General features: G+C 56.1%; 88 protein-coding genes, 2 tRNA genes and 2 pseudogenes (1 of these 92 cut by a window edge). 64 read left to right on the forward strand and 28 right to left on the reverse strand.

Annotation, left to right across the window (positions count from 1 at the left end):
* Positions 1-201: 201 nt before the first annotated feature.
* From Poly41_RS06785 to Poly41_RS06835, 12 genes are all read left to right on the forward strand, one after another.
* A complete protein-coding gene (locus Poly41_RS06785; protein WP_146525178.1) occupies positions 202-3,495 on the forward strand; it encodes a discoidin domain-containing protein in 3,294 nt (1,097 codons plus the stop codon).
* The gene (locus tag Poly41_RS35395; protein ID WP_261344886.1) at positions 3,492-3,623 is read left to right on the forward strand and encodes a hypothetical protein; all 132 of its coding nucleotides are present in this window, start codon (positions 3,492-3,494) and stop codon (positions 3,621-3,623) included. Before Poly41_RS06785 ends, Poly41_RS35395 begins: the two co-directional genes overlap by 4 nt.
* Positions 3,624-3,854: 231 nt before the next feature.
* Positions 3,855-5,945 carry a type VI secretion system Vgr family protein gene (locus Poly41_RS06790; protein WP_146525179.1) on the forward strand — a complete coding sequence of 697 codons (2,091 nt, stop codon included), beginning with the start codon at positions 3,855-3,857 and terminating at the stop codon, positions 5,943-5,945.
* 31 nt (positions 5,946-5,976) lie between these two features.
* On the forward strand, positions 5,977-7,026 hold the full coding sequence (locus Poly41_RS06795) for a DUF2169 family type VI secretion system accessory protein (RefSeq protein WP_146525180.1): 1,050 nt from the start codon (positions 5,977-5,979) through the stop codon (positions 7,024-7,026).
* On the forward strand, positions 7,023-8,138 hold the full coding sequence (locus Poly41_RS06800) for a beta-ketoacyl synthase N-terminal-like domain-containing protein (RefSeq protein ID WP_146525181.1): 1,116 nt from the start codon (positions 7,023-7,025) through the stop codon (positions 8,136-8,138). The genes Poly41_RS06795 and Poly41_RS06800 overlap by 4 nt, the downstream gene beginning before the upstream one ends.
* A 42-nt stretch (positions 8,139-8,180) precedes the next feature.
* Positions 8,181-8,555 carry a DUF4150 domain-containing protein gene (locus tag Poly41_RS06805; RefSeq protein WP_146525182.1) on the forward strand — a complete coding sequence of 125 codons (375 nt, stop codon included), beginning with the start codon at positions 8,181-8,183 and terminating at the stop codon, positions 8,553-8,555.
* A 3-nt stretch (positions 8,556-8,558) separates the two neighbouring features.
* On the forward strand, positions 8,559-9,464 hold the full coding sequence (locus Poly41_RS06810; protein WP_146525183.1) for an AHH domain-containing protein: 906 nt from the start codon (positions 8,559-8,561) through the stop codon (positions 9,462-9,464).
* Positions 9,461-10,054 (forward strand): imm11 family protein, encoded by a 594-nt coding sequence (locus tag Poly41_RS06815; RefSeq protein WP_146525184.1) that lies wholly within the window; start codon positions 9,461-9,463, stop codon positions 10,052-10,054. The genes Poly41_RS06810 and Poly41_RS06815 overlap by 4 nt, the downstream gene beginning before the upstream one ends.
* A gap of 6 nt (positions 10,055-10,060) precedes the next feature.
* Positions 10,061-10,621 (forward strand): hypothetical protein, encoded by a 561-nt coding sequence (locus Poly41_RS06820; RefSeq protein ID WP_146525185.1) that lies wholly within the window; start codon positions 10,061-10,063, stop codon positions 10,619-10,621.
* 38 nt (positions 10,622-10,659) lie between these two features.
* Complete coding sequence (locus Poly41_RS06825) at positions 10,660-11,205, forward strand: hypothetical protein (protein ID WP_146525186.1); 546 nt, start codon at positions 10,660-10,662, stop codon at positions 11,203-11,205.
* Between the two features lie 80 nt (positions 11,206-11,285).
* On the forward strand, positions 11,286-12,755 hold the full coding sequence (locus Poly41_RS06830; RefSeq protein WP_146525187.1) for an FHA domain-containing protein: 1,470 nt from the start codon (positions 11,286-11,288) through the stop codon (positions 12,753-12,755).
* Between the two features lie 423 nt (positions 12,756-13,178).
* Entirely contained in the window at positions 13,179-13,409 is a 231-nt protein-coding gene (locus Poly41_RS06835) for a hypothetical protein (RefSeq protein ID WP_146525188.1), read from the forward strand.
* A gap of 113 nt (positions 13,410-13,522) precedes the next feature.
* Here Poly41_RS06835 and Poly41_RS06840 read toward each other — a convergent pair whose 3' ends face one another.
* From Poly41_RS06840 to Poly41_RS06850, 3 genes are all read right to left on the reverse strand, one after another.
* Positions 13,523-14,365 carry an SHOCT domain-containing protein gene (locus Poly41_RS06840; protein WP_146525189.1) on the reverse strand — a complete coding sequence of 281 codons (843 nt, stop codon included), beginning with the start codon at positions 14,363-14,365 and terminating at the stop codon, positions 13,523-13,525.
* Positions 14,366-14,486: 121 nt separating this feature from the next.
* Positions 14,487-15,329 (reverse strand): transglutaminase-like domain-containing protein, encoded by an 843-nt coding sequence (locus Poly41_RS06845; RefSeq protein WP_231615472.1) that lies wholly within the window; start codon positions 15,327-15,329, stop codon positions 14,487-14,489.
* A 219-nt stretch (positions 15,330-15,548) separates the two neighbouring features.
* Positions 15,549-16,034 carry a hypothetical protein gene (locus Poly41_RS06850; RefSeq protein WP_146525190.1) on the reverse strand — a complete coding sequence of 162 codons (486 nt, stop codon included), beginning with the start codon at positions 16,032-16,034 and terminating at the stop codon, positions 15,549-15,551.
* A gap of 317 nt (positions 16,035-16,351) precedes the next feature.
* Between Poly41_RS06850 and Poly41_RS06855 the strand changes: the two genes are divergently transcribed.
* The 7 genes and pseudogenes from Poly41_RS06855 (at position 16,352) to Poly41_RS06880 (ending at position 26,781) form a co-directional block, all read left to right on the forward strand.
* Complete coding sequence (locus tag Poly41_RS06855) at positions 16,352-17,140, forward strand: SDR family NAD(P)-dependent oxidoreductase (protein WP_146525191.1); 789 nt, start codon at positions 16,352-16,354, stop codon at positions 17,138-17,140.
* Between the two features lie 103 nt (positions 17,141-17,243).
* Positions 17,244-19,961, forward strand: coding sequence for a DNA translocase FtsK (locus Poly41_RS06860; protein ID WP_146525192.1), 2,718 nt, complete (start codon positions 17,244-17,246; stop codon positions 19,959-19,961).
* 281 nt (positions 19,962-20,242) lie between these two features.
* Positions 20,243-20,560: a co-chaperone GroES gene (locus Poly41_RS06865; RefSeq protein WP_146525193.1), complete on the forward strand. Its 318-nt coding sequence runs from the start codon at positions 20,243-20,245 to the stop codon at positions 20,558-20,560.
* Between the two features lie 80 nt (positions 20,561-20,640).
* Positions 20,641-22,260, forward strand: coding sequence for a chaperonin GroEL (gene groL / locus Poly41_RS06870; RefSeq protein ID WP_146525194.1), 1,620 nt, complete (start codon positions 20,641-20,643; stop codon positions 22,258-22,260).
* Between the two features lie 278 nt (positions 22,261-22,538).
* Positions 22,539-22,763, forward strand: a complete 225-nt coding sequence (locus Poly41_RS35515; protein WP_315853727.1) for a thioredoxin domain-containing protein — start codon at positions 22,539-22,541, stop codon at positions 22,761-22,763.
* 15 nt (positions 22,764-22,778) lie between these two features.
* A pseudogene (locus Poly41_RS06875) lies at positions 22,779-23,246 on the forward strand (redoxin domain-containing protein); the annotation flags it as partial.
* A gap of 109 nt (positions 23,247-23,355) precedes the next feature.
* Positions 23,356-26,781 (forward strand): DUF6797 domain-containing protein, encoded by a 3,426-nt coding sequence (locus Poly41_RS06880; protein WP_231615473.1) that lies wholly within the window; start codon positions 23,356-23,358, stop codon positions 26,779-26,781.
* A gap of 100 nt (positions 26,782-26,881) precedes the next feature.
* Here the strand turns inward: Poly41_RS06880 and pheT are convergent, their stop codons facing one another.
* On the reverse strand, positions 26,882-28,894 hold the full coding sequence (pheT, locus tag Poly41_RS06885; protein ID WP_146525195.1) for a phenylalanine--tRNA ligase subunit beta: 2,013 nt from the start codon (positions 28,892-28,894) through the stop codon (positions 26,882-26,884).
* A gap of 198 nt (positions 28,895-29,092) precedes the next feature.
* Between pheT and Poly41_RS06890 the strand changes: the two genes are divergently transcribed.
* The 9 genes from Poly41_RS06890 to Poly41_RS06935 all read left to right on the forward strand — a co-directional run bounded on the left by Poly41_RS06890 (position 29,093) and on the right by Poly41_RS06935 (position 37,497).
* A tRNA-Pro gene (locus Poly41_RS06890) sits at positions 29,093-29,167 on the forward strand.
* Positions 29,168-29,529: 362 nt separating this feature from the next.
* The gene (locus Poly41_RS06895) at positions 29,530-30,249 is read left to right on the forward strand and encodes an IS110 family transposase (RefSeq protein WP_197231126.1); all 720 of its coding nucleotides are present in this window, start codon (positions 29,530-29,532) and stop codon (positions 30,247-30,249) included.
* A gap of 728 nt (positions 30,250-30,977) precedes the next feature.
* A complete protein-coding gene (locus Poly41_RS06900) occupies positions 30,978-33,671 on the forward strand; it encodes a sensor domain-containing protein (protein ID WP_197231127.1) in 2,694 nt (897 codons plus the stop codon).
* Positions 33,672-34,033: 362 nt separating this feature from the next.
* Positions 34,034-34,372: a hypothetical protein gene (locus Poly41_RS06910; protein WP_146525198.1), complete on the forward strand. Its 339-nt coding sequence runs from the start codon at positions 34,034-34,036 to the stop codon at positions 34,370-34,372.
* Positions 34,373-34,416: 44 nt separating this feature from the next.
* Positions 34,417-34,686, forward strand: a complete 270-nt coding sequence (locus Poly41_RS06915; protein WP_146525199.1) for an alpha-amylase family glycosyl hydrolase — start codon at positions 34,417-34,419, stop codon at positions 34,684-34,686.
* Positions 34,628-35,035, forward strand: coding sequence for a DUF3459 domain-containing protein (locus tag Poly41_RS06920; protein ID WP_197231128.1), 408 nt, complete (start codon positions 34,628-34,630; stop codon positions 35,033-35,035). The genes Poly41_RS06915 and Poly41_RS06920 overlap by 59 nt, the downstream gene beginning before the upstream one ends.
* A 33-nt stretch (positions 35,036-35,068) precedes the next feature.
* On the forward strand, positions 35,069-35,644 hold the full coding sequence (locus Poly41_RS06925) for a sulfatase/phosphatase domain-containing protein (protein WP_146525201.1): 576 nt from the start codon (positions 35,069-35,071) through the stop codon (positions 35,642-35,644).
* Between the two features lie 62 nt (positions 35,645-35,706).
* A complete protein-coding gene (locus tag Poly41_RS06930) occupies positions 35,707-37,158 on the forward strand; it encodes a sulfatase family protein (RefSeq protein WP_197231129.1) in 1,452 nt (483 codons plus the stop codon).
* A gap of 54 nt (positions 37,159-37,212) precedes the next feature.
* A complete protein-coding gene (locus tag Poly41_RS06935; protein WP_146525203.1) occupies positions 37,213-37,497 on the forward strand; it encodes a hypothetical protein in 285 nt (94 codons plus the stop codon).
* A 189-nt stretch (positions 37,498-37,686) separates the two neighbouring features.
* Here the strand turns inward: Poly41_RS06935 and Poly41_RS06940 are convergent, their stop codons facing one another.
* Complete coding sequence (locus tag Poly41_RS06940) at positions 37,687-38,850, reverse strand: transposase (protein ID WP_146525204.1); 1,164 nt, start codon at positions 38,848-38,850, stop codon at positions 37,687-37,689.
* Positions 38,851-39,063: 213 nt separating this feature from the next.
* Between Poly41_RS06940 and Poly41_RS06945 the strand changes: the two genes are divergently transcribed.
* Entirely contained in the window at positions 39,064-39,939 is an 876-nt protein-coding gene (locus tag Poly41_RS06945) for a hypothetical protein (RefSeq protein WP_146525205.1), read from the forward strand.
* 57 nt (positions 39,940-39,996) lie between these two features.
* On the opposite strand, the gene Poly41_RS06950 is transcribed toward Poly41_RS06945, so the two are convergent.
* Entirely contained in the window at positions 39,997-41,115 is a 1,119-nt protein-coding gene (locus Poly41_RS06950) for a S49 family peptidase (protein ID WP_146525703.1), read from the reverse strand.
* 212 nt (positions 41,116-41,327) lie between these two features.
* Between Poly41_RS06950 and Poly41_RS06955 the strand changes: the two genes are divergently transcribed.
* The 3 genes from Poly41_RS06955 to Poly41_RS06965 all read left to right on the forward strand — a co-directional run bounded on the left by Poly41_RS06955 (position 41,328) and on the right by Poly41_RS06965 (position 53,542).
* Positions 41,328-42,416, forward strand: a complete 1,089-nt coding sequence (locus Poly41_RS06955) for an ABC transporter permease (RefSeq protein ID WP_231615474.1) — start codon at positions 41,328-41,330, stop codon at positions 42,414-42,416.
* Between the two features lie 129 nt (positions 42,417-42,545).
* A complete protein-coding gene (locus tag Poly41_RS06960) occupies positions 42,546-49,385 on the forward strand; it encodes a type I polyketide synthase (protein WP_146525206.1) in 6,840 nt (2,279 codons plus the stop codon).
* Positions 49,382-53,542 carry a non-ribosomal peptide synthetase gene (locus Poly41_RS06965; RefSeq protein ID WP_146525207.1) on the forward strand — a complete coding sequence of 1,387 codons (4,161 nt, stop codon included), beginning with the start codon at positions 49,382-49,384 and terminating at the stop codon, positions 53,540-53,542. Before Poly41_RS06960 ends, Poly41_RS06965 begins: the two co-directional genes overlap by 4 nt.
* Here Poly41_RS06965 and Poly41_RS06970 read toward each other — a convergent pair.
* Positions 53,532-54,275: an ABC transporter ATP-binding protein gene (locus Poly41_RS06970; RefSeq protein WP_231615475.1), complete on the reverse strand. Its 744-nt coding sequence runs from the start codon at positions 54,273-54,275 to the stop codon at positions 53,532-53,534. The genes Poly41_RS06965 and Poly41_RS06970 overlap by 11 nt on opposite strands.
* Positions 54,276-54,427: 152 nt before the next feature.
* Here Poly41_RS06970 and Poly41_RS06975 point away from each other — a divergent pair, with 152 nt between their 5' ends.
* Positions 54,428-55,282 carry a hypothetical protein gene (locus tag Poly41_RS06975; protein WP_146525208.1) on the forward strand — a complete coding sequence of 285 codons (855 nt, stop codon included), beginning with the start codon at positions 54,428-54,430 and terminating at the stop codon, positions 55,280-55,282.
* A 73-nt stretch (positions 55,283-55,355) separates the two neighbouring features.
* Here Poly41_RS06975 and Poly41_RS06980 read toward each other — a convergent pair whose 3' ends face one another.
* Positions 55,356-57,071, reverse strand: a complete 1,716-nt coding sequence (locus Poly41_RS06980; RefSeq protein WP_146525209.1) for an alpha-L-rhamnosidase-related protein — start codon at positions 57,069-57,071, stop codon at positions 55,356-55,358.
* A gap of 38 nt (positions 57,072-57,109) precedes the next feature.
* Complete coding sequence (locus Poly41_RS06985) at positions 57,110-57,379, reverse strand: hypothetical protein (protein ID WP_146525210.1); 270 nt, start codon at positions 57,377-57,379, stop codon at positions 57,110-57,112.
* A 39-nt stretch (positions 57,380-57,418) separates the two neighbouring features.
* On the opposite strand from Poly41_RS06985, the gene Poly41_RS06990 reads away from it, so the two are divergent.
* Complete coding sequence (locus Poly41_RS06990; RefSeq protein ID WP_231615476.1) at positions 57,419-58,402, forward strand: zinc-dependent peptidase; 984 nt, start codon at positions 57,419-57,421, stop codon at positions 58,400-58,402.
* A 24-nt stretch (positions 58,403-58,426) separates the two neighbouring features.
* Here Poly41_RS06990 and Poly41_RS06995 read toward each other — a convergent pair whose 3' ends face one another.
* Positions 58,427-59,044 (reverse strand): TetR/AcrR family transcriptional regulator, encoded by a 618-nt coding sequence (locus Poly41_RS06995; protein WP_146525211.1) that lies wholly within the window; start codon positions 59,042-59,044, stop codon positions 58,427-58,429.
* A 137-nt stretch (positions 59,045-59,181) separates the two neighbouring features.
* Here Poly41_RS06995 and Poly41_RS07000 point away from each other — a divergent pair, with 137 nt between their 5' ends.
* The 3 genes and pseudogenes from Poly41_RS07000 to Poly41_RS07010 form a co-directional block, all read left to right on the forward strand.
* Complete coding sequence (locus Poly41_RS07000) at positions 59,182-60,885, forward strand: efflux RND transporter periplasmic adaptor subunit (RefSeq protein WP_197231130.1); 1,704 nt, start codon at positions 59,182-59,184, stop codon at positions 60,883-60,885.
* Positions 60,882-64,211 (forward strand): efflux RND transporter permease subunit, encoded by a 3,330-nt coding sequence (locus tag Poly41_RS07005; protein WP_146525213.1) that lies wholly within the window; start codon positions 60,882-60,884, stop codon positions 64,209-64,211. Before Poly41_RS07000 ends, Poly41_RS07005 begins: the two co-directional genes overlap by 4 nt.
* Before the next feature lie 96 nt (positions 64,212-64,307).
* Positions 64,308-64,874 (forward strand): annotated as a pseudogene (locus Poly41_RS07010) (DUF2179 domain-containing protein); the annotation flags it as partial.
* An 18-nt stretch (positions 64,875-64,892) separates the two neighbouring features.
* Here Poly41_RS07010 and Poly41_RS07015 read toward each other — a convergent pair.
* The 3 genes from Poly41_RS07015 to Poly41_RS07025 form a co-directional block, all read right to left on the reverse strand.
* Positions 64,893-65,372, reverse strand: coding sequence for a class I SAM-dependent methyltransferase (locus tag Poly41_RS07015; protein ID WP_197231131.1), 480 nt, complete (start codon positions 65,370-65,372; stop codon positions 64,893-64,895).
* Positions 65,373-65,659: 287 nt separating this feature from the next.
* A complete protein-coding gene (locus Poly41_RS07020) occupies positions 65,660-66,148 on the reverse strand; it encodes a hypothetical protein (protein WP_146525216.1) in 489 nt (162 codons plus the stop codon).
* 50 nt (positions 66,149-66,198) lie between these two features.
* Positions 66,199-66,750, reverse strand: coding sequence for a class I SAM-dependent methyltransferase (locus Poly41_RS07025; RefSeq protein ID WP_146525217.1), 552 nt, complete (start codon positions 66,748-66,750; stop codon positions 66,199-66,201).
* A gap of 234 nt (positions 66,751-66,984) precedes the next feature.
* Between Poly41_RS07025 and Poly41_RS07030 the strand changes: the two genes are divergently transcribed.
* From Poly41_RS07030 to Poly41_RS07095, 17 genes are all read left to right on the forward strand, one after another.
* Positions 66,985-67,554 carry an alpha-ketoglutarate-dependent dioxygenase AlkB family protein gene (locus tag Poly41_RS07030; RefSeq protein WP_197231132.1) on the forward strand — a complete coding sequence of 190 codons (570 nt, stop codon included), beginning with the start codon at positions 66,985-66,987 and terminating at the stop codon, positions 67,552-67,554.
* A 101-nt stretch (positions 67,555-67,655) separates the two neighbouring features.
* The gene (locus Poly41_RS07035) at positions 67,656-68,024 is read left to right on the forward strand and encodes a hypothetical protein (protein ID WP_146525219.1); all 369 of its coding nucleotides are present in this window, start codon (positions 67,656-67,658) and stop codon (positions 68,022-68,024) included.
* Between the two features lie 376 nt (positions 68,025-68,400).
* Entirely contained in the window at positions 68,401-69,024 is a 624-nt protein-coding gene (locus Poly41_RS07040; RefSeq protein WP_146525220.1) for a transporter, read from the forward strand.
* Between the two features lie 68 nt (positions 69,025-69,092).
* Entirely contained in the window at positions 69,093-69,797 is a 705-nt protein-coding gene (locus Poly41_RS07045; protein WP_146525221.1) for a C39 family peptidase, read from the forward strand.
* A gap of 656 nt (positions 69,798-70,453) precedes the next feature.
* Positions 70,454-70,906 carry a hypothetical protein gene (locus Poly41_RS34795; protein WP_231615477.1) on the forward strand — a complete coding sequence of 151 codons (453 nt, stop codon included), beginning with the start codon at positions 70,454-70,456 and terminating at the stop codon, positions 70,904-70,906.
* 137 nt (positions 70,907-71,043) lie between these two features.
* Entirely contained in the window at positions 71,044-71,829 is a 786-nt protein-coding gene (locus Poly41_RS07055) for a polysaccharide lyase family 7 protein (RefSeq protein WP_146525222.1), read from the forward strand.
* A gap of 14 nt (positions 71,830-71,843) precedes the next feature.
* Positions 71,844-71,975 (forward strand): hypothetical protein, encoded by a 132-nt coding sequence (locus Poly41_RS35400; protein WP_261344887.1) that lies wholly within the window; start codon positions 71,844-71,846, stop codon positions 71,973-71,975.
* Between the two features lie 8 nt (positions 71,976-71,983).
* Positions 71,984-73,354, forward strand: coding sequence for a sulfatase family protein (locus tag Poly41_RS07060; protein WP_146525223.1), 1,371 nt, complete (start codon positions 71,984-71,986; stop codon positions 73,352-73,354).
* A gap of 2 nt (positions 73,355-73,356) precedes the next feature.
* Complete coding sequence (locus Poly41_RS07065) at positions 73,357-76,251, forward strand: Ig-like domain-containing protein (protein ID WP_146525224.1); 2,895 nt, start codon at positions 73,357-73,359, stop codon at positions 76,249-76,251.
* Positions 76,252-76,291: 40 nt separating this feature from the next.
* A complete protein-coding gene (locus tag Poly41_RS07070) occupies positions 76,292-78,604 on the forward strand; it encodes a sulfatase-like hydrolase/transferase (protein WP_146525225.1) in 2,313 nt (770 codons plus the stop codon).
* Positions 78,605-78,627: 23 nt separating this feature from the next.
* Complete coding sequence (locus Poly41_RS07075) at positions 78,628-79,050, forward strand: sulfatase-like hydrolase/transferase (RefSeq protein WP_146525226.1); 423 nt, start codon at positions 78,628-78,630, stop codon at positions 79,048-79,050.
* Entirely contained in the window at positions 79,031-79,327 is a 297-nt protein-coding gene (locus Poly41_RS07080; RefSeq protein WP_146525227.1) for a hypothetical protein, read from the forward strand. Before Poly41_RS07075 ends, Poly41_RS07080 begins: the two co-directional genes overlap by 20 nt.
* Positions 79,328-79,342: 15 nt before the next feature.
* On the forward strand, positions 79,343-79,999 hold the full coding sequence (locus Poly41_RS07085; RefSeq protein ID WP_146525228.1) for a sulfatase-like hydrolase/transferase: 657 nt from the start codon (positions 79,343-79,345) through the stop codon (positions 79,997-79,999).
* Positions 80,000-80,034: 35 nt separating this feature from the next.
* Positions 80,035-82,686: a cellulase family glycosylhydrolase gene (locus Poly41_RS07090; protein ID WP_146525229.1), complete on the forward strand. Its 2,652-nt coding sequence runs from the start codon at positions 80,035-80,037 to the stop codon at positions 82,684-82,686.
* 264 nt (positions 82,687-82,950) lie between these two features.
* Complete coding sequence (locus tag Poly41_RS33865) at positions 82,951-83,118, forward strand: hypothetical protein (RefSeq protein ID WP_197231133.1); 168 nt, start codon at positions 82,951-82,953, stop codon at positions 83,116-83,118.
* An 88-nt stretch (positions 83,119-83,206) separates the two neighbouring features.
* Entirely contained in the window at positions 83,207-83,470 is a 264-nt protein-coding gene (locus Poly41_RS33870) for a hypothetical protein (protein WP_197231134.1), read from the forward strand.
* A complete protein-coding gene (locus Poly41_RS07095) occupies positions 83,442-84,845 on the forward strand; it encodes a sulfatase (protein ID WP_146525711.1) in 1,404 nt (467 codons plus the stop codon). Before Poly41_RS33870 ends, Poly41_RS07095 begins: the two co-directional genes overlap by 29 nt.
* A 128-nt stretch (positions 84,846-84,973) precedes the next feature.
* On the opposite strand, the gene Poly41_RS07100 is transcribed toward Poly41_RS07095, so the two are convergent.
* From Poly41_RS07100 to Poly41_RS07115, 4 genes are all read right to left on the reverse strand, one after another.
* Entirely contained in the window at positions 84,974-85,282 is a 309-nt protein-coding gene (locus Poly41_RS07100) for a hypothetical protein (RefSeq protein ID WP_231615478.1), read from the reverse strand.
* 122 nt (positions 85,283-85,404) lie between these two features.
* Positions 85,405-85,477: transfer RNA gene (locus Poly41_RS07105), tRNA-Ala, on the reverse strand.
* A gap of 139 nt (positions 85,478-85,616) precedes the next feature.
* Positions 85,617-85,934, reverse strand: coding sequence for a hypothetical protein (locus tag Poly41_RS07110; protein ID WP_146525230.1), 318 nt, complete (start codon positions 85,932-85,934; stop codon positions 85,617-85,619).
* A 197-nt stretch (positions 85,935-86,131) separates the two neighbouring features.
* Positions 86,132-87,418: a GGDEF domain-containing protein gene (locus Poly41_RS07115; protein WP_146525231.1), complete on the reverse strand. Its 1,287-nt coding sequence runs from the start codon at positions 87,416-87,418 to the stop codon at positions 86,132-86,134.
* 345 nt (positions 87,419-87,763) lie between these two features.
* On the opposite strand from Poly41_RS07115, the gene Poly41_RS07120 reads away from it, so the two are divergent.
* The 4 genes from Poly41_RS07120 to Poly41_RS07135 all read left to right on the forward strand — a co-directional run bounded on the left by Poly41_RS07120 (position 87,764) and on the right by Poly41_RS07135 (position 91,531).
* Positions 87,764-88,186, forward strand: coding sequence for a response regulator (locus Poly41_RS07120; protein WP_146525232.1), 423 nt, complete (start codon positions 87,764-87,766; stop codon positions 88,184-88,186).
* Positions 88,187-88,203: 17 nt separating this feature from the next.
* Positions 88,204-89,967 carry a GspE/PulE family protein gene (locus Poly41_RS07125; RefSeq protein ID WP_146525233.1) on the forward strand — a complete coding sequence of 588 codons (1,764 nt, stop codon included), beginning with the start codon at positions 88,204-88,206 and terminating at the stop codon, positions 89,965-89,967.
* 86 nt (positions 89,968-90,053) lie between these two features.
* On the forward strand, positions 90,054-91,220 hold the full coding sequence (locus tag Poly41_RS07130) for a type II secretion system F family protein (protein ID WP_146525234.1): 1,167 nt from the start codon (positions 90,054-90,056) through the stop codon (positions 91,218-91,220).
* Positions 91,217-91,531, forward strand: a complete 315-nt coding sequence (locus Poly41_RS07135; protein ID WP_146525235.1) for a competence type IV pilus major pilin ComGC — start codon at positions 91,217-91,219, stop codon at positions 91,529-91,531. Before Poly41_RS07130 ends, Poly41_RS07135 begins: the two co-directional genes overlap by 4 nt.
* A 38-nt stretch (positions 91,532-91,569) precedes the next feature.
* Here the strand turns inward: Poly41_RS07135 and Poly41_RS07140 are convergent, their stop codons facing one another.
* Positions 91,570-92,991, reverse strand: a complete 1,422-nt coding sequence (locus Poly41_RS07140) for a class-III pyridoxal-phosphate-dependent aminotransferase (RefSeq protein ID WP_146525236.1) — start codon at positions 92,989-92,991, stop codon at positions 91,570-91,572.
* Between Poly41_RS07140 and Poly41_RS07145 the strand changes: the two genes are divergently transcribed.
* A complete protein-coding gene (locus Poly41_RS07145) occupies positions 92,983-94,080 on the forward strand; it encodes a DMT family transporter (protein ID WP_231615479.1) in 1,098 nt (365 codons plus the stop codon). The two genes, Poly41_RS07140 and Poly41_RS07145, sit on opposite strands and share 9 nt — an antisense overlap.
* Here the strand turns inward: Poly41_RS07145 and Poly41_RS07150 are convergent.
* From Poly41_RS07150 to Poly41_RS07170, 5 genes are all read right to left on the reverse strand, one after another.
* On the reverse strand, positions 94,077-95,387 hold the full coding sequence (locus tag Poly41_RS07150) for an amidohydrolase family protein (protein ID WP_146525237.1): 1,311 nt from the start codon (positions 95,385-95,387) through the stop codon (positions 94,077-94,079). The two genes, Poly41_RS07145 and Poly41_RS07150, sit on opposite strands and share 4 nt — an antisense overlap.
* Complete coding sequence (locus Poly41_RS34800; protein ID WP_231615480.1) at positions 95,384-98,599, reverse strand: amidohydrolase family protein; 3,216 nt, start codon at positions 98,597-98,599, stop codon at positions 95,384-95,386. The genes Poly41_RS07150 and Poly41_RS34800 overlap by 4 nt, the downstream gene beginning before the upstream one ends.
* Positions 98,600-99,034: 435 nt before the next feature.
* A complete protein-coding gene (locus tag Poly41_RS07160; protein WP_197231135.1) occupies positions 99,035-100,780 on the reverse strand; it encodes an IRE (iron responsive element) in 1,746 nt (581 codons plus the stop codon).
* Positions 100,777-102,672 carry an ABC transporter permease gene (locus Poly41_RS07165; protein WP_146525238.1) on the reverse strand — a complete coding sequence of 632 codons (1,896 nt, stop codon included), beginning with the start codon at positions 102,670-102,672 and terminating at the stop codon, positions 100,777-100,779. Before Poly41_RS07165 ends, Poly41_RS07160 begins: the two co-directional genes overlap by 4 nt.
* Complete coding sequence (locus Poly41_RS07170; protein WP_146525239.1) at positions 102,669-103,697, reverse strand: ABC transporter ATP-binding protein; 1,029 nt, start codon at positions 103,695-103,697, stop codon at positions 102,669-102,671. Before Poly41_RS07170 ends, Poly41_RS07165 begins: the two co-directional genes overlap by 4 nt.
* A 203-nt stretch (positions 103,698-103,900) precedes the next feature.
* On the opposite strand from Poly41_RS07170, the gene Poly41_RS07175 reads away from it, so the two are divergent.
* From Poly41_RS07175 to Poly41_RS07190, 4 genes are all read left to right on the forward strand, one after another.
* Entirely contained in the window at positions 103,901-105,382 is a 1,482-nt protein-coding gene (locus tag Poly41_RS07175; RefSeq protein WP_146525240.1) for a bifunctional folylpolyglutamate synthase/dihydrofolate synthase, read from the forward strand.
* A 98-nt stretch (positions 105,383-105,480) separates the two neighbouring features.
* On the forward strand, positions 105,481-106,269 hold the full coding sequence (locus Poly41_RS07180; RefSeq protein ID WP_146525241.1) for an NTP transferase domain-containing protein: 789 nt from the start codon (positions 105,481-105,483) through the stop codon (positions 106,267-106,269).
* 118 nt (positions 106,270-106,387) lie between these two features.
* Positions 106,388-106,864 carry a hypothetical protein gene (locus Poly41_RS07185; RefSeq protein ID WP_146525242.1) on the forward strand — a complete coding sequence of 159 codons (477 nt, stop codon included), beginning with the start codon at positions 106,388-106,390 and terminating at the stop codon, positions 106,862-106,864.
* Between the two features lie 103 nt (positions 106,865-106,967).
* Positions 106,968-107,543, forward strand: coding sequence for an adenine phosphoribosyltransferase (locus tag Poly41_RS07190; protein WP_146525243.1), 576 nt, complete (start codon positions 106,968-106,970; stop codon positions 107,541-107,543).
* Positions 107,544-107,597: 54 nt separating this feature from the next.
* On the opposite strand, the gene Poly41_RS07195 is transcribed toward Poly41_RS07190, so the two are convergent.
* On the reverse strand, positions 107,598-108,137 hold the full coding sequence (locus Poly41_RS07195; protein ID WP_146525244.1) for a hypothetical protein: 540 nt from the start codon (positions 108,135-108,137) through the stop codon (positions 107,598-107,600).
* Positions 108,138-108,397: 260 nt separating this feature from the next.
* Positions 108,398-109,831: a sigma-54-dependent transcriptional regulator gene (locus Poly41_RS07200; RefSeq protein ID WP_146525245.1), complete on the reverse strand. Its 1,434-nt coding sequence runs from the start codon at positions 109,829-109,831 to the stop codon at positions 108,398-108,400.
* A gap of 341 nt (positions 109,832-110,172) precedes the next feature.
* On the opposite strand from Poly41_RS07200, the gene Poly41_RS07205 reads away from it, so the two are divergent.
* Complete coding sequence (locus Poly41_RS07205) at positions 110,173-112,110, forward strand: c-type cytochrome domain-containing protein (protein ID WP_146525246.1); 1,938 nt, start codon at positions 110,173-110,175, stop codon at positions 112,108-112,110.
* A gap of 44 nt (positions 112,111-112,154) precedes the next feature.
* Here Poly41_RS07205 and Poly41_RS07210 read toward each other — a convergent pair whose 3' ends face one another.
* The 3 genes from Poly41_RS07210 to tilS form a co-directional block, all read right to left on the reverse strand.
* Positions 112,155-113,927, reverse strand: coding sequence for a tetratricopeptide repeat protein (locus Poly41_RS07210; RefSeq protein WP_146525247.1), 1,773 nt, complete (start codon positions 113,925-113,927; stop codon positions 112,155-112,157).
* A gap of 65 nt (positions 113,928-113,992) precedes the next feature.
* Positions 113,993-114,853 (reverse strand): 3-deoxy-8-phosphooctulonate synthase, encoded by an 861-nt coding sequence (gene kdsA / locus Poly41_RS07215; protein ID WP_146525248.1) that lies wholly within the window; start codon positions 114,851-114,853, stop codon positions 113,993-113,995.
* Between the two features lie 66 nt (positions 114,854-114,919).
* Positions 114,920-115,343, reverse strand: partial view of a tRNA lysidine(34) synthetase TilS gene (gene tilS, locus Poly41_RS07220; RefSeq protein ID WP_197231137.1) — the final stretch only. Its footprint extends 608 nt past the window's final position; 424 of the gene's 1,032 nt are visible here — the last part of the coding sequence; its start codon lies off the right edge, out of view; the stop codon is at positions 114,920-114,922.

Here is a 115,343-nt window from a genome sequence, read left to right on the forward strand (position 1 = left end):
ATTTCAATCGAAGCAGTCAAAATCTTCTATACTCACGCTGGATTGAAATAGCATCATTGAGGGCTCAAACCGTCGTAGCGGGACAAACGCTGCGAGATATTTCATGGAGTTCGACAAGGGTTATCGCCGCCTTGGAAGTGACTTTGCGGCTTCGCCTCCTTCAGATCAACAATCGGAACCATCCATTCACGAGAAAGAACGATGCAATTGCACACACAACCGGGCCCTCGGCATGAAGCGACCGATTGCCTTGGACCGGGCGAGCGGTTCTCACGGCCACGGCGCCAGTTCTTGCTCTTTGCCGTAGTAATCTTCATGTCCACCGTCACGGGTTATGCCGCCGAGAACGCCACCGCTCGATCTGAAGAACGCCCGACGTCGAGCGAAGGACCCCACTGCGTGATCCAGGTCGCACCGGCCGCCACAGACATTGAGCGTTTGGCGGCTACCGAACTGGCGGGCTACTTGAAACAACTCTACCCCGGCACGGGGTTTGAGGTGCAGACCGATGGAGCAGCCGACATCCTGGTGGGAACGCCACTTTCGATGCCCCGCTTGAACGAGCTTCTGGGGAGTCGAACGCCGGAGGCCCCCGAAGGCTATCTGGTCACGCACGCAACGGTCGACGGACGACCAACCGGTATCCTCTGCGGCACCGATCCGGCGGGGGTCCTGTACGGTGCCTATGGACTGCTTCGAGATCTCGGAGTGGGCTACCTACTCAATGGTGACACACTGCCCGAACCGACGACGAAGCCATTCCCGCTCTCCAATTGGAATCTCAGTGACCGGCCACTGGTACCCACACGCGTGGTCTTCAACTGGCACAACTTTCTGAGTGGCTGCTCGACATGGGACGTCGAGCAGTGGCAGCAGTGGATCACCCAATCGCAGAAGATGGGTTACAACACGGTGATGGTCCATGCCTATGGAAACAACCCCATGGCAGGGTTCAAGTTTGAAGGCGTGCAGAAACCGGTGGGCTACCTCAGCTCCACGCAAGTTGGACGCGATTGGTCGACGAACCATGTCAATGATGTCCGCCGACTCGATGGCGGGGAAGTCTTCGACACGGCAGTGTTCGGATGCGACGCCGCCGTGAATGGAACGAATCTGCAGCGTACCCAAGCCGCGCAAGCATTGATGGCCGAGGCCTTTGCAACCGCCGAAGCCCGTGCCGTGGACCTCTTTTTTGCAGTCGATGTCGACACCACGTCGGCTAACCCTCAAGCAATGATCGAGCATTTGCCGAAACATGCACGGTTTGAGATCGGTGTGAAAGAAGCCGCCTGGATGGGCCAAGCCTCAGGCAAAATGTGGTTGGTGAACCCAGAGACGCCCGAAGGCTATGGGTTCTATCGAGCCCAGGTGCAGCAGTTGCTCGACGCCTATCCACAGATCGACAGCCTCGTGGTGTGGCATCGCAAAAGCTCAACGCCGTGGATGGAGTTCGCGCTCGAGAGCATGCCCAAGGCTTGGCAGGAAGAATTCGCGGCAGAGGTTGCTAAGACGCCAGACGCCATGGACTTTTATCACTCGCATCATCTGTTCGCACAGGCCAAGATCGTTATAGCCTTCCAGCGAGCGGTGACGGAATTGGGTCACGATGACGTAAAGATCGCATTCGGTTCCTGGGACTTCGACTTCCTGCCGGCTGCCCATCGGTTCATGCCCAGTGATGTGGCCTTGATTCCGTTGGATTGGATGGTCTTGAAAGATGCGTCCGTGTTCGACACCCACGAGCGGCGTTTGGCGGTGGCGAAAGTCGCTGCGACACGGCCTGTCATTCCGATTGCTTGGGCGCATCACGACGATGGCAACTACGTCGGCCGACCCTACACGCCAATCCCCAACTTCCACGACTGTCTGACAGAGATGAAGTGTCAGACAGCGGGCTTTGGGATCATCCATTGGACGACCAAGCCACTGGACCTTTACTTCCAAAGCCTGATCAATCAGGTGTGGCGGTCAAGCGAGAATGAATCGCTGGAAAGGACATGTCGCCAGATGGCCCAGCAGTTCGTTGGCGATGAACAAACGGAACCGTTTGCCGCGTATCTTCAGGACTGGGTGACGACCATGCCAAAGATCGGACGTGAGACGAGCGACTTCTTCATCGACCACGAACTGAAAGACCTGCCGGGCACCGAAGCCGCCCAGCGGCGGAGACTCAAGTTGCTCAACGCGATCGATCGGTCCGAGCTCGACGCGACTGGCAATGCATGGGTCGACTACTTCACGGGTTTGGAGAAATTCATTCTCGATATTTACCGGACGGAAAACGCATTCCATCTTGCCAAGAACCAGCATCTCGCCGGCCAGATCGACGCGGCTCGAACCACCATGGCGACTTGCCAACCCGAGGAAGTGATTGAGCGATTCGCCAACTTCTCTCAGCATGGCGGGCTAACGCGAGGCGAAAAGGGGCTGATCGTCTCAATGAATACGCGGTGGCTGCCGCACTATGTACGTTTTCGGCAAATGCTTGCTACCGAGCCAGTCCGTTACAATTTCGCCCCCACCTCGCACGACCTGCTCGCCCAGAGCCGAGGCGTCTTCACGTTCCACTTCGACGACCAAGGGGACATGTGGCAATGTCTGGGATCCGAGGAAACCGATGCCAAAACGTTCGCCATCGATGCGGTCCGCACACAACGTGACACTGCGAAAGCAGACGCGATCACCGAAGCGATCTGCCGCACAGGAATCGAGTCGGATAAGCCAATCGAGCTGACTCTGCAGCCGATCCTACCCAGGGGAGGTCGCAGTGGATTGACGTCGGAGAAGCTCGCCGCGGGCGAATACCTTCTCATGCTGATGACCATCGAGCCAGACGAAGCAGCAGGGGTGGGCGATCATGTCGTTGATCTACGAGTCGAGGTCGCCCAGCAAGGGGCGTCCAGCCGCTATCAACTTGCACCGACTCGTGCAAAACACCTCCGTTTGCAGTGCCGCGGCAGCGACAAGAGCCAGTGGAATTCGATTCACGAAATACGGTGCGAAGCTCTGGATCGAAGCGGCCCCGTCACGGCAAGCGGCCAAAATCCCCATTATGCACCGGAAAACACCGTTGATGGCAAAAACGATACTCGATGGGCTGTCGAGGGATCCGATCATTGGATCCAGTTGACGCTCGACCCGAAACGTTCTTTCGATCGCTTAGAGATTGACTGGTACGACGGAGCATCGCGGCTGTACGATTTCGACATTCTATGTTCTGACGATGGCGAGACTTGGCAGACCGTGTCGCACGGAGCAGATTCTCAACCACAGGGCTTGCTCGCTCTGGATCGAATCGACGTCGTTGATGCCGCAGGTGGATCGAACAAAGCTCTCACGTTGTCGTATCCAGTAAAACTAATCAACCCGTCCACGTTGCGTCTGACGCTCACACCGGTCAGCGGAAAGGTACGGATCTGTGGGGCGATCCTGACTCCGTTGAACGAGTTGACTTTTCCTCGCGTGAGGCGATCGAGGAAATTTCCAAGCGAGTGAACTTGGACGACCCCGATCAGCACCCCATTTCCGAGGCCAGCGGAACCGGCACCTTCCTGCTGGCCGCAAGCGAGATGTTGAAGCTGGCAGAGACGGGCGTGTCAAAGACGAAACCCACGGGACGTTGATACCGATTAAGATTCGCTCCGTGGCACCTTTTCAGCTTTGCGGAGCGGCCCATTTTGTCAAATGTGCAATAGCTTTTGCTGGCGTTCTAAAGCATGCGAAACCAAACTCGAAAAAAACTTCCTGTTTTCTTTTCAATCAACACGCAACCTTTTTGAAAAAACCACGAGAACGGAGCTAGCACGGGCGCTATGCTGTGATTAGTTCTTTCCCCATTTAACTGAGTCACGCCCATGGCGATGAAACAAGCGAACCGCCGATTGCATCTCGATACCGTTTTGGGCGAGGACGTATTGCTACTGACCGAGTTTTCAGGCAGTGAAGAGATGAGTCGGCTGTTCCGCTACGAGTTGGAATTGATTAGCGATGATCCCGGCATTAAACCACAAGACATCGTCGGCACACCGATTGGATGGAGTGCCGAGCGCGGTGACAACTCGCGTCGGCATTGGCATGGCTTCGTCAGCGGATTGGCTCGCGGTGACGTCGACGACCAAAAGAGACGAAACTACCGTGTCGAAGTCGTTCCCTGGTTATGGTTTCTGACACAAACCAGCGACTGCAAGATTTTTCAAGAGATGAACTTGCCGGCCATCATCGACGAGGTCTTGGGCGAATTTTCGTTCGCCGACTTCAACACCAATTTCCAACTCGACCACAAGGACTGGGAGTATTGTGTTCAGTACCGCGAGACCGACTTTAATTTCCTCTCGCGTTTGATGGAACAAGAAGGGATGTGCTATTACTTTAAGCACTCCGAAGGCGCGCACCAGATGGTGATCACCGACCATAAGAACGGCTACTACGCATTGCCTGAGTCGAAGGTCGACTTTCCTCGCGAGACCAGCGCGATGGCGATCACGGACCACCTAACCAGTTGGCAGCGTCAGTACCAATTTCATTCTGGAAAATACGCGCAACGCGACTACAACTTCACGACACCCAGCAACGATCTGGCTACCGACACCGGTACGATCGTCGACTTGCCGAAGATCACCGACTTCGAACTCTACGATTACCCCGGCGAATATCCTGATAAAGGCGTCGGAGGCGGTGAAACCAAGCTACGAATGGAAGCCGAAGAGACGCGTCACGAGATCGTCAACGGCAGTAGCCAATGTCGCACCTTTCAAGTGGGCGGTACCTTCGCGGTCGGCCAACATCGCGACTCGTCTGAGCAAGGCCAAGAAGTGATGATCACTTCGATCCATCACGCCGGCAGCGAGCCGATGGGCTATGAAACCGGTCGCGGTGACAAGGGCTTTGATTATCGAAATGGTTTTGCCTGCATTCCTTCATCGCGAGTTTATCGCCCCGCTCGTTCGACGCCGAAACCGATCATCAGCGGAATCCAAACCGCGGTGGTGACGGGTCCGTCCGGCGAAGAGATTTACCCCGACGAGTTCGGCCGAGTGAAATGTCAATTCCACTGGGATCGCTACGGAGAAAAGGACGACAAGAGCAGTTGCTGGATCCGAGTCTCGCAGGTCCATGCGGGTGCGTCGTTCGGCGGCATCGACATTCCGCGGATGGGCGAAGAGGTGGTCGTCAGTTTCTTAGAAGGCGACCCTGACCGCCCGCTGATCACCGGTCGTGTCTATCATGCCGACAACATGCCCCCCTGGGAATTGCCGGCAAACAAAACCCAAAGCGGTTATCTGTCGCGCAGCAGCCAAGACGGGGGCAAGGACAATGCCAACGCGCTGCGGTTCGAGGACAAAAAAGGGGAAGAGCAAGTTTGGCTGCACGCCGAAAAGAACCAAGACATCGAAGTCGAAAACGATGAAACGCATTGGGTTGGACGAGACCGTAGCAAAACGATCGATCGCGATGAGGATTCGACGATCAAGCGAGACCGAACGGAGAAGGTCGGACGCCACGAGCGGATTGCGGTCGGCAAAAACCGAACCGAAGAGGTGGGAAGTAACGAGAACGTTACCATTGGCAACAATCGAACGGTCTCGGTCGCAAAGGATGAGTCACTTGGCGTCGGCAAGGACCAAAGCCTCGAAGTGGCCGAAAACCAGACGATCACGGTTGGGGACAATCAAGAGCTGACCATCGCAAAGAACCAAACAATCCAAATTGGTGCCAATCGAGAGGTGACCGTTCAAGATGAGAATAATGTCACGGTTGGGAAAACGATGTTGCTTGACGTCGCGAATGAACTTGAAATTCGGGTTGGTAAATCAAGTCTGATCATGAAGAAGAATGGGACAATCATGTTGAAGGGTAAGGACATCACCTTGCAGGGATCAGGAAAAATAAACATCAAGTCCGCTGGAAACATGACGCTAAAGGGAAGCAAGATCGCACAGAACTAACGCGCGCCATTTGAACATCGATACGAATTCCATGCTACAGATCAAAAACCATACCCCTTTTCAACCACAACTTGCCGTGTTTGCCAATCCGGCGGGCGTCGAAAGCGTTTATGTAGCGGTCAAAGCAGTATTCAATGTCGTCGGTCACGCGGTTCGCTTGGCGGACGAGCAACCCGAGCTGGTTGTTGGCGACCAATACGATGGCGATCCAACGCAAACGAGCATCAAAGCGGCGGGCGAAGTCACGCTCTGCAAACCCTCCACCGACGTACTCATCCATGGTCATGCGTATGCGCCCGGCGGACGTGCACGAGAATCTCGGATCGCAATTCAAGTCGGCTCGATTGAGCAGTCGATTGATGTCATCGGTGATCGCGTTTGGGATCGTCGCCGAGTCGGTCCGCCTCAGGACTTTGATCGAATTCCTTTGGTTTATGAGCGTTGTTATGGTGGAGTTTTGCGACGTCAAGACAGGGATAAGCCGTGGCCGTCGGTGCCGAGCAATCCAGTCGGAGTTGGACTGAGCGAAGAGCCAGGCTCTGCGATGCCAAACTTCGAGAATCCGAATCATCGACTACGCAGACCAGGAACTTCGGGAAAGACCGTCGGTTTCGGGCCGATTTCGCCAAGTTGGCAACCTCGACTTGGCTATTGCGGAACCTATGACGAGGCCTACTTAAAAAGTCGTGCGCCCTACTTGCCAACCGATTTCGACGAGCGTTTCTTCCAGTGCGCCGTGCCCGAATTGATTCCGGAAACCTACGCCGTCGGTGGCGAGTCGGTGCGGCTTGCCGGCGTAACACCGAACCAGTCATGGGCCTTTGATTTACCTCGAATCGACCTCGAAACCATCTCCCTGTTCCGAGGCGAGGAGTCTCCGATCTCAATCAATCTGGACACCTTGACGCTGTATCCCGATCAGCAACAGTTTTCCATGATCTACCGAGGCTTGATGGTTGTCGACAAACACTTGACCGACCTGGCACGAGTTGACATTGTGTCACGCCAATTTGGTTTGCGGCAATCGGTTCATTCCGTTGCACCCGATAAACATCGCGATCCGATTGGGGTACACGGATGAGTGACCGAATTGTGATCGCGGATGTGGAAGTGATTTCGCCGATTGGCTTCACGGGTGCGGAAACAGCAGCATCCGCAGCGGCGAGGATCGCGAGACTGCAAGAAAGTGGCGTGCTCGATCCGAGTGGAAAAGCGATCACCGTGGCGAGTGTCCCGGAGGAAGGTTTGCCGGATCTTCGAGAGGATCCTGTTCTGCAATCCTTCGCCACGATGCCTTCGCGTTTAATACGTTTGGCTGATCGCCCGCTCCGTTCCCTCGCCGAGCGACTTCAAGAAAAAAGAGCGGCGGCTTCCTCGCTTGCCCCCGATCCTGCCGCGTTTTTCCTTGCCCTTCCCGAACCACAACTGGCCGGCGACGTGGATTCCGCCATGCTACTCGAGGGCTTAGGTCGGCAACTGCACGATGCCGAACCCTCCCCTTCGGCTCGTCCCCTGGGCATCGCGATTGCAACCGGCCAGACAATCGCCGAGGGGCGTTCCGCCGGCATCGCAGCTTGCATCGCAGCTGCTTCCGCCGTTGCCAATGGCAAGGCAACGTTTGCAATCGCCGGCGGTGTCGATAGTCAACTAGGGATCGAAAGGCTGTTCGAATTGTGCAAGCAGAATCGAGTTCGCAGCGATCGACAGCCCGATGGACTCACACCCGGCGAAGGTGCTGGTTTCGTGTTGCTGACCCATCATTCGACCTGTCAACAACTTGGATATGAACCGCTGGCGGTGTTCGGTGGCGGAGCTCAAGGTTTTGAGCCGGGACACTTTGGCAGCGATGATCCGTACCTTGGCGATGGGCTTGCCCAAACCATCACCGCGACCCTTGAAAGCGCGAAGGACAGACCGCCAATCGGGTGCGTCTACTCAAGTTTCAATGGTGAACGCTATTGGGCAAGAGAATTAGGAGTATCCATCATTCGCAACCAAGACTCCTTTGCACAAGACCATTTAATGGAACATCCTGCCGAGTGCTTTGGGGATCTTGGCGCGGCCCACGGTGCGGTCATGGTTGCCTTGGCGGCGCTGGCGATCGGCTCAGGCAAATGCAGCACTCCCACACTTGTTTATGGCTCATCCGATTTTGGTTCCCGCGCTTCGGTTGTGATACAATCACTTCCGTAGGATTTTCTTTTCCTTTTCCTCGATTGCATCACGAGAACGATCATGCCGACCACCGTCCACAACACGACCGGTTTTGTTCACAAAGGGAGCGGAGGAATGAGCTTGGTCTTTCCGGATGTTTGCAAGACACCCACGCCGGGCGGTCCCGTTCCCATTCCTTATCCCAACCTCGGGAAGGCCTCGGACGCAATGGGGACGACGACCGTAAAAGCCGATGGCAAGACGATCATGGTCAAAGGAAAGAAATACGTACTCAGTTCATTGGATGAACCGGGTTCGGTCGGCGGCGTCATTAGCAATACCGTGAAAGGCCCCTGTGAGTTTCTGACCTATTCGTTCAATGTGATGGTCGAAGGGAAAAATCTATGTCGCATGAGTGACGTTTTATGGCACAACAAGAAAAACATTTGCGGATAAATCATGACACAACTGGGTGAAACCGTCGCCTTCGGCATGATCGGCGACGATGAAATTGAATGCACCTTTTCGCACGACAAAAAGGGAAAGGTCAGCAACAAGCTTTCAAAGAATGCAACCACCCTGGGGAGTCGTATGGAGTCGGGGACAAGCACGAGACTTTGGAAACAAGACGGCGATGATTACAGCGAAGCGACCAACAAGGAAGCCGCTTTAGAACAAATCAAAGTCAAAGAATGCGACGATCGCAACGGAGTGGATGTTCGTTTGGACGGCGGCGAGACCATCAACTTGCCGTTCTCGGTTGCCGCCCACCATTTGATTCCGACGAAAGCTTCCTTCACGAAAAGCAGCGTCATGAAATATGTTTCTGCTTCGGCAAGCGGAAGCAAAATCGAAAGTGATATCGGTTATGATGTCAACGGTTCCGAAAATGGGTTGTGGTTGCCGACACATCACGGGTTGTCCAGTGAAATGGGCAGCAAAGGTAGTCGCAAGCTACCTGGCGAAAGCAAAAAAGTTAGCTATGGCTCCGTTTCCAAAGAGGGAGGCGGCCAAGTGGCGAGTTTTGTGACACTCTACACGAGTGCCGTGATGGAGCAAACGAAGCGCCAATTTCATGACGGACATCCCAACTACAGCAGTTTCGTTACCGGATGCCTCAATAAGGTGGCGGCGGCGATTGCCAAAGCATCGGAGAATTGCCAGAAATGCAATGAGTCCGATGGTGACAAGTCCCCAGCCCCCTACATGCTGGTGCGTCGACTCAACGGAGTCTCCCAACGACTCGTCACTTATCTGGTGGGCGACCCCAGCGGTTGGAGGCCTCCCTTATTTACTTCGCCCCATGCAGAACTCTACTGCGTCAATGAGATCGCCTTTCGCAAGGCGATGGCAGGCCGATCATGACAGATCGTCAACAGTCCAATCAGCCGCCGTACTTCATGCTGACTTGCTATTCGCCGGCAAACGCCGATTACATCGACATTGAATCGTACCCAGAAATTGATGGGATTGATTCGTGGTTGCTCGGAACGCCCCTTTCCGTTGACTTGAGCGAGCCGATTCGATTGCAGTGGGATAGAGAAACCGAAGGACCGCCCAAAAAAATGTATGCGGACAATATCCCGCTCATGCATCGCGACCTCGTGACGACACTGCAGCAATGTGGTGTTACGAACCTACAATTGTTTCCAACGGAGATTGTCCATCCCGAAAACAAACAAGTCGAACGCGACTATTTGGCCACGAATATCCTTGGACTCATCAAAGCGGCTGATTTGAGTGAGTCAAATTATCGCGATCCGTCCGGCAACGGCCTCTATGACATGGACTTCGATTCGCTCGCGATTGATCCGCAGAAAACGTTCGGTGCGAAGCTGTTTCGTTTGGCAGAATGCGTTACCGGCATTGTGATTGCACGATCGGTCAAAGAGTCCTTGCAGCAAGCTGGCGGATTTGGCCTGCAATTCGTCGAACCCGCCGATTGGATTGGATAGAAAACAATGGCTTCAAGACACAATAACGAAAGAGAAAGCAAACCATTGGGGCGAGATGCCGATCAAACGGAGATGACGGATGACCTGCTCCATCAAGCGATTGTGCATGCGTCTTCTCAAGCTGCCGAACCCGCTTCGGCCGTGCCTGTTGCGGCTTCACCGATCGGTTGCGGCTCGGTGTTGGGCTTTTCGGGCGATGGCGATGTGATGGTTCAGATCGAGACACCGTCGAATGCGGCCCCGATTGCATGTGACGTGCTGATTCCAGCCGGAGGCATTCAGATGCAGTTGGATGTGGGAGATCGCGTTCTTGTTCATGCGCCGCTTGACCCGAATACTCGGGGATGTATTTTGGGGCGGGTCGGCCGATATCAACCGAGTCGCGTCGTCGGACCTCGGCAACCGGACCACGTCGTGATCGAAGCAGACGAACAACTGTCACTACGATGTGGTGACGCGTCGATCGAAATGCGCAAGGACGGAAAACTGATGATTCGCGGGATTGATGTTTTGTCGAAAGCGAAACGTACTCAACGAATTAAGGGTGGCAACGTCGCCATCAACTAAGTGCAGTTTCAATTCGCCCTCAACGTGACTGTGATACCGTGCCAAAACAACTTGCTCCGATCATGCTCGACGTGCTGGTCGAACATCTCGAAGAGATCGGTTTCTTGTGGACGCGACGACAGTCGATGATCCAATCTCCAAATCATCGCATCGGCGATCTTTCCGAGATCGACGGGCGAATTGAAGCCCACCTCAACGGATTGAATGTCGGTGGAGCGAACGGTATTGAATTGGCCAGGCCACTACTGACAGAAGAAGATTCGGAAGTGGTTTTTGCCGCATCGGCTTGTTTGCTTCGAATCGGAGCCGGTAAAGAGATCATCAGGAGTCTGCCGGACATACCGTTACCCGCATTGGATGGCGTCTCCGATGCACTTTGTTTTTTGCCCATTCCCTCGCTGATGACTGAGTTGAAAGCCGCCATCCCAACGAGCAATTTGGCCGTCGCCTCGATGATTGCGGTCGTGCTTAGTTGTGCTGGCGAGACGGAGGCAGCCGAGTCGCGCCTTGACGAGTTCCAAAACGCTGACGATCCGGCCGTGCGGCGACGCTCCATGCAAATACTTGCTTGGCTAGGTGACTAACCTTATGCTTCAACGTCGCACTGCGTGAAGGATCATTCTGTCAGCACGGATGCATCGATCACGAGACACGGGGAAATAGATTGCGAGTCGTATTGTTTATCGTTGATGGCCCCCATTCGGGTCGGCGGACATCCGTGCTGGTTCCAGGGTGTTTGCAAGTTGGACGCACCGAGGCTGCGGAGTTTGTCGTTGCAGGGGACACACGAATGTCGTCGGTTCATTTCCAACTCGAATGTGATCATCAAGCGTGTCGTCTTCGTGACCTAGCTAGTACCAATGGAACGTTTCTAAACGGAGTTCTGATCTCAGAATCCACACTAAAAAACGATGACGCAATCGTCGCCGGGGCGACTTCATTCAAAGTTTCGATCGAGCAAAAAGCCTCGGTGACGGTCCCCCAAAAAATTGCTCCGGCGATTTCGCCATCGACGCTTCCCGATCGTGTTCCAGAACAGAGCTCTGTACCCATAAGCAAGCCTCGTCCGGGTGAGGCTCGGAAGGACATTCGATCGACGCAGCGCAGTCCCGGACGGCTTGTTGCGAGCGATAGCGCCGGTGCCGTGTTGGAAATTGCCACAGGAATGGATGCAGGACGCAAAATCATGCTGCGTTCGGGGCAAACGGTGACGGTAGGCCGGACGGAACAGGCGGATGTGGTTGTTCGTGATCCTCAAATCTCCGCCAAGCATTTTATGCTCAAGAACTCACGGAGCGGCTGGCAAGTTCTCGACTTGAACAGCAGTGCCGGGACGTATCTCAACGGCAACCACGTGACGATGCAGCGGCTTTCATCAGGCGACCGAATCGCTGCCGGAAGTACGGAGTTCACCGTCAACGTTGGGCTGTCAGCCGTCGGCGGCGGCGAGTCGCCATCCGACTTGGAGTGCCCATTTCGAAAGGGACTCTACGATGAAGATAAGATGGTTCGTCGCGAAGCCCTATACGCTGCCGCCTGGACTCGGCAACCTTGGTTGCTTGATTGCTTGCGAAAGGAGGCGGCAAAGCCATCGCTTGATAACTTCGATTTGCTCTACATGCTCGCCGTGCTTGCCCGCCCCTCGGATCAGGCGACCGTGTTGACGCTTGGCGGACTTGAGACCTTGGGTGCGAAACGTTTTGAAATACTCGCCGCTTACGGTCATCCCCTGGTCATCCCAACCTTGCTGAAGGGAATGGCAGGCAAAGAGATGCGAAGTGCGATTGCCGCCGCTGCCGCATTTACAAAAATCACCGGCGTCGAAATTGAATCCGACGTCCGAGTCACGCTCCCGCCGCAGGATGGAATCGAACCGGATGAGTTCGAGCAGGAGTTTCTCGACGAAGGGTTCTTGCCGGATTGCACCAAAGCACAAACTTGGTGGCAAGAACATCAAAGCCAATTTTCGGCGTGTATTCGGATAGCGACCGGTTTGGATGTCAGCTCCAAGCCAAGCGATGCGGTTTTGTCGCAACTCAACCTGCAATCACGTTACGAAGCTTGTTTGCGTGGAAAATACGACGGATCTTGGAAAGGCAAAGTCACGGACGGATCGCTGAGGAGATGCTTGTGACCGTCGGCGTCTACCAACGTCCTGGACGTAGATGGAATTGATCGTTGGTAGCAGTCCAGCCCGAATGATTCGTTGGAGTGGTAGGCTTTAGCCGATTGCGTGCTGGACCCTAGCCTGAATCGGCTAAAGCCTACAACTCCAACGTGCGCAGTCTGTTTTTTACTCAGTCGGTGTAAGCTGATTGCATACAAAGGATTACGGGGAATAGGTTTGGACGATGAATAACCCGGACTACCACCGGCGAAGCAAGATCCAGCCCGGATGGTTCACGAACACGGCTTTGCGATGGCTTGGTGTTCCTTTCAGTATTTTGACCAGGCGTGCAAATTCGAGGGTATGCTTGAAGGGATGCGGAATCGAACGCTGGTTTTCCCGATTTCGCTTCGATTTGACGAAACCTCGTTTTGAGAGAAGGATGAGTGGATGGGTGTTATGGCACGCGAACAGGGCAAATTCTACGTGATCACGTCGGATCGCACCTTGGGCGATTCTCCAAGCAAGAGTGCCCCCAAAAGATCGCACGACGGGGTTTACCAAGTCTGGACTGGGGACAAATGGTCGACGATCAATACAGACGCAATCACCTTTGAAGCGATCGAGGAGGCCGACGAGTACATCCGCAAAAACTCTGGCCAAATCATGGAAAATGGCTGAAACGAGTTGCGGATCGAATCGAATGATTCATTCATGCAAGCGGCCACGATTGACGGGACAACAGGTTTGCCAGGACAAATCGTGTTCAACCCAGGCAGGAACTGGGACCAATGCTACAGCCGCGACAACAGTTCGGCCTTCTTGGTCGCGAACTCCTCTTCGGTGATGTAGCCCTTCTCTTTCAAGCCGCCCAGCCGATCCAAGGTTGCAAGGATGTCCTCCTGACCGCTGGGACTCGCGGGAGGCCCAACCGGCGACGGGTTGACTTCACACGATGATTCCGAGACTGCGTTATCCACCGATGCAACCTTGGACGGTTGCGGAACACCGGCGGGCGAGATCACCGGCAGCGTGGAGAGGTCGACGGTTCCAAACTGGCTGGTGAAGTTAATCGATCCCCCCACACCCTGTTGCTGCGAGAAACCGCCAATGTTGTGATTCAAGGTGTCATAAACCCAAACGTCGCCACCGGTCGTGACCGCCAATCGCCGACTTGCTGGGAAGTAGGCATAGCGGACGTTGTTCTGTGACCCGATCGCCGCAGGGGGGCCAAATTCGCTTGGCCACCAATTCGACGACGCGTCAGCAACGAACAGGCTGTTGGCCGATCCGATGGTTCCGGCCGCCTGCGATTGCGCCGAAGATCCACCTTGATTTTGCGACTGAAAGGAACCGCTAAAAGGCACCCGTTGATGCGTGGCAAGCGCGTTGGAAATGTCACTACAGAGATTATCAACTCGACACTTCAACTGGTTGTTGAAAAGATCACTTACCATCGTCATCCCGCCTCGCATCCATTGGCCCGATCCACCAAACTCGGGATGACTGAACTGGGCCATGGTGCCGTTTCCGTTGTAGACGGCAAGCAACATATGAGTCACCGCATCGATAGAAAGGCCATGTCGTTGGGCGAGGTCCTGGACCAGTTGATTTCCTTCGTCGGACAGATTGGGCACGTTAAAAGAGACTCCTAAGAAGTGATGCTTGACGAGTTTGGATTTGCGATCGTCACGAGTTGAGATTGAATCGAAATTGTCCCAGCTACCTCCTCGATGGGGAAGCGGCCGGTCGATGGTTTTACGCTAGCGAGACGGCAGGCGGCTCGCCACCGGCGGACGCAGGCGGGCCAGCGTTGTCGGAATCGTTGGCCCACACGGTTTTTTCGATCAACAGGGCATCGCCCGTGAGGGTTGCAAACGAGACGTCGGCAGCATCTCGCCCCACACCGATTCGCACCAGCCCGCTTACGGGCACCATTTTGGTGGGGTCGAAAAGATACCATTGACCGCCCAGGAAGGCCTCCATGAAGCCGTGGAAGTCCGGAGGCTGGAGACCGACCGCGTACCCCGCCACGTACCGTGCCGGGATGCCGACGCCACGACAGAGGGTGATCGCCAGATGGGCATAGTCACGACAGACACCTGTCCGCTGCAACAAGACGTCTGCAGCGGTCGTCGACGAATTCGTGCTGCCAGAGGTATAGTCAAGATGCTCCGAGACCCAATCACAAATCGCCTGCACGCGGCTGAAGCCGCGCGGCATCTGACCAAATTCCTCAAACGAAAACCTCGCCAACAGATCGCTCTCGCAGTATCGGCTCGGGTTCAAATAGGTCAGGACCTCCGCAGGCATTTCGGAAGCGTTTGATTCGCCCACAAAGGCTGATCGATGGATCTCTGGGGCCAATTCGACATTGCCCTGATAGGAAACTTGAAGCTCACACGGCTGCACCAAAATCCGGTGCAATTGGTTCCCCTCAAGCCCCACTTGGTACGTTTCCACGCTCAAGTTCGGCTCCATGGTCAACTGTTCCCAGATCACTTGCTGATGATCCGTGCGTGCTGCCGCGATCTGAAACAAGAACACGGTGGCAATACGGACCTCGTACTTCAGGTCAGCGCGAACATCGATGAGGGTCACGTGTCAAATTCTTTTTGGATTCGCGATTGGCAAAAAAAGGGGGAACGCAGACGATGCCATCCATGATACACAACCAGGGCACCCGTGATCCCTGAAATCCCAGTGATCCCTGAAATCAAGGTAATCACGCAACGATTCCAGCCAACCAACGCAAACGGACGAACGTCATGCCAGCGGTAGCTCGCTTCGCTGCTGGCCCCTTTGCTCTACGCGCTTGCTCTACGCGCTTGCCAAACGGAGGATCTGGCGACGAATCCGAGCTGGCATCATGTATCGGGGATTGCCTGAAACATCTTCGCCTGCATCAGGATCGACCTTCAGAAACTGGAGCTCAAACCGATTCTCGAGCTTTGCCATGATCGCTTTGAGCGAACGCATCTTGTTCTTGGACAAGCCGAGCAATTCGTCGAGCTCTGGCAGCGACAGGGGCTGTTCGGCCGATTGAGCAATCTTCAACAAATGCTTCCACATCCCACGACTCTGGATTCGCTTCAATTTCTGCGGCAACGGCAGACTCGCGACGTCTTCCTTTCCACGGCCCCGTTTTCCTGCCCCTCCCTCATGAGCATCGTCGCTGCCCTGCAGGTCCATGCCACGACGGCCCTGGCCTTGGGGCCCACAGCCGCGTCTCAGACGACGCGTCAACAATTCGACTGCCTTCTTGCAATCCGCTCGATCTTCAAGATTCACTAACAAATGAGGCACTTGGTTTTTCCTTTTCTTTGCATGACCGGAAGCCCCCGACAAACGCTGCTGGGGTGTCGCCCCGCGTACGCAAATCGTACGCACTGCGTAAATCATATCCGTGATTGCGGTGACGTCAAGTGGCAAAGCTTCGCCGAGCGGTCGACCGCATCGCACTCGATTGATAGGCTGGTGTGAACTTGTCGGTGCCGGCTTGACGGCGCAGGAACGTCGGCAAACGCATGCCCACCCCTTGATGCACCGAATCAGACGGGCGCGATGAAGCCGACCGCGATGCCACAAAGTCGAGTTTCCGAAAACAAACCGGAGTGATGGGAATGCGCTGGAAAGCGAAAGATGCAGTCGCGGTCGTGACGGGAGCTAGCAGTGGAATTGGACGCTGCTTGTGCAAACTGCTGATCGATCGAGGCGCGAGGGTTGTAGGGGTTGCTCGACGAAGTGATCGTTTGCGAGAATTGGAACAATCTGATTTGCGAGGTCACTTTGTTGCGGTGGTGGGGGACATCACGGACAAGTCCATCCGCGATCAAGTCGCTCGCGTCGCCACCGACCTCGGCCGGGGACAGCTCGATCTCCTGGTCAACAACGCAGGGATCGGAGCGATCGGCCCGTTTGCCGATGCCTCCCCCGAGCGACTGCGCCAAGTGATGGAAGTCAACTTTTTTGCTCCAGCGGAATTGACACGAATCCTGATTCCACGGCTTCGACAAGGTCGTGCCCCGGTGATCTGTAACATCAGCAGCGTGCTCGGGCATCGCGCCGTACCCAACAAGAGTGAATATTGCGCCAGCAAGTTTGCACTGCATGGATGGAGCGATTCGTTGCGTGCCGAACTGGCCGCCGACGGGATTCAGGTGACTTTGGTCAGCCCGAGCACAACGCGAAGTGAGTTTTTTGATTCCTTGGTCGAGACCGACTCGGGCCAAACATCAAAAAGCATCGGTAGCTGGCCGCCCGAGCGTGTCGCGAGAACAACGCTCGCGTCGATCGAGGCTCGTCGCAGCGAAGTGATTTGCAGCCTGGGCGGAAAAGCACTGGTGTACGCGGATCGCGCCTCGCCACCGTTGATGAACGCGATCTTGTCGCGCCGGTCGATCGGGTCGTAACGGTTACGGAGGTCGAACCTGCTGTTTGTGGATCCCAGCAGCAATCAGGGTCGATAGCAGTTGATAACCCTTCATCCGTTTTCCAAGTCAAATCCCGCATTCCATGTCGAGTTCCGCTGCTGACGACCCTGGCGCAAACGCTCGCGAGGCGAACCTCGTTCGCGACGTGGTCGCGATCGTGTTGGTTGCAATGGTCTTGATCGCGGTCGTTTCGATCGTGACGCGCAGCCCTGCGGACCCCATCGAGACGCCCATCTGGCCGATCAGCGCGCTCTACACGCCAAACAGTGCGATCTACCCTACGAACTCAACGGTGACGAACGCCTGCGGGTATTGGGGCGCCTTGATTTCCTCGGCTCTGTTCGACGCGCTCGGGCTGGCCAGCGCCTTGGTTGTTGCCGCAGTTGGCGGAATCGCGACTGCGCTGCTTGGTCGCGGACGGATTAACGCACCGGTCCTGAGATCGCTGGGAGGAACCATCGTTGTCCTCGGAGCTGCCACAGCCGCGGGGCTACTGAAAACCGAGATCAGCGGCATGCCCGTCGTTGGCAACGGCGGGTACTTGGGCGCAATGGGATCGACATTACTGCTGGAGCACTTCGCCCCCGCAGGCGCATGGATCTTGTCGCTGACAATCCTGACCGTCGGCTTGCTACTGACAACCGACTACGCGCTGCTGTACGCAGGAAGAGCGATCATGCGCGGCAGCGCCAAGGTGTCTCGATCGGGGATGCGGCGGGCCGCACAGGCGATGCCTGTCACCCTACGTCGCAGACGTCAACCGTTCACCGACCTCGAAGAACCCATCAAGATCGAAGGCGATGTTTCCGAGTCGGATTCCGCGGAACCCAGCGACGAACCGGCTGGAGCAGAACCCCCAGCCCTGGGGCCGAAATTCCGGATCCAGCGTCCGAAACGCAAATCGCCACAGCAACAACTCTCCGAGACGGCGGCGGGTGCGGCCGCCGCTGGATTGGCAGCCACCGCCGAGGCGGTTGCCAGCGGAAAAGACGATCCGAACGTGGACCTCGACGCCAACGACGATGACGCGCAAGACGAAGAGGAAGCGTGGGACGAGGAAGAAGAGATTGAAGAGCCGGTCATTCGCAGTCTCGAAATCGATGAAGAAACGGTGTCACTTCGCGGTGACGAAAGCCACGACATCCCCAAGCCTAAGATCAACACGCCGCGAAAAGTCAACCTGCGAGATGAACTCGACAGCGCCGTGCGAGACTCAAGCGACACCAGCCTGTTGGACTATCGATTGCCCGGCCTGAGCCTGCTCGAAAGCAGCGACGGGTTTGATTATGGGGAACTCGAAGCGGAGGCGGAAACGAAGGCGGCATTGCTGCAAAAAACCATTTGCAGTTTCGGATGCAAGGTGCGAGTCTCCAACATCACGCTCGGCCCCGTCATTGCCCAATACGAAATCGAACTCGAAGCTGGGCTTCGGCTAAACAAGATTAGCGCGCTTGCGGACGATCTTGCCATTGCGCTGCGCGTTCCAAGTGTTCGCATCGTTGCTCCGATTCCGGGCAAAAACACGGTGGGAATTGAAGTTCCCAATGAAGTCAGGCAAGTGGTCCGACTCCGCGACGTGATCGAGGAATCGGACATGAGCAAATCGAAAGCCAAGATCCCCGTTTTTCTTGGAAAGGACGTTTCCGGAAATCCGATGGTCGTCGGACTCGAAAAAATGCCTCACTTGTTGATCGCCGGTCGAACCGGAACGGGAAAATCGGTTTGTCTCAATGCGATCATCACTTCAATCCTGATGATGTGCCGTCCCGACGAAGTACGGATGCTGATGATCGACCCCAAGATGGTCGAATTGAGCGGCTATGGTCGACTGCCGCACTTGATGCATCCCGTCATCACCGACATGAGAAAAGCCGAGGCGATCTTGGCGTGGGCGGTCGACAAGATGGAAGAACGCTACTCGCTTTTGGCGAAAGCGGGTGTACGACACATCAACAGCTACAATGATCTAGGCCGCGAGGAGGTGTTGCGCCGCCTAGAAATCGATGAAGCGGATGAAGCTCAAGGCGTTCCCGATAAGCTGCCCTTCATCGTGATCGTTGCGGATGAAATGGCGGACTTAATGATGACCGCAGGCAAGGAAGTCGAAACGCACATCATCCGATTGGCTCAAAAGAGTCGAGCGGTCGGAATCCACTTGATCTTGGCGACACAAAAACCGACCGTGGATGTGATCACGGGCTTGATCAAGAGCAATTTGCCGGCACGCCTGAGCTTCCAAGTCGCCAGCAAGACCGATAGCCGAGTCGTGCTCGATGAAAACGGAGCAGACAAACTGCTCGGCAATGGCGACATGCTGTTCTTGTGGCCCGGAACCAGCACACTGATCCGCGGCCAAGGCACCTATTTGTCGGACGACGAGATCGATGCGGTCGTGGATCATTGCAGTATGGGCGAACAGAATTTCGTCAATGAGTTGATGAGCTTGAAGGTGGACGAAGAAGGGGGTGCCGACGGCTCGAAAATGGGCGAGATCAAGAACCGTGATGAGCTTTACGAGAGCGCCATCGAGGTCGTCATTCGCGAAGGCCGAGGCTCGCTGTCGATGCTACAGCGGTGCCTGGGCATTGGATACGGCCGGGCAGCACGCCTGATCGACTTCATGGCCGAGGACGGAATTGTCGGCGACTACAACGGCTCAAAGTCTCGCGAAGTGCTGATGACGATGGGCCAATGGCAGCAGTTGCAGGGCTACGAATCGGACGGCGAGGACGATTCGGAAGCGGAGGATTATGAAGACGCCGACGACTATGAAGAATACGAAGAAGAGGAGATCCGCTGATCCCCGCTGATGCGCAGCGGACAGCTCGAGCAAGCAGGGGCTTCTGCCATTTTGGTATCCTGAGCCCCGATCGCGACAAGGCGATTTCTCTTAAATGCTTTCTCAGCATTGACTTGCGTCACAAAAAACTTTCTCGGCACGCCGGTTGCTGTCGATACCCTTCACAAACCAGCTCCCTGCCATTTGTGCATTCGTGCTGTTTCGGCCGTGTGTGGCGATGAGTTGGGTTTGAATGTCAACACAACCAACTTTTTCCTGCATAGAAGAAAGGTGTCACGGAGATGGCGACTGCCACCAAGAAAAGCTCAAAGATTCGCTTGCAACCCCTCGGTGAACGAATTGTGGTTCAACGTGAAGAGAGCGAACAGACCACCGCTGGCGGTATCGTGCTGCCTGACTCGGCTCAAGAAAAACCTGCACGCGGAACCGTCGTTGCCGTCGGTAGCGGCAAACTGCTCGACGACGGCAGCCGAGCGGCATGTCAACTGAAGGCGGGCGAGAAGGTCCTGTTTAGCTCCTACGCTGGCGAAACCGTTGAAATCGACGACGTCGAATACTTGTTGATGCGCGAAGACGACGTGCTTGCCGTCATCGAATAAGCGTCCTCAAGTCACCGTGACGCCTTGCGCTCACATCCTTCACTGATCCCAACACACACAACGAACTGGAAAAGATCCCCATGGCAAAAATGATTGCTTTTGACCAGGAAGCACGCGAAGCGATTCGTCGCGGCGTGTCGAAACTGGCACGAACGGTCAAGGTCACTCTCGGTCCCAAGGGCCGCAATGTGATCCTGCAAAAAAGCTTCGGTAGCCCCACCGTCACCAAGGACGGTGTCACCGTCGCAAAAGAGATTGAACTCGAGGACGTCTATGAAAACATGGGCGCTCGAATGGTCCGCGAAGTCGCCAGCAAGACCAGCGACGTCGCTGGCGATGGTACCACGACCGCCACGGTCATGGCCGAAGCGATCTTCAACGAAGGCCTGAAAGGGGTCATCGCCGGCGTCAATCCCGTGCAAATGAAGTTTGGGATTGAGAAGGCCGTTGAGGACATCACCGAAAAGCTTCACTCGATGGCCACCAAGGTCAAAGACAAGGAAGCGATGGCCAACGTCGCCTCGATCGCAGCAAACAATGATCGCGAGATCGGTGAATTGTTGGCTGACGCGATGAGCAAAGTTGGCAAGGACGGCGTGATTACCGTCGATGAAGGGAAGAGCCTTCACACCGAACAAGAATGGGTCGAAGGGATGCAATTCGATCGCGGCTACTTGTCGCCTTACTTCGTGACCGATCCTGGCACGATGCAATGCGTTCTCGAAGATGCTTACATCCTTGTTTTCGAAAAGAAGATCAGCAACATCAAGGACATGGTTCCGATGTTGGAAAAGGTGGTTCAGCAGGGCAAGCCTTTGTTGATCATCGCAGAAGACGTTGATGGCGAAGCCTTGGCAACCCTTGTCATCAACCGTCTCCGCGGCACCTTCACCGTCTGTGCCGTGAAGGCACCCGGTTACGGCGACCGCCGCAAGGCAATGATGGAAGACATCGCGATCCTGACCGGTGGATTGGCGATCTTCGAAGCTTTGGGAACAAAACTCGAAAGCGTCGATTTGCCGCAACTGGGTCGTGCCAAGAAGATCATCATCGACAAGGACAACACGACGATCATTGAAGGCGCCGGCAAGAGCGGCGACATCAAGGCACGAATCGACCAAATCCGTCGTGAAATCGAAAACTGCACGAGCGATTACGACCGTGAAAAGCTCGAAGAGCGATTGGCAAAGCTGGCGGGTGGCGTTGCGAAGGTAAACGTCGGAGCTGCGACCGAAAGCGAGATGAAAGAAAAGAAGGCTCGCGTCGAGGATGCACTCCATGCAACACGTGCAGCTGTCGAAGAAGGCATTTTGCCCGGTGGCGGTGTAGCGCTGTTGCGGGCTGCTAACAAGGTGAAGCCAGCCGATTCGCTGACCGAGGACCAAATCGTTGGCTACAACATCGTGCTGCGTGCTTGCCGAGCTCCCGTCACCATGATCGCTGAAAACGCCGGCCAAGACGGCGGAGTGGTTTGCGAGAAGGTGTTGGGCATGAAGAACAACGAAGGCTACAACGCCTTGACCGATACCTATGAAGACTTGGTGAAGTCGGGTGTGATTGATCCTACCAAGGTGACTCGCACCGCACTTGGCAACGCCGCGAGCGTTGCAACATTGCTTCTAACCAGCGACGCGTTGGTGGCAGAAAAGCCGACGACCCAAAAGGGCGGCGGCACCGGCGGCGACCATGACATGTACTAATGCCGGCTGCTAACAGCTAACGCTTTTTCAATAGAACGGTCGACGGAGCCATCCGCCGACCGTTTTTTATTCGCAGCAGACCGTGGTTCCCTCGATTGGAGACGTGGAGAAGACCGGTGTGCGCGACGAGCCTTCCATTGGCCGTCCGATTCAACCCATCAGGGTGACTTCACTCGACAACTCGGGGGCAAGGATCGACATGGGATGAAAGGAGCGTCACAATCATGAAGCACGTTCTCAAATCGAAGTATCCAAAATCCTGCACAGGGTGGTCGTTCATGCGTTTTCTTTTGATGCTAGTCTGCTCTGGATGCTTGGTATCCAATCTAAGGGCTGAGCCTTCCCGAATTGGCCAAGTTGTCGACGATTTCACGTTACCGAACTGCTATGGAAAATCGGTCTCGCTTTCTGACTTTGTCGATCATGATTTGGTCGCCATGGTCTTCCTCGGCACGGAATGCCCGCTGGCTCAATTGTATGGTCCGCGTCTGAACAAGTTGTAACAACGGTTTGCATCGCGTGGTTTGAAGATCCTCGGGATCAATTCGAATAAGCAGGATAGTCTTGTTGAGTTAGCAGCCTATGCACACCGCCACGACATGACGTTTCCGCTACTGAAAGACAACCGTAATCGAGTTGCCGACGCCGTTGGCGCGCAGCGGACGCCCGAAGTGTTTTTGCTTGACCATGATCGCGTCATTCGTTATCGCGGTCGGATCGATGATCAATACGGCGTGGGATATTCACGAGAACGGGAGGTCCAGCAGGACTTGGCAACTGCGATCGAAAAACTGTTGGCCGGCGATCCGATAGCCATCCCCGAAACCGAAGCGGTTGGATGCCACATCGGACGAGTCAAGCCAACGATCCCAACCGGCCCAGTCTTTCCGTTACAATCGGGCTTGCCGACGTTTCTTTCCTGCCTTTTGAAACCACGACGATCGGAACGCTTCTTTCCGCTCTACCATGATTTGAGAGAACGTTGACGCATCGACTGCGCGCGGCGATACACTCTCCACAGATCTTGCGGATAGGCCCAATCCATTTAGCCAGATCGCGATGGATGTTGGTTCGTTCGAAAAATGGGAACCTTGCATGTCACAGATTTGTCGATCTCGCTTTTTCGTTTTTGTGCTTCGAAACCTTGGCATCGAGCACCTTCGTTTTGCTCTGGTCACTGCGATATTTCTGATGCAATCCAATGCGATGGCCCAATCGCTGCATCAACGCTTGCTCTCCGAACCGGTCTCGTCACTTGCGGAAAACGCCATCAAGCAGGGCGATGCACGTCGCGGTGCCATCTTATTCCATCAACCCGCGATTGGCTGTGCGACCTGTCATCAAGTGGACAGCCGCCCATCCACCTCGGAGATCGACTCGCTAGCTCCGGATCTCACTCAATTAGCCAAGCAACCCGATGCGACGAACGAGCGAATCGTTGAATCGATTTTGAATCCTTCGGCGAAGATCCGTAATGGGTTTGAGACGATTTCCGTTTTGCTTCTCGATGGCTCGATCGTGTCCGGCTTCCAAGAAGATCCTGAATTCCAATCTCCCGATTTGCTACGCGTTCGCGATGCAACAACGGGAAAAATCGTTGAGGTCGCGACCGATGAGATTGAAGAAACGAGTGAAGCCACACTTTCGACGATGCCGGCCGATATCGTCAACGCATTGGCAAGTCGTCAGCAGTTCTTGGACCTTGCGAAATACGTGATCGAAATTCGCGATGGGGGCAGGGAACGTGCAAAGCAGTTGCAGCCCGATTCCAAGCTGACCGCACTCAGATTGCCAGAATATGAAGCGAGGGTCGATCACGCGGGAATCCTCCGCCGGCTCGATGCGGATGCGATGGAACGAGGCCGCCAGATCTACGACCGCCTGTGCATCAATTGCCACGGTACCCTGGATGCCCCGGGTTCGCTTCCCACCGCTTTGCGATTCGCGGAAGGGACCTTTCGCGGCGGCAGCAAGCCCGACGACATGTACCGAACATTGACTCATGGTCTCGGGCAGATGGTGCCTCAAGTTTGGATGGTGCCACAACAAAAGTATGACGTGATCCATTTTATCCGGGAACACTTCTTGAAAACAAACAACCCCGATCAGCTGCATCCGATCGACGAGTCGTATTTGTCGAGCCTGCCGACGGGGGACACGCTTGGTCCTGATCCGGTCGACAGCCAACCTTGGAGCGATATGGATTATGGGCCCTGGATGTTCAACACCTTTGAAGTCGGCAGCGGTGGATCGAACATTGCCCAAAAGGGAATTGCTGTTCGCTTGGATCCGGGGCCCGGAGGCATTGCGAGGGGCAGCCGCTGGTTGCTGTTTGATCATGATACGATGCGGATGGCGGCAGGCTGGAGCCACGTCGATGAATCGCAACCGCGGTTCATTGATTGGCAAGGCATCCATTTCAACGGCCGCCATCAGGTGCATCCTCATGTCACGGGACGAGTGATCTTTTCGAACCCCAACGGTCCCGGTTGGGCCAATCCAAGCAGTGGATCGTTCGATGACGACGCACGGGTTCTTGGACGCGACGGAAAACGATACGGTCCGTTACCGAAATCGTGGGCTCAGTACCACGGGATGGTCCACAGTCGCCAAGGCCCCGTCATCCAATACCAAATCGGCGACATGCGGGTGCTCGAACGAGCGGATTGGCTGGCCGAGCCGACATCGACAGCCAAGGACTCTGATGGCGCTTTCGTTCGTCGCATCAGCCTGGGGCCTACGGCGCAGCCACAACGGATGCTGATCGCTACGGCGGAGCCAAATGACGTCGAGATGCGCAGCGACCATTTGGCACGCGTTGCGACGGGAGACGGTAATTTGTGGATCGGCATGTCGACAGAGAGCAAAGACTGCGAATTCGTTCGCCAACAAGGTCGCCTCTGCCTGTCGCTGCCGCCCTCGGCAACCGATCGGTCGATCGCTATTTGGATGACGCTACGCCGTGAATCACAGCACGCGGCGCTACAACCGTTTGGTGAGATCAATTCGGCCGTTGCCGACTCCCTTGCCCCCATCACGACCGAGCCCGCAGCTCCGCTGTGGCCGGACGTCTTAACCACGACGGTGAAAACGGACATCGACAACGGGCGATCCAGTGGTTTTTCGGTCGATGCACTGACCCCACCCGATCATAATCCATGGCTTGCGCGTCTACGTTTCGCAGGCCATGATTTCTTTGCGGATGGGGATCGATTAGCCGCCTGCACTTGGGATGGGGACGTCTATATCGTGTCGGGACTTTCGGGAATCGACGACGACCCTCGACCACCGCTTCGATGGCGGCGAATCGCGTCAGGGCTGTTCCAACCCCTTGGACTCAAGATCGTGGAGGAAACGATCTACCTGACGTGCCGTGACCAAATCGCCATCTTGCGTGACACCAACGACGATGGTGAAACCGATTTCATTGAGTGTTTCAATAACGATCACCAGGTCACCGAGCACTTCCATGAGTTCGCGATGGGTTTGCAGCGGGATGCCCAGGGCAATTTCTACTATGCGAAATCGGCACGCCACGCTTTGCCAGCCGTCGTCCCTCACCACGGAACGTTGCTAAAGGTCACACCCGATGGAACGCAGACGAGCATCCTTGCGGTTGGCTTTCGTGCTGCGAATGGTGTTTGTCTCAACCCAGACGGCAGTTTCATGGTGACCGATCAAGAGGGACACTGGAACCCAAAGAATCGGATCAATCGCGTCACTACGGGCGGGTTCTACGGAAACATGTTCGGCTACCATGACGTCGAGGATACGTCCGATGACGCGATGCTGCCGCCGGTCTGCTGGATCACCAACGACTTCGATCGCTCGCCTGCCGAATTATTATGGGTCCCCGATGACAGCTGGGGAAATCTGGGGGGGCAGTTGTTGAATCTGTCCTACGGCTATGGCAAGGTCTACACGGTGCCACACCAAGTTGTCGACGTGTCACCGCGAGCTCCTTCAGATCCGTCCGCTACAGCCGACCCCCAACCGAGTATCGTCCAAGGTGGCATGTGTGCTTTTCCGATTCCAGAGTTCCCAACAGGGATCATGCGAGGCCGCTTTCATCCGATCGATAAGCAACTGTATGTCTGCGGCCTGTATGCCTGGGCAAGCAGTCGCCAAGAACGTGAAGGTGGCTTGTATCGAATTCGTTACAAGGGAAGCCAAGCCGTTTTGCCTACCGAAATCAAAGCAGCCCACAAGACATTGGCTGTCACGTTTAGCGACCCGCTGGATCCCGCTTCCGGGTTGGATGTGAATCGATTTGCGTATCGACAGTGGGGCTTGAGGCGCACAGAAAAATATGGGTCTCCCCACATAGACGAAGAGCCCTTGGACATTGCGGAGGTGCGATTATCGGAAGATCGCCGAACCGTGACGCTGACGATTCCTGAACTCGAACCAACGTGGTGCTACGAGCTATCGTGCCAACTGATCACGCTTGAGGGCGAATCGATCACGCGTACGATTCACGGCACCCTCCACGCGCTGCCCGATTCAAGGCAACGGAAATGAACTGCGGGATGTTGGCGACATCCATGATCGAACGAATTCCTGGTGGGTTCGGCGATGCATCGCACCCGCGGCGGCTCGCTGCGTTTGCGGTCGCACCGCCCTACGACAACAGCTCGGCCGACAACTTCTTGCCGCAGGCGCCGATCACTTGTTGGATCAATTCGTCCGCCTGATCCCCGCTGAGGGTTCCATCGTGCCGCTGCAGTTCGACCGACAGCAGGATCCGCTTGCGATTCGCTCCATCCTTTTTCGGATCACGGTACGTCTCTCGATAGTCAACGGCGGCCAATTCCTTACCAACCGCCGACCGCACCACTTGCTCCAATTCACTCCAGCGCACCGATTCGGCGACAATGAAATTGAGATCGCGTTGGACCGAGGGGAAAACACTCACGCTTTGCTGCTGCGGAACCAAGTGAGCCAACTCCAACAATGTCACCAGTGACAGCTCCGCTGCAACAACGGGTCCCGCAAGCTTCCATGTCTTCAGCACCTTTGAGTCCACGATTCCCAGATAGCCGAGTTGACGTGTCCCACAGTGGACTGCGACGGTTGCCCCTTTGGCCATTCCGGACCGTTCCACCGCTTCCACGCGAACGGAATCCGCAACTCCCATACGCCGGCATAAGGTTTCAATCACTCCTTTGACTTCCAAATAGTCTCGACCTGAGACCAATCCCAGTGAGTAGTGTTCGTCCGGCAACGAGTCTGCGGTCTTGCCAGGCAGATAGACATGCGCGATTTCGAACAAGTCGGCATGAATACTTGCCAAGGCCCAATTGTTCCCACGACCTTCCAACAAGCTCGGGATCAAACTTCGCCGCAAACAACGCGCTCCTTTCAACATCGGCGTTTCCGTTCGGAGTGGCGGGCGATCGGTCCAGGGGCTGACCAGAGCATCAAGCGATTGAGTCACCAAGCTGGGAGTCATCGCTTCGGAAATACCCGCCGTGATCATGACCGAACGGACTCCCTCCATGGCAACATCGAATTCTCGCTTGCTACTCGGCGCGACGGGAATCGGTGCATCCTCGGGGATTTTGTCGTAACCGTGAATTCTCGCGACTTCTTCGATCAGATCCGCTTCACGCGTCAGGTCGTGACGCCACGACGGCGGTACATAACGATCGGTGCCCGCTTTTGATTCACATCCAAGCGACACCAAAATACGCTCCACTTCACTTCGCTCGACCTGGATCCCCAAGATCCGCTCCAGCTCACTGAGTCGTAACACCACCGATGGACGCGGTAAAATCGCTGCCGCCGTGTCGATCACGCCACTGGCCAACTTGCCACCTCCCGATTCAAGAATCAACTGGCACACGCGCCGACTCGCCCAATCCACACCGACCGGATCGACGCGACGCTCAAATCGATAAGACGAAGGGCTATGTAACTTCAATTTGCGAGCCGTACGGCGAACCGACAGCGGAGTGAAGATGGCAGCTTCGATCACCAGATCGGTCGTCGATTCCTCCACTTCCGAAACCGCGCCACCCATCACCCCGGCGACTGCGTTCGCCTGGGCCGCATCGGCGATCACACACATCGATTCGTCCAGCGCGTAGCTGCGATGATCGATTGCCTCGATCGTCTCCCCAGGGGTGGCCGGTCGGACGACCACTTTTTTTCCAGCTAACTTCGAATAGTCGAAGGCATGTAGCGGTTGGCCACATTCCATCATCACATAGTTGGTCGCGTCGACCACATTGTTGACCACACCGATGCCAATCGACCGAAGCGAATCGGCCATCCACGCCGGGCTCGGGCCCACCTCAATTCCCTGGATCACGCGAGCGGTGTAGCGGGGGCAGGCGTCAAGAAAGTGATTCTCGACGCTCAGCAGCGAGGCGACATCCATCCCAGATTCCGGCAGTTCGATTTCTGGCGTCTTGACGGGCAAATCGTACAAAACGCCAATTTCGCGAGCCACGCCGAGATGGCCCAAACAATCGCCCCGATTGCTGGTCACCTCCAAATCGATCACGACGTCACCGTCAACGACGGTCGTTTCTTCATGATTCAACCCCGACAAACTCAGCCGAAGGGCCAAATCCTCGTGTTTCATCGGCAGATCAAGGTAGCGGGAGAGCCATTTCCAAGAAACGAGCATGGTCGGAGCAGTCAGAACGGGGAGTGGGAGGAGTTAGAACGAGCCCATAGGTTATCGAATCGTTGGATTCCGCAAAACCAATCCTCCGGAAAACGGGGTGAATCGACAAAGGAAAGTCCGCCCTAGTCAAAGAAAAGGCATTGGATTAGCATCTACAGTCTCGGAAGGCATGCCGCAAGCGATTGTGAAGCATGCTGACGGGCCGTAGCGAAGCCTGGTTATCGCGCCACACTGGGGGTGTGGAGATCGCTGGTTCGAATCCAGTCGGCCCGATTCACCTTGGTGGACGAAATCCCTTTCTTATCGATTTTTGCTGCCTTTTTTGCGAATTTCGCATCGTCGTCGCTCGGCGTTTCGATGCTTTGCTCGGCAGCCTCTGTGCAGCCTGCGGAACACCCGCAGTCACTCCCTGAATTTTCTGACGCGTGTGTGCCCGCCATGAAGCAGTACGGGTAGGTGGTAGCCGCCTACGCTTCGTACCCCGGAACGAAGCTGGCGAACCTCTCGCATACCCTTTTTCGCAGCGACGAAGTCGAGCCCTACCCAAATCCCGAGTTTCTTCATTACGTCGTTGATGCGAGAAGGGGGGTGATTCGATGAAAGAGGCGACGGTTCCCAAAAAGCAGGTTCTCCGGGTGATAATTCACGGCGTAGCCGTGTTGGCTCGCCAATTGTCACTCCCAGGAGAACCCGACAATGTGTACCTCGCCATCGATCAACACGCAAAGCAAATCACTGTCTGTGTCCGCAACGAAGAGGGGGACACGGTGTTACGCCGGCAGGTCAGCACCCGTCCCGAAAAGATCCAGGCGTTCTTTCAGCAGCTCACTGAGATGGACATCCAGTTCATGGCGATCCTCGAAGTCTGTGGTTTCAATGATTGGCTGATCGAGTACCTGCGAAAATGGAGCTTTCAAGAAATCGTGCTCATTCACCCTGAGAAGCCTGGCAAAAGGAAGACCGATCGACGCGACGCTCAAAAATTGGCCGATCTGCTATGGCTCAATCGTGAGCGGTTGGCAATTCCAATCACACCCGAATGTAAATTGACACCAGCGTTGGAACCAGTGAGATCAATTCGCACGTCGTTTGCGTGCCTAATCGCGATCTTGTTGGTTGCGTCAGGATGTAGCGATGGGAAAAACGGAATCGAGGACACTCGGGAACTACAAGATGGGGTTTTCTATCTGTATCCGGAGTTTGCGTTTGTGGCGGTTGTCGACGAAAGTGGTTCAACAATGCCACAATCAACGCTAGTCGATGCAATAACTTGCAACGCAAAACTGATCTGTCATGCTACAAGAAAGGGTGCGTTTTACTGCAAATTGCGTAGGAAGCCAGAGGATCTGGGTTAGGTCTTTTCCGTTCGGCAATTTTGGACAGTGTGTCCCAAACACCCAACTTGGAGCGAGATTTATGCGAGATCCGAAGTATCGGCGTCATTCTGTCTAATCAGGCGTGAGTGACCCTCGGGGGTCATGTTTACTACCTTGGAAAAACCGGGTCCAAGGAGAGTTGGCAGGTGTACTACCGGCTGCTCGCGGAACACCGGGTTGGCGGTGGGTTTATCGTTGGCGGTGGGGTTATCGTCGACCCCTGGCCCCCCTTTGCCCCTCTTGCTCTCGCCCGACCAACCCCCTCTTAGGTGGTAGCAGATCACCGCCGCTCAGATTCAGCGTTCACGATAACATTGGAAACACTTCGCCTGAACTCGACTATTTTCAGCGCCAACGCGACCAGCATGGGCGTAGGGAAATCACTACATCGCTGACAGTCGGAAGCGGCGTCCTGAAACAACTCGAGATAAGAAAAATAACGAGTCTCCATCAACGGCACGAATGGATTGCAACCAATGATTCACTGAAACAGAATCTCTCTCCATTTCCTCGCAGGGCAGAGTGAGAAAGCCAGAGGATTGGCTCAGACCACAATGAAAGCCTTCCAATCCGCAGAAAACTCGTGATCCGTACATTCAGAAACGAACGATGCGAATCCCAACATCACATCGCAACGTGAAGGAATATTGGCCCCGAGGCCAATGATCCTACAAGCGCTAAACAGTCGCCAAACACATACGAATAAGATGCTCCCACAAGACGAAGTCAAAAACAGCAAGCCGACGTGCCCCGAGGAGTCAAACGGGATTGCTGCGCCTGTTCCGTCAGTGATGCCGAACTCACTTCTGACTCTTGATGAGCCATCATGCCGATCACCGTTAAATTCGATTGCCGAACATGTACCGATCGGAATCTTTCGATGTGATGCCAGCGGTGCGAACGTCTACACGAATCTAGCATGGCAAGAGATCTCCGGCATGACGCCCCAGCAGACTCTCGGCAGTGGTTGGGTAGAGTGCATTCACGCGGAAGATCTTGCGAGAGTGATGGAGCTGTGGAACCGCAATATAACAGCCGGTTGCGAATTTCAAATGGACTTTCGCATCCGGCGCCCCGACGGCGAGATTCGCCACCTTAAAGCACGTGCACAACCGGTTACGACCGACCAATTCCATGACGGCGGATGCATCGGCTATGTCGAGGACATCACTGAGCGTCGAGAATTGGAGTTAGAACGCCATGAACACAGCGTGATCCTTGAACGCAGCCTCAACGAAATCTTCATTTTTGATGCCGAGACGTTGCTGTTCGAGTTCGTCAACGAAGGTGCTCGACGAAACCTCGGTTACGCGATGAGCGAGCTATGTCATATGACGCCCGTCGATATCAAGCCAACATTCGACTTACACGAGTTCGAAAAGTCGATCGAGCCCCTACGCAACAAAAGCAAAGATTTTTTGGTTTTCCAAACGGTTCACCGTCGGGCAAACGGAACCGACTACGACGTCGAAGTACGATTGCAACTGTCGATGATGGCAGATCGTCCGGTCTTCTTGGCGATCATCTTGGATATCACCGAACGACTTGCTAAGGAAGCGGAAGCCGCGAAGGCGAGCGCATTGCAGCGAGCGATTTTTGATCATGCAGCATATGCAATCATCGCGACGACGCCTACCGGAATCATCACGAACTTCAACCCAGCTGCTGAACGTTTGCTTGGATACACTTCGGAGGAATTGGTCAACCAGCACTCGCCTGAGCTTTTCCATCTTGAATCGGAAGTCGTCGCTCGGGCAAAATCATTCGGCAACGATTTGCAGATCGACCTAGAGCCCGGTTTCGATGTCTTCGTTTGCAAGACAAATTTGGGATTGCCTAATGAACTTGAATGGACTTACGTCCGCAAAGATGGCTCCCAAGTGCTAGTGATGTTGGGAGTCACGGCCCTCCGCGACGACGACGGTAAAATCACGGGTTATCTTGGCATTGCAAAAGATATCACCCGTCAGAAGCACTATGAAGATCAACTCGCAGCAGCGGCTGTCACCGATTCCTTGACGGGTCTTCCCAATCGTGTCCTGCTACTGGACCATTTGCGGGGGGCAATCGCACGATCAAAAAAACGAGGAACAAAGTTCGCTTGCCTGTTTTTAGATTTCGACCGATTCAAGTCAGTTAACGACAGTTGGGGACATGATATTGGCGACGAGCTTCTTCGACAAATCGCAGATCGGTTGCGAACCGAGAGTGAAGTTAATGATCCCTCTGCATCGTACTACGTAAGCGTTATTGCTCGCCTTGGCGGCGATGAATTTGTCGTTGTGTTAGAGGACATAGACCAAGCGGAAGACTCAACCACATTCGCGCAACGGTTGCAACAAAGATTCGCAAAACCTTATCAATTAGGGGCTCAACAGTTTTTCTCGACAGCCAGCATCGGAATCGTTAACGGACCTTCGACTTATGATCGAGGTGAAGATATTTTGCGAGATGCCGACACCGCAATGTACGAAGCAAAACGCGCGGGAAGGGCACAGCATGTCATTTTTGATGACAAAATGCATACGCAAGTCCATCGCCGAATGCAGATAGAAAATGAACTTCGTGACGCGATCGGAACCGACCAGTTCTCGCTGCACTACCAACCAATCGTTTCGTTGGTGACTGGCGAGATAACGGCAGTCGAAGCGCTACTACGGTGGCAGCATCCAAAATTCGGATCGATCAGTCCAGCAGAATTCATTCCAATCGCCCATGAATCGGACATGATCCTACATCTTGGGAAGTGGGTGCTATCAACGGGATGCCAACAGTGCGCCGATTGGCGGAAAACACTAGGCAGTGTCGCGCCGCGGCAAATCAACATCAATCTGGCTCGCAAACAATTCGAAGACCCGAATCTACCGGAAGACATCCTGTGTGTACTCCAAGAAACCGGCTTACCAGCTGATTATCTTCAACTGGAGGTGACCGAAGAATCTTTTGCGATGAACGTCTATGAAGCAGCTCGAACAATGAAGTCGATCCGAAAATCGGGCGTGACACTTGCCATCGACGATTTTGGCTCAGGCACTGCCTCTTTTGCCGCGTTGAACCAGTTCACTGTCGATGTGCTGAAGGTGGATCGCTCGCTAATCTGCAATATCGACGACTCGACCGGTGAAGCCGCCCTTCTGCATGGATTAGTAGTGATGGCCCGAAACCTTGGCATGAAACTAGTTGCGGAGGGAGTTGAAACCTTCGAACAGTTGAAGGCATTACAGGAACTCGGCTGCGAATTGATACAGGGCTATTATTTCGCGCGACCGATGTCCGTTGAGAACCTAGAGTGCTTCTTGAGAACGAACCTAGGATTACAGGCGTGCACGACGGGCGCAATGGAACTTGCTGACGGATGGTCACAGAAAATGACCTTCATGGTTCCTTCCTCATCGATGTAGCAATCGAGAGGCAATTCTTACGAATTCCATCGCCGGCAAAGGGATCCAGGATTGAACTTGACGAATCGAACCCTCCAGCCAAGTCCGCAACATGACTCTGTTTCGCCAACGTCAACGTTAGTCGCTTTCTAAACCCCATGCATTCGTCGAACTTCTAACACCGAGTCGTTTTGCAGAAATCCAATTTACGAATTCCGACAGACTGGTATTCCCACGCGCCGCCCACGACACTCCGTTACTCAGCAATACCTGAAACCCTTCCCAGGTGATTGCTTCAGTGTCGAACAACTCATCCGTATCCCAAAGCCCGTAGTACGTTGTGTATTTGTGCTTGCAACCCGCAACGAAAAGAGTGTCGGCGTTTGCGTGTAGTTCTGTTCCCAGAAGTAGACGTCGAGGAAGTAGTCACGCCACGGAATCACCTTAGTTTCCGCGAGCGGGCCGACGAACGTCTTGACGAGGTTCGCATGGTTCGTGATGAGCGATTCGCCTATCCTAAAAACTACATGCCGTACGCTCCGGCGGGTCAGCATTTGGCATCCAGTGGATTGAACCTCCAGTGGATTGAACCTCCAGTGGTCACACCTGGCAAAAACGACGAGCTGCCCCCCTTCGGACGCAGTGATCCTGCTGGACGGCACCAATCTGCCAGCGTGGGTCAAGCCATGTGTGTCGCACAACCGAATCGAGGGATACCTTAAGAGGGTTTTACCTTATCGCGTCATCCCCAGCCCCGGCATTCTGAATGAAATGCAACGACATCTGGTATCATCTGTATCCCCTAGGATTCTTGGGAGCCGAGAACCGCAATGCCTCACCCGGCTATCCGTCTGGCCCCGTCTCACATCGCTTAACGGAACTGGTCGGCTGGCTCGATTATCTCGTTGATCTGGGAGTCACGGGGCTTCTTTTGGGCCCGATCTTCGAATCGGAATCACACGGCTATGACACCGTGGATGCGTTCCGCATCGATCTATGCTGGCGACGAACAAGGAGCGAAGGGGGTCAAGTATGATCGTCCCGGTGGCGACGCCAAAATCCGAAAACCGCTCCCTTGCCGCCCTGACGACATCCTCTGCCAGCCGACTTCGATTTGGCAATTGCACCGAGACCTCATCGCGATCCGTCGCGAGCGACCTTGGATCGCCGACGGACAGCTCGAGGTGACACAGGTGGATAACGCCTCGATCACCTATCAAGTGAGATCGCAGCAGAATCAGTTGCTGGTGTTGCTGAACATTAGTGATCGGGCCATCGCGATGAGCGTTCCGACCAATCTGGTGGCAGTCGCCGGTCCTGCATTGTCGCAGCAGAGATTCGCAGAGTTACCGGCGCAGGCGTGGGGCATTTGGGCGTCATCGTGATATCGGAGGAACCTGACTTCGGTATTGCGATCCTTGGAATCGTGTGCTCTTGCGGTCGACGTCTCGCAAACTCAATCGACGGGCGGTGGAAAACGCCCGTCGAAAGCCAATCTGGTCCCCCGCAAACCGAACCCGTGCAGCTGCAGCGACTCGACGGGGGTGCTCACCAAGATGTACTCAGAAAACTACATTTTTCGTGTGATCAATCGCGTGGACCTCTATCCGACATTTCTGACCTTCGCAGGTGCCACGAATCCAGCCCACCCCTTGGACCACGCCGATCTCTCGCCGCTGATCGTCGACCCGCAAACGCAGTTAGCATCGAGAGAAATCTTCTGGTACTTTCCCTGGTATTCCTCCTTCCATCGCCCCCGCGTGGTGGTACGCTGCGGCGACTGGAAACTGATTCACCTGTTTGAGTCCGGCGAGAACGAATTCTACAATACCAAACACGATATTGGTGAGGCAACGAATGTTGCAGCAGAGCATCCGGAGCTTGTCAGTGCCTTGGACGCGCGCATCGCTGCATGGATCGACGACGTCAATGCTCCTCGCATGACACCGAATCCGGAATACGATTCGACTCCGCCGGCAACGACAAATCGGTAAAGAGTCGCTTCACGCGAGGTGAAGTAGCAAACGATCAAACCTCACAGCAGGAAACCAGAAACATGAAACCAATACAAACGTGTAACATCATCCAGTCGGCTGCGGTTGGCCTGGTAGCCGCCTTGGTGGCAACAACCGCCTTTTCAAGAACCTGCGCCGCAGAAGAAACGAGCGTCGTCCAGCCCAACATCCTGTTCATCATCACGGATCAGCAGTACATCGAGGCAATGAGTGCGGCAGGCAATCCGTACGTGAAAACGCCGGCCATGGATAGCTTGGCGGCGCGGGGCATGCGATTCACAAAGTCCTATTGTACCTACCCGGTCTGCACTCCATCCCGGGCATCGCTTGTGACATCACTCATGCCTCACGAGATGGGGATTCTGTCGAACAACATTTGCCCCGGAATTCCGCAGGACATTCCGAACATGGGCGATCTGTTCCGCAAGGCCGGTTATCGAACGGCTTGGGCTGGGAAATGGCATGTTCCGGCGCCCTATCCAGGTTTCATGACCGGACCGCGATCTGGGATTCCTGGCTTTGACGTCCTGAAGCTTGATGGCCCAGTCCATCGCAGCATCCCAAGCACGGGTCCCGGAATGGGCAGCGATCCGACAACCACCAAAGCGACGTTGGACTTCCTCGACCAGCCCCAGGATCGTCCATTCCTGCTGGTCTGTTCGTTGCTGAATCCTCATGACATCTGCGAGTATCCTCGCGAGCCCGACAACTACCCGGCACCTCCGGCAGCCAGCAAGCTTCCCCCGCTGCCCGCAAACTTCGAAGCGATCCAGAATGAGCCGTCGCTTTTGGCAGCGGTTCGCCAACGGCAACAGAAAGCGAAAGTCGGAACCAGGCGTGACACCGAGATTCAGTGGCGCGAGTACCGTTGGGCCTACTACCATCTGACCGAAGTCGTGGACAGTTTGATTTCACAGGTTTTGAAAAAGCTGGACCAGTCGCCCTACGCCGACAACACGTTGATCATCTTCACGTCGGACCATGGCGAGATGGCTGGTTCGCACCAATTGCGGACGAAGAGCTACATGTATGAAGAAGCAACTGCCGTGCCACTCATTGTTTGCCCCCCAATCAAGACATCCGCCGCGGTCGACAAGCAGCACCTTGTTTCCGGACTGGATATCTTGCCAACGATGTGTGATTACGCAGGCATTTCGATTCCCGAGTCATTCGAAGGAGTCAGCCTGCGACCGCTCCTTGAAAACACGAAAACGGGAAGGCAAGATGCCTGGCGAGACTATCTGGTGCTGGAGATCAACGATCGGACGGAAGTACGGATGGTGCGCAGCGATCGCTACAAGTACATCGTTTATGCAAAAGGTGAAATCCGAGAGCAGCTGTTTGACCTTGAATCGGATCCAGGCGAAACGAGCAACCTAGCCCAGAATCCCGAGAGGAAAGAAATCATCGAAACTCATCGAAACATGCTCCGCCAGTGGATTCATCAGACCAAGGATACGTTTGTGCTACCTGAAACCTCCGGTTCGAATTAACGCCCCAACCGCCTGTCATCCGACGTTACGGTGCTTGGTGAGCGTTACCTACAAATGGGCGCGTGGCTACAGCAATTTGGTAAATCCGTCTACGCGACTCGCGGAGGTCCTTATCAGCCGGGACCGTGGGGCTGCGCAACACGATCGAAAGATAAGAACACCGTCTATCTGCACGCTTTGGCGAACTGGGATGGTGTCCTCCATCTGCCCGACTTGCCGGCAAAGGTTGTCGCCAATCGTGTGCTCACCGGTGGAACAGCCAAGGTGACACAGGCCGATGGCTTGCTGACCGTAGCGGTGGATCCGGAACCGAAACGCAGCCGAGCAGATCCCAGATAGTGCCAGCCATCATACACGAATGCGATGATACCCATTGCGGGTGCGGAGGGCGACCGAAATTCGCCAATGCGTCACGCAATGGTCTCGCAGCGTTCGGGGGCGGGATCATGCCAGGAAATCAGCAGCCAACCGTCTCGGGCGCGCGGCGAAGCCTCTACCCCGGGAATCGCGAAGGCTTCGTAACTATCTCTAGCTGACAAAACAGGCCGATGCCGATTGCTGGCCTCGATACCACCGGTGACCTGTTCGCTCCGCTTCAGCTCGCATCGTGTCAGGTCGCCCCGCACAAGACGATTTGCCGAAGTAACGCTGCCAATGCCAGACCAAATCACGCCACATCGACGCATCAATGCCCACGTCCGACAGCGTCCTGCCAAGGGATGTGGGGATCTTTGCCACGATCCCATCGACACGTTGCTGTGCCGTCCAGCGTAACAGTCGCAAGTAGTCTCGCATCGATAGATTCAAAAAGCCACGATCACTCGCCCGCAGTCCATCCTTATGAACTTCGGCATCCGCTGACAATTTCTCAGGATGCATTGTCAGCGGGGCCAGCCAGCTATCGCGTCGCACACGCCGGCCACTCGGGTTCTGCTTCTTCGCTTTTCGCTTTTTGCGAAGCTCATCCACCGGTGTTTCCCTCATTTCCTTGCCTGCTTGCTCGGTCGGTATCGGAACAAGGTCAAAGGCTGCCGAAGGAATCTCTTTGCCTAGCTCGCCTTCGATTCGGTCGTATGCCGAAGTGTGCGGTGAAGCATCGGGGGTTTCCGTCATCGCAGCCCGAACGGGGTTCAAGTCAACGTACATTGAACAAGCCAACAATCCAGCTTCATCGACGATTCGCTGTGCCTTAAAGCGACCTTCCCAAAAACGCCCCGTGCAATCATCTTGCTTGTTTGCCATCCTCGCGATCGGCTCCGCCAAAGCCCGCATGAACCAAGAAATATCCGATAGTCGTTTGCGTACTTCCGCCAATCGCTCTGCATCCTGAACCAGCATAATGACGTCATTTTCGGTTGGTTCAGCCAAGTGCTCGTCGATCCTACGACCAGGAAAGACTTTGAGCCAGCGGATCGCAACGTCGCGATCACTCCAAGCGGCCACCACATCCGGCCGGTTGCGAACGATTTGATGCAGGTGATTGCTCATGACCGCATAGGAGAGCACATCGATGGCAAAGACAGAGGCCAACGCCTCCATTCTTCTGCGAATCCATTCTTTCCGAAACGAGTAGTCCTGGCCAGAAACCAGGTCGACCCCGGCTAGAAACGCCCGTCGGACACATCGTTGCACGACATGCACGATACAAACATCACCGGGATCAAACTGTTCCAGACGAGTAGGGCGGGGCATGGGTAAGTCTCCTGTAGTGCAAGGAAGCCATCAGTCTACCAAAACGAAAACCGCCTGTCTATATGGTGGGTGGCACCTATTTAACTATTGTGAGCTTCTTTTTTGCAGGCCGAGAGAATACAACAAGCGAGTCAAACATGATTGACGCCAAAAGGCTTGTCGCTTTTGACGCGATGGAAAATTGCCTTTCGTCGTATCGAGAACCCGGAATCAATGATGTATCGAAATATTTGCTTGACTCTATCGATGATCCTCACGTCGACGTTCGTCACGGCACGCGGCGAAGATTCGATGCTGACGGAACTGACGCTTCACGGTATTGCGATGACCGATAGCGTTGTCTTGAAATTGGCTCCTCCGACACTCATCGGTAGCCTGTCGCGGAGTGAACGAGACGACTTGGCGGGCAATTTCGGCTGGGATCGATTCAGCAAAGACTCGGTGGTGGCGCCGATCTGGATCGACTTGGACTACATCCAAGACGAAGGGGGCAAACGAGTCGGTCATTCGATTCACTTTCGCTTTGTCGTCCACGAGCGTCTCGATCGCCTACGGGATCGCAACATCATGACGTCCCTTTTTGGTAGCCCCGCAAGCGACGCCTCGGATACAGGTGCCTTCGTTGAGTTGACTCCGACCGAGATGGCAACGCATGGAATTCCGACCTCCGCCAACACTTATTCCGGCTTCGCCGCGGTTCCGTTGATGAATCGTGTATTGCTGCGCGGAGTGATTGCTGGACAAACAATCGACATTGATCAAGGCGTCGTACTAACATGGCGGTTGGTGGATTCGATTGAACCAGGGGACGAATATGCTGCCCGATGGTCACCTTTGACTCGCGATTCCCTGGGCAACCAAGTCGAGGGCGAGCCACAGCCCTACCGTGGCGCCGGAGGCTATCTTCACCTTCAGTCGCTCGAGTCGATCGAGGATTCCCTGAATTCAGCCTGCCTGGTGGAAGCCAAAATCCTGCTGCATGAACCGCAACTCTGGTTTGGTAGTAGCAATTTTTTGCGTAGTAAGTTCCCGCTCATGATCCAGGAAGCGGTTCGCAAAATGCGTCGAACACTTGCCGCTGAGTCTTGAGTCGGCGCGTTGGCATGAAACGAGCCTGCAAGGGTTTGCAACGCATTTCGGGGCCTGCTATCGAGTCGCCAGACTCGGTTCAATCTGCCAAAGGTACATGAATGTCGGCAGCTTGCTACGATCGAGTCCAGGAATATTCAGCGGTAACAAGGTTCCCAATTGAGACGTGTTAGGGGTCACGTCCATGATCGTGTAGGCGCGATCGTTGTCGCGGCGCAGCATCACAACGGCAGCATCGGGACCGAGCCCCGCGATTTGTCTTGCCGTATCCATTGCGTCATCCAGATAGCCCGCTTGGTCGACTAGCGAGGTATTGGCCGCGGCTTGGCCGGTGACCACACGACCGTCGAACCAATCCTGCAATTCAAGCCCATCACCGGGAGCGACGAGTTGGGGCCGCCGCTGTTTGACGTCGCGAATCAATCGCTGATGAAACTCATCGGCGATCTGTTGAAGCAGCTCGCGTTCCTCAAGCTGCATGGCACGCACCGGAGTCCCACCATCGATTTTGTCACCCGATTTGACGGGAATGGCAGCGATGTTGTATTGCCCCAGCGTGTCTTCCATGCTGTAAAGATTCAAGATGACGCCAATCCCACCGACGATTGAGGTGGGATGTGCGACCACGTGATCGGCTTGAATCGCCAACTGATAGGCACCACCGGTCCCCGTACTCATCAAACAGGCAACCACCGGCACATTCGTTGTCGTTTTGAACCGCCGAAGTTCCTGACACATGATGTCGGTCGCGGTCACACCTCCGCCCGGCGAATCGATTCGCAGCACAACAGCGGCGACCGATCCGTCGGTTTCGAGCGTTCGCAGCTTTTCTCGAAACAGCGCCACGGGGTTTTCGCCCATCGAACCGATGCCACCCGCATTCTGATGCAACAGTAACCCGTCCACATCAATCACCGCGATGCGCGTGGCATCCAATGCGTTTCCTTCGACCGTGACTTGAGCCAGTCGCGACGCGGTATTGTCGGTCTTGACACGCGTGGCCAGGTCACCTGTCATGTGCATGGTTCCATCGACGCGCGTGTCGCCGCTGACATTCATGTTACCGTTCATATTCATCGCGCCACCGACGTCGCCCTGCATTTTGACGCGGAACGGATTGTGCTGGCAACCGACAGCGGCAACCAACGCGATGGAGAAGGCCAAGCAGCGGAGCATAGGGAGATGGACTAGAACGTAACAGGAAACGGAGATGACAACGGTTTTCAGAGCCATCGTCATATCGCGGCTGTCTCAATCGGCTAAACTAGCACGGTCCGATCCACCCGAACTTCTGTAAAACGATTCAAGTTCCCCTGACCCGCGGCCGACACGTGCATTTCTCGTCCTTGATTTGGAAAAACCTTCGCAGACGTCCTTTCCGAACGGGGTTGACGCTCTTCGCATTGGCCAGCGCGATCGCGTCTGTGGTCGCTCTGTTAGGTATCGCCCGTACATTCCAAGATTCTTTTGCCGAGGTCTATCGAAGCCACGGCGTGGATGTTGTCGTTTCGCGCCAAGGTGCGGCCGATCGTTTGAGCAGCTCGATTGACGAGTCACTCGCAGAACAGATCATCCATGTCGAGGGTGTCGCGCGGACCTCGGCGGTCTTGTTGGAAACGTTATCACTTGAAAACGAAGGCATCTACGGTATTCCAGCGATGGGAATGCAGCCGGATTCATGGTTGATGGAGAACTATCGGTTTTCGCAACGTTCCGATGATGGGACGCAATCGGCGTCGTCAACGAAGATCAACGGTCGCTTGTGGCTGGGCATCCATCTCGCGGATCGGCTGGGCGTCGCGGCCGGACAAACAATTGAGTTGTTCGACCAGGCTTATCGAGTGCAGGACATCTTCACCAGTCGCAGCACATGGGAGAATGGTTCAATGATCGTCCCCTTGGATTTGCTACAGGAGCTGACGGGCCGCGAGAACCAAGTGACCTACGTCAACGTGCAGTTGGATGCCGATTTGGGCGACGCCTCCATGGACAGGGTGCTTGCGAATATCAAAGCGGTCGATGCCAAGCTACTTCCGTTGGCCACCGAGGATTTTGTTGCCACCGACACGCGAATGCAGATCGCTTCGGCGATGGCATGGATGACATCCATGATTGCCGTGCTGATCGGCGCGATCGGCACATTGAACACCATGATGACCAGCGTGATCGAGCGAACGGGCGAGATAGGCATCCTTCGCGCGATCGGTTGGTCACGGAGGCGAATTGTTGCCATGATCATGGGCGAATCGTTTATGTTAGCGGTGATCGCCAGCGTTCTTGGATGCGTCGCCGCGATGCTGTTGACATGGGGGCTGAGCCGTTCACCGGCGGTACGGGGCATCATGGATGCATCGATTCATCCGATGGTGATGGTGCACGGGATCCTGATTGGTTTAGGGATTGGTTTGTTTGGAGCGTTATTGCCTGCATGGCGAGCTGCAAAACTACTACCGACTCAGGCATTTCGTGAGCACTGATCCACGCTTCTTGGACGCCAGCTTGCCAATCGCAACCTAAATTTATGGGTGCATCAGCGGAACCTCTCCATCGGCAGGCGTCGTCAGCGACGGTTTGTCAGGAATCGTTCACCGCCTGATCTGTCGTCCATGTTCCAAAAAACCAGTGATGCAGCCGTGGCCAACAACGCCGTTCGCCCTTCCGAATTGATTGCCATCGTTGGACTTGGCTGTCGATTCCCCGGGGGCGCCAACAGTCCCGAACAATATTGGTCCCTGCTAAGCGAGGGGCGAAACGCGATCACGGAGACGCCAACGGATCGCTGGAATCTCGATAAATTCTATTCGCGCGGCACGACCAAGCCTGGCAAAACCAATAGCCGCTGGGGGGGTTATGTCGATGCGATCGATCATTTCGATCCTCAACTTTTCGGCATTTCCCCTCGTGAAGCCGCTGCGATGGATCCACAGCAACGGTTGTTGTTGGAAGTGGCTTGGCAAGCATTGGAGGATGCTGGAATGCCGGTTGAGGGTGTGAATGGCCACCCCGCTTCGGTCTTTATCGGCATCAGCAGTTTTGACTACTCCGTTGCATCTCTGAGCTTTGAAGATCGAACGGAACTGGGGCCGTACAGTAATACTGGAGGGTCCAGTAGCATTGCTGCAAATCGAATCAGCTATTGCTTTAATCTCCGTGGCCCCAGCGTTGCAGTTGATACCGCTTGCTCGTCATCCCTCGTCGCATTGCACATGGCATGCGAGAGTTTGCGTAGTGGGAAAGCCTCGTTCGCGTTAGCGGGTGGAGTCAATGCGTTGTTGTTGCCTGACTTTTACGTCGCATTTAGTCAGCTTGGTGTGCTATCACCCGACGGACGTTGCAAGACCTTTGATGCGCGTGCCAATGGTTACGTCCGTAGTGAAGGCGCCGGGATCGTTGTGCTGAAACCCTATAGCGCCGCACTTCGCGATGGTGATGATATTTACTGTGTCATTCGATCCTCGGCTCTCAATCAAGACGGACACACCGATGGGATGACGGTTCCGAGCCAGTCGGCACAGCAAGATTTGATGCGTCAAGCTTACGAGTCTGCCAATGTCGATCCTTCTCTGGTCAGTTACATCGAAGCGCACGGCACCGGAACACCAGTGGGTGATCCGATTGAGGCTGCAGCGATCGGCAACGTGATTGGCAAGGCAAGAGATGAGAGGCAGCCGTGCTATGTCGGTAGCGTCAAGACGAACATTGGACACCTCGAAGCGGGTGCAGGGATTGCCAGCGTGATCAAAGTCGCGTTGGCAATGCGCCATCAATTGATCCCGCGACACTTGAATTTCGAGTCGCTGAATCCGGCAATCCGGCTGGAAGAAAATGGGCTACGACTGCCAATCGAAAGTACCCCATGGAAATCGATCGCAGGACGACGCATCGCGGGGATCAATGGATTTGGGTACGGAGGTGCAAACGCTCATGTAGTGATCGAGGATGCCTCGCTGGCGGAAGTCAGCAAGGAGGATCTCGCAACGCCTCAGCGCAACGGGTCGACAGCCCACGATTCCGTCACGCGTTTCGGCGAAATCGGCTGGCCGTTACCGGTCTCGGCCCAGTCGAAGGATCAGCTCCCCCTCGTGGCGAACCAATGGGCCAATTGGCTAAGCCAACAGGGAAGCCCGCGAAGTGCCGCAGAGGTGATTGGATCGGCCAGTCAACAACGAAGCCATCTTCGCACCCGCCGAGTCGTTTTTGGCGATAGCCTCGAAACGATTGCGACGAAACTGCGCACCACCGACGCGGATGCATCCGAAACGAGCAGTCTGATTAGCGCGGCGGGACGTCAACATGGCATCTTGTTCGTGTGTTGTGGCCAGGGGCCTCAACACTGGCGAATGGGCAGACGGCTCTACAAAGCCGGGGGGACCTTTCAAACAACAATCGACCGATGCAATCGAGAATTCTCGAAACTCGCGTCGTGGTCGCTGATCACAGAACTGCTTCGCGACGAATCGGAATCGCGATTGCAAGAAACCTCGATTGCTCAGCCCGCATTGTTTGCGATCCAAGTCGCACTGGCAGCTCAATGGAAGGACTACGGCGTTGGTCCATCGGCTGTCGTGGGGCACAGTGTCGGCGAGATCGCTGCCGCCTACATCTCGGGGGCCTTATCGTTTGAAGACGCCTGTGCCGTCGCCGTCCATCGGGGCCGCACCATGGATCTCGCCAGTTCGCGGGGAGCGATGATCGCCGCAGGAATCACGGCGGATGAAGCACGTCAATTGATACGCGGACACGAGCATTCCCTGTCATTGGCGGCGATTAACGGGCCACAAAGTGTCACCATTTCCGGCGACGCCAATGCGGTAGAGCAAGTGGCAATGCGGGTGAAATCGCTCGGCGCATTCTGCCGACAACTCGCCGTCGAGTACGCGTTCCATAGCCCCCAGATGGATCCTGTCGAACGAGAGCTCAAGCGGTCGCTCCGTGGCATCACCGCCCTCGCACCGACCCTTCCCATGATTTCGACGGTCACGGGCAATCCAATCGCCGACGCTTTGACCGATGCAGACTATTGGTGGCAAAACGTTCGCAAGGGGGTATTGTTTTGCCCGGCAATGGAGATTGCTGCGCGACAAGGATTTGAAATCGCTATTGAACTGGGCCCCCATCCGGTTCTGTCCTACGCGATCAACGAGTCCTTCACAGAAGCCGGAAAGCCGATTCATGTGATTCCCTCGATGCATCGTGATGTCGACGATGTCGAGGCTTTCCGCGATGCCTTTGAGCGACTCTATCAGCTGAACGCTCCGATCGATTGGCAAGCCATCGCAGCAAAACCCAAGACTCGCATACGGCTGCCTCACTATCCAATGCAGCGTCAACGATTGTGGCAAGAATCGCATGAGTCCCAACGGACGAGACTCCAGCACGATTTCCATCCACTGCTTGGCACTCGCACGTCTGCGCCCGATCCTGTTTGGCAAAGTCAGCTGTCGACCAAGATTCATCCCTACCTTGGCGACCACATCGTTCAAGGCAATTGCTTGTATCCTGCGGCGGCGATGGTCGAAGCTGCCTTGAAGGTATCCCTGTCCGACGTGCACGCGACGACACAACCTTCGATGTGTGTCCGCTTGGAAGACATGCGTTTGCACCAACCCCTCGCCCTCGACAACGTTCGAACGTTTGATCTCTCGACAAGCTATCGAGCGGACCGTGAGCGCATCGAACTGCGAGTGAAGGAACAAGGCACCGACGATTGGCATCCTTTGGCAACCATCGGTGTCAGTTCCGACGATCGGCCGATTTCGAATCACTCTGACCAAGATGCGATCCAGAGCCTATGTACGGAGAGCGTATCCGAGGCGCGATGCTATGACTATTGCCAGCGTCTTGGTTTGAATTATGGCGAGGCCTTCCGAGGCTTCGTCAGCGGCTTTCGACAAGACCGCGAAGCCTGGTGCAAAATTCGGCTTCCGGATGATTTGCATGACGATGCATCCCAATACATCCTTCATCCGGCACTGCTGGACGCATGCTTCCATTCGATGATCATTGCCGACAGCCACTTTGACCATCGCCTGGATGACCTTTACTTGCCACATCGAATCGAGCGCATCCAATGCAGTCGTGATGCGTGCGGCTTGACCGAAGTTCACGTGCATACGCGAATCCGATCCAAGGATTCGTACGAAATGGTGGCGGACCTCGAATTGATCGATGCCTCGGGTTCGACCGTCATGTTGATAGAGGGTTTCGAGAGTCGCAACGCCGGCGGGTTGACATCGTCCGAAGCGACTACGGAATTCATGTACTGTTACCGCTGGGAAGCCGATCACCATCCTCCCACTCAAACCGACGTCGAACAACCGAAGGCCACACCGAAACGACGATGGTTGATCTTCGCCGATCGAGGTGGTCTCTCTAACCGATTAGTGGATCACCAACGGTCGCTGGGTCACGATGTGTTCGAGGTTCGACTGGGCGATCATTTCACGCAGGTATCCGCCACTTCGTTTCAAGTCTCCCCCAAGCAAGAGGCCGGTTGGGAGCAACTGCTCCGTGCGATCCCGGTTGAGTGGATCACCGATGTTGTCTTTGCCTGGGGTTTGGACCTACCCACCGATGCGACGACACCAGTCGCTCGCGATCTGCGGGCAACCGATCGACTTCACTCCACGCTGACGGCCGATCAAGTCGACCAGAGTACGACGATTTCATGTGAGGCCCCCTTGGCATTCGTGCAAGCGTGGCACCATCGTTTGGAGGACTCACGAGCCGAAGCAAACAAACCGGCACCTCGATTTTCGATCGTCACCGCCAAGGCGCAGTCCATCGATGAAAGAGCCGAGCGGATCCGCTATTGTCAAACACCGATGATTGGTTTGGGACGTGTGCTGATCAGCGAGTTTTCCGCCTTCCGTACGCGACTGATTGATCTTCCCGGTAGCGATTTGAACGATCAATGGGTGGCTCTCGCAGAGGAACTGGAGATTGACGACTCGGAAGACGAGGTGCTGTACCGCGAAGGGACGCGGCACGTCCGCCGGTTTGTCCCCCACAGCAGCATGCCATTGCCAACGCTGACGTTTCCGCCAACGCCGACGGTGGAGCCCGATTGCCGAACACGGAGGAGGAGTCGTTTGACGACAGGACGGACCAGCAGCATTGATGATCTGCGCTACGAGGTCTACTATCCAGGCGATCTTGCAGAGACCGAGGTTGTGATTGATATCCAAGCCTCTGGCCTAAACTTTAGCGACGTGATGAAAGCGTTGGCCCTGTACCCCGGGTTGCCGGAGGGTCCCGTGATGTTGGGAGCCGAGTGTTGCGGAAAGATTGTTCGTGTCGGTGATGCCGTTTCGGATTGGAAGGTGGGTGATCAGGTGATCGCCATCGCAAAAGGAAGTTTTGGCACGCATGCCGTTGTGGATCAATCGCTGATTGCCAGTCAGCCACGGACTTTGAACAGCCAACAAGCTGCCGCGATCCCGATCGCTTTCCTGACTGCGGATTACGCGCTGCATCAGTGCGCTCGACTGCGCGCCGGCGAGTCGGTGCTGATTCACTCCGCCAGCGGCGGCGTCGGACTTGCCGCGATCCAGCTGGCCCAACAAGCCGGACTGGTCATCCACGCCACCGCGGGCAGTGCACCGAAACGTGACTTCGTGCGTTCCTTAGGGATTGAATCGGTTTGGGATTCCCGAAGTTTGGCATTTGCAGACGACATCCGACGCCAAACCGACGGGGAAGGTGTCGACGCCATTTTGAATTCACTACCAGGTGAAGCGATCCGAAAAGGACTTCAGCTTTTGAAGACCGGCGGTCGATTCTTGGAAATTGGCAAACGTGATATCTATGGCGATCGGGCGATCGACTTGTCACCGTTTCGAAACAACTTGGCCCTATTTGCGATCGATCTCGACCAACTGTTCACGACCGACCCTCAACGAATGGGCGACAATTTGCGTCGGATCGCGTTACAGTTTGACCAGGGAACGCTGCAGCCATTGCCGTTGGAAACATTTGATGCCGATCACACGCGAGACGCGTTTCGCTACATGCAACAGGCCAAGCACATCGGCAAAGTCGTCGTCAGCTACCGTAGCGCACCGAGTGAAGTCTATCCCTGTCCGATTCGTGTCAAGAGTGACCGGCGAATGGAGATTGATCCGTGTCACAAAACGCCTGCGAATGCGGCCATCCGAGAGAATGCATCCCAACCTTCGAAAGGCATCAGCGAGTTTTTTCGGCAAGACAAAACATATTGGGTCGCCGGGGGACTCGGTGGCTTTGGTCTACAGATTGCTCGCTGGATGGCCCGCCGCGGTGCCGGCAACTTGGTCCTCAGCGGGCGCAGCACATCGCCCAGCGTTCAGGCCAGCAAAACCCTTGCGGAAATCGAGTCATGGGGCACTGCCGTAACGTTGATGCCCACCGACATCACGAAGACGCACGACGTCGCCAAGACGCTGGGGAGGATTCGAGACGAACTGCCACCGCTATGCGGAATCTACCACACCGCCATGGTACTGGAAGATCATTTGCTGGTTGATCTCGATCTGGATTCGTTGCAACGCGTTCTACGCCCCAAGGTGGTAGGTGGCTGGAATCTTCATGCCGCGACGTTGGATGAATCGCTGGTATCCGAACCGCTGGAACAGTTCGTCTTATTTTCTTCGCTATCGAGCGTCTTCGGACACGCCGGGCAAGCCAATTATGCCGCTGCGAACGCAGCGTTAGATGGACTGGCCTACCACCGCCGCTCGAAAGGCTTACCCGCGTTGGTCATCAATTGGGGGCACCTAGGCGAGGTTGGCTATTTGGCTCAACGTGAGGAACTCGGTGCGAGATTGGAACGACAGGGGGTGCTGAGCTTTTCGGTCGAAGAGGCAACAAGCTGCCTTGAAGATCTATTGCGTTCTCAGGCGACGCAGGCGAGTGTGCTGAAAATGGACTGGACGTTATGGCGCGGATTAGGGTTGACTCAACAGGTTTCGCCACGCTTTGCTCATCTGATCCGAGAAGATGCCACCGATCCGAACCAGACCTTTGACTTGGTGCAACTGCGAGCTGCAGACCCGCCGGAACAGCTCCGCCAAATCCAGCAGCTGTTGGTGACCAAGTTGATGTCCCTTTTGGGGTTACGCTGCGATCAACTCGATCCTTCGCGGTCGTTGTTGGAATTGGGACTCGATTCGTTAATGGCGGTCGAACTCCGTAACTGGATTGAAAAACAACTGCAAATGACAGTGCCCATTTCCGAACTGATGCGAGACGCGTCGATCAACGCAATCTCCAAAAAGACGGCTGAGCGTATCCGTACGCATTCGAGCGATGCGAACCCAGACGATCCGGCCAGCGCACCAGCGGATTCACTGTTTTCCGAAAAAGCGGATCAACTACTCGCATCGATTGATCACATGGATGACGGACAGGTGGAACGATTGCTGGCAGAACTTGCTGGGGCCACGACACCTCCGGAACCCGCATCGTGACCGATCCGTTGCCTCCGCCATCCTCGCTTTCCGGTTTGTCGGCGACTCAAAAGCGAGAACTGCTAAAGCGTTTGCTCGAGGAGAAAGCGAGAGCGTCGCGACAGTTCCCGATGTCTTCGCAGCAACAGGGATTGTGGCACGCGTATCGACGCGACTCCAGTGCAACAGCCTACAATGTCTTCTTGCCAACTCGCACGCGGTCCGCTTTGGATCTGCCTGCGTTGACGACCGCCATGCAGATTTTGACACAGCGTCATCATTCACTCCGCACGACCTTTTCCGATAGCGGCGGTCAACTTCAGCAAACCGTTTGCGACTCGCTGCTTCCAGACATTCGAAGCGAACTCGCCGAGGGCTGTTCCGACGACGAACTTCGAAGTCGAGTGTTGGCTCACGTTCAGCGTCCTTTCGATTTGGAAAAGGGTCCGTTACTGCGATTGGCAACGTTCCGGGTCGCGGAGGACGATCACGTCATCGTGGCAACCACCCATCACATCGTGACCGATTTTTGGTCGTTGGTGCTGATCATGAAGGAGTTGAGCGAAATCTATCCAGCCGTCCTTTCCGGCCGCACTCCCACGCTTCCCCCAGCAAGCAATCTTTACGCGCAGTACGTTCAGCAGCAACGACACCTCTGCGAGAGCCATCAAAAGGAGGCGCTGAGTCAGTACTGGCAACAGCAAGTCAAGGATGTCGCGCCGGTGTTGGAATTGCCATTAGACTATCGCCGTCCGAAGCAATTTTCTGGTCAAGCACACTCAATTCCAATCGAGTTCAATATCGCGGAATCGGAACAGATCCGACATTTTGCTCGGACTTGTGGCGTGACGACGAATGCAACACTCCTGGCTGCGGTCCAAGTTCTGCTGAGCCGATACAGTCGTCAATCCAAGTTCCTGGTCGGGATTCCCTCTTCGGGTCGCAGCGAGCAACAATTCGAAGATACCGTCGGCTACTTCTCGGGTGTCTTACCGATTCGCACCGACCTTTCCAGCGACCTGAATTTCCAAGAGTTTGTGGGTCAGACTTCTCGCCAAATGATGCGAGGAATGGATCATGAGCGATATCCCTTTGCGGAGATTGTTCGGGATACCAACCCGTCGCGTGACACGAGTCGAGGGCCGTTGATTCAAACCTTGTGTACGTTTGAAAACTCGCACTTGCAATCCGACACTGCACACGCAGCCTTCCTGATGGCCTCGGCAAGCCAAGCCAAGGAATTCGGAGGCTTGTTGCAACAACCATTTCCCGTTCCCCATCCGACCTGCCACTACGACATCGAATTCGCCTTCGATACGTCATCCGAAGCGATGGGCGGTATCGTTTGTTTCTGTGTGGATTTGTTCCGCACGCCCTCCATGCACCAACTGGCGACCAACTTTCGTCAATTGACAGGTGCCCTGATCGACCAATGCGACCGCAACGTCACCTCGGTGGCTTGGCCAATACCATCATCGGGCAGCACAAGTGCCCTTGTGATCACGGACGAACGGCCGATGACCCGCGAACAGGCGATCTGCTGCGAACGAACTCCTAGCCTAGCGACGCTTTGTGATTGTCTCGATGAAGGTGCGGGTTCCGCAGTGATCCAAGCAGGGGACCCTGATCACTCGCATTCGCCTGACGCGATCTTGCGAATCAGCGGTCGGCTGGCTGCAAGCTTGATGGATCTTGGTGTCGGACGCGAACAGCCCATCGTTGTCATGGTCGCACCAGGCCCTGCCTTCGTTTTGGCGATGCTGGGCGTCTTGCGAAGTGGTGCCGCTTTCGTTCCCATCGATGCCGACCAACCGTCGTTGGCGATGTCGCAGTTGTTCGCCGAAGTCCGCCCTCGCGTTGTCATCACCGACCGGCCTCTCCAACCGATGACCGACGACAACAACCTGCATGGTGACCACATCACGATCGACATCCATACCTTTCTATCGCAACCGCAAGCAGAAAACGACGCCGTGTCACCGCAGCGGGTTGCGGTTGATTCCGCGGATCTTGCCTACGTGATCTTCACTTCGGGATCAACGGGCCGTCCAAAGGGAGTCATGATTGAGCACTGCGCGATTGCGAACACGCTTCGTTGGCGTCGCGACGCGGTCGGGCTGAATTCGGATGATCGAGTCATCTCACTTTTGTCTCACCAATTCGATGGAGGCTTGGGTGTTATCCTCACAACGTTGTCTCAAGGGGCGACGTTGGTGTGGCCAAAGAGCTCCTTGCCCTCAGCACCCGATTTGGAGGACATCGTCGATACCCTGGTCGAACAACGCGTCACGGTGTTGACGGCCAACCCCAGTTTTCTGCGGGCAATCGTGTTGCACCCACGGTTCGAACAATGCCGTTGGCTTCGGCAAATCTGGACCGGGGGCGAATCGATGCCAACCGATCTGCCGGAGCAAATTAGCCAGCGAAGCAACGCAGTTCTGTGGAACTTCTACGGCCCCACCGAGACAGCCATCGAGGCAACCGCTTTCAAGACTCCCGCCCACCACAGTCCAAAATGTGCGATCCCCATCGGGCATCCCATCGCAAACACCGAGATCGCGATTCTGGATGATCAACTTCAACCCGTTCCCGAGGGTGTCCCCGGTCAAATCACGATCTGCGGACGTGGGCTCGCTCGAGGATACTGGAATCAGCCGGCTGAAACCGCGAGCCGTTTCCGCTCGGTGGACGCGATGGGGGGACGACGCGCCTATCTAACAGGTGATTTGGGGCGAATCAATGCCGACGGACTGCTGGAATTCCTCGGGCGCATCGACAATCAAATCAAGCTGCGCGGTTTCCGTATCGAGCTGGAAGAAATCGAGCAACACTTGCGAACCCATACCGCCATGACGGAAGTTGCCGTCTGCGTCGTCGGTCATGGTGATGCAGCCCAGCTAGCCTCGCTGATCGTTGCAACCGACCCGGTGGACACCGAAGCCGCTGTGGCCGGACTGCCCCGATACAAGCGACCGACTCGTTTTCATTTCATCGATTCGATTCCAAAGAGTGCAAGCGGAAAAATCGACCGTCAAGCGATACAGCGACTGGCCACCAAACGACGCGACCACTCGGTATCTTCGACGGGTATCACCGTCGCCCGCAATGACTTGGAATCCTTTTTGGCGACAGGCTGGTCGCAAACCCTTCCGTCCGATTTGGTCCGGTTCGATGAAAATTTCTTCGATGCCGGTGGCAGTTCGCTGCAGGCCGCAACGTTGACGGCGAGATGGAGTGACGAGCTCGGTGTTCGCGTCCCCACCTCGCTGTTGTTCGATTTGGCCGACATCCGAGGTCTATCCGCACGAATCGCCGAACTGTATCCCACTCAGATGGAAGCCAAGTTCGGTGTCGATTCCGTTCGCAACCGCACGACGGACCCGTCAAGCGGGGTGCATCCCTTGATTGCACCGTGGCAAACCCGCGGCGATCAAACGCCGATCTTTCTGGTTCATCCTCCGGGAGGGATCGTCGTCTGTTATCGAGATCTCGCCGAACGACTTTCGCCCCGCCATCCTCTCTATGCGATTCGTTCCAAAGGCCTCCATGGCGAAGAGGAATTACCGGCAACGATGGAGGCAATGGCCGCGGACTACGTCCAGGCCATTCACCAAACTCGACCCCACGGCCCTGTGATCGTCGGCGGCTGGTCCCTGGGTGGCTTGGCTGCCGTCGAAGTCACGCAACAATTGCTTCAGTCTGGCCGAGACGTGCAGAAGCTGATTCTACTTGATACCACCCTCCCGGCCAGAGCAACCGAGAGTGCGGGTTCCAAGGATTCTCCCAGCGCGGGACTCGAATACGGCATCGACTTATCGCTCGAGCAACTCGGGGAGCTTCCGCCCGAGAAACAGCTTCCGTTTCTATGGGATCATGCCAACAAACTTGGGGTCCTGGACCATGACGTGCCGGAGCAGGTCGTGCAACAAACGCTGATGGACCTGCAAGCGCTGTTTCATCACCATGTTGAGCTAGCCAATCGCTACCGGCTGAGATCCATTTGCGTGCCGGTCGAACTGTATCGACCGACCGACGTACCGATCAAGGTGTCCGGCCCCCACGATCGTGGCTGGTCTCGACTTGCCGACGAGGTCACCGTGATCGAGGTTCCGGGACAACACCACAGCATGCTGTCGGAACCCCATGTAAGCGAACTCGCAAATCATATCAAACGTTGACAATCCTGCCATCGAGAAGCCGAATCACGCGATCGGAACGTTCGGCAATCGAATCATCATGAGTCACGACGACCAAGGTGGTTTGGTCGTTTCTGCAGAACTCCGTCATCATCCGCATGACCACTTCGCCACTTTCCGAATCGAGTGCGCCGGTCGGTTCGTCCGCCAACACCAACGCCGGACCGTTGGCCAAAGCTCGGGCAATCGCGACGCGTTGTCGTTGTCCATTTGACAGTTGCCAGGGAAAGTGCTGAGCACGATCGGCAAGACCCACCTCGGTCAATAACTCTCGAGCGACCTTCCGTCGCTTCACCACGGACCGTCCATCCCCAAACATCGGCAACTGGACGTTCTCTTCAGCGGTTAAATTCGGCAACAGGTGAAACGACTGAAAAACAAACCCAATCTGCTTGGAACGCAGCTGGTCGAGGTTCATCGCATCATCAATCGGATGGCCGTCGAACTGAATGCTGCCGGACGTCGGTCGATCGAGCGCACCGATCATGTTCAGCAAAGTGGATTTACCACAGCCGCTGGGGCCAACAATGGAAACAAATTCGCCACGGCCAATCACAAGGCTGACTCGGTCCAGCGCCATCACGTCACCGTCGACATAGTGCCTGCTGACCTCTTGCAATTCGACTAGAATATTTGAATCTTTTGATAAATCCGGTTGTTGATCTGTATCCACAATCGCCGCGTCGGTGTGTGTGTCGGTGTAGGCCTCGCGCAAAAAACGGGGCCTCGTCCAAAATTCGTTTCTTATCGCAAGTTGACCGAAGATCTGTTTCGCAGAAAACCCGCCAAACGCCACAGTCTAGTCAATACCTTCGTGCTGCATCATACTAGGTTCCGGCAGGAACTGGAGTGAGGCTTTGGGGAGAAATGATGCGACTCGTTACAACGATGACCTTCACGCTGTTTGCGTTCATGAGCGTTACCGGCCGCGGCGAGCCCCTTTCCTCGCTTCCGCCCGGCACCGTTTTGGACCAAGCCAACGTGACACCTTGGAACCGTCTCGTCTTGGTCGCCACACCTCGAATTGCCAGCGGTGACGTCGACGCGATTAGCGAATCGATTCGAAGTGCCGTGTCGACGTTTCGCTTGACCATCATGGCACGCGTGACGAACGACCCACAAACCGAGCGTCATCGGTTAGCCGATGTTGGGATCGGGTACAGCGTCCCCGTCAACGGCAAGTTGACCGTGATTGATTCGCAAAACACGAGCGACTTGGATGTCTCGTTGGGATTCATTCAAAAACGAGTCCTCAGCCAGAGCGAAGCACATCTTCAAAAGGTCTCGGTCTTGGTCCGCACGTCGACACTGGTCGTCTTTGATGTACCATCAATCTTCCATCGCTCAGGCAAGCACCGTGACTATCTCAATCGGAACCTGATTTGGATCCGTCCCGAGTCGGGTGAAGTGGCCATGGCCAGTTGGCTCGTCGATCGCTCCGCGAAGCCGCCACGACCGTCGCTCAGCGACCCTTTGCGGATCATTGCCGCTGCGACACGCGAGGATCGCAGGATCCATGTTGACGAGGACGCCTTTTTTTTGGGGATCCCGAATGAGCGCGGGTTTGCGTTGGAAAATTTGCCGCCGGGAAAAGATGTCGCCTGGAATGACGAACTTCGCGACTTGATGTGTCGCGATTCCTACCACGCCCAGTCGATCGGGTTACTGGCATCGGCGATCAATCGAGCGTGCGCTGAGAACGCTTCTGAACGCAAACCCTGAATGGGGTTCACAACACACGGGTAACGGAAAGGCCGCAAACTGCGATCTGCGAAAGTCAAAGTGGCGCAGTGGATCAAGAGCGCACGATCGTGACCTCGGATGGAGCCTGAACGTCGGTTTTGATGGTGCCGTCCGACTGTTTGTCGTGGCGGATGCGGATCAGTCCGTGGGGAGTTGGGAACGTGCCTTCCACCCAATCGAGATCACCCAAGTTGGGTTGGATGGCAACGCTCGCACATCCTGGCTCCAACACGCGCACTCCGAGTACGTATTCACTTAGCCATGCGGTTGGCCCCGACGCCCACCCGTGACACAGACTGTGGCGAAAGCCGACGTAACAGTAGGCCCCACAGTCGCCATGGATGTCCTTCTTGCCATCAGGAACCAACTCATCGATTCTCGCTGCATTCTCCGTCCAAGCCAAATCGAAATCTTCCCAAAAACTGGTTGCCCCCAAATTCAGCATTCCGCCCCAGTACTCTCGAATGCAATCCAGACAACCCTGAACATCACCTGCTTCGGCGCGAGCCCGCAACACGTAGTAACCGTAGAACGTGCTCATCCCTTTTGCTCCCCCGACGGCCATGACGACCTGGTTCAGTTCCTTGGCGTCTTGCAATTCAGCGAGTGCCATTAACGCAGCGGCTTGCTTGCTCTGCCCAGGATCCGGTGTATACGCTCGCAGTCGATCAAGCGTCTGACGACACTTCTGGGCTTGATCGGTCGCGTCGAGCGTGTTGCAAAGATCGGCGCCGGATTCCAATGTCATGATCAACAACGCATGCAAGCCAGCGTGAGTCGCTTGTTGATTCGCTTTGGAGGGCCAATCCAAGAATCGTCCTTCTGGGAGGTTTTCTTTTCCCTGTTCATCAACGCATTGGCAAAGCTGATCCAGCAATGGCAACAAATACTCTTTCTGTTCGGCGAGGTAGTCCCTGTCTCCGGTGAACTTGAACCATTCGCCGTGGATGAGCACCCACCACATCGAGTACGAACTGATTCCGTTCATCCATTTTGGCAGCGGCGTTTGCCGGCGGCTTAAGTCGAGACTTTTCGGAATGATTGGGTTGGCACCAAAGACAGAGAAAATGGTCATGGTCTCAGGGTGCATGTCGCCCACCCAAACCAAGCGATCTCGCTTGATACCGTCCCAAAGGTAGTCCTGCATATTCAAATGGACGGTATAGGCACCCACGTCCCAAATTTCGTTCAGTCGATTGTCACTGCACTTGAACGACCCGAGGTACTCTAAGTCCCGCATCAATGACACGGCTCGAACGCTCACCAAGGGAATAGAACGTCCTTGATCGTGCAAATCCAACCGGACAAACCGAAACCCCGTTTGTCCGATTTCCGTAGAGCCCAACCATGGTACAAGCAGCGACTGATCTCGAATCGCGTGATCGTTGGTCGCCGTCCCACCGAGAATGTCGCTCATCGCTTCGCTAGCCGATTCACCAAAACGCACACGGAAGCGAGCTGGCTCTTTTCCCTTCATCCGGCCCACCGTAATCTGAACGCCGCCGTGAAGCTCCCTGCCGAAATCGAGCAGGATTGCCCCCCCTTCGTGAACGATGCAGGGGTCAACTTCATCGAGCGTGACCTGACCGTTCCCTTCTTTCAATAAGGCATCCGCATTCTCAACGCGGGAGTCGTCGGAAACCCAAAGAACTCGCTTCGGAACGACGTAGGTGCGGGTGCGTGGATCAACCACCGCGGTCTGGGCAACCGCGTCTTGGCCAACGAGGATCACGGTAAGGACAATCGGAAAGATGGCTCTTTGAAACATGTCGTCTTTTTTCTGGTTCCGTGTTGAGAAAGGAGCGTTCAGGTTGAACGCACCATTGTAATCTCGGCGTGCTTGATCGAGTTGATGATATCAGGACTTCGCTGCCGCACCAGCGAAGTACAGCGTGCTTCCGCTACCGGAACCTCGAAAAAAGACGTGCCATCGAGTGTCGGGGCGAGCTGGGGAAGCAGGTCTGGCCCGTGATCAAACCCGGCTCGATCGAAAGGACTGCCCAAATAGGTGACCATGCCAAAGATGGAACAGCCCAGCGACGTGCACGAAACACCTCCGAAATGGTTAAGCTGCATGGCGCAATCCGCGACAGACGTTTTTTTGGAGACCCTCTCTTGCTAATTAACTCGACCGAAAACCGACGTAACCGTCGCCTGGCATGGACGATGGGTGGGTTGGGATCCTTGTTTGGGGTAGCGATCTCTTGGTTCTCGCCTTGGTTCTTGGTACTGGTGCCGGCGGCTGTTTCGATTGCGTTTTGGGTGCGGTATCGCACTGCACGGCGGTATCGAGTCTTGCAGCAACCGTTCCCGCAAAACCGACAAGCGATCCTCAATACAAAGGTCACTTTTTATCAGGCTCTCGACGAGGAGGGCCAAAAGCGGTTTCGCGATCTCGTCGCAGTGTTTCTCGACGAGGTCGCGATCACAGGGATCGGCACGGAGGTGGATGAAACGACTCGTACGCTGGTCGCCGCCAGTGCCGTGATTCCCATTTTGGCGTTCGAGGATTGGGAGTACTCGGGATTAGGTGAAGTGCTCATTTACCCAGCCTCGTTTGATTCGGGCTTCAAGACGAACGAGGACGGCGACGCTAACATTCTTGGTATGGTCGGTACGCAACACATGAGTGGCGTCATGATCCTATCAAAGCCCGCGTTGTTGGCCGGCTTTGCAAACGACCGTGACAAAAGAAATGTGGGCGTTCACGAGTTCGCACATCTGGTGGACAAGCAAGATGGTGCAATCGACGGCACACCTCCGGGAGTCTCGGCGGATGCCTATCAACCTTGGGTCCAATGGGTCGGTGAGGAACTACGTCGTGAAAATGCCGGGAACCAGCATATCGACGACTACGCCTACACCAACGAGGCGGAGTACTTCGCGGTACTAAGCGAGTACTTTTTTGAATCACCCAGCGTGCTTCAGAAAAAGGATCCTCGGCTGTATGACATGATGCAGAAAATGTATCGGCAAGATCCGAAGCGGCTTTTTGCAAGACGCCCCAAACGTCGTGGTCGAGTGGGACGCAATCAACCGTGCCCCTGCGGGAGCGGCGAAAAATTCAAGCGATGCTGCCGTCGTCGCTCGGCTCGATAAGGGCGGCATGATGACATACCATCCCTATGCCTTCGAGTCGTCTACGGCATAGGCTCTTAAGAACATCCTAACCAGATCTTCGATGTACCGTTTGACAGGCCATCGGTGCGTTTTCTTCTTGATGCCAAACAAGCGTGGCCAGAATGCGTAGGACAACAGTAAGCCGACAAGTTGTTCAGCAGCAATCTCGGGGCTGCTTACCCGCAGTCGCTTGTCATGGTCCGCGGCGGCCAACCACTCGGCTAATTGATGATTCAAGTGATTGGTTTGCTCGGTCAACAACCGCCCCATCTCTGGTTCGGTCAGCATGCGGGACATCATCACACGCGCCAAAGATTGAAAATCGCCGTCACTCACGACGCTCGTCAAATCGGTCGCGATTTTGACAAGCTGGCCCGAAAGATCCGCATCAGCTCGATATTCAAACGGCGGGATCACGCCGACGCGCTCGATTAACCGCTCAACGATGCTGTCAAACAATTCGTCCTTGCTCGAAAAATGATTGTAGACCGTCCGCTTGGAAACGCCAGCGGTCTCGGCAATCTGGTCCATGCTGGTGTTATCAAACCCGCCGGTTCGAAATTCGTGCATCGCTGCCTCGACGATCGAACGTCGCTTACGGTCGGTCATGCGCTCACTCATCGGTGGGCGAGTTCCTTCTTATTGAAAACAACTGGCTTGACAAGAAATGCACCATGCGGTTTACTTTGAATCCGTTAATTACACTATACAGTGTAGTTTTGAACTTATCAAGAACAACGCGTCAAGAAGGCTTTTCCATGAACCGAAGCGGCAGGATCGCATCAGCCGGATTAATGCTACTGGTCGTTGGCTGCGCGCCTGAGCCGACGGTGTATCCGCCTAAACCGCCGCGACCGGTGACGACCCTACTGCTTCGCAAAGCGGTTCCCGATTCGCAAAACATTGTTTCGGGGAGTGTCAAGTCATGGAAAACCGAGTCGATGGGGTTTGAGGTATCCGGGCGAATCGACTGGGTTTTGGAGCCGGGAAGGAACGTCTTTGGATTGGTGGAAGATGTTAACGGCAGGGTCATTTCGCAAGGCACCCAGTTGGCGCAAATTGATCCAGATCGCTACGAGGTTGCCGTCGAGTCTGCTAACGCGGCCTTGGAGGTAGCGCAGCTCGAGCATGAAGTTGCACAGATTCGAAAGGAGGAGTCGATCCCGTTCGACATCAAGTCGGCCGAGTCCGATCTGGATCTGGCGAAGGACGATTTTGCACGTGCCAAGAAGTTACAAGCTCAGAACGCGATATCGGAGGCCGAATTCGACGCAGCGGAAAACCGGTTGGGGAATGCGCAGGATCGCATCCAATCACTTGAGTCGTTGTTGAAACAATCCGATGTGGAAGTTAAATCGGCGCTGGCGAAAATCAAAAAGGCCAAGCAAACACTGCGGGACGCCGAACGCGACTTGAAGCATACAACGTTGTACGCAGCCTATCGGGGGCAGATTTCCGCCGTTGACGTGGTACCCGGCAGCGTCGTCGCGTCCGGATCGCCCGTGTTGACCTTGCAGATGATGGACCCAATCAAGGTCGAAATCGAAGTGTCTAACGAACAATCAAGGTATTTGCAGCGCCGGCAAGAGGTCCCGGTATCGTTCGTTACGGGCGATGGTCAACCGCGTGAAACGCGAGCCTTGGTTTACGTCGTGGACCCCAGCGCCAACCCGGCAACGCGTACGTTTACCGTCACGTTGTTGATTCTCAATGATCAAGCGCGTCCCGAGATTCCTGCGTCGGTATCCGGCACGCATGTCGCTCGCACGCAAGATGTTTGGCCACTTGACATTCGATCGATCATCGGTGCTGACCAACAAGTACTGGGCGACGCTCCCGAAGACGCATTTTTTGTCGACGAAGACGCAATTGAAACCAACCCCGATGGATCGTTTGTCTGGTTGATGACCGATGTACAAAGAGGCCAACCCATTCCCGAGGTGGTCGCCGTGACCAAGCGACCGGTGGAGTTATTGGACCTGCGTATTCCGTACTTGGGGAACTGGGTATTCCGGCAAGTTCGCTTTGTCGACAACCCGCCACCACCGCTGGGCTTGCTTGCGGGGCGGTTGGAATTTCCGGAGGGTGACCGCGAACAGTGGGACGGCAAATCATTGATTTTCGATTCAGGCCCCCAGTGGATGTTGCGACCCGGCGATCTTGTCCGTGTCAACTTGAGTAGCCAATCACCCGAGGCCGGTTACTTCGTTCCCGTTGAAGCGATCTACGAAGAGTCGGGCGAAACGTTCTTATTTGTTGTCAAGCAAAAGGACGGTCAGACCGTTGCGCGTAAGACTGCGGTCAAAAAGGTGAATGCGGACGATCTCGATAACGGTTCGAAAATGCAGATCCTTCCGTCGCCGTCGAACGATATCGGCGACGGGACCCAGATCGTGGTCGGCGGAGTGCATTTTCTCCAAGATGGCGACCGCATCGCTGTCCAGCCGGGAGAATCGCCATGAGTTTGCCAGCGGTTGCGGTGAAGTACAAACCGATTGTCTTTTCACTCGTAGTGATGTTGATGGTCTGGGGCACGACGACCTTCTTCTCGATGCCCCGCCGCGAAGATCCGGAGTTTACGATTCGCGTTTGTGTGATTTCGACCCAATGGCCAGGTGCTCCGGCGGAGAAGGTCGAAGAGTTGATTACAGACAAAATCGAACAGCAGGTTGTTAGCCTGGAGGAAGTCGATACGATTCGTTCGACATCACGTACGGGACAATCAACGGTCTTTGTCGAAGTCGCTGACGAAGTTCCGCCGGCAGAGATTCAAAACGTCTGGGACAAGGTGCGCGCCCGCGTCGCGATGGCCAAGATGCCGGAGGAATCGATCCTTCCGATCGTGAACGACCAATTCGGTGATACCGCCGTCTTGCTGTTGGCGATTCATCAGATTCCCGTGCAGGGTCGTTCTACGGTACGAGAACGCGATCGCTATACCCCGCGGCAATTGGAAAAGTTCGGAGAAACGATCGAAGACGCCTTACGGTTGCTGCCGGGCGTGGCAAAGGTGGACAAGTTTGGCGTTCGCAATGAGGCGGTCTACATCGAAACGGATCTGGGGAATTGGGCGCAACAACGACTGACAACGATGGAGTTGGAACGGCTGGCGTCACAACGAAATATCATCCAACCCGGCGGCCAAATCTCAGCCGATTCAGGCTACTACTCCGTCAAACCGGATGGCGAATTCGATGCGATTGACGAAATCAAGCAGATCGCCAGCGTTGTCCGAGGCAGCGACGTCGGCGACGAAGGCAACAACGTCTACTTGGCAGATCTCGGCTTGACCGTCACTCGCGACTACGAAGACCCGCCAAGTTATCTCTGCCGTTATGGCGATCACGAGAGCTCATCGCCAGCGATCATGGTCGCCGTTACGATGCGATCAGGCGCAAACATCATCGACGTATGCAATGCGTCTAAACAGCGCGTCTTGGAATTGATCGAATACGAAAAACGATTGCCGCCGGACATCGCCGCGACACCGGTTTCCGACCAATCCGAGAACGTTCAGGGAAAGATCAGTGAGGTGATCATCAACGTGCTCGAAGCGATAGGGATTGTCGTCGTTGTCGTGTACTTGGTTGTCGGATTTCGAACCTCGTTTGTGATGGCGGCGAACATTCCCGTCGTCGTGGTCGCCTCGGTCGGATTAATCGCAACGATGGGTGTTCAACTCGAACAAATCTCACTCGCCGCGATCATCATCTCGCTCGGCCTGTTGGTGGACAACGCCGTGCAGGTCTGTGACCAAGCTCGAACCAACCAAATCGCTGGAATGGGCCCCTACACGGCGGCCATCGAAGGTGCCAACACCTTGGCGATTCCGATGTTGGTAGGCACGCTCACCACGATGGCCGCCTTTGTCCCCATGCTGTTCATGCTGGAAGGTGGTGGGAAGGAATACGTTTACAGTTTGCCCGTGACGGTCTCGACGACACTTGCCTTGAGCTGGATTTTGGCGATGACGTTGTGCGTGATCCTGGCCGGCATTTTCATCCGCGCCCCGCGTGGTGACGCTCCCGCCTCACCTCCGCTGCGATGGATGATGGCAGCCAAAGCGAGGTTGCCGAAACGCTGGCGACGCACGAGTGGGCTGCGGCCGAAATCACAACCGAAATCGACCGACAATTGGATCCAACGCCTCTACGGCAAGTCCGCAATGATCGCGGTTCGCTTCAAATGGACCACACTCTTGGCCACCGCCGGATTGTGTCTGGGCATCATGAAGATGCCCGTCAGTTCAGAGTTCTTTCCCGAAGCATCACGTGATCAATTTGCAGTCAAAATTGCGTTACCCGAAACGGCGACGATCCTGCAAACCGATGCGATCGCCATGCAAGTCGAAGAGGTCCTTCGCAAGCTAAGTGAGGTCGGCGACGGCCAAGTCTACGCGGGCAAACCGCAACGATTACGAGCGATGAGAACCATCGTAGGCGGCGGCGGATCGCGTTGGAACTTGGCTTGGAGTCCCGAACCGCCCTCTCGAAATTATGCAGAGATTCTCGTCCGCACCAGCGACGGTCGCTACAGTGCTGACTATGTTGACCAGGTGCGGATCGCCTGCTTGCAAGGGGATCCGCTGCGTGGGATCGAGCCAATTGTCGGTGCCCGAGTGACGCCAATGAAACTTGCACTGGGGCCGCCTGCGGACCCGTTGGTGTTTCGCGTTTTGGGTAGCGGCTTCGCCGATCCCGGCGTGCTGCGTGAGATAAGTGGACGGTTGAAGAGGATCGTTCAGGCCCAGGCCGAAACCTGGAACGTCAACGACTCTTGGGGCGTCAATGGCTATCAAGTTCACGTCGACGTGGACCGCGATCGAGCCACTTTGGCGGGAGTCACCAACACACAAGTCGCCAAGACACTCAACTCGTACTACGCCGGTTTGAAATTAACGACATTCCGTGAAGGCGATCATCAGGTCCCTATCTATTTCCGTCTCCGCCCCGAAGGCCGAAAGTCGATACGCGGGCTGCAGGAAGCATTCGTCGAAGGGGACAGCGGGAAAGTGCCATTATCGACGCTAGCCGACTTCCGCTTTTCGTGGGAGCCCGAGAAGATCCAGCGACGGGATATGAATCGAGTGATCGAAGTCTCGTCGCGGATGCTGCCCGGCGTCACCGGTAACGATGTGGTCAAGCGGGTGCTCAAGTCGCGCGAGATGAAGCAGCTGACCGACTCGCTGCCGAGCGGTTTCTGGATCGAAGCGGGCGGGGCGTATGAGGAGAGCCAAGAATCGGGCGGACAAATGATGATGTCCTTCGAGGTTTCTTTTGTCCTGATCGTGCTGTGCCTGATCTTTCAATACAACGGGTGGAGCAAACCGTTGATGATTCTCTGTACCTTGCCGTTGGCGTTGGTGGGTGCTTGGTTGGGGTTGTCGATGACCGGTCATTCACTCGGTTTTATGCCGCAACTTGGCATTCTCGCACTCTTCGGAATCGTACTGAACACGGCGATTATCTTTGTCGAGTTCGCCGACATCCTGATCGCCGAGCGACAAGCGGGACCGGGCATTCGGCTTGACAAGCAAACGTTTCGAAACTGTTTGATCGACGCGGGAAAGCAGCGGATGTTACCCATTTTCTTGACCACGGCAACGACAGTCGGCGGACTGTTGCCGTTGGCGCTCAGCGGTGGACCACTCTGGGTCGGATTGGCATGGTGTATGATCGTCGGGCTGCTGTTCACGACGTTGTTGACGCTGTACGTGCTGCCAGCTCTCTATGCGGTCCTGGTTGAAACCTTTGGTCTGAAGCCGATCCCGCACCAATTGACCGAATAGCCAAGCAGAAGAACGTTTCTTGGCAGCAGATTCATGGGTTCCGACGATTGATCGAAGCCCACGAGATTTCATTTTACACGTGACTTCAATAAGGCAGCCAGCACCATGCCATGGTTTATACCGGTCCTCATATTCCTCGCGCGAGTCTGTGATGTCTCGCTCGGCACGCTGCGCACAATCCTCATGATTACTGGCCACCGCGCGATGGCCGTGGTGCTCGGCGTCGCCGAGGTCACCATCTGGATTTTTGCCGTCGGTGGAGTAATGAAATACCTCAGTCACCCGTTGGCGGTCGTAGCCTACGCGGGCGGTTTTGGTTCAGGTGTGTTGGTTGGGATGTTGCTCGAGGAAAAGCTGGCTCTCGGGTATCGGATCGTGCGGGTGATCTCCAATCTCGCAGATGTCGATGTTTCGAATCTGCTTCGTGCTGAGGGTTACCGGGTCACACGCGTTGATGGCACCGGCATGTTGGGTCCCGTCGAGATCGCCTTCACCGTGATCCGCCGAAAGCAGTTGTCCCACATCCGGAAACTGCTGAAAGATCACGCGCCCAAGGCATTCCTCTCTGTCGAGCGTGTGGAGGTCGCACAAAGCGGACAGACGCTTGCCACAGACTCGCGCTTCGGTCAGTCGCTGCTGGGACGAATCGTCGTCAGAAAGTAGGCCTCGACAACATGCGGTTCAAGGTTTCACGAACACCACGAACTCTTGGTAGGGTAGCAACACGTCGCAAACAAAGACACAATCGGCATGGGATGGCAGCCCAGGATCATCTGGTTCCCCAACCTGTGCTCGGACATTGGGCCACTCGCCGGTCAGCACCTTTCTGTGGATGTGACGAACCATCTCTGGCTGGCTGTCGATGGCGATCACCTTGCCCTGTGGCACCGCCTTCGATAATCGAAATGTAAAGTAACCGGAACCACAACCCAAATCCACGACCGTTTCCGTTCCCTTGAGTGCCAATGCCTTCACAACCAAATCCGGTTTTTGCCACTCCGCTCGATCTGAACGCTCAAGGAATTGGATGTAGTCCTCGACTTCTTCGAATGGCTTCAGCTTCGTCTTGTCGATTCCGGCCTTGCTGAGTGGACATTCGATAGCAGGAAGAGCTTGAGTGTCATCGGCAGCCTCTGCGCCGGAGTCACTCTCAAGAAACACGATGCTGACAATGAATGATCGTCACGAGCGGCACGATGCCCCAACACCGGGTAGATGGAATCAAGGTCGCCAGCCTCATTGGAATTCGCTTGGTCTGATTCTGCATTTCCGTCTGTTCCCTTTCGTGTCAACTCTTGATTTCCAGCACTGGTGTGTCAGGGAATACGCCGACGCTTTCATTCTCGGTCGCATTACCCTTTACCGAAATTGTCCTTGATCGAGTCATGGCGATCAAGTTACCCGCGTCAATCTCACCCTTGCGACAGGAACGATCTACTGATTTGCGGTCATGATTGCTGTCTTTCGCTGTTGTGTTCATTTCGGTTGAGGCCTTCCAGTCGAGACTTTACGAAATCCGCAAGGTGAACAGGATCGTCCGTGCCAACATGCAAGATGCTTTTGTGCAGTTTTAAAACCACGCAATCTCGACCCCACAGATTCCAAACCCAACCTCCTCTCAGGCTCAGGTGAATGCCCCAACCGTCAAGGATGGTGGTCCGTCCTACTGCGACGCTTTCGATCTCCGAATAGAAGACGGTTCGACGAAACAAGGGAATGGGGCCAAAACGAATCCCGAGCTGGTCTCCTTCATCTTCGACCTTCAAATGATGAAACGAGGCTGCCAAAAAGAGCATCAATACTCCGATGAAGAGAAACATTCCCTCAATCACCGGCTCATTGCGTAAAACCCAACTCAGGATCAAGAACATGAAGCCAAGTGCGTAGAGCAACAAACACAAGGGTGATCGCTGCGTGTGATTGTAAGTGCCATTCATGGATGGGAACCTCGTAGATGCTTCGCTGCGATTGATTGAACTATTTTGCGTTAGAAACCCCCGCCCTCGTTCACCGGTGGCTTAACCGCACGAGTGGCAATGAAAGTATCCCGATAGCTCGACAAAGGGTCGCCGCCACTTCGCAACACTCGATAGCATTCACGCCAAACAGGAAGCACGTTGGGTGCAAATGTATTTGAGCAAGGGTGAAAGATGAAATCGAACGACCTGTCGGCGAAAACCGAAAGATCAGCCATATCACCTTCGACATACTTCAGGGTGAGACCATCGCGCTGAGCAACAAATCGATCTTGGTCCAACTGCCGCGGGGAATGATCGAACACCGTCACTTTCGCACCGGCTGCGGTGAAAAGGGGAGACTGCTGACCACCGGCTGAAGCGAGGCACAGGGTTTCTGTCCCTTGAAGCGGCGGAAACCATTCCGCTGGAACCGGCTTTGCCGGCGTTAAGACGACAGTAAAATCCCCCAATCGTGCCTTTTCTATCGTTTCTTTATCGACTGGACTGGTCCATTTGTTCCCCAGATCGACATTTCGGTCCCACGCTTGTCGATTGTGCTTCAAAATGTCGAACTTGTTCATGGACTCGATGCCAATTCTGCGTTGTCTTCTCATTCGTCGAAGTTGGGCACAACCACTTTATAACCTATTTCTATGTGGTCTCGATGAGGGTCCTAAACGCAGTTTTGGTTATTTTATCTCTTCTGGTTGTGCGATCTTGCGGATACCGTTTCGTGGGGAAGTCAGTGTCAGCGGTAACCTGTGAAGACCGTTGATCTTGGGTGAGAATGAATGGGAACGATTGGAGGTGATCTGATGGACACAATTGAATTGGCTGATGGTGGGACGCTCCACTACGACGACGCATTTCTGTCTCCCGAACTTGCAGACCGTTACTTTGTGGAGCTACGAGACCGATGTGTTTGGGAACAGAAACCGGCACTCTTCGGACACATGCAGCCACGACTGACCGCTTCCTATGGCGAGGAAGGGGTCACCTATCGCTACAGCGGGACGGTGAATGTCGCTCTACCGTGGACCCAAACGCTTTTGGAAATCAAGCAGAGAATCGAAGCGATCCAAGGCGAGTACAACTACTGTTTGATGAATCGCTATCGCTCGGGAGCCGATAGCATGGGGATACACGCCGATGACGAGCCGGAAATGGGAAACGTGATTGGTTCCCTTTCCCTGGGAGCAACAAGAAATTTTCGGATCAAGCACAACACAACCAAAGAAACGAGAGTCTTCCCCGTCGGGAACGGAACGCTCATTATCATGGCGGGAACGATGCAGCAATTTTGGAAACACGAGATCCCGAAGACGGCAAAGAAGGTGGGCGAACGGATCAACTTGACGTTTCGACAGATCATGACCAAGAACTGACAACAGACCTCACGAACACCAGCGACGAAGTTTGCACAATTGCGGAAAAAGATGCAAAAGCAAAAAGTGCAGTCGAAGAAAACAACCAGAAAGAAGAACTAGTGCTACCTCTAGCGTTTCTTCTTGTCGACGTCGGATTGACGGGTTTGAAGCTGAAGCATTACCCCGAGCATGTCTGCAGAATCGTTACCGTCGATCCCAATCTGGGTATGAACAAACAGTTCCAACGTCGCATCCTATCGCTTGAACATGGAATACGCCCCGACGAACAGGTTTCACGTTGGCAAAGACGGCTGAATGAAATTCAGCGATTTTTCGGCGATGGCTGCACGTTGACACGAGACGTGCCTGGACTGTTCTCGACTCAAACATTTACTTCCGTCGAGATCAACAACTTCTATATGGCGGAGACCAAATACCCATGGGCTCATGTACCCTGGAGTAGCGACGAAGTGAACCAAATTTATTAACTTCCAGTTTTCTCCAAATAATCGGCGACCTAGGCGACTTCCACAGAATCATGCCGGGAATGAAAGGTGATCCGTCTAGGAGGGCCGCTTTCCAATTCTCCTCACCGTGGTGGTCAATTGTTCGATGACTTTTTCCTCGGCGCATCGCCCGCATTGTTGACGATTGACGAGTCGCATGCTTCTCACGCGCCTCATGCACGACATCCGTGATCCCGAAGCTCAACTTAGCGGCTCCCTTCTTCGCCAACGCTCTTGCCGACCGCGAGCCACGCATCGAAGTCATGCAGCCTTTTAACAATTTGCTCGGGTGAATGACGCTTTCGATTTTTCATTGAAAGCCCTTTCGCCAATCTTGGCTGATTGACTTAGTTACGGGTTGGACGAATGCACACAACTATTCGTCAATACGCCTCTCGGATGGTCCAATACCGAATTTGCAACGATCTTTGGGGATGATGACGAATCGGCCGGGGGCATCGGTGACGTCGACTTCGGTTTCACCCGTTTGCTGATGCAGAACTCACAAACAGGACGCTCCGTCGTGGGAACATTCCGTACGACAGCACCGACGGGCAACCCGGTCAATCCGCTGTTCCTCACCAGTGCAGGAACCGGAAATGGAGTTTGGCGTCTGGGTGGTGATCTACTGGTGATTCAAAACCTTGATCCCGTGATCCTGTTCTATGGGGCTGGTTACACCTATTCGTTCGAGAAAGCCTTTAGTGGGTTCGATGTTCAACTCGGTCATCAAGCTAGTTACAGTCTCGGTCTTGGTTTTGCAGCGAACGAACGCGTAACCCTCAGCACAGCCTTCGTCGGTTCCTATGTTTCTGAAACGCGCGTTGACGGTAGTCCTTTGCCCAATACCGACCTTGAACCGCTTCGGATTCGGTTGGCAGCGACGATCGCGAAGTGTCATAAGCTTGTTGAGCCGTTTGTAACCTTTGGATTGACGGAAACATCGCCGTCGGCTGAATTGGGTGTTGTGTTCACTCGCTAACAACCAAGACTGACGGATCGTATTTTTCGCACTATTGATTGATACTACTGCCACGGAGAGGCATAATCGTGTTTGCCACTATCTCGCGTCTGATATTCGTGGGGCTGCTACTAGGCTGCCTCCCAGCAGCGCTGCATGCCCAGCAAGCTTCGATCGAAGGGCGTAGCGTCGTTCGTGACCGGAACTTTACTTTTCAAAAACCAGTGGAAAGCTGGAAAGAACGAAAGACGCGTCATGTCGTCATGCAGCAGCGTGATTACAGTTGTGGTGCTGCTGCGCTAGCGACTTTGATTCGGTTTTACTGGGGTCATCGCGTCAACGAAAGTATGGTCTTGACGGTCATTGAAGGAATGTTGACCAACGAGCAATTGCAAGAGCGTGCTAAAGAGGGATTAACCATAGCGGATGTCAAGGACGCCGCCGTAAAGATGGGCTATCAAGCAACCGTTGGCCAAGTCAGTTTCGCGAAGCTGGCTGAAAGCAAGGTGCCCGTGATTATGGTCGTTAATCTCGGGGGAACAAACCATTTCGTGGTTTGTCGGGGAGTGTTTGGCGATTGTGTTTTCTTAGCGGATCCAATCCGCGGAAATATAAGAATCTCGTCGAGCTATCTACAGAAGATCTGGATAAAAAATGCGATCCTTGTCGTGGCACCGGAGGGCGAGACCACTTCGACTCGCGACCAGATGGGCGTCGAGTATCGAGAGTTCATCGAGGGATACTTGAATCGTCAGGTGATTCGTCGCCAGCTGACCGGAGTCTCAAATTTCTAGTGGGTGTAACCGGCGTTCCGCCGGTTCGTTCGAGCCGCAGATGGGATTGATGTAAACAAAAAGCGGCCAACCTGCCATGATTCGGGTGCTTACCCGATCGCTTCGGGTGTCATCGAGGGTGCATGTCGTCATCTTGATAAAGATCGAAGGGAACGAAGCGGGATGCGCTGGACACTCGAAGGTGCTCGCTCAATGCTGAATGTAAGGGCGGCCTTTCAAAGCGACCACTGGCGAACCTTCATCGACTGGCATACGCAAAACGAAATCAACAATGCCCACCGGTGAAGCGACTGTTCCATTCCATTCGGATTAGTCGTCAGACCGAGCTTGAGCGAGAGCGCCCGCGACAGGTCGTCTGTGCCTGAATCGGCATCAGTGGGGGTAAGGCGGCATGGCCGGTCTGTTTACGTTCGGATTCAGCCAGCGACTTGACCCAACTGACTCCGATCGAACTTCTCGTAACTCTTCTTCCGCCTCATGTGAGGTCAAAATGACCAAATTCCGTTCACGCTTCATGCCCCACTTGGCCATGTCCCTTGTCGCTAAGTTGGACTGCCATCGGACGGTTTTCGAGCTTTCCCTAAGATTCTGGTTAACGATTCCCTATCTGGAGCGGCATACATGCGAATCGAGAACTTGGTGCGTTGAATAGATGGATGGATGAAAACCAAAAACGCGAAGAATTTGCAAAGTGCTGGCTAAAGGCCGAGCCCTCGATCTCGGCGTACGTCTGTGCGCCAGTTTCGAGTTTTCATGATGTGGAAGAGGTTGTTCAGCGGATTGCGCTGGAATTGGCGAGGCGGTTTGATGAATACTACGGGGCCAAGGAGTTCATCTCCAAAGTGCCTGAACTTTCCGGCCAGTTGGAGATCGAAAAGCACTGGTGCAACTTCCGTCTACTGCTTAACGGAGTTCGAGTCGGCAAGCCGACTTCAACGTCGTCCTACACCTGGAAGGCGTCCGAGTATCCGGAACTAGCCAACTTGCAGGAAGACTGGTTCAGCTTGAAAGTGATCGCCGGCGCCTACCCTCAGGACAACGCAAGAGAAGTGAGCGAAGGTGCTCGAGTTTCGTTTTCCCGCTTCGTTGTGACACATTCAGACGACTGAACCGGCAACGAGAAAGCCCAACAGCACGCGAAACTTTAAGTCAAGCAAGGCTCCTGCCATGAACACCCTTGCTCACAACCGTCCTCCGCTTCTCCCGTATCCGAAAGAGAAATTCACTTCATAAGAAATCCCAATCGATGAACACGAAAACAACCAGCCTCCTCCTCACCTGCTTATGTCTCTCACTCGGCCATGCCGCGGAAAAAACGAAACCACCTTCGGGCCACTTTGACCTGAGTCACTGGAAGTTGACCCTGCCGCTTGATGCTTCTGGCGCCAAATCGGGCAAAGCGATGGAGATCTTACCGGCACAACTGAGCGCGGGCTTTACGAACTCCGAGCATTTCTACACCGGCAGCGACGGGGCGATGGTCTTTTGGTGCCCGGTGACGGGTGCCCGGACGGAAAACACCGAATACTCACGCTGCGAACTGCGCGAGATGATCAACCCCGCCGATGACAACGTCTGCTGGTCGGCGCGTGGCACGCACATCATGGATGCGCGCTGCCGGGTGATGGAGGTTCCGAGCGGGCAAAAAGTCGTCATCGGCCAGATTCACGGCTACTCGAGCAAGGCGAGTCCGATGATTAAACTGCAATTCTACAAGGGCCGGGTGGAAGCGCTGGTGAAGGACAAAGCCAGGAAGGGCAAGGATATCAAACTGACGTTCCCCGACGTGGGATTGGACAAGGACTTCGACTATCAGATCAAGCTGGAGAACGGTCTCCTGAGCGTCACCGTGAATGGCACGACGCAGTCGGAGAACGTCTTCGAGCTGGACCCGGCCTGGGCCGAACAGACGCTCTATTTCAAGGTGGGCGCCTATCCACAGGACAATGAAGGCCCGGCATCCGAAGGCGCCCGCGTGGCATTTTCGAGACTCAAGGTGAGCCATTCTGAAACGGTATCACCATCCAAATAGTCCTCGCCAACCTCATGAAACCGCTCGCCGGCAAGATGAACACGTGGGCTGATTCCATGGGCGTCTCGCTCGCCCATCAGCCTGCTCCGGCGAAGTATCACTCGCCCGCCGCACCCATCGCACCGCAACCCGTCACTCCGAGCTGAACCTAAAAATGATGAACTCAATCACAAAACTCACCCTACTGCTCCTCTGCGTCTGCGCGTCCCTGCGCGATGCCTCTGCCGCCGAGCCCGAGCCCAAGCCAAACATCGTCTTCCTGCTCGCGGATGATCTGGGCTACGGCGATCTCGGCTGTTACGGGCATCCCTACGCGCGCACGCCGAACCTCGACCAACTCGCGAAGGATGGCACGCGCTTCGCCCAGTTCTACGCCACGGGCATGACGTGCTGTCCGGCGCGCACCGGGCTGATGACCTCGCAGTTTCCGGCCACGTATCCCACCTATCCGGCGAACGGCGGTTTCGCGGAGCGCGTCACCATCACTGAACTGCTGAACAAGTCGGGCTATCGCACCGGACATTTCGGCAAGTGGCACATCGGTCCCGACCAGAAACCGGGCACCTACGGCATCGACGTCGTCGGCGATCAGTCGCGGGATGAACGTGGCAAGAAGAAGGCGGAAGACCTACGCGGACGGGATGCACCGATTTACGACCAGGCGATCCGCTTCATCGAGGAGAGCAAGGGCCAGCCCTTCTATGTGAATGTATGGGGCCACATCTCGCACAACCCCGTTGATCCGAATGACGAACTGGTGCAACGCTGGAGCGCGCTCGAGCTGGATGAGTCAAAGTTTTCGCCAGCGATGCGCGAGAAGTTTGCGACGCTGCGCAAGGCCGGCGGCGATGTGGAGGACGCGCTGCGCCGTTACCTCGCCGACGTGGAATCGCTGGACGCCGCCGTGGGCCAACTGCTCAAGCGGCTCGACGAACTCGGCCTGCGCGACAACACGATCGTGATCTTCAACAGCGACCAGGGCGCGGACATGTCCAAGGCCGGGCTCGGCGGCGTGCGCGACAACCAGATGGGTTTCAACGGCGCGCATCGCGGAGGCAAGCACACCAACCTCGAAGGCGGCCTGCGCGTGCCGTGGATTGTGCGCTGGCCCGGGCACGTGCCCGCCGGCCGCGTGGACGAGCAATCGGTCATCAGCGCCGTCGATTACCTGCCGACGCTCTGCGCGCTGACCGGTGTGGCGATCAATGCGGCGGACTTCGAGGGCGAAGATGTCTCAGCGGCGTGGCTGGGCAAAGCGACGCACACACGCACCAGGCCTTTGCTGTGGAAAACCAGTTCTCCCGGCGGCCAGGCCGTCATCCGCGAAGGTCAGTGGAAACTGTTCCATCCCATTCGCAAAAACGGCGGCGAGTTTGAACTTTACGACATCGCCGCCGATCCGGCCGAGGCACTCAACCTCGCCGCGCAGCAGCCCGAGGTGCTGTCGAGGCTCAAGACGCGGATCGAAGCCTGGGTCGCGACCCTGCCGAAGGAATACATCAAGACCGACGACAAGGAGGATTGACCATGTCACGACCATTCACCCATCGCACCCCGATCTGTCGCTTCGCAACTGCCCTGCTGCTCGTTGCGCACTGCGCATTCACGGCCGCGGTCGCGGCATCGGTCGAACACGACGCGAAGAATCCGCAGCTTGCATTCGCGGCGCGGGAACTCGAAGGCGCGATGAAAGAGGCCGGACAGGACGACCTTCAGGTGACACTGAGCATCCAGGCCGACGCGTCGTCGCCGGAAGCGTTTCAGATCAGGAGCGCCGGACCGAATCGCGTGGAAGTGATCGGCTCCGATTCCCCGGGCGCGATGTATGGCGGGCTGGAGATCGCTGATCGGCTGCGGCTGAAGCTTCCGATTCAGGATCAGGCGGGGAAACCGTTCATCGCGAAGCGCGGGATCAAGTTCAATATTCCACTCGATGCGCGGACGCCTTCCTATGACGACACGGGCGACTCGGCGCAGAACAACATCGAGACGATGTGGGACTTCGAGTTCTGGAAGGCCTATCTCGATGACCTCGCGCGCTACCGCTACAACGTGCTGACCTTCTGGAGCACGCATCCGTTTCCCTCGCTGATCAAGCTGGAGGAATATCCCGAGATCGCGATGGACGACGTCTATCGCGTCGCGGTGCCCCTGCAACCCAGCTTCAAGAACAAGCTGCAGGACATCGATCAGAATGGCGACGGCCACCTGAGCCTCGAGCACGACGCGAAGGTGCTGAAGCTCGTGAAAACGATGACCATCGACGAAAAGATCGCGCACTGGCAGCGGGTGTTCCAATACGCCAACGATCGTGGAATCGAGATCCATTGGTTCTGCTGGAACATCTTCACCTTCGGCGCGACCGGTCACTACGGCATCACCGAGGATCAAACCAATCCCATCACGGTGGAATACACGCGGCAGTGCGTGCGGCAGTTGCTGCTGACCTATCCGCAGATCGCAGGCATCGGCGTGACGGCGGGAGAGAACTCCGACCGTTCTACCAAGGGCGAGCACGCGACGGAGAACTTCATCTTCAATACCTTCGGGCGGGGAATCATGGACGCGCGGAAGGGGCAGCCCGGGCGGCAGGTGCGGTTCATCTTCCGCCGGCATGTGACCGAACGCGACGCGGTGATGGACGCGTTCAAGGGCTACACGGGCGGCATCCTCGACACGAGCACCAAGTATGCGGTCGCGCACATGTATTCGTCTCGCCGGCCGCAGGAGTGGGAGACGCGCATTGTGGCCGAGGGCTGGCCGGAGCATTTCAAGACCTGGCTCAACTTGCGCAACGACGACATCGTCATGCAGCGCTGGGGCAGTCCGGACTTCGTGCGCGAGTTCATCAAGTGGATGCCGCGCGAACATTCACCCGGCTTCTACATGGGCTCGGACGGCTACGTCTGGGCGCGCGAGTCCGTCGCAAAGAATCCCGAGATGGCTGGGCGGCTGGAAGTCGACAAGCACTGGTATCAGTTCCGGCTGTGGGGCCAGCTCGCCTACAACACCGACCTCGGTCGCGACTACTGGGAGGCGACGCTGGCGCATCGTTTTCCCGGCGTGGACGCGAAGGCGCTTTACGACGCGTGGGAGTCCGTGTCCGAAATTGTGCCGCAGGTGAACCGCGCCGTCTGGGCGCCGACCGATGGCGACTTCGCGGCGGAAGCCTGTGCGCAGCGTGACGGGTTTTTGGGTGTTGATGATTTCCATTTCGCACGAAAGCCGATGGTGCTGACGCGGGTGAAGGACGCGCCCGACCCGCAATGCGTTTCGGTGACCGACTGGGCGAAGGCCGTCCTGTCGAAGAAGCCGGTGAAAGGCCTCACGCCGCTGCAGGTGGCGGACAATCTCGACGGGTTTGCCGCGACGGCGCAGTCCGCGCTGACTGCGTTGCGGCAGAATGCGAACGGCAACGTCGAGTTGCTGGAGACGCTCAACGACATCGAGAGCATGGCGTTTCTCGGCCGCTACTACGCCGACAAGACACGTGGCGCGGCGAAGCTCGCCCTGTTCCGCGAGAGCAATCGCGAATCGAAGCCGTTTCACGCCGAGGCCGTCGCGCACTTCCAGGACGCGGTCGAGGAATGGCGGCAGTATGCGCGGGTCCTCACGCCGCAATACAAGACCCAGTTGCTGGCGCGGACGCATTTCCTTGACTGGAACGCCACGCTGAAGGAGGTCGAGAACGAGCTCGCGAAGGTGGAGAGCGAAGGCGATTTCCCGGAAGTGCAGTTCACCAATCCGACGGACGGCGCGCAGCTCGCGGCGAACTCCGACCTGCGAGTGGAGGTTCAGGCCAGCGACCGCGACGGCATCAAGGAGGTGAAGCTGTATCTCAACGGCCTGCTGCTCGACGCCGACAAAAAGGCGCGACCCGCTTATGCGTGGAGTGGCTCAAGCGATGACCTGTTGAAGGGACTGAAGACGGGCGTGCATCAACTCGCGGCCGTGGCCGAGGACATGACCGGCGTGAAGGCGCGGCAGGAGATTCAGATTTCGGTGGGCGACGTGGCAAAGAATGCCGAGGCGAACTGGAAGGATGAGATTCATCAGGTGCTCCTGAAGGATGGCGACCGGATGATGGCCGGTGATCGCATCGACCTGCCGCGGCTCGAGTGCAAGGTCATGTTCAACACCTCGGGCAAACTTGTGGTGATCGACCAGAACACCGGCCTGCTCTGGGGCTCATTCTCGAAAGACGAGGACGACCTTTCGCACTTTGCCGAGTTCAAAAACGGCCAGTTCGTCACCTGGCGTGGTACGCCGGAGAAACCGGAGGTGGCGTTGTGGAAATCCAGGGAGCAACCCGAGCCCGGCGACCACCGACTCGCCATCACGGTCGGCAAGCGGCTGATCATCTATCGGGAAACCGAAGGGAAGCTCCGCACCGTAGTCTGGATGAGTCCGGAGCCGAACTGAGTTTCATCAACCAAGAGAGCAATTGCAAAGAAAGATACCTATGAACATGAATCGAACCCCTTCCCTGACGGCCGAATGTTTCGCACGCTGGCTCGTGCTTGGCGCGGTCGTCTGCTGCGCAGCGCTGGCACCCACTCAATCGGCACACGGAGACCAACCGGCGGGCGTGGTGGTGGACTTCTTTCCGGGCGGCAAATTGCGTCCGAAGTTGAGCCCCTGGCAGGTGATGATCGCGAATCTCGACCAGACACCTCCAACTGTCAGCACGCGCGACGCTTCCAAAGAAGTTCCCGGGTTGACCGGCACGCTTGGCGGCGGCGAGGGCTCAATTGAAATCACGCTCGACGGTCGCAGCGACGATGCCTCACAGTGGATCGCGTCCACCTGGTCGGGCGGCGCGTCGCATCCCGTCAGCGGCAGCGAAGCCGGGCTGGGACTCAGCGACGCAGCGGGCGGCAACAAGGTGGACGACGGCGAAGCCATCGTGTGGGCGTTCGACCTCAATGCGCTCAAGCTCGCCTCCGGTGAATCGCTGATTCTGATGTCGGTCGATTTCGGCGGCGAAGCCGAGGGCGAGAAGGCCGAGTTCTGGCGGCGCGTGGACGGCAAGGGCACGCGCATCGCCACAGGCGGACGATGGGACGGCAACCTCCCCGTCGCGCATGGCGACGAGTTTGCGTTGGCCGGCAACGGGCGCCTGCGTTCGTTGACGCTTCGTGTCGGTTCCATCGCCGCTTCGCCTGCGGCCGCCGCCACGGCGACGAGTGCAACGAGTGCGGCGGGCGTTCGCGTGTCAGGCTCGGCTCCGAACATCATCATGATCCTGGCCGATGACATGGCGTGGTATGACACGCCAGTCCGAATGGATGAGCGTCTGGAAAACTCCGCGCAGGAGATCATGCGCAGTTTGAAGGATCCCGCGAACCCGTCACAGCCTTACCAGTGGAACCTCCAGAAGCTCGCCGATCAGGGCATGCTGTTTCGTAACGCCTATTCCGCCGCACCGCAGTGCACGCCCACGCGCGCCTCGATGCAGACCGGCATGACCACGGCGCGGCATCGCCTGAGCGTCGAGCTGGGCGGAAAGGGCATCGGTGAGATCAACCTGAAGCCGGAGTTACAGAAGTTCCCGGTCATTCCCAGCGGCGTTCGCAAGCCGTTCCCACCCGACATGGTCACCATCCCCGAGGCGCTCGCGCCTTTCGGTTACCAATGCGCGCACTACGGCAAATGGCATCTGGAGTCGGACCCGCTCTCGGAAGGCTACGCCGAGACTGATGGCGACACGGACAATGACGGCGGCAAAACCTACGACGCCAAGGACCCGCTCATCCCCGCCGATCTGGAAAACGCAAAACGGATCAAGGAGATCACCGACAAGGCGATTGCCTTTGCAAGGAAACAGAAGGACGCCGGACTGCCGTTCTACATCCAGATGTCGCACTACGCCGTTCACGCGCCGTGGGAGTGCAAGCAATCGTCGCGGGCGCTCTTCCAGAATCATCCGGATGTGGTCGCGTTCAACGAGGGCGAGTCCGATCCCGCCAAGCTGAACCGTAAAGACGATCCCGCGGTGTTCTTCGGGATGATGTTTGAACTCGATCAAAGCGTCGGGCGAATCGTGCAGGCGATCGATGAGCTCGGCCTCACCGACAAGACCTACGTCCTTTTCAAATCGGACAACGGCTATCGTCGCTTCGACACCCAGCACTTCATGCAGCCGTTTTATGGCGAGAAGTGGTTCCTGTGGCAGGGTGGCATTCGTGTGCCGATGATCGTGAAAGGCCCGGGCGTTCCGACGGGATCGGTCAGCACGGCGAATGTGGTCACCTACGATCTGCTGCCTACCTTCCACGATTGGGCGAGCGATGCTGCGGGCGGGTTGTCGAATGTGGACGGCCTCAGCCTGAAGGGAATTCTCAAGGGCGAGCCACCGACGCAGGCGATCGTCGATCGCCCCCTCTATTTCCACTACCCGCACTACCGCTCGTCCATGCCGCTTTCGGCTGTTGTCAAAGGCGATTACAAGCTAGTCTATTCCTGGGACGCGACCATCCGTGCCGACATATCGGTTGCCGATCCGCGCATGCTTTTCAACCTGGCTGACGACCCGGGCGAGTTCCACAACCTCACCGCGAAGCACCCTGCGCTGGCCGTGAGTCTGTGGAAAGAACTGGACGGCTACCTCACCAGCGTCGAGGCCCGGCGGCCGCGTGACAACTCGGCGGTTTACCGCGCCGACGGCGGCAAGGAATTCGAAGCCGACGACAACGCTAAGAACCGGGATCTGTTTCCGCCCTTCGAGGGCAATCGAAAACCGGACCCCGACCTGAACGATCTGCCTCGCAAGTGAACCCACGAATACCGACACAGTTTATGCAAAAGAGATCCTTCAAAGTGATGAGCGGAGTCGCCAGTTGGGCGGCGATGGGTGTCTTCACCGCTCTCACCGTGTGCGCCGCCGGGCCGAAGCCCAACATCGTCGTCATTCTGTCTGACGATCAGAGTTGGGTGGGTTCTTCGCAGGAGATGATTGCCGGCGACGCGCGCACGCGCAGCGATTATTTCCAGACACCCAACATCGAACGTCTCGCACTGATGGGAATGCGATTCACGCAAGGGTTCTCGCCCGGTGCGTCCTGCTGCCCAACGCGTCGATCGCTGCAGACGGGCCAAATGCCGGCGCGGCACGAATACAACGGGGATCGCGAGGGCTGGACCGCGACCTATCAAGCAACTCAACATTCCGCGGATGTTGAAGGCGGCGGATCCACGCTATGTGACCGCTCATTTCGGTAAATGGGATCACCGCTACGACGAGATTACTCCGGCGGAGCAAGGCTACGACTTTTCCGATGGGTACACCGGCAATTCTACCGGTGGAGCGAAAGGAAGTGGAGGACCGGCGGTGCAGGACGATCCGAAACGGATCGATACGATCACCAACAAGGCGTTGCAGTTCATCGACCGCAGTCACGCCGCGAATCAGCCATCTCGCCAACGATCCCGAGTTGGCCAGTATCAAGCAGAAGATGGCAGCCAGTCTGCCCCAACGCAACGTGGCCCGACTCGTTGAAAGAGGGCGGAACGGATGCGTACGGTCGCAGATTCCAGAAGCTTCGCGACGAAGGCATCCCCGAGTGGCTGGGCAGAGTTCCGCAAGAGGGTGCTCAAGTGGCACCTCAACGGCGTGCGTGGCGAGGGAGTGCCCGTGCTCGGCGACGACGCGAATCATCCCGGCCACTACGGCTTCGACGAGTGGCTGTCGGTCACGAACTATTTCGATGTCAATCCACTGATGAGCCGCAACGGCAAGTTCGAGGAGTTCACAGGCGACTCGTCGGCCGTCGTGGTGACGGAAGCACTGAAGTTCATGGCGCGGCAGAAGGCCGGTGGTGCGCCATTTCTCGCCGTCATCTGGTATGGCTCGCCGCATGCTCCGATGCGGGCGATGGATGAGGACTTGAAAGGATTGCCCCGCGGCAAGGCCGCGCATCACCTTGGAGAGATTGTGGGCATCGATCGCAGCATCGGTGCGCTGCGGAAGGGATTGCGCGAACTGGGCATCGATCGCGACACGCTGGTGTGGTATTGCAGCGACAACGGCGGTCTGAACGTCGATCCCAATGCGGTGGGCCATCTGCGAGGACACAAGGGCGATCTGTTCGAAGGCGGCATTCGCCGGTTACGAGAAGAAGACTTCGCGCGCTCCGAAGGAGAAGCGAAGAAAGTAGTAGATCGGCCGTAGAGACGATTGTCGCCATCCCGTCGGAATGGATTAAGATGAAACCGATTATCAACCGTCGAAAGTTCACCGGGCTCGCACTAGCAGCTTCGGCTGGTCACGGGTTGCCTGGCTTCAGCCGTGTGTTCGGTGCAACCGCCCCGCGTGAACTGGACAAATTCGGCGGCTGGACGGGGAAGCAATTCAAGCCCACCGGATTCTTCCGCGTGGAGAAGGATGAACGCTGGTGGCTCGTCACTCCGGAAGGGAACGCCTTCCTCAGCTTCGGCATCAGTCATCTCGAGTCGAATCTATTCAAGGAGGCTTACAATCGCGAGGCGTGGCAGGAACGTCTCGGCGTGGCGAACGCAGACGACTGGCAGACGTTCGCCCCGGCGCTACGGTCGTGGTTCCTGGAGATTTGCCGCGACTACGGCTTCAACACGATCGGCGTGCACAACTCGCTGCAGGTCGTCAACCGCCCGGTGCCGGCCGTGCCCTACATGCAGCCGATCCACTTCATCGACATCCCGCTGCTGACTGAGGAGGATTGCCGGGAGCGCCCCGACGTCATCGGCGGCGCGCAACGTCCTTCGCGGATCGGTTTTCCGAGACGGCTGCGGAACCTCGGCCCGGACGCGCCCGGCAAACGGGCCTACGTTGAAACGATGAGCAAGGTCTATCGCGACCGCATCGCGGACTTCAACACGACCTACGGCATGCGGTTCAAAACCTTCGACGCGCTCGCCGCCGCCGCGGACTGGCGACTACAGACGCAGCTCTCGAACGCCAACGAGACCCGCGACAACATCGAGTTTCTCCACGCCGTCGTGGACCAGTATTACCGGACGGCGAAGGAGGCAATCCGGCGATACGACCGCAACCATTTGTTCGTGGGTGACAAGCTCAACGGGAACACCGACTCGCTGGATACGGTCCTGCCGGTGACCAGCAAGCACACCGACGTGGTGCTCTACCAGATGTATGCGCGCTACGAAGTCCAGCGGCCCGGGCTCGATCGGTGGGCGAAGCTCGCCGCCCAGCCGTTGATCAACGGCGATGCCGCCTTCACGATGATCACCGACACGATGCCGCGACCCTATGGACCCGTGGCGGACAACCTGCGCCAGCGCGCCGAGTGGACTCTACGAAATCGCAACGAGGAACGAATCACAATGACACGATACCTCACCGCAATCATCGTTGTCCTGGTCGCCGGAAATGCTCTTTGGACGACAACGAGCGCCGCAGAGTCTGAGAATCGCCCTGAGTCCAAACCTGATGTTGCCGAGTCCATTGCCGCTCGGCTCGGCAGAGGCATTGTTCTGGATGTCTCGTCGCCCGAAGAACATTCGCCGGTGAAGATGCCATATGAACCCGAACAACTCGATGCGATCCGAGTCGCAGGCTTTCAAAGTGTCCGTTTCTATGTCGTGGTGAGGCGAGATCCTGCGACTTACAAAGCCATGATCGATGATGCGCTCAGTCGTCAGCTGGCGGTCATGATTTCGATGTGGGGCGACGGTGGATGGGCGGCGAGTCCGAAAGAAGGGCTCGCCGAGTTTGTTCGCGCGTGGGACAACTATGCGATGTTCTACAAAGATCATTCGCAGGAACTCGTCCTTGACCTCTGGAACGAACCGGCGGGTTTGCTGTTGAAAGATGGAAAGCCGGTGGGAATCAAAGACGACAAGACCGCGATGGAGTATCTGAACGCTGCCATCCCGGTGATCAGGAAGACAAACCCCAATCGCATCCTTGGAATCGGCAGTCCCGGCTTGAACGGCTGTTTGGAACTTGAGCAGTTCGTTACACCGGAGCACCTGACCTATAAGCTCGAGGACGGCTCCGGCTTTAAGAACGACGACGGCCTGATCGGCCTGTTCCACATGTATCATCCTCACGCCTTCACGCACTGGACCCAAAAACTGGATGCATTGCCGCGCTGGAAAGAGGAAGTACGGGAGCAGTTATCACACCCTGTCGCCTGGTCGAAGCGGTGGCGAAAGCCGGTCATCCTCGATTACCACCTGCAACTCATCGGCGGACAACTGCAGTCGTTGTTGCGGCGCCACGAAGCAGCGCGGATTGATTCGATGCTGATCGGAAACGAACTCCACTCGATGGCGACGAATCCCGAATACCAGTTGAGATGGGAGAAGTTAATCGCCGGCATCCGGCCGCTCTTTTCAGGCAGGCTCGGATACAACGCCGGGGGACTCATCGGTCCCTGGGAATCGTCGCAGGAGTACTTAAACGTCAGCTTCATTGACTCGCTCGATTTCATCGGCATCTCGGCCTACCCTCGGCTCCCGAAGGAACTTGACGCCGATGCAGATGACTACCTCGCGGGATGGCGCAAAAGCCCGTACGGCGAAGATCTGGTTGCGCAGTTGACCGCGTTCATCGCGGATCAAGGCAAGGAGGTCTACCTGACGGAACTCGGTTCACCGGCCAATAAGGGCGGGATCGAATACTTCAATCCCGGCAAGCCGATGAGCTACGATCTCGAACAGCACGCAGCGTTCTATGAAGTGTCGCTCGACGTGCTGGCGGGCGTCGAGAAGTTGCAGGGTGTTTACATCTACAACTGGCACGCCAACGCGGGAGGAAAGCCGGGATTCCATCCCGAGACAAATCCAGGTGCTTACGTCTGGAACGTCTTTGGAAAACCTGCTCAGAACGCGATTCGGCGAGAGTTCCTGAAATAACTGGCTGGCAGCTGTCGAAGGACAGAACATGAACATAACGAGTCGAAGACAGTTTCTGCGACGGAGCCTGATCCTGGGCGCGAGCTCGACGCTGGTAGGGCTGAGCTGGCCAACGCGAAAAACCGCGACCTGTTTCCGCTCTTTGGGGGTAGCCGGAAACCGAACGCCAATCTGAATGACCTGCCTCGCAAGTGAACCCGCTATACTAGCCACACCGTTTATGCAAAAAGAGATCCTTCAACGCGCTGAGAGGAGAAAGCCACGTTGCTCAAGACATTCAAGCCCCGCCCCGACAGCGAAAAGGATGCGGCCGATCGCAAAAAGAAGATGAGAATACCATCTATCCTGGCCGCCTACCTTGTCGCGATCGCACCTCTGTGTGGACCGCGAGCCGCCGCGGCATCAACGCCCGTCGCCGACTCGACGCGATAACCGTCATGGGGCGGCTGGGAGCCGTTTCATCCACTGAACCACGGCTTCGACTATTTCAAGGGCGCATGGCACGTGACGGCGGTGGCCGATGCGTCTGCGAGAAGCCGCGGAAGCTATCGAGAAGGAACTTGCTGCCAACTCCCGTCCCATTGGACGTCTGGATGGCGCCGACAAAGACAAGGCCGCGCCTGAAGCAAAGACGCAGAAGAACACCAAAGAAAAAGGCAATTCATATGAAATCCAAGTACCTAATCAACCATCGCCTCGCGATTCTCCTGCTCCTGTGCGCGTCTGCAACGCATGTCGCAGCGGCGGAAAAGCCCATGAATGTTTTGATGCTCATTTCAGATGACCTGAATTCCTGGCTGCTGGAAAACCCCGAACGTTACACCGGCAAGGTCATCGCTCCGAACCTAAAGGCTCTGGGAGAGAGCGGTGTCAATTTCAAGTATGCCTATACTGCGGCACCGGTTTGCAGCCCGTCCCGAACCGCTTTCTTCTCCGGTGTAGCCCCTTGGAAATCAGGCGTCTACAACAACGCACAGACCATCAGCAAAAGTGAGGTACTGAACCAGGATGCGGTGCTATCTCTGGCCGGGCTGTTCAAGAAGGGCGGTTACAACACCTTCGGTTATGGCAAAATCACTCACGGCTGGGACCAGAAAGAGCACTGGGATGATCATGTCGGTCACAAACGGGACCCGGCTCCTCCCGGAGCCCCTCTGGCCGGACTCAGCGGGGGAGAGCAGGATTGGGGAATAATCCACCTCACCGAGGAGCAAATGAATGACACCGGCGGGGCCGATAAGACCATCGCGATTCTGGAGAAGCAACACGACAAGCCGTTCTTCCTGGCCTACGGCCTCTTCAATGCCCACATGCCCTGGTATGTCCCGCAAAAGTATTTTGACATTTATCCTTTGGACGAGATTGTCCTTCCCGAGCTCAAGGCGGACGACCTGGATGACCTTCCTCCCCTAGCCAAAGCGGTGAGTGACGGGATCGGAAGCTTTGCCGACAAAGTCATCAAGTCCGGCAAACATAAGGAGGCGGTGCAGGCCTACCTGGCTACGACCACCTACGTCGACACTCAAATCGGGCGCGTCCTCGATGCCCTCGAAAAAAGCCCCTACAAGGACAACACCATCGTCGTCTTCCTCACCGATCACGGCTTGCACCTGGGGGAAAAACTTCACTGGCAAAAAACCACCCTCTGGGAGGAGGGAACTCACACCTTGCTCATGTTCCGTGCACCGGGAGTCAGCAAAGCCGGGGGCGTGTCTGAACGCTTCGTTTCCCTGATGGACATCTACCCCACCCTGGCCGAACTCTGCGGGCTCACGCCTCCAGACTACGTCGATGGACGCTCACTGGTTCCCCTGCTTAAGGCCCCGAAAGCTCCGTGGGAAAGCACCGCCATCACCGGATTGTGCGATAAGGGCAAAACGGACCTGGCCTATATCAGCATCCGCCATGAACTCGGTCGCTACACCCGCTACGGGGCCAAAGAGGAGGAATTCTACGACGCCTCCAAGGATCCCCACGAATGGACCAACCAGATCGACAACCCGGAATACGCCACCACCGTCCAAAAACTCCGGACCCTGGTCCCCAGGTTCGAGGACGCCGCTCCCCCCCTTCCCACTGCCTTGACGAAGGAGCGCAGGGAAACCCCAAAAAAGAAGAAAGAGGAAAAGAAGAAAGAGTCCAATCCTTTCACATCATGAAAACAAGCTGACCAAACAGGACCAACCATGAACCCTTGCCCTCAAAACAAGCCTTCACGTCGAACCGTGTTGAAATCGATCGGCGTGACCACCACACTGGCTGCGTCCGGCCTGTTGCAGTCGACGATCTATGCTGGCCCGTCAAAGGCGTCATGCAACGAACCTGAGACATATTTGTCGGGATATTTTTTGCCGCTGGAGATTACCCCCTCTTCTTTGAATTCTCGTTCCTTGCGTTCGAGGACTGCTTGTTCGTAAGAGGCGTTGAGGGCGTAGGCATCGTCATCCGTGGGTACGATCTGGATAGAGGGGTAACAAGCCTGCTCTACTCGAATCATTTGGACGTAGTTTGCACAAATGTCTTCAAGGCTCTCGTGACCGTGGACGCTTTCCTGTTCCTCCCGATCAAATGGAAGCGGGATTTGGTATCCGAACAAATCAGCGACTTATCCGAACACTTATCCGAACACGCCAAATCTTGAGTTGCTCAAAAACGCTGGAATTTGCTGTGTTTCCAAAGAAAAAGGCACTTTGCGACGAATCGCAAAGTGCCTTTGAGTGGAGGATAACGGACTTGAACCGATGACCTACGCGCTGCCAGCGCGTCGCTCTCCCAACTGAGCTAATCCCCCAAAAAACAGAACGGACGATTCTGTGAGAACGATAATGGGAAACGCGCCGCTTCGTCAAGGGCCAAGCGGCGGGACTTTGTGTGAATTCTCGCCGAAATCGGCGAGGAATCACCGGAATTTTTGCGATTTTCGCTTTCCGCTACTGGCCTAGAAAGGTGCGACGAAGCCAGGCATTCTTGCGTCGTTCAAGCGTCATCAAATCGCTAAAGAAACCACCGCGTTGCGAAGGTTGTCGAACATTCCAGGCGGGGTAGTTGCTGTAGGCGGGTGCGGCGTATCCCTGCGAAAGTGGGGCTCGATACGCCTGGTAGGGCGTCGAATAGGAACGGACGATCGGAGCGGCCCCGTAGTTCACGTGCCCCGCATAGCCCGAATCGACAATGATCTCCTGAGCTTGTCCCGATGTACAGCCAAAGAGGAGGCCGGTAAACAGCAGCGTGAGAATATTTTTTTTCATGGGATGGTTATTGCGTGCTTCAATGGCCGCGTAGGCCGACAGGAAAGGAATGTAGGGTTTCCGGCGGAACCGCCCAACCCACTGTTCCTTTACGCTACTGCGTGTTTCCTCTCGGAGCCGGACAATTGTGCTTCGAATCCGTTATCACACGCGTCGCCAGCGCGAAGCGATGGCGGTTATGCCGGTTGCGCCGATGGTCACTTGCCTTCGATCGCGTCCAGGAGCGCGACGATTCCCTGCACCGTTTCGGTGGGCCGATGGCTTTTTCGCGTGGCATTGGATCCGACGCACTGACTGGATTGGGTGGATTGATCGACGACTTCATCGAAGGCAACCACTTGGTTACGTCCTTGTTCTTTGGCAACGTACAAGCAGCGATCGGCTTGGTTGATCATTTCCTGCGGATCCCTCGCGCCGAATTCGCTCATGGACACGCCGATGCTGGCACTCACTCGCAGTTCCGCGGGCTCTTCGAAGCGAAGCTGTTCGATCTGCTTTCGAGCTTGTTCGGCTGCGGCGACCGCTTGCGACTCCGTCACGTCGGTCATCACGACACAGAATTCTTCGCCGCCATAGCGGCACGCGATGGAGGGTTCGGGAAACGCCTCTTGAAGCACCGCAGCGACTCGTTGCAGTACCTCATCACCGATTTGATGTCCGTAGGTATCATTCACCTGCTTGAAGTGATCATTGTCGAACATCAGACAGGCCAACGAAGTGCCCTCCTGCTGCATCCTTGCCCACGCTTTATCCAGAAAGGCGAACAGTGCTCGGCGGTTCTGACAGCCTGTCAATGCATCGCAAGTCGCCAAGACCTGCAGTTCACGATTCTTGCTGCAGACTTCATCACGTGTGTTCCGCAACATGACGACCATCTGTTCGAGTTCGGCGTGGTGTTCCTCCATCATCGTGACGTCGCGGAACGTCGCCAAAACACCGCCGGGCGTTGCGTCCGAGGCTTTGATCGGCGAGGCATTGATGCAAAGCACACGAAAGCTGCCGTCGGGATGATGGTACCGCATCCGTTGATCGGTTTGACGCCACGACTGTTCGGAGGCTCGCACCCAAGGGCAATCGTGGACGGTCGCCGTCGGGCTACCTACCCATCGCAGCGAACTGACACGGCGGCCGACAAGCTTCGGCTGCGGGACACCAATCGTGTCGCTGAACGCTCGATTCGCCAACACAATCCGCTCGTTCTCATCAATCACCACCAATCCTTCGGTCAGGGCATCGAGCGATTGGCTTACTCGCGACGCAACCAATTGCGATACTTTCATGGAACTAAACAGTCGAGCAATCAGGAGCGAATAGACGCCGATCCCCGACACGATCAAGCCGATCGCCCAACGGATGATCAATCGGCTATTCCCATGAATCAAATCGGGTAGAAAACCAAGGATCTTGGCTCCTAACACGAAGCTGATGGCAATGCAAAAGATTGCCAGCGCGAATCGAATGGTTGCGAGATAGAGCTTGAGCAAGTCTCTCTCACCCTGGTGGAAGAATCGAGCGTAAAAAAAGGGGTTCCCTTCAAATGTGGACTACATCAGCCGGGTGGTGCGGTACCAAACACTTTCCTGTACACCGCAATCCTCCGAACCGGCCTTCAACGTGGAGGGTTATGCGGATCATGCGACCTTTAACACGTTTTACGCTGCATCGACTGGGATCGTCCCAGCCAGCCCTTCGCGATAGCATTTCGAGTCACGGTTAGAGGATCCCGACTTCCGCACACTGCCTATTTGTAACCTAGAGTTCGACGGTCTTTCCCCATTGGCACACTTGACCGACTCTATCGAGACGCATATCCCCACGGGCCCATCTAGATGTTCGATTCATCGAGCGTACGAATCCTATTGGTTGAATCCGAGCCTGTCTTGGCGGAGCTGGCCTCGTTTCGTTTGGAATTGTTAGGCTACCGCATCGATATGGTTGGAACGGGAAGCCAAGCGATTGAGAAGGTACGTACGGATCCACCCGATCTGTTGATTGTCGACAGCACGCTCCGCGACGGCGATGGACTCGAATGGCTGGCTCGACTAAGGACGGAGTTCAAGGCAGAAACACTTCCGGTGATGGTGTTCTCACTGGACCCCAGCTTAGAGACCGTCGAGCGAGCGTTCTATGCCGGCGCCCAAGATTACTTGATTACGCCCTTTGACCCCGTAACGTTGGAAAACAAGATTGTCCAATTGGCGTCGGTGATCTGCACCGCATCACCGCGTCGATCAAAACGTTGCGATCCCTAACCTACGAGACCTAGAACATGCGACGACTCGGCGACGTCTTGATCGAACAGCACGTGCTGACCGCTGAACAGCTTGACGCAGCGTTTGAATCCAAACCACGCGAAGTGCTGCTTGGCGATTGGTTGGTGAGTCAAAAGATGCTGACGACAGGCCAGCTTGGCGGTGCGCTGGCGGAACAGTTTTCCGTACCCTACGTCGATATTGATGTAACCACCGTGGATGCGCAAGTGGCTCGACTGCTTCCCGAAGACTTTGCTCAGTCGCGTCAATCTGGTGCAATCAAGGTCGAAGGTCGGCAACTGACATTGGCGATGGTCGCGCCGGACGATATCGAAACGATTGCCGAAGCGGAGTTGATGACCGGCTATCAGATCAAGCCCGCCGTCGCGATGGCGGAGGATATCGAGGATCTGGTCAGTCGCGTTTATGACGACCGAGCGGTTGCACGTCAAACGATTGTCGACATGAAACTCGCGGAATTGCGAGAGTTGCAGGAGTCGGGCGAAGACAATACGGCGTCGATCATTTCCGTAGAACAAGAAGATGCACCCGTGGTTCGATTGGTCCAGGCGATTCTGTCAGGAGCCGCAACCGCCGGCGCGAGTGACGTTCACCTGGAGCCTCATAAACCCGAAATGCGAGTCCGCTACCGGGTCGATGGTGAACTTCAGCAAGTGATGACCATCCCGAATCATATCGAAGATTCCGTGATCAGTCGCATCAAGGTGATGGCCGACATGGACACGACCGAAAACCGTCGCCCGCAAGACGGCCATTTGAATGTGTTTGAAAATGGCAAGCGAGTCGGATTTCGTGTCAGCGGGATTCCGACGGTGGATGGACAAAAGTTGGTTCTGCGACTTCTTGACGAAGGTGGCAAGAATTATTCACTCGATAATCTCGGCATGATGTATCGTGACAACACGATGCTTCGGCAAATGATTGCCAAGCCGCACGGGATGTTTGTGGTGACGGGACCCACCGGAAGTGGGAAAAGCACGACGTTGTATGCGGTGCTTCAGCACCTCAATGGCGACGACCGAAACATCGTTACCGTCGAAGACCCCGTCGAGTATCGGATTTCCGGAATCAACCAAGTCCAAAGCGACAACGAATTTGGGATGGGTTTTGCCAACGCATTGAAATACATCATGCGGCAAGACCCCGACGTCATCATGGTCGGTGAAATTCGCGATAGTGAAACCGCCATGACGGCAATCCAAGCTGCGCTGACCGGCCACTTGTTGATCAGCACCCTGCATACCAATGATGCCGTAGGCGCGGTTCAGCGGCTGGCGGATCTCGGCGTCGACAACTTCAAGATCGCGGGCTCGCTGCTTGGCAGTGTCGCACAACGACTGCTACGTCGCGTCTGCGAGAACTGCAAACAGCCCATTCGTCCAAACGAAAACCTGCTCGACGCGCTCGATCCGGAAGGCAAGATTGCTCGATCGGTCGACTTTTTCCGGGGCGATGGCTGTAAAAAGTGTCTCGGGACCGGATTCTCGGGGCGGCTGCCTATCTTTGAAATCATGCCCATCACACCGGACATCACCATGGCGATCGAAGCCGGAGTCCCCCATTCGAAGTTGCAACAGATGGCTGTCGATGCCGGGATGGTGGAGTTGTCGACCGCGGGATTGGAACAGGCGATCGCCGGCTGTACCTCGCTTGAAGAGGTCTACTTCAAGACCAGCGGAGATCGACGTCGGAGCGACAGCAAAACCTCTAGCCTTGGCAAACGCGAGACCGATCTCGCGGACCATGCAGCTGGAATTTAAGACACGCCCCGAAACGCACCATGCGATCGCATTGTTCCCAATCCGTATTACACCACGAAACAAATCGAAACACCTAGCGTTCCACCATGTTCACCTCGTCGACTTATTCGCCCAGCGTCAATCAACCAACGACATCCCGTGGCGGGGTTGTGGGATTTCTACGCAAGTTGCATTCCATTGAACTGGGCTCAAAGAACCGTGGTGGCGACCCCACACGCATTCGCCCCACACCGTTGGCTGACTTATTGCGGCTGATGCTGATGCTGCTAGAAAATGGATTGTCACTCCCCAAAGCACTGGGATCCCTGGCCGGCGATCGGTCGGCAGCTCGTTATCGACCGGTGCTGAATCGATTGCGAATGACCATTGAATCGGGAGGGCTGCTGAGTGATGCGATGCAACGATATCCACGCACCTTTACCTCCATGCAAGTCCAGCAGATCCGCATTGGCGAGAAAAGCGGCACGCTCGAAAAGGCACTTCGTCGAGTGTGCGAGCAACTCGAACGCAGCGTGGCGCTGCGCAAGCGAATCATTAAAAAGGTCAGCTACCCTGTTTTGATTTCCGTTGCGGGGGCGGGATTGATGATCTTCATGTGCGTCGTGGTCGTTCCGGAATTTGAAACGGTCTACGGCAACAGCGGCGTCGAGTTGCCGGCCGTGACGAAAGTGGTCACAGGCATGAGTCGTCAGGTGATCACGAACGGTTGGCTCGTCGTACCGTTTAGCATTGCCAGCATCGCTTTGATCTCGATCGTTCGGGCACGCCCGAAATTGGCGAGGTTGGCTGATGCATTCCTGCTAAAACTACCGATCGTCGGACCATGGCTGCGTGACGTTGCGATTTTGCAGTTTATCGAAGCGATGTCATCGATGGTCGAGTGTGGATACACGCCGGTCGATGCGGTCCAAGTGGCCGTGGATTGTGTCCGCAACCGAGAAGTCCGCGCGGCGGTGGACCAAATCCGTAAGAATGTCAACCGCGGAGAACGGCTCAGCAAACAACTCTCCCAGCATGATCGTTTCTTTTCGAACACGCTTTGCCAATTGGTCGCAGTGGGCGAACAATCAGGTGATTTCCCAAAAGCACTTCATGGGGCGACCGATCATTTGCGTGAACGACTCGAAACCCGCATCGACGCGTCGGTCGGACTGCTCGAGCCAACCCTAACGATTCTGTTGGCCGTCGCGATCGGCGGAATCGTGCTATCGATCTATACCCCGATGTTCCATATGTTTGAGGTGCTCGAATGAGAACGGGATTTACGCTCTTGGAAGTGATGATGGTGATGGTCATTTCTGCGATGGTCGCAGTGATCGGCATTCGTCACCTCAACTCACCGGGCAGCGAAGCTCAACGCCGCAGTTGTTTGATGACGCGTGAAATGCTTCAGCATCACGTCGAAGCCTACCAGGATGATACGGGGACGCCGGTCACGACGACCTTACGAGAAATCGCAAACGATCGCTACGCGGGCACGACACTGCCCCAATGCCCCGTGTCGGGAGCGACCTACACAATACGAGGCGGTCAAGTTCAATGCTCGGCCCATCCAAACAACTGATGTCCGAAACGCGTCCTACAGTCGGAACTCCAACGACGTTACCCTTTTTCTCGCTTTGCGAACAACTCCAACGACTTCTCCAGTAACAAGACGGCTGCGTCAATGTGCTGAGTGGTCGTGATCGCGGGCGGCGGCAGGAACCGAACCCGAGTGGGATTGGATCCGCAGACAAATCCGAGCAGCCCACAATCGTACATCGTGTCCATCATCGCTTTGGCATCTTCAAAGGTGCCATCGCCAGGGGTGAACGCAAACATCATAACCTCACCGAAGGGCCCTGAAATCAACGTCGGATACTTGTTCGCCAATCGCTGCAGTTCTGCAACAAAGTAATCATGCCGGCGGACGTTTTGCCCGTTCTGCCCATAGCAATCCATCGCATCGATTGCCTCCAGCGTCGCCAATCCGGTCGCAATCGACGACGATGACCCCGTAAAGGTTTGGCTGAGCACGGGGGCTTTGGGGACAAAGTGGTTGCCATAAAGCGTCGCACACACTTGGGTGATCTTGCCAACGGTGACAATGTCCGCAAACGGATCCAGACCATAATGCTGGAACGCAAACGGACGAGTGGTTCGCGAGAAAGTTTGAATCTCGTCAAAGATGATGGGGATGCCGGCCTCGCGAAGCGGTTGGCAGAGCGCTGTGAAAAAGGGGTTGCTGCCAGCATAATAACCGCCTTCGCCCGCGATCGGCTCTGCCCAAAACGCTGCATAACGACCGGGATGGCGTTTGAGGAGTCGATGCAATTCTTCGACAGCCCAACGTGTACTTTGCTTCGGTTTCTGAGGATCCAGAAACGGGATGTAGTCGACGTTGAGAGCCAATGGCAACCCGGCACGATAATTGGGGCGATCCGTTAACGCAGCAAGCGCCAACGATCGGCCGGCAAAGGCGTTGTCAAAAGCGATGATCCGATCGGCGGGAGCTTTGTGGTGCAAGGCGATCTTTAACGCATTCTCGTTTGCCATCGCACCGCTGGTCGAAAGCATGCAGTGTTCCAGCTTCGCACCGGTTTCCGTCGCCAACTGCGTCAACCGCTGGCACATTCGCAGACTTGGCGGGTGTTGTTGCAGATTGCCTTGCATCACCGTGTCTTCGAGCGCGGCATCGATCGCCGCATCGATCAACCGCGGATCGCTGTGCCCACATCCATGGACGCCGATCCCGCCGATGAAGTCCAACTTGACGCTTCCATCGGCCAACTCGACGTAGGGTCCCTTGCCAAGCCCAGCCGACAGGTAGGGCCAAATCGGTGGTCCGCCACGCACCTTCCCGAGTTGTTCAAGCAATGCATCGTAAAGAGGTTTCAACAAGCCGTCTGCTTCGCGAACCTCAACAAGCGGGCTGGCATGCTCGGCAACCGCTTCGGCAATCAATCGTTTCGCTTCGGCGACACGCGGGTCGGCTCGGAGTGCATCGGCGTGAGTGGCAGGGGGATTGGACGAGGAATGAACCACGACGATGGGCTCCGTGATGGAAGGGGGGCAGAGAATTCACACCAAATAGTAACGTCTGATTGGCCCAAGGTTCAGCCGGGGTCGCATTTTGGGCAGAACGAACCCCATCGGACCGCCAACGGCAAGGAATCCGCCCACGATGATCTCCCCATTCCCAGTCCGCCGCAGCCTTGGCATCCTGTGGCCATGACTTGGATTGGATTATCGGCGGTCTCCGCCCTCTTGCTCGGCTTTTACGACGTCGCCAAAAAGGTAGCGGTGCGTCAAAACGCGGTCCCGGTGGTATTGCTGATCAGCGTTTCCGTGGGTTGCACGCTGTGGTTGCCGATGATCCTTTGGTCGTGGGTGTCCGTCGAAACGGTTCCGCATCGTTTGCTTCGAGTCGATTCGTTATCGCTTGGCGAACATGGCCTCTTGATGGCGAAAAGCGTTTTAGTGGGTACTTCGTGGACACTCGCCTTCTTTTCGCTAAAGCGATTGCCGCTGTCGATTGCGGCCCCGATTCGTTCGACGAGTCCCGTCTGGACGATCGCCATCGCATCGCTCTTTTTACACGAACGACCGACTCCGACGCAGTGGGTTGGGATTGCGATCGTATTGACAGCCTTCTGGGTGTTTTCAGCGGTCGGGCTTCGCGAGGGGGTCAAGTTTCATCGTGATCGAGGCGTTGCGATGATGGTCGCCGCAACCCTGCTTGGCGCGATCAGCTCGATCTACGACAAGTTCTTGCTCCAAACGGCCGCCATCTCACCCTCCACGGTCCAGGCTTGGTTTTCGGTTTACTTGGTGCCGGTGATGATTCCGATGGCCGTTTCGTGGCAACAAACGCAACAAAAAAAGACACCGTTTCAGTGGCGCCCGATCATCTTGACAATTTGCCCGCTGTTGCTGGCCGCAGACATGGTCTACTTCACCGCATTGGCCGATCCCGATGCGTTAGTCTCCATTGTCTCGGTCGTGCGGCGCTGCAGCGTGGTGATCTCGTTCTTGTTCGGCATCCGGGCACTTGGAGAAGCCAATTTTTGGCCTAAAGCGGCCTGCATCGTCGCCATTTTAGCGGGCGTTGCGGTGTTGGCCCTTGGGGGCTAGCGTTCGCCGTATTTCTTTTTGTACTTCTCGAACAACATCGTGTGCTTGCTCGACAAATCGACTCGTCGCCCTTGGATGAATGCCTCCGTCACGTTGGTCTGCGTTTCCAGCAGGTCGCCGTCGGCGATCACGATCGTCGCGTCCTTCCCCACCGTCAAAGAACCGACGCGATCCTCCACCCCCAACACTTCTGCCGCCGAGAGGGTGATTCTGCGGATCGCGTCCTCGCGCGGTAAACCATACGCGACGGCGCATGCCGCATGGTAGGGTAGATTGCGTACGTTGGACGCGCCACCCGGATAACCTGATCCTTCCCCGCCAATGGCGAAGTGGACACCGGCACGGCGCAGTCGCTCGGGCAACGTGTAGGCCGCATCATAGGGATCATCACGGTGCATCGGCAAGCGATAGACCCCAGCAACGATCACCGCAACGTTGTGGCGTTTCAGTAGGTCCGCACAGGCTTCGGCTTCGTAGCCTCCATAGATCACCAATCGAAAATCGTGCTCGACGGCATAGGCCACCGCGGATTCGATGCCCGATTGCCGATCGACGGAAACAATCAACGGCATCTCGCGGCGCAGAACCGGCAGCAAGGCCTCGAGTCGCAGGTCTTCCGCTATCGGCTCTGACTCACTGGCTTGCTTCGCTGCGTAGCGTTTGGCTTGTTCGATCCATTCATCAAACTCTCTCCATTTCTGATCACGTTCCCTTGCCTGTTCGACGGAATCCTTGTCGTTGGGCTGCATCGTGCCCCAGGCAACACACAATCCGGATGGAGCAAGGAGCGTCATTTCCGCTGCCGTCCATCCGTCGAGCATCATGACGGCCGATTGACCTTGAACGAATCGACCTCCGGGTGCCACGTGTGCGATCAGGACGCCGCCGGCGCGGGCCACCGGAATCAGTTCGCTGTCTGGATTGACTGCGACCCAGGAACGAACATTTGGGTTTCGTTGCCCTAGCTCGTCGCGATCAATCGTCACGTCCACCGCACTGATTTCTCGCAGTCCGATATCGGTCAGTGGTTCGATCAATCCAGGGTAGACGTGTTTTCTATCCGCCTTGATCACCTCCGTTCCTTCGGGAGGGCGAACGTGCCGGCCGATGGCTGTGATGCGTCCCTGTTCAAACAGGAGCGATCCTCGCTCGATGACGTCACCCTCAATCGGATGGAGCGTCGCACCACGAATCAAGATAGGAGTCGTTTGCGGCGATCCCGGGATTTGGTCATTTGCATGAACCGGCGCGGGAACCACGAAGAGAGCCGCGGCGACCCAGACAGGCAAAACGCTTTTAATGATCATCGTGATGCTCCTGTTGTCCGGCCCGCATTGCAGTAGATATCGACGCGATCCCAGCGATCGGCCTCCTCGATTGGTTCGTCTTTCAAGCGATCAGAACGCTCGCCGTTCTTCGTCTCGCTGACTGGCTGCGACCCTTGATCGAGTCCCATTTGGACCAATTGGGCGCGAAGTCGCGCATCTCGCGTGCGAAGCTGATGATCCAATTCCAGGTCAAAGTATTTGATTCCATCGATCCATGTCTGTTCGCATCGTGTCGTAGCGGATAAGGGGGGGCCGCTCCAGACAACCAGGTCGGCGTCTTTGCCGACTTCGATGGAACCGATTCGGTCCTCCAGGCGAAGCTGCTTCGCTGGGTTCAGGGTCACAAATTGAAGTGCCTCCTGTTCCGGCACGCCGCCATACTTGGTCGCCTTGGCGGCTTCGGTGTTCAGATGCCGTCCCAACTCGGCATCGTCACTGTTATAAGAAACAACAACACCCGCGTTGTGCATGATGACGCCATTGTAGGGAATCGCATCGTAGACCTCGAATTTGTAGGCCCACCAATCGGCGAACGTCGACGCCATCGCACCATGCTGAGCCATCCGATCGGCCACCTTGTAGCCTTCGAGAATGTGTTGCAGGGTGCCAATACGAATCCCGAACTCTTCGAGCACATCCAAGGTAGCGACGATCTCGTCCTGGCGATAACTGTGGCAATGAATCCATCGGTCGCCGCGTTGGATCTCGACAAGTGCATCCAATTGCAAATCACGTCGTGGCGGCAAACCCCTACGATCCCCGGCCTGCCAAGCTTGACGGTCTGCTTCGTATTGCCGAGCCGCCAAGAACTGGTCACGAATGATCTGTTCCACCCCCATCCGAGTATTGGGATAGCGGCCGGAGCTACGCTTCACGTTCTCGCCAAGTGCAAACTTGATCCCCCATGGAGCGTCTTTGAGCAGCATCTCCTCCATCGCTGCGCCCCACCTCAACTTGATCACTTGGCTTTGTCCGCCGATAGGGTTTGCGGATCCATGCAGAATTTGCGATGCCGTGACGCCACCGGCCAATTGTCGATAGATCGTGATATCCGAGTTGTCGATAAAATCAGCGATTCGAACCTCCGACGTCACCGCTTGCCCTGATTCATTGACACCGCCATCGGTTGCCATGTGAGAATGACAATCGATGAGACCCGCGGTGATGTGTTTGCCTTTCGCACTGACCACGAGACAACCTTTTTCCGCAACCAGCGAGTGCCCAACCTCGGCGATTTTTCCGTCTCGAACTCGCACGTCCGCACCCTCGATTTTCCCCAACGGCCCACTGGTCCAAACGGTCGCTCCACGAAACAGAATCGAATCCGCTCGAACCGGTTTCTGCTCGAGCCCATAAGCGCCGAGCGGGTAGACCAAGGCAATTTCTGGTTGCGACCGCGGAACGTCCTCGTCGCCACGGTTCGGTTCCTCCGCATCGCCATCATCGTTTTCTTCTGCTTCCCCCGTTTCGATCACCTTTGATGAGGATTCATCCGGCTTCCGCTTCAGCGAAACCAAATGCTGATGACCGTCGGGGGTTGTCAACGTCGCCGAAACGGACCGATACGGCTGATCGGGCGAGGAAACCGTGAGCAATGCCACACGCGAAACGCCAGGCGAAAACTGCTCGGAGAGTTGGCGAAGCTGGACCGATGCCGAAAACCGTTCACGTTGGCGGACGAGGTCTTTCCATTTTGCTTTCTTCGGCTGTGTCTCTGAGCTTTCGCTCGGGTCGGTCGTGCTCGCTGGTTGGGCTTGATCAACAAGGCTGATCGATCCGCCCCATTTCTCCCCCTGTTGCTCGAACAACCACTCCGTCTCCATTCGTTGGTCACCCGACGGTAAGACGGCCAACCACGTGCCGAGCAGCCGATCTTCGTCGATAAAATTTGGCGTTTCCACCTCGAACCGCTCGCCGACGACCCATGTTTCATGCACCTTGGTTTTCGAATCAAACAAGTCCCCGTCGGTGACCACCAAGTTCGCCAGCATACCAGGCTGGATTTTGCCAACACGATCGTCGATTCCTAGCAGGGCCGCGGGCACCGTGGTGACAGCCGCCAACGCGGTTTTCGTGTCGAGCCCGCGGTCGACGGCCGTGCGAATTTGCGAGAGGAACTTGGAAACATCCTCCAAACCATCCGTCGTCAAACAAAAGCGAACACCCGAGTCGGTCAAGCGGGCAGGATTTTCGGGAGCAAAACGCCAGTGCATCCATTGACGCAAGCTGGTCTCGCGAATCGATTCGGCTGTTTTCGTATCGGGCGTTTCGGGAAAATCAACTGGCACCAGAATCGGATGCCCTGACGCGGCAAGGGCGGCCAATTCGCAGTACTCATATCCCGACCCGCGAAGCACCGCGTCGATGGAAAACTCGTCAGCAAGTTTTGCAGCGCGGAGCGCCATTCGTTCGTTCGGAGCATCGATGACAAAGGTTCCCGACTCGATCGCTTCCGCCAACTGCGCCAGCGATTCGTTCGGTTCCGGACGTGATCGCTTGGGATCGTTTTCAAAGATGCGATTCGCTTCTCGATACCAAAGTGCGTCGTAGAGTGCTTGCCGGACAAGTGCGACGGCTCCCATGGGGGAATTTGGATACGCGTTGCGGCGTTCGCCACGAGGTACCGTCAAAGAAAGGTGCTGAAACCGCTGAGGCTGCAATTGAAATTGCGGATGATCGTTCTTCAAGGCCAACACAACGCAGCTCGACCCTTTGATGATACCACCCTGCGGGGCCACCAATTGGACCGTGATGCCCTGACTGTGAAGTTTGTCAAGATCCCCATCACTGATCCCACCAAACCACGACGCCTTGTACTGCGGCGAAACGTTCTCGTTCCAGTAACCCTGATGGGAGGTCGGCAAGTTGTCGGGGAGCTCGACATCGTGCATCGCATCGACAAGTCCCGCATAGATGCGTTTTCCCTCAAGATCACGCACTTCGGTCCCGGCTGGAACGTTGAGCTCGTTTCCGACTGCAACGATCGATGTACCCTCGATCAAGACCGACACCGATTGCGGAGCCGAATCAGGATCGCATACCACCTCGGCTCCGCTCAGTAACACGGCGGACCGATCGGCTTGCCGCAACCCCACCACCGGTCGTGTTGTGGTTGCACGCTGTGCCATCGTGGGGGGGGCCGAAAACAGCAGCACCATCGATGCGAGCGTGATCAAAAAGAGATGCTTCATGGGATCTTGAATAATCTGGGATCAGAGGCAAGGGAGAAAATCAGAGGCAAGGCAGAACAAGCCGGTCCATGTTAGTCTCTCGACGATCCAGCGTGTGCGAATTGCGGCATCGGACAAGAGATTCTTCCGCAACGGGTGAAGCCTGCTGAGGGGCGAACGGGGGGCGTCGGGGAATCACCAACGGCAAAGCCACTTCGGCGCAAAGAAAAGAGAAGGGGGCGGCAGCGGCAAAATCAGCGGTGATGTCTCTAAGCTGTCGCCCCCCATATCCCAAGCAGGGAAGGCACGGAATAGGAGGCTCTTGAAACATTCTCTCCGCGCGAAAATCACAAAACAATCGGGAGAAACCGAAGGACCGATGTAAGAAATTCCCTGATCTTTGATTTTGTCGGCGCGATGCAACTCAAAGCGGAAAGCCAGCGAACACGAACCATCCTACTCGGCGGTAGGCTCTGGTTCGATCTTCACATCACCCTTCTCGCCACCGTCGTCGCCGTCTGGGGCGGATTCACTTTCCGCAGCTTCTTCGCTGTCCTCGGCCGTTGCCGGTTCGTCCTCCTCGGCCGTTGCCTCCATTTCGGCTGCCTTCGCCGCTGCGGCGGCCGCTTTCGCTTCCTCCTTGGCCTTCCTTTCTCGCTCCATCGCTTCGGCGGCCTCACGTTCTCGTTGACGTTCCTCTTCTTCGAGTTCGCGTTTGCGTTCTTCGATCTTTTCCTTTTGCGTGTAGCGAATATCTTCGTAGATTTCCGAAGAAACTTGGTCGTAGTTGCCCATCATCTCGACAAAGGCAGCCAGCGGAAAATCATCGGGAAACTCTTCGCTGTCGATCGCAACCGAGTAACGGCGAATCGATTGCACCAAATCTTGAGCGGAATCATCCACGGTTAAGATCGGGTAGTCGTCAAAGATTTCGGCCCAAATCGCGAAGGCTTCCTCGTAGAGTGCAATCGCCTTATCAAGCTCCGCAGCTTCATTCGCCTTCTCTGCGTCATAAATCAACTGTCGTGCTTTGACCGTTCGCTCTTCTTGTTCGGCCTGTGCCAACGTATCCCAATATTGGTAATTGATCTGCTTGCGATAACCTTCCGTCTTATTGATCCGTAGATCCAAATCTTCGATTTCCCCGGCGAGTTCGATCGCTCGCATCCGAACATCGGAATCGGCCTGCTTGGCATAGCCCATGTATTTGGGAAGGTACTGTTGTTCGATGCCAGGCAATTCGTCACCGGTCAATTTGCGGAACTCTTCGAGCCGCAGTGCCTTCAAGCGAGTCAATTCGTCGAGTTGGCCGAGTTTGATCGTAAATGCGGCGGTCGTTGGAACGCTTCGCTCTCCGAACTCTTTCCAACCATCGGCAGCCATTTGCCAAGCGTTCTGGGCCCGATCATCGAGGACGCCTTCGTCTTCGATCGCTTCAGCATGCTTGATCCGCCACTTTGGGCCGGTTTCGAAGAAGTTCAACGGGGTTTGACGGCGAATCTTGACGCCCGAATCGACGAGGTCGTAGCCATGAAACAGCCACAATCGACCCACCAACCAGTTATCAGGCTTGAAATAGGGACCACGCGCTTCCGGACTATCAACGGCAATGCCTTCTTCCATCAACGCTTGATGCAAAACCTCGTCTTCGGAGAACAGTTTGCGGAACTGCGTCTTCTCATCCGCCATTCCCATCTTGGACCCATAGAACCAACCGGTGTACCAGACCAACCGTGGTGCGTTGCGATTTTGCCGCACGCCTTTGGTCAAGAACTCCGTTCCTTCACGGACCATTTCGTAACGTTGTCGATAATCATCGAACTCGGTCGAAACGTTGTAGGCTAAGTTATGCGCTTGGTGCTCCCAAACCTTGTCAAAGTGAGGTTGAAGCAGCGCAATTTGGTTTAAAACCGCTTTCAAACGGTCCCATTCGTGCTGGACTTTATAATCATGGGCCTTTTCCCACAACAACGTGGCGGCAACCCCTCGCATCCCGAGCGAGGCGAGCTTCATCGTTTCGCTAGCGGGACTGATTTCACCGAGATCACTTTCGGCGATGTTGAATTTGTCACGCATCTCGGAAAGCTGGCCACCGGAATCCCCGACGCCACCACTGGGCTGCCCGAGCATGTAGAGTGGAACCAGCATTGCCAACAAGACAACGAGGTAAATAAGCTTTCGACTAAGTGCTGATAGATTCATGCCGCGATCTCACGCGATTTCAGGAAGAAGTAGCTGACCATGAAGGCCAAAATGCAATACCCGAGCGTGGCGGCCGCGTGGCGTGCCAACAATGCTCCGAAAATGTCGAACCCACTGGCCGCATACTCGGCCGTCCCCACCATTTTTGGCAAGTTCGGCAGTGCGGTTGCGATCGCATCGAGGGTGTAGACGATACCGGCGTCTGCGGTTTGAATCACTTTGCCAGCCAAAGCGTCGACGTCCAACTGGGTGGTCATCGCGTCCTGTTTCAGCAGCCGCACCATCGATTCGATCGGCCCGCCACCGCGGTCGACCCCCGAGTCGATATAGAAACGCGTGTCGTAGACCTGTTCGGCCGAGAATCCCAACAGCACGCAGACAAACGTGGCAACCATCGCCACCGGACCGCTCAAAAAGGTGCTGAACATCACGCCAAATGCGGTCACCATCGTCATTTGAAGCCAGATCGAAATGTAGGCTTTGGTCAGGTTCCAGGCAAAGCTGTTCTCACCGGCTCGCAAGTACACGCCACTCTTGGTCACTCCAAGATATTGGCCGCTATCGAGACAGCGAATTTGAATCATCAAATCCCCATTCTCGTCGACCAAATCCTCAAAGACGTTAAGCATTCGCGTTTCGTTACCATCGGTGCCTTCGATCGAAAGCGGCAACAGCTTCTCATCGACAGTGTATTCGTCAACGATGAACGTAATCGGGTTACTGCTGATCGACTTTTGCGGATGCTTCATCGTGATCGAGCCACGAATGCCCGTGACGATGTCCCCTTTGAAGCTCCGATAGGCTCGAATCGACATATCCAACGGCAACCCATCGAGATAGCGAGCGGGCGTCACGTCATGAAACGTGAACTCCGCCACGCCGAGCGTGCCACCTTCGACGTAACCATGCTCGGCTCGCCGAGGACCTTTGGTGACCCCGACCAAACGCGAAATCCCCGCGCTGCCATAGCCTTCTTGAACCTTTTCGTTTCCAACGTCGATCCCGGCATCCTGCTCATCACCTTGGCGATCGTAAAATTGAATTTCCCCATAGGAAGGGATCCGAGCGCGAAGGGCACCGGTGACCGGCCCGATCGAAAACGTACCGTCCTCGCGATGGGTGACCACATGACGATGGCCGCGAACCATGTCGGTCAAACCGAGGCCACCCGTACCGGGATCGATGGTAAAGCCATGACTGTGACCGTTGCGAAAATCGGTTTCCCCTTCGAGTCGCCCGCTGCTGAGTTCTTCGACGTCAGCCACTTCCAGGTGAGTGTGCCGAATCCCGCGCGTGACAAACAAGTAGCTAGCCAACCCCATCGGGATCAAAATCATCGTTCCGACACCCACAAAACCGAGCATCCGTCCGAGTACGATTTCCGTAGGCCGCACAGGCTTGGTGACAATCGTGTAGATCGTTTTACTTTTGATATCCGCCGGCAACGAAAAGGCGCTGATGAACAATGCCAGTGCAAGAATCAAGTAGTTGGTCGCCGTCAAAACAAAGCTGATGTAGAGACGTGCGGGATCGTCGCTTTCGGGATTCAAGTACCAACCGGCCAACAACAATCCGACCACGAACAGACCGACCACAAACAAAACTCTGCGGCGAATCGCTTCTTTGAACGCCAATCTCGCAAGGGCAAGGACACGGCGTGCCGATGTGCCTGGCAGATCGAATCGCACCAAGTCACGAACGACGCGTGCGACCGCATAGAAACCTTCACTCGGTCCATACCGGGCGGCAGAAATGATGTAGCCGCCGATCAATCCGAGTACGATTGCCAGGACGAACAGCACGACCCCTTGCAACAGCGCACTTTCCAAAAACGCATCAGGCCGCATCAACCACTCGTAGAAGGACCAAAAATCATCGGGTTGCAGCGTCATTGACCGGCACCCTCCGAATCACCTTCGCTCGATGCACGGTCGGCGTTCGGCGAATCGCTTGCAGCGGCGTTCGCCGCATCCGCCGAGACACGCCGTGCCCCAGGCCGGGCTTCACTTTCGCGAACGATATTGAGAAACAAATCCTCCATCGTCGCGGTGGGATTGTCGATCGAATCGACCGTGCCGCCATGACGACGAATCACTTCAGCGATTTCAGCCTTGGCGGCGTCCGTGACCCCGCGAGCGTGCACTTCCGTCACGTCTTGAACTTTCAGCAAGTCGGAAACGCGACCGAGTTCCTTCAATTCCCCTTGGTGCAATATCGCGACTCGATCGCAAACGTCCTGAACATCGGCCAGTTGGTGGCTACACAACAAAACCGTCTTGCCTTGATCACGCAGCGCCAAAATCAAGTCCTTCATCTCTCGAGTTCCGATCGGATCAAGTCCCGTGGTCGGCTCGTCGAGCAGAATCAAATCGGGGTCATTGATCAGCGCCTGAGCCAATCCAACACGCCGGGTCATTCCCTTACTGTATTCGCGAAGCTGACGGTGCTTGGCGCCTTGCAGCCCAACCAATTGAATCAATTCGTCGACCCGGCGGCGGCGGTCTGCACCCGACATGTCGAACAACCTGCCATAGAAATCGAGCGTTTCTTCGGCGGTCAGAAACTTGTACAGGTACGATTCTTCGGGCAAGTAACCAATTCGCTCGTTCTTGCTCGTTTCCGAGGCGTCTTTGTCGAAGACCAGCACCCGACCGCTGGAAGGGAACAGCAGCCCAAGAATCAACTTGATCGTGGTCGATTTGCCCGAGCCGTTTGGGCCGAGCAGCCCGAAAATCTCGCCTGGACGAACCTCGATGTCGAGCGACTTCAGGGCGTGGACCTTCTTTCGCCCCCAAAAGTCACGAAAGATCTTGCTGAGGTTTCGGGTTTCGATCACCACCCCCGAATCGGTGTCCGCAGAATGGGTTTGGGCGGCGGGGCTGGCAGGATCAGCGACCGCAGTAGCATCGGTATCCACGAGCAAACGCTTCCGTTGTAGAGAAGTGGGAACAAGAACCATGAAATTTATAGGTTTTTACGTTACGGCATCATTTCAGAAAGGGTTCGTTTTTTTGTCGACCGGACCCTTTTCGCGACCTAGGGCAATTGCAAAGCCTTTGCTCGGCAGCCTAAAAAGGACGTCTTACTGTCGCTCACTCTTCGGCTTGGCAAGCGAACCCGTTGACCTCTTCTGCAAACGAATCGACCCCTTTTACGAACGGATCGACCCGGCCGGACTCGCCCCAAGCCGCCAGCCCCGGAGACCCGTCGGCCCACCAGGCGTCGTTGCGGTTCCTCTACGACCGAATCAATTACGAAGGGGCACCCTCGCAGGGTGCAAACTACCCGTTTCGGCTGCGTCGAATGCGGGACTTGATCCGCCGGCTGGGGCTGGAAGCCTATTTGGCGTCCGACTCTTCCTCTTCGACGCCCCCCCCCAAGCCCTTGGTCCACATCGCCGGAACGAAGGGAAAAGGGTCGACCGCGTCGATGGTGGCCGCCATGTTATCGGCAGCCGGCTACCGAACGGGACTCTACACGTCGCCTCATTTGACAGCCTTGGAAGAGCGGTTCCGGATCGATTCGCTGCCGTGTCGGCAAGTAGATTTGGTGCAATTGGTTGACCGAATCCGGTCAGTGGCGACGGCGATGGATTGCGACAGCGAATTAGCGCCCACTTTCTTTGAACTCACCACCGCGATCGCCGTTTTGCATTTTCACTTGCAATCCTGTGACGCCATCGTTCTCGAAACGGGCCTCGGCGGACGGCTAGACAGCACCAACGTGTTTGCCTCTTCGGTCACGGCGATCACCAGTATCGGGCTGGACCATCAGCACGTGCTGGGCAACACGATTGCTGAAATTGCAAGCGAAAAGGCAGGCATCATGAAACCGTCGGTTCCCGTGGTTTCGGCGGTTTCTCGCCCCGAGGCGGTCCAAACGGTTCACCGCAAAGCGGCAGGCATGGATTTGCCACTTTTTCAATATGGCCGCGATTTTGATTGCGACGCGACCCCTCGCCCCGATTGGGGGAGCCAGTTTCAATACCGTGGCCGAACGCCACCGTTGAGACCAAACCATCAAGCCCCGTTGGCACTCGAAGGTGACCACCAAGCGAACAACGCAGCAGTCGCCGTGGCAATTGTCGACTTGTTGAATGCCCAGGGGTTGCCGGTCAGCAACGATGCCGTTTCCCGTGGCCTGGGGAACCTCACCTGTGAGGCGAGGATCGAACGCTTCACACTGAGGCAAGACGTTGTTGCCATCTTGGACGCGGCGCACAATCCCGATTCAATCGATGCGCTTGTGCAAACCTTAAAGCCGCGTTTGGCGACCCGCCCGATCACGGTCGTTTTTGCAACCAGCCGCGACAAAGATGCGCAGACCATGCTTGATTGGTTATCCCCTTTGGCGACTCACCTCATCCTGACGCGGTATGTCGGTAACCCTCGCTATCGGGAGCCAAGCAAGTTGCGAGCAATGGTCGACGAATCCCGGATCGGGAAATCAGGGCTCGAATCCATCACCGTCTTGGAAGATCCCATCGAGGCCTGCGAAGTGGGACTGGCCAAAGCCACGCCGGGCGGTGCCGTGGTGATTTGTGGCTCCTTCTTTTTGGCTGCCGAAACACGATCCTGGCTTCAAGGGAAATCAAAATCCTGAGCTGGTAGTCGCTTTTTGGCTAGACGAACCCACCTTCGATTGCACACAATGGATAGAGTGAGAGCGCGTCGCCCCTTGGCAGCGGAGGAGGAATCGCAATGCCGAAACAATTGACTGCAGTGGCCGTGATCGATCTTGGCGATTTTGCACAACCGGCCGCCCAAGCGACGCTGGCTCGGTTTTCTCAGCGGAGCCTTGCCGGCCAACCGCTTGTCCTTCGGATGGCTCGCCGGTTGAGCGAATGCCAACTGGTCGACCAGGTAATGGTGGTCGGGTCCAACATGCCGTCGGAGGTGTTGACCTCGGGCATCGCGGGAATCGGCGGTGTTGCCGGTATTGGGTCGTTGAATTTGGGATCCTGTCACGTGTGCGAACGATTGAGTGCGGCAGCAGACCACTGCCATGCCGATTGGGTGCTCCGCGTTCCCTGCAACCAACCGTTTGTTGATCCTGTCTTGGTTGATCAATTGCTTGCCAAGGCGTTCGCGGCTGATCATTGCGACTACCTCGGTTATGCCTCGAGCACGGGGGATGCGGGGTGCGTCGATCGTTTGGGGCTGGTAGGGGAAGCCTGCCATGCGGATGCCTTGCGACGACTTCGACGGAACGCCGACCGCTTGCCAGCGGACGATTCCGCGTCGATTGCGTCGTGGCTTGAGAATTCGCCTGGCGTCTATCAACTGAAATTTGTGCCACTTCCGAGTCAATTGGATCGCAAGGATTTGCGATTTGCAGTCCAAGACGAACTTGATTGGGATGACGCGGAATTGTTATGTGACACCGTGATCAATGACGATTCGGCGTGGCAGCGGTTGGCAGAGATCGTCACCTCGAACGAAAGTTTGCGGTCCTCGATGGAAAGCCGCAACACTGAAGACCCCTCCTAATCAGCAAAGTTTACCTCAAGCATCCAGTTCCCATGACCGATACAAACCGATGCCCGCAGACGGGTCATCGGTTTTTTGTTTGCGCGTTCGTCTCTCCCTCATTCGGACCCCCCGTGTCATGGATGCATCGCCGTATTTCGCCAAGCGATTTCGAATTCTTTTTCTCGGATGCCTGATGCTGGGATTTTTGCCTTCGCTAGGCTGCCGCATCTGCGCGGATTGTGAAGATCTTGCCTACCCCGCCTATGGTGGGGCTTGGGAGCGGACGCGACGAGAGGACGGCCGAGTGGGCAGTCTTTTCGATCCCGCCGGAGCGAGGAACGCACAATTGGTCGACCGCGACACGCCCTTGGACCCGGACGAGTTAGAACGAGCAAAACGCAAAAATGACCCTGAGGAGGGGATCGATGGCGAGGATCCATCGCTCGATGAAGCCGACTCCGATTCGTCGCAGGATTCGGATCCGGACGGAGATGAGGGCGAATCGCTGAGAAAAGAAAAGCAGCAGCAGTTGAGGGATTTGGATCTCGACGATATCCGAGCGTCGTCGAGGGAGCCGCAAGCGAATTTGACGATGAACGCCCCGGAGTGGTGAATCGCGGACTCCTTTGCATCCAGCCGCCGGGTAACTTAGGCTATTCCGATGCGAACCTGCACAGCGTTCGTTTGCCTTTCCCTTCCTCCTGCAGCCATGAGCCATGCTAGATTTACGACACTACGTTCGTGATATCCCCGACTACCCCAAGCCGGGGATTCTGTTTCGAGACATCACGCCGATGTTGGCCGCCCCGGCAGCACTCCGCGGCGCAGTCGAAGCGATGGCCGAGCCGTTTCTTGATCACAAGATCGACATTGTTGCCTCGGCAGAAGCTCGCGGGTTCATCTTTGCCGCGCCACTCGCGATTCGACTGGGGGCCGGATTCGTACCGATCCGAAAACCGGGAAAATTGCCGTTCGACCTGCACTCGTTTGCCTACGAGTTGGAATACGGCTCCGATGAACTCCAGATTCACGTCGATGGAATCAAGCCGGGCCAACGCGTGTTGATTGTCGACGACCTCTTGGCCACGGGGGGGACCATGGAGGCTTGCTGCCGATTGCTGGAACAGTGCGACGCCGAGATCGTCGGCTGCTCGTTCCTGATCCATTTGGTTCAACTCGGGGGCGAAGCGAGGCTGAACCCCTACTTGGTTCACTCGGTGCTTCGGTATGACCAAGATGATAACGAAGTGGAGTTGAGTGCCCAGAACGAGCCACCGGGGCCGCTGGCGTAGAATCAAGCGTTCCCTGAGGGGGGCCCACGGCTGGCTCCGCACCACCGGCCTTGCTCAAAACCACTGGTCCATTTGGTGACTCACGCCTGAGGCCAACCACTGGAAGGTTGATTGAATACGACTCGAAGTGCCCAGTTTTTCGCCGAGTCCAGGTGAGGCCAAAACGGCGAACAGGGCCAACACGAATCCGCCAAACGCGACTGCCGCATTGCTGGGGTCATCGAACCGGCCGCCACCGAAGCGGACCAACCAGGACGACCGAATCGGTTCCGGCTTGGTCAGATCTCGCAAACGCCTCAGTCCCAGCTGGACATGTCCATCGGGCGAATTGAAGATCCATTGTGGATGAACTTCGATTCGAGCGCCGTCGTAGTTGAGTTCCCAGGGTCCACCGACTTGGATGCGAGCGGCATGCTTCGGTTTGACGGTGACCGTGAATCCTTCAATCGACGTTTCCTGGACAATGGCCTTGATCTTTCGCCGCCCGATTCGAATGATGGCGTGCCCATCGGATTCTTGAACGGGACAACGGAAAAAGCGTTGCTGACCTTCGACGTAACTCGATTCGGCCTGTGTATCGGTAGCAAGATTCATCGGAGAAAAGTCTTCCATCGTATGCGGGGCAATGGATTGTCTTGGTAATAGAACGAAAAGAGGTGAGTCACAGCAGCTTCCCCCGCGGTATGACTCTCCAGTGAACCCTACCCGATAAATCAAGCGAAGCAAAAAAACTCGGTTTTTCGAATTAGAAAAAAGAACCGAACTCGGGTGTCCGCAACGACTGTAGCGAATGTAGCGGGGCTGCGTCGCAAACCAGTACCGCCCTCGGCCTGAACGATGCGACTCGGCGAATCTTAAGAAGCGTATTGCAATCGTGGGTCATCAAGCCCAAGACGTTTCATCTTCTTGTAGAGTGTCGTGCGATTGATATCGAGTGCTTCGGCCGTGGCTGCACGATTCCATTGATGCTCCCGAAGCGATTGCAGAATGATGATCCGCTCGGGACCCTCCAGGGCTTCACGAAGACTTCTGCCACTGAGATCGCTTAGCGAGCGTGTCGGAGAAGACGCCGAGTCGATCGCAGAGCTGGCAAAGGTCACATCCCCGTTTCGCCCCGTCAATTCCGGTGGCAGATCCTCCATCGTCAACGTCGAATTGCGACTGAGCAGCACTGCTCGCTCGACAACATTTTCCAGTTGACGCACGTTGCCTGGCCAACCATACGATTGCAGTGCCGCGATGGCTTCACGGTCAAATCCATCGATGTCACGATCACTTGCTTCAGCCGCTTCACGCAAAAAGTGGTCGACCAACAAGGGAATGTCTCCCACGCGTTCGCGCAGCGGCGGGATCACGATGTTGACGACATTCACACGGTAATACAAATCTTGACGAAACGCCCCACTGGCGACCGCTTTGGACAAGTCTTCGTTCGTCGCCAAGATGACACGCGTGTCAACGCTGTGAGTCTCGGACCCGCCAAGAGGCTCGAACTGAAACTCCTGCAAAACACGCAGCAATTTGACTTGCATTGCGGGGGTGGCGGTTGCAATCTCATCAAGGAACAGCGTTCCACCGTCGGCCAATTGAAACTTTCCCAGACGATTTCCGGTCGCTCCCGTAAACGCGCCTGCCACATGCCCAAACAGTTCACTTTCGAGCAGGTTGTCTGGTAAGGCTCCGCAAGCGACTTCGATGAACGGACCGCTACGACGGGCACTGCGAGAGTGAATCGCGCGGGCGATCATGCTTTTCCCGGTGCCATTCTCGCCCGTGATCAAGACCGATGCACGCGCGTCCGCAACCGAGTCCACGACATCAAAAACCTTCAACATTCGGTAGTCGTGGCTGAGAATGTTCTCCATTCCACTGCGTCGGTCGAGCTGTTGCCGCAGCGTTTCGTTTTCTTGCGAAATTTTGCGTTGGTGGACCGATCGCTCGATGGCCAACGTGAGTTCTTCATCAATCAATGGCTTGGTGAGCAGATCGTAGGCACCCGCTCGCACCGCCTCGACCGCTGTAGCGGGTGTTGCATAGCCCGTCACCACCAACACCGACGTGTCGGGATGCTCTTTTCGTGAGTACGCGATCAGGTCAAAACCGTCCTCGTGCCCCAACCGCAAATCGGTGATCACGAGATCAAATGAGCGTTTACGCAAACTCGATTTTGCTGTACCGAGTGATTCCGCGGTGACCACTTCATACCCCATTTCACGAAGCCACATGGCCATCGAGTCGGCTAGATGAAAGTCGTCGTCGACCAACAGAATCGATGCTGCGCTCGTCATGGGTAACTGCGGTGCAGGGGTGGTTCGGGATGGAATCGGGAGGCCAAGGAGATGGACCTTCGTCGATGAACTCGGAGCAAAAACCCACTCGGGTGAGTCGCGAATGGGTGTAAACACCATGGTTATTTAGGTCACAACTAGGCAGCGGTCAAAAAAAGCGGCCGGTTCGCGGCTGGCCAGCGACCACACCGCAGCCAGGTCCAGCCTCGCCGAATGGACTGTAACTTGTTTTCTGGAAGACACTTAGCAATCAAGGACGGGCAGCCGGAAACGCCAGCAACCCGAGGACTCGATTGGTGTAAAATCAAGTCATCTTCTCTTCACATTGGAAACGGTAGCTCATGCGTCTTTTCTTGTTTCTGTTATTCCTTCTTTCGCTGAGTTGTTGCTGCGATTCGGTAAAGGGCCAAGAATCCGGGCTCACTCCGCAACAAAGAAAGATGGCGATCGCGATCAATGAATCGCTTGGTGAAGCGGGAAGGCATTACCAGGCGGGAAACCTCAAGGCGGCCGCGGATGCCATGCGCGTCGCGCTTGACGAATTGGACGCGGCAACTCAAGAGGGCTCGCAAGTGATGATCGACTCGCTCGATCCGATCATCAAACGGCTACGAACGGCCCATCTCATATTGGAACTCGAAGGAGCCTCGATGCCGCCGTTTGTGTGGCCGTCGCCATCGACGGACACGATTCAAACGAGCGTCGCCAATCCACTCCCTGCAAAGCCGGTTGCGCCGTCGCCCCCGACCGCCACCGTCACCACCGGCCCCATCAGCTTTATCGGGCAAGTCGCTCCGATCCTAATCCGACACTGTGGCCGATGTCATGTGACGGGATCTCGCGGTGATTTCAGCATGAGCACCTACGCGACGTTGATAAAAGGATCGCCAGCGGGTGTCGTCGTGTTCGCTGGAGACGTTCCCAACAGCGTCTTGATCGAGAACATTGAATCGGGATCGATGCCGCCGAGCGGGCAAAGCCTTCCCGCCGAGGAGCTGCAAACGTTGAAGGATTGGATTGCGTTGGGGGCCAAGTTCGATGGCGACGACCCCAATACTCCGCTGAGTTCGCTTGCATCCGGATCGCCATCGCCGCAACAACCAACGCTTGAAATCAAACGGGCGACCGGAGAGGAGACCGTCCGTTTTGCTGCCGAGGTTGCGCCGTTGTTGGTCGAGTCTTGTAAAGGATGTCACCTTGATGCCATGCAAACACGCGGCGGCTTGTCCCTCGACACGTTCGCGCAATTGATGCGGGGCGGCGATAGTGGGCCGATCCTTGTTCCTGGTAACGCCGCAGACAGCTTGTTGATTCAAAAGCTGCGAGGAATGTCGGGCGACCGAATGCCAGCGGGAGGCCGACCGCCGCTTGCCGATCAAGCGATTGAGATGATCTCGACTTGGATCGATGAAGGCGCTCGACTGGATGCAGCCGATGCGGGGCAACCGCTTGAAGTGATGAGTCAATTGGCCTGGGTGGCTAACGCGACGGCCACACAAGTGAGCGAGAAACGAAAACAACAAAGTCGGCGGGATCTGCAACTCATTGACGCTGCACAAGAGGCACCGCCGCAAACCGAAACAGAACACTTTTTGGTGACTGGAAACGCTTCCGACAAAACGATCGAGTGGGTGGCAAAGCTGGCCGAACAGCAGTGGAAGCTGACCAAGACCATCGTTCCCGGTGGAAAAGGCGAAGACTATTACCATGGCCGGGCAACGATTTTTGTGATGCCGCGTCGTTACGATTACAGCGAGTTCTGCAAAATGATCGAGCAACGGGATGTGCCAGCGGATTGGAATCGCCATTGGAAGTTTGATGGGCTGGGGGCGTACGTGGTCGTTGTCGCCGCAGACGATGATGACGATCAAACCGTCGCATCGCGGCTGACTGCGCCATTGGTCTCGCTCGCCGTCGCCACTCGCGGAAGCGACATTCCTCGATGGTTTGCCGAGGGGGTGGGAACGAACGTCGCCTTGGCAAACGCAGGGAAGGTCGATCGCGCGACGCTGCAGCGTCAGCAGCAAGAAACGATCGCCGCCGTGGCTGCGATGGAGAACGCAAAGCAGTTTCTTGAGCAGCAACTCAAACCGGAGCAGACCGATCGGATTGGCGCAGCGATCACGTCAACGATGATGGACCGGACGAGACGCAAGAACTTTGATTCGCTGTTGAGGATGCTTGATACCGGCACCCCCTTCGAACAGGCGTTCCTTAAAGCCGCCAACACAACGCCGGCTGAATACGTTACGGCTTGGTTGGCATGGGTCAAACGCTAGGGTTCAGCAACGTTAGGGTTCAGCAACGTTAGGGTTCAGCAACGTTAGGGTTCAAGCGTTCCTTCGTCACCGGACCTCGATAACAACCGAGCTCGGATGCGGTTGCCGTGCTCTTGCAGATCGCCAGACGTCTTGTAGAGCTCGATCGCCTCGTCGGTCTTTCCCAGGTGCTCGATCGCCCGGCCGAGATTGTACCGAGCCGCAGGCACCCAAGGCGACGGTTGCGTCTCGTCAAGCACTCGCTTGCGAAACCACGTCTCGGCGTTGTCGTATCGTTCGTCATCGTACTGAATCAGGCTCAGCCAATACGTGGCCGTTCGCTTGCCCAATCGCATCATGACCTGAGCCTGCTGCAGTTGGCGGTCATACAGCTTGGGATCGGCGCCCAGTTCACGACGGACCCCGTACGCCTTTTGTAGATCCACATCGATTCGCAAGTCGGCAATCTCGAACTCCGGAGCACGTTGGCTCAGATACAACGGCCGGGCACCCTTGAGGTCGGCGTTCTCGTTGGTGTCGAATTGGCCGTGTAGGTGACGCCAACGAGCCAAAGCAAATTGCTCGCTCGAGGCCGTCTCGGATTCCAGCACAGCCCATCGAGAGTAATACCAGAACGCCAAAATCGGATCACGTTCAGCCGCCTGCGCAATCGCTTCGGCATAGACTTCGGCCAGCAGTGGAACGGACCAGATTCGAACCCCTGCGATTCCGACAGCTGCATCAAGCTGTTCGCCAAGCGCATCGACGTCACTGTACAAAGTCATCCGCCGATCGCCTGTGAGCCGTGATTGCAAATGCTTCATCCGTCCACTCATCCCAACGGGCAACACATTCAGTAGCGCAATGTTCTGCTGGACATCTTGTTTGCCAAACGGATAGTCAAAGAAACCAGGAATGCTCAGTCGTCGCATCACCGACGCGTCGCTGCGAGCTTCGGCGAGCGTCGCGATGCCAATCTGATTGGGGCCAGGAACGAACATGCCCAACGAAGGCTCGAAAAGATAAACCTGTTCCCCGATCAGCACCCCCACGGACCATGGATTCAATTCGCCCGTTTCGGTCGACTGAATCGCCAGCAGCGCTGCGACAAGACCGGCTTGCCGGCACAATTGAGTGAACACGGCTGCACGTTGCATGGCATCCCCCGTCCCCCGCCACAGGGTTTGGTAATCGGTTTGGCGATAGCCGGGTCCTTGAAACACCATGCCCAGCGGCAGCTCGGGTGCAGCAACCTGTATCGAAGGAGTGTCCAGCGCTGGTTCGAGTGCCACGTTTCGCACGGTCCAATCGAACAGTCGCGCCGCAGTTCTCAAGGAAGTGACATTCGCATCGCCAATCTTTGTCTGCTGCTGGGTAAGCCAATCGGTCAACAAGATGTCATCACGGGGAGGCAGATCGAGCCAGTGGTAAATGGTTTTGAACAGATAAGCATCTCGCAAATGATCGACATCGCCGCGAACAAATTTGTCGCCAAGGAGTTGTTCCGCTGCAGCCTCGGGGGGGACCAAGTCGTTAACGGTTTTCAACATCACGGGGATGGTGTCGCGGTCTAAGTCGTCTTCGGGGATCGGATTGCTATCGGCCCATCGATTCAAGTGGTAGGTGATTTGCCGGCGGGCTTCCTCAGGGTTGAGTTCAATCAGCCGTGTCAGCATGCCGTGGACTTCACCCAGGTGGTCCTGTTTCGTTTCGCTCTGCAAACGGGCTTGCCGCTGAGATTGAATCTGGCGGACGACGTCCGAGTCATCGCCACACCCACCCATCAACACGACGCCAAGCGACACGAGAAGCAGAACGGAGTGTTTGTGTGGAACCATCGGAGTCTCTTCGAACGCCCTATTTGCCGCTGGGACAGTTGTTGCCGCCCAAAAGAGCGGGTTCGCTAGTGAGTGATTTCGTTAGCGACGCAGCGCAAACGAAGCAGCCGATCGATCATCGAATCGAACGCCGCCAGAGGGATCATATTCGGCCCGTCGCTCGGCGAGCGATCGGGGTCGGGGTGCGTCTCGAAAAAGATCGCGTCGATACCGATTGCTACGGCGGCGCGGGCCAATGGTTCGACCATTTCGCGATTTCCACCCGTCGCTCCCCCCAATCCGCCCGGACGCTGGACACTATGAGTGGCGTCAAAAACGACGGGAACCCCAAGCGAACGCATGATCGGCAGCGATTGCATGTCGTTCACCAGACGCCCGTAGCCAAAAAAAGTGCCTCGTTCGCACAGCATCACGCCGCCATCGCCGTTGGCTCGAGCCTTTTCCACCACGTATTTCATGTCCTCCGGCGACATAAATTGGCCCTTCTTGACGTTCAACGGTCGACCGGTTTTCGCGGCCGCGGCGATCAAGTCGGTTTGGCGAGCCAAGAAGGCGGGGATCTGCAGCAGTGAACAAACCTCAGCGACCGAGACGGCTTGGCCGGGCAAATGAACATCGGTCGTCACCGGCAAACCACTGTGCGTGCCGACATCCTCAAGCATCCGCAGCCCCTCTTCGATTCCGGGTCCCCGCCGTGCCGCTGCACTGGTTCGGTTGGCCTTGTCGAACGAGGCCTTGAACACCACGTTCACGTCCGCTCGCTCGTTGACCCGGGTCAGCACGTCGGCGATTTCAAAAGCAAGGTCGCGGGTCTCGAGCGCGCAGGGACCCGCGATCAACAGCAACGGCTGGTTGTCACCACATCGGTAAGGACCCACGGCAACGGCAGCGATGGGATGGCGGTTTTCGGCGGTGGTTGCGTTCATGTCGCTATCTTCTGGGATAACACTCGCTTCGGCAAGCCGCAGGGCAGCTTTCGAGAGCCGTCGGATTTACGGCGAGCGACGCAGGGACGTTGCATCGAGCACGACACCCCGCTCGGCACAACACACATCGATGCCTCCAGGCATCTGATAGCGATCAACCGTGTCGCTGGCCGCGTTGATGCTGTTGTAAAGCTGCTGCCAATGTCGCATCGTCATCGCGCGCTGCGGCCATCCTTGCTCGGTCCAAATCTGTTGAAGTGCCGCGATCACGATACAAGAATCTGTCGATGCGTCGCGACCAAGCTCAAGCGGATCGGCGGAAATCAGGTGCCGATCTCGCCAATCGTCTGCGAGTGAATCGATGACGCTCCGCCACTCTCGCTGGGACCGGGCTGCCCGTGCCATCGCGTTCTCGGCATCCGGGTACTTTGACCGGACCAAGGGGATCAGTTCGTGGCGGATCCAGTTCCGTCGATAATCGCCGTTCTGG

Source organism: Novipirellula artificiosorum (assembly GCF_007860135.1).
Taxonomy (GTDB): domain Bacteria; phylum Planctomycetota; class Planctomycetia; order Pirellulales; family Pirellulaceae; genus Novipirellula_A; species Novipirellula_A artificiosorum.

What these genes read in the sequence shown, in the direction of transcription:
- Poly41_RS06785 (WP_146525178.1), top strand. Translation starts at nt 202, where the DNA reads ATGCAATTGCACACACAACCGGGCCCTCGGCATGAAGCGACCGATTGC.
- Poly41_RS06790 (WP_146525179.1), top strand. Translation starts at nt 3,855, where the DNA reads ATGGCGATGAAACAAGCGAACCGCCGATTGCATCTCGATACCGTTTTG.
- Poly41_RS06795 (WP_146525180.1), top strand. Translation starts at nt 5,977, where the DNA reads ATGCTACAGATCAAAAACCATACCCCTTTTCAACCACAACTTGCCGTG.
- Poly41_RS06800 (WP_146525181.1), top strand. Translation starts at nt 7,023, where the DNA reads ATGAGTGACCGAATTGTGATCGCGGATGTGGAAGTGATTTCGCCGATT.
- Poly41_RS06805 (WP_146525182.1), top strand. Translation starts at nt 8,181, where the DNA reads ATGCCGACCACCGTCCACAACACGACCGGTTTTGTTCACAAAGGGAGC.
- Poly41_RS06810 (WP_146525183.1), top strand. Translation starts at nt 8,559, where the DNA reads ATGACACAACTGGGTGAAACCGTCGCCTTCGGCATGATCGGCGACGAT.
- Poly41_RS06815 (WP_146525184.1), top strand. Translation starts at nt 9,461, where the DNA reads ATGACAGATCGTCAACAGTCCAATCAGCCGCCGTACTTCATGCTGACT.
- Poly41_RS06820 (WP_146525185.1), top strand. Translation starts at nt 10,061, where the DNA reads ATGGCTTCAAGACACAATAACGAAAGAGAAAGCAAACCATTGGGGCGA.
- Poly41_RS06835 (WP_146525188.1), top strand. Translation starts at nt 13,179, where the DNA reads ATGGGTGTTATGGCACGCGAACAGGGCAAATTCTACGTGATCACGTCG.
- Poly41_RS06855 (WP_146525191.1), top strand. Translation starts at nt 16,352, where the DNA reads ATGCGCTGGAAAGCGAAAGATGCAGTCGCGGTCGTGACGGGAGCTAGC.
- Poly41_RS06860 (WP_146525192.1), top strand. Translation starts at nt 17,244, where the DNA reads ATGTCGAGTTCCGCTGCTGACGACCCTGGCGCAAACGCTCGCGAGGCG.
- Poly41_RS06865 (WP_146525193.1), top strand. Translation starts at nt 20,243, where the DNA reads ATGGCGACTGCCACCAAGAAAAGCTCAAAGATTCGCTTGCAACCCCTC.
- groL (WP_146525194.1), top strand. Translation starts at nt 20,641, where the DNA reads ATGGCAAAAATGATTGCTTTTGACCAGGAAGCACGCGAAGCGATTCGT.
- Poly41_RS35515 (WP_315853727.1), top strand. Translation starts at nt 22,539, where the DNA reads ATGCGTTTTCTTTTGATGCTAGTCTGCTCTGGATGCTTGGTATCCAAT.
- Poly41_RS06880 (WP_231615473.1), top strand. Translation starts at nt 23,356, where the DNA reads ATGTCACAGATTTGTCGATCTCGCTTTTTCGTTTTTGTGCTTCGAAAC.
- pheT (WP_146525195.1), bottom strand. Translation starts at nt 28,894, where the DNA reads ATGCTCGTTTCTTGGAAATGGCTCTCCCGCTACCTTGATCTGCCGATG.
- Poly41_RS06900 (WP_197231127.1), top strand. Translation starts at nt 30,978, where the DNA reads ATGCTCCCACAAGACGAAGTCAAAAACAGCAAGCCGACGTGCCCCGAG.
- Poly41_RS06915 (WP_146525199.1), top strand. Translation starts at nt 34,417, where the DNA reads ATGAAATGCAACGACATCTGGTATCATCTGTATCCCCTAGGATTCTTG.
- Poly41_RS06920 (WP_197231128.1), top strand. Translation starts at nt 34,628, where the DNA reads ATGCGTTCCGCATCGATCTATGCTGGCGACGAACAAGGAGCGAAGGGG.
- Poly41_RS06930 (WP_197231129.1), top strand. Translation starts at nt 35,707, where the DNA reads ATGAAACCAATACAAACGTGTAACATCATCCAGTCGGCTGCGGTTGGC.
- Poly41_RS06935 (WP_146525203.1), top strand. Translation starts at nt 37,213, where the DNA reads ATGGGCGCGTGGCTACAGCAATTTGGTAAATCCGTCTACGCGACTCGC.
- Poly41_RS06940 (WP_146525204.1), bottom strand. Translation starts at nt 38,850, where the DNA reads ATGCCCCGCCCTACTCGTCTGGAACAGTTTGATCCCGGTGATGTTTGT.
- Poly41_RS06945 (WP_146525205.1), top strand. Translation starts at nt 39,064, where the DNA reads ATGATGTATCGAAATATTTGCTTGACTCTATCGATGATCCTCACGTCG.
- Poly41_RS06950 (WP_146525703.1), bottom strand. Translation starts at nt 41,115, where the DNA reads ATGCTCCGCTGCTTGGCCTTCTCCATCGCGTTGGTTGCCGCTGTCGGT.
- Poly41_RS06960 (WP_146525206.1), top strand. Translation starts at nt 42,546, where the DNA reads ATGTTCCAAAAAACCAGTGATGCAGCCGTGGCCAACAACGCCGTTCGC.
- Poly41_RS06975 (WP_146525208.1), top strand. Translation starts at nt 54,428, where the DNA reads ATGATGCGACTCGTTACAACGATGACCTTCACGCTGTTTGCGTTCATG.
- Poly41_RS06980 (WP_146525209.1), bottom strand. Translation starts at nt 57,071, where the DNA reads ATGTTTCAAAGAGCCATCTTTCCGATTGTCCTTACCGTGATCCTCGTT.
- Poly41_RS06985 (WP_146525210.1), bottom strand. Translation starts at nt 57,379, where the DNA reads ATGCAGCTTAACCATTTCGGAGGTGTTTCGTGCACGTCGCTGGGCTGT.
- Poly41_RS06995 (WP_146525211.1), bottom strand. Translation starts at nt 59,044, where the DNA reads ATGAGTGAGCGCATGACCGACCGTAAGCGACGTTCGATCGTCGAGGCA.
- Poly41_RS07000 (WP_197231130.1), top strand. Translation starts at nt 59,182, where the DNA reads ATGAACCGAAGCGGCAGGATCGCATCAGCCGGATTAATGCTACTGGTC.
- Poly41_RS07005 (WP_146525213.1), top strand. Translation starts at nt 60,882, where the DNA reads ATGAGTTTGCCAGCGGTTGCGGTGAAGTACAAACCGATTGTCTTTTCA.
- Poly41_RS07020 (WP_146525216.1), bottom strand. Translation starts at nt 66,148, where the DNA reads ATGAATGGCACTTACAATCACACGCAGCGATCACCCTTGTGTTTGTTG.
- Poly41_RS07025 (WP_146525217.1), bottom strand. Translation starts at nt 66,750, where the DNA reads ATGAACAAGTTCGACATTTTGAAGCACAATCGACAAGCGTGGGACCGA.
- Poly41_RS07030 (WP_197231132.1), top strand. Translation starts at nt 66,985, where the DNA reads ATGGACACAATTGAATTGGCTGATGGTGGGACGCTCCACTACGACGAC.
- Poly41_RS34795 (WP_231615477.1), top strand. Translation starts at nt 70,454, where the DNA reads ATGGATGAAAACCAAAAACGCGAAGAATTTGCAAAGTGCTGGCTAAAG.
- Poly41_RS07055 (WP_146525222.1), top strand. Translation starts at nt 71,044, where the DNA reads ATGAACACGAAAACAACCAGCCTCCTCCTCACCTGCTTATGTCTCTCA.
- Poly41_RS35400 (WP_261344887.1), top strand. Translation starts at nt 71,844, where the DNA reads ATGAAACCGCTCGCCGGCAAGATGAACACGTGGGCTGATTCCATGGGC.
- Poly41_RS07060 (WP_146525223.1), top strand. Translation starts at nt 71,984, where the DNA reads ATGATGAACTCAATCACAAAACTCACCCTACTGCTCCTCTGCGTCTGC.
- Poly41_RS07065 (WP_146525224.1), top strand. Translation starts at nt 73,357, where the DNA reads ATGTCACGACCATTCACCCATCGCACCCCGATCTGTCGCTTCGCAACT.
- Poly41_RS07070 (WP_146525225.1), top strand. Translation starts at nt 76,292, where the DNA reads ATGAACATGAATCGAACCCCTTCCCTGACGGCCGAATGTTTCGCACGC.
- Poly41_RS07075 (WP_146525226.1), top strand. Translation starts at nt 78,628, where the DNA reads ATGCAAAAGAGATCCTTCAAAGTGATGAGCGGAGTCGCCAGTTGGGCG.
- Poly41_RS07085 (WP_146525228.1), top strand. Translation starts at nt 79,343, where the DNA reads ATGCGTACGGTCGCAGATTCCAGAAGCTTCGCGACGAAGGCATCCCCG.
- Poly41_RS07090 (WP_146525229.1), top strand. Translation starts at nt 80,035, where the DNA reads ATGAAACCGATTATCAACCGTCGAAAGTTCACCGGGCTCGCACTAGCA.
- Poly41_RS33870 (WP_197231134.1), top strand. Translation starts at nt 83,207, where the DNA reads ATGCGTCTGCGAGAAGCCGCGGAAGCTATCGAGAAGGAACTTGCTGCC.
- Poly41_RS07095 (WP_146525711.1), top strand. Translation starts at nt 83,442, where the DNA reads ATGAATGTTTTGATGCTCATTTCAGATGACCTGAATTCCTGGCTGCTG.
- Poly41_RS07110 (WP_146525230.1), bottom strand. Translation starts at nt 85,934, where the DNA reads ATGAAAAAAAATATTCTCACGCTGCTGTTTACCGGCCTCCTCTTTGGC.
- Poly41_RS07120 (WP_146525232.1), top strand. Translation starts at nt 87,764, where the DNA reads ATGTTCGATTCATCGAGCGTACGAATCCTATTGGTTGAATCCGAGCCT.
- Poly41_RS07125 (WP_146525233.1), top strand. Translation starts at nt 88,204, where the DNA reads ATGCGACGACTCGGCGACGTCTTGATCGAACAGCACGTGCTGACCGCT.
- Poly41_RS07130 (WP_146525234.1), top strand. Translation starts at nt 90,054, where the DNA reads ATGTTCACCTCGTCGACTTATTCGCCCAGCGTCAATCAACCAACGACA.
- Poly41_RS07135 (WP_146525235.1), top strand. Translation starts at nt 91,217, where the DNA reads ATGAGAACGGGATTTACGCTCTTGGAAGTGATGATGGTGATGGTCATT.
- Poly41_RS07145 (WP_231615479.1), top strand. Translation starts at nt 92,983, where the DNA reads ATGAACCACGACGATGGGCTCCGTGATGGAAGGGGGGCAGAGAATTCA.
- Poly41_RS07150 (WP_146525237.1), bottom strand. Translation starts at nt 95,387, where the DNA reads ATGATCATTAAAAGCGTTTTGCCTGTCTGGGTCGCCGCGGCTCTCTTC.
- Poly41_RS34800 (WP_231615480.1), bottom strand. Translation starts at nt 98,599, where the DNA reads ATGAAGCATCTCTTTTTGATCACGCTCGCATCGATGGTGCTGCTGTTT.
- Poly41_RS07160 (WP_197231135.1), bottom strand. Translation starts at nt 100,780, where the DNA reads ATGAATCTATCAGCACTTAGTCGAAAGCTTATTTACCTCGTTGTCTTG.
- Poly41_RS07165 (WP_146525238.1), bottom strand. Translation starts at nt 102,672, where the DNA reads ATGACGCTGCAACCCGATGATTTTTGGTCCTTCTACGAGTGGTTGATG.
- Poly41_RS07180 (WP_146525241.1), top strand. Translation starts at nt 105,481, where the DNA reads ATGCCGAAACAATTGACTGCAGTGGCCGTGATCGATCTTGGCGATTTT.
- Poly41_RS07185 (WP_146525242.1), top strand. Translation starts at nt 106,388, where the DNA reads ATGGATGCATCGCCGTATTTCGCCAAGCGATTTCGAATTCTTTTTCTC.
- Poly41_RS07190 (WP_146525243.1), top strand. Translation starts at nt 106,968, where the DNA reads ATGCTAGATTTACGACACTACGTTCGTGATATCCCCGACTACCCCAAG.
- Poly41_RS07195 (WP_146525244.1), bottom strand. Translation starts at nt 108,137, where the DNA reads ATGAATCTTGCTACCGATACACAGGCCGAATCGAGTTACGTCGAAGGT.
- Poly41_RS07200 (WP_146525245.1), bottom strand. Translation starts at nt 109,831, where the DNA reads ATGACGAGCGCAGCATCGATTCTGTTGGTCGACGACGACTTTCATCTA.
- Poly41_RS07205 (WP_146525246.1), top strand. Translation starts at nt 110,173, where the DNA reads ATGCGTCTTTTCTTGTTTCTGTTATTCCTTCTTTCGCTGAGTTGTTGC.
- Poly41_RS07210 (WP_146525247.1), bottom strand. Translation starts at nt 113,927, where the DNA reads ATGGTTCCACACAAACACTCCGTTCTGCTTCTCGTGTCGCTTGGCGTC.
- kdsA (WP_146525248.1), bottom strand. Translation starts at nt 114,853, where the DNA reads ATGAACGCAACCACCGCCGAAAACCGCCATCCCATCGCTGCCGTTGCC.